Origin of the sequence: Inquilinus limosus, assembly GCF_002195995.1 — a bacterium.
In the GTDB taxonomy this organism is placed as follows: domain Bacteria; phylum Pseudomonadota; class Alphaproteobacteria; order DSM-16000; family Inquilinaceae; genus Inquilinus; species Inquilinus limosus_C.
In genome coordinates, this window is record NZ_NHON01000004.1 from 1 (window position 1) to 111,469 (window position 111,469).

104 protein-coding genes and 1 tRNA gene are annotated in these 111,469 nt (G+C 68.8%); 49 read left to right on the plus strand and 56 right to left on the minus strand.

Annotated features, from left to right (window positions below; genetic code table 11):
- Nucleotides 1-29: 29 nt before the first annotated feature.
- The 6 genes from BWR60_RS03385 to rplU all read right to left on the minus strand — a co-directional run bounded on the left by BWR60_RS03385 (nt 30) and on the right by rplU (nt 5,044).
- Nucleotides 30-1,175: an IS4 family transposase gene (locus tag BWR60_RS03385; RefSeq protein WP_088149602.1), complete on the minus strand. Its 1,146-nt coding sequence runs from the start codon at nt 1,173-1,175 to the stop codon at nt 30-32.
- A 281-nt stretch (nt 1,176-1,456) separates the two neighbouring features.
- Complete coding sequence (locus BWR60_RS03390; RefSeq protein WP_088149603.1) at nt 1,457-2,263, minus strand: phytanoyl-CoA dioxygenase; 807 nt, start codon at nt 2,261-2,263, stop codon at nt 1,457-1,459.
- A gap of 136 nt (nt 2,264-2,399) precedes the next feature.
- On the minus strand, nt 2,400-3,224 hold the full coding sequence (locus tag BWR60_RS03395) for a phosphotransferase family protein (RefSeq protein WP_088149604.1): 825 nt from the start codon (nt 3,222-3,224) through the stop codon (nt 2,400-2,402).
- Nucleotides 3,225-3,240: 16 nt separating this feature from the next.
- The gene (obgE, locus tag BWR60_RS03400) at nt 3,241-4,302 is read right to left on the minus strand and encodes a GTPase ObgE (protein ID WP_088149605.1); all 1,062 of its coding nucleotides are present in this window, start codon (nt 4,300-4,302) and stop codon (nt 3,241-3,243) included.
- A gap of 148 nt (nt 4,303-4,450) precedes the next feature.
- Complete coding sequence (rpmA, locus tag BWR60_RS03405; protein ID WP_034843576.1) at nt 4,451-4,714, minus strand: 50S ribosomal protein L27; 264 nt, start codon at nt 4,712-4,714, stop codon at nt 4,451-4,453.
- A gap of 15 nt (nt 4,715-4,729) precedes the next feature.
- The gene (rplU, locus tag BWR60_RS03410; RefSeq protein ID WP_034843578.1) at nt 4,730-5,044 is read right to left on the minus strand and encodes a 50S ribosomal protein L21; all 315 of its coding nucleotides are present in this window, start codon (nt 5,042-5,044) and stop codon (nt 4,730-4,732) included.
- 258 nt (nt 5,045-5,302) lie between these two features.
- Between rplU and BWR60_RS03415 the strand changes: the two genes are divergently transcribed.
- The 3 genes from BWR60_RS03415 to BWR60_RS03425 all read left to right on the plus strand — a co-directional run bounded on the left by BWR60_RS03415 (nt 5,303) and on the right by BWR60_RS03425 (nt 6,911).
- Nucleotides 5,303-5,392: transfer RNA gene (locus BWR60_RS03415), tRNA-Ser, on the plus strand.
- A 359-nt stretch (nt 5,393-5,751) separates the two neighbouring features.
- A complete protein-coding gene (locus tag BWR60_RS03420) occupies nt 5,752-6,432 on the plus strand; it encodes a DUF5343 domain-containing protein (protein WP_179221614.1) in 681 nt (226 codons plus the stop codon).
- Nucleotides 6,429-6,911, plus strand: a complete 483-nt coding sequence (locus BWR60_RS03425; RefSeq protein ID WP_088149607.1) for a TIGR02391 family protein — start codon at nt 6,429-6,431, stop codon at nt 6,909-6,911. Before BWR60_RS03420 ends, BWR60_RS03425 begins: the two co-directional genes overlap by 4 nt.
- Before the next feature lie 119 nt (nt 6,912-7,030).
- Here the strand turns inward: BWR60_RS03425 and BWR60_RS03430 are convergent, their stop codons facing one another.
- Nucleotides 7,031-7,927, minus strand: a complete 897-nt coding sequence (locus BWR60_RS03430) for an SDR family oxidoreductase (RefSeq protein ID WP_088149608.1) — start codon at nt 7,925-7,927, stop codon at nt 7,031-7,033.
- A gap of 99 nt (nt 7,928-8,026) precedes the next feature.
- Here BWR60_RS03430 and BWR60_RS03435 point away from each other — a divergent pair, with 99 nt between their 5' ends.
- Nucleotides 8,027-8,950 carry a helix-turn-helix transcriptional regulator gene (locus tag BWR60_RS03435; RefSeq protein ID WP_088149609.1) on the plus strand — a complete coding sequence of 308 codons (924 nt, stop codon included), beginning with the start codon at nt 8,027-8,029 and terminating at the stop codon, nt 8,948-8,950.
- Between the two features lie 20 nt (nt 8,951-8,970).
- Here the strand turns inward: BWR60_RS03435 and BWR60_RS03440 are convergent, their stop codons facing one another.
- Both BWR60_RS03440 and BWR60_RS03445 read right to left on the minus strand, forming a co-directional pair.
- The gene (locus tag BWR60_RS03440) at nt 8,971-9,363 is read right to left on the minus strand and encodes a type II toxin-antitoxin system VapC family toxin (RefSeq protein ID WP_088149610.1); all 393 of its coding nucleotides are present in this window, start codon (nt 9,361-9,363) and stop codon (nt 8,971-8,973) included.
- A gap of 7 nt (nt 9,364-9,370) precedes the next feature.
- Nucleotides 9,371-9,592 (minus strand): FitA-like ribbon-helix-helix domain-containing protein, encoded by a 222-nt coding sequence (locus tag BWR60_RS03445; RefSeq protein ID WP_218823329.1) that lies wholly within the window; start codon nt 9,590-9,592, stop codon nt 9,371-9,373.
- Nucleotides 9,593-9,650: 58 nt separating this feature from the next.
- Between BWR60_RS03445 and BWR60_RS03450 the strand changes: the two genes are divergently transcribed.
- Nucleotides 9,651-10,181, plus strand: a complete 531-nt coding sequence (locus tag BWR60_RS03450; protein ID WP_088149612.1) for an AAA family ATPase — start codon at nt 9,651-9,653, stop codon at nt 10,179-10,181.
- Here BWR60_RS03450 and BWR60_RS03455 read toward each other — a convergent pair whose 3' ends face one another.
- From BWR60_RS03455 to BWR60_RS03490, 8 genes are all read right to left on the minus strand, one after another.
- Nucleotides 10,182-10,511, minus strand: coding sequence for a TfoX/Sxy family protein (locus tag BWR60_RS03455; RefSeq protein WP_088149613.1), 330 nt, complete (start codon nt 10,509-10,511; stop codon nt 10,182-10,184).
- Between the two features lie 158 nt (nt 10,512-10,669).
- Nucleotides 10,670-11,470, minus strand: a complete 801-nt coding sequence (locus BWR60_RS03460; RefSeq protein ID WP_088149614.1) for a FadR/GntR family transcriptional regulator — start codon at nt 11,468-11,470, stop codon at nt 10,670-10,672.
- Between the two features lie 19 nt (nt 11,471-11,489).
- Nucleotides 11,490-13,049 carry a HEAT repeat domain-containing protein gene (locus BWR60_RS03465; protein WP_179221615.1) on the minus strand — a complete coding sequence of 520 codons (1,560 nt, stop codon included), beginning with the start codon at nt 13,047-13,049 and terminating at the stop codon, nt 11,490-11,492.
- 213 nt (nt 13,050-13,262) lie between these two features.
- The gene (locus BWR60_RS03470; protein ID WP_088149616.1) at nt 13,263-14,108 is read right to left on the minus strand and encodes a carbohydrate ABC transporter permease; all 846 of its coding nucleotides are present in this window, start codon (nt 14,106-14,108) and stop codon (nt 13,263-13,265) included.
- Nucleotides 14,098-15,036: a carbohydrate ABC transporter permease gene (locus BWR60_RS03475; protein ID WP_179221616.1), complete on the minus strand. Its 939-nt coding sequence runs from the start codon at nt 15,034-15,036 to the stop codon at nt 14,098-14,100. Before BWR60_RS03475 ends, BWR60_RS03470 begins: the two co-directional genes overlap by 11 nt.
- Nucleotides 15,033-16,253, minus strand: a complete 1,221-nt coding sequence (locus BWR60_RS03480; RefSeq protein WP_088149618.1) for an ABC transporter substrate-binding protein — start codon at nt 16,251-16,253, stop codon at nt 15,033-15,035. Before BWR60_RS03480 ends, BWR60_RS03475 begins: the two co-directional genes overlap by 4 nt.
- Before the next feature lie 153 nt (nt 16,254-16,406).
- Complete coding sequence (locus tag BWR60_RS03485) at nt 16,407-17,732, minus strand: alpha-L-fucosidase (protein WP_088149619.1); 1,326 nt, start codon at nt 17,730-17,732, stop codon at nt 16,407-16,409.
- Nucleotides 17,729-19,042 carry an L-fuconate dehydratase gene (locus tag BWR60_RS03490; RefSeq protein WP_230982937.1) on the minus strand — a complete coding sequence of 438 codons (1,314 nt, stop codon included), beginning with the start codon at nt 19,040-19,042 and terminating at the stop codon, nt 17,729-17,731. Before BWR60_RS03490 ends, BWR60_RS03485 begins: the two co-directional genes overlap by 4 nt.
- A gap of 222 nt (nt 19,043-19,264) precedes the next feature.
- Here BWR60_RS03490 and BWR60_RS03495 point away from each other — a divergent pair, with 222 nt between their 5' ends.
- From BWR60_RS03495 to garD, 5 genes are all read left to right on the plus strand, one after another.
- The gene (locus tag BWR60_RS03495; RefSeq protein ID WP_144445515.1) at nt 19,265-19,957 is read left to right on the plus strand and encodes a FadR/GntR family transcriptional regulator; all 693 of its coding nucleotides are present in this window, start codon (nt 19,265-19,267) and stop codon (nt 19,955-19,957) included.
- 122 nt (nt 19,958-20,079) lie between these two features.
- Nucleotides 20,080-21,405 (plus strand): MFS transporter, encoded by a 1,326-nt coding sequence (locus tag BWR60_RS03500; RefSeq protein ID WP_088149622.1) that lies wholly within the window; start codon nt 20,080-20,082, stop codon nt 21,403-21,405.
- Nucleotides 21,406-21,488: 83 nt separating this feature from the next.
- Nucleotides 21,489-22,451, plus strand: coding sequence for a LysR substrate-binding domain-containing protein (locus tag BWR60_RS03505; RefSeq protein ID WP_088149623.1), 963 nt, complete (start codon nt 21,489-21,491; stop codon nt 22,449-22,451).
- Between the two features lie 39 nt (nt 22,452-22,490).
- Nucleotides 22,491-23,429 carry a 5-dehydro-4-deoxyglucarate dehydratase gene (gene kdgD, locus BWR60_RS03510; protein ID WP_088149624.1) on the plus strand — a complete coding sequence of 313 codons (939 nt, stop codon included), beginning with the start codon at nt 22,491-22,493 and terminating at the stop codon, nt 23,427-23,429.
- A gap of 13 nt (nt 23,430-23,442) precedes the next feature.
- Complete coding sequence (gene garD / locus BWR60_RS03515; protein WP_088149625.1) at nt 23,443-24,975, plus strand: galactarate dehydratase; 1,533 nt, start codon at nt 23,443-23,445, stop codon at nt 24,973-24,975.
- Between the two features lie 12 nt (nt 24,976-24,987).
- Here the strand turns inward: garD and BWR60_RS03520 are convergent, their stop codons facing one another.
- From BWR60_RS03520 to BWR60_RS03545, 6 genes are all read right to left on the minus strand, one after another.
- Nucleotides 24,988-25,731 carry an ABC transporter ATP-binding protein gene (locus BWR60_RS03520; protein ID WP_218823330.1) on the minus strand — a complete coding sequence of 248 codons (744 nt, stop codon included), beginning with the start codon at nt 25,729-25,731 and terminating at the stop codon, nt 24,988-24,990.
- Complete coding sequence (locus BWR60_RS03525; protein WP_088149626.1) at nt 25,721-26,464, minus strand: ABC transporter ATP-binding protein; 744 nt, start codon at nt 26,462-26,464, stop codon at nt 25,721-25,723. The genes BWR60_RS03520 and BWR60_RS03525 overlap by 11 nt, the downstream gene beginning before the upstream one ends.
- On the minus strand, nt 26,461-27,432 hold the full coding sequence (locus tag BWR60_RS03530) for a branched-chain amino acid ABC transporter permease (RefSeq protein ID WP_088149627.1): 972 nt from the start codon (nt 27,430-27,432) through the stop codon (nt 26,461-26,463). Before BWR60_RS03530 ends, BWR60_RS03525 begins: the two co-directional genes overlap by 4 nt.
- Nucleotides 27,429-28,307, minus strand: a complete 879-nt coding sequence (locus BWR60_RS03535; RefSeq protein ID WP_088149628.1) for a branched-chain amino acid ABC transporter permease — start codon at nt 28,305-28,307, stop codon at nt 27,429-27,431. Before BWR60_RS03535 ends, BWR60_RS03530 begins: the two co-directional genes overlap by 4 nt.
- A gap of 54 nt (nt 28,308-28,361) precedes the next feature.
- Nucleotides 28,362-29,504 carry an ABC transporter substrate-binding protein gene (locus BWR60_RS03540; RefSeq protein ID WP_088149629.1) on the minus strand — a complete coding sequence of 381 codons (1,143 nt, stop codon included), beginning with the start codon at nt 29,502-29,504 and terminating at the stop codon, nt 28,362-28,364.
- A gap of 121 nt (nt 29,505-29,625) precedes the next feature.
- On the minus strand, nt 29,626-30,636 hold the full coding sequence (locus BWR60_RS03545; protein ID WP_179221617.1) for a LacI family DNA-binding transcriptional regulator: 1,011 nt from the start codon (nt 30,634-30,636) through the stop codon (nt 29,626-29,628).
- A gap of 204 nt (nt 30,637-30,840) precedes the next feature.
- Between BWR60_RS03545 and BWR60_RS03550 the strand changes: the two genes are divergently transcribed.
- From BWR60_RS03550 to BWR60_RS03565, 4 genes are all read left to right on the plus strand, one after another.
- Nucleotides 30,841-32,193 carry an ABC transporter substrate-binding protein gene (locus BWR60_RS03550; protein WP_088149631.1) on the plus strand — a complete coding sequence of 451 codons (1,353 nt, stop codon included), beginning with the start codon at nt 30,841-30,843 and terminating at the stop codon, nt 32,191-32,193.
- A gap of 259 nt (nt 32,194-32,452) precedes the next feature.
- Nucleotides 32,453-33,358, plus strand: a complete 906-nt coding sequence (locus BWR60_RS03555; RefSeq protein WP_230982939.1) for a carbohydrate ABC transporter permease — start codon at nt 32,453-32,455, stop codon at nt 33,356-33,358.
- Nucleotides 33,351-34,190, plus strand: a complete 840-nt coding sequence (locus BWR60_RS03560; protein ID WP_088149633.1) for a carbohydrate ABC transporter permease — start codon at nt 33,351-33,353, stop codon at nt 34,188-34,190. The genes BWR60_RS03555 and BWR60_RS03560 overlap by 8 nt, the downstream gene beginning before the upstream one ends.
- 23 nt (nt 34,191-34,213) lie before the next feature.
- On the plus strand, nt 34,214-35,389 hold the full coding sequence (locus tag BWR60_RS03565) for a glycoside hydrolase family 172 protein (protein ID WP_088149634.1): 1,176 nt from the start codon (nt 34,214-34,216) through the stop codon (nt 35,387-35,389).
- 141 nt (nt 35,390-35,530) lie between these two features.
- Here BWR60_RS03565 and BWR60_RS03570 read toward each other — a convergent pair whose 3' ends face one another.
- Genes BWR60_RS03570 through BWR60_RS03590 form a run of 5 tightly spaced genes read right to left on the minus strand, consistent with a single transcriptional unit; the run spans nt 35,531 to nt 41,292 of the window.
- On the minus strand, nt 35,531-36,373 hold the full coding sequence (locus BWR60_RS03570; RefSeq protein ID WP_088149635.1) for a carbohydrate ABC transporter permease: 843 nt from the start codon (nt 36,371-36,373) through the stop codon (nt 35,531-35,533).
- The gene (locus BWR60_RS03575; RefSeq protein ID WP_088149761.1) at nt 36,363-37,295 is read right to left on the minus strand and encodes a carbohydrate ABC transporter permease; all 933 of its coding nucleotides are present in this window, start codon (nt 37,293-37,295) and stop codon (nt 36,363-36,365) included. Before BWR60_RS03575 ends, BWR60_RS03570 begins: the two co-directional genes overlap by 11 nt.
- A gap of 20 nt (nt 37,296-37,315) precedes the next feature.
- Nucleotides 37,316-38,584: an ABC transporter substrate-binding protein gene (locus BWR60_RS03580; protein WP_088149636.1), complete on the minus strand. Its 1,269-nt coding sequence runs from the start codon at nt 38,582-38,584 to the stop codon at nt 37,316-37,318.
- Nucleotides 38,585-38,629: 45 nt separating this feature from the next.
- Entirely contained in the window at nt 38,630-40,243 is a 1,614-nt protein-coding gene (locus BWR60_RS03585; protein ID WP_088149637.1) for an FAD-dependent oxidoreductase, read from the minus strand.
- Complete coding sequence (locus tag BWR60_RS03590) at nt 40,240-41,292, minus strand: LacI family DNA-binding transcriptional regulator (RefSeq protein WP_088149638.1); 1,053 nt, start codon at nt 41,290-41,292, stop codon at nt 40,240-40,242. Before BWR60_RS03590 ends, BWR60_RS03585 begins: the two co-directional genes overlap by 4 nt.
- 172 nt (nt 41,293-41,464) lie before the next feature.
- On the opposite strand from BWR60_RS03590, the gene BWR60_RS03595 reads away from it, so the two are divergent.
- The 10 genes from BWR60_RS03595 to BWR60_RS03640 are packed head-to-tail and all read left to right on the plus strand — an operon-like array spanning nt 41,465 to nt 52,424.
- Nucleotides 41,465-42,256, plus strand: coding sequence for a GntR family transcriptional regulator (locus BWR60_RS03595; protein ID WP_088149639.1), 792 nt, complete (start codon nt 41,465-41,467; stop codon nt 42,254-42,256).
- Nucleotides 42,253-43,758 (plus strand): ABC transporter substrate-binding protein, encoded by a 1,506-nt coding sequence (locus tag BWR60_RS03600; RefSeq protein WP_088149640.1) that lies wholly within the window; start codon nt 42,253-42,255, stop codon nt 43,756-43,758. The genes BWR60_RS03595 and BWR60_RS03600 overlap by 4 nt, the downstream gene beginning before the upstream one ends.
- Before the next feature lie 2 nt (nt 43,759-43,760).
- Nucleotides 43,761-45,257 carry an ABC transporter substrate-binding protein gene (locus BWR60_RS03605; protein WP_088149641.1) on the plus strand — a complete coding sequence of 499 codons (1,497 nt, stop codon included), beginning with the start codon at nt 43,761-43,763 and terminating at the stop codon, nt 45,255-45,257.
- A gap of 19 nt (nt 45,258-45,276) precedes the next feature.
- Nucleotides 45,277-46,203, plus strand: coding sequence for an ABC transporter permease (locus tag BWR60_RS03610; protein WP_088149642.1), 927 nt, complete (start codon nt 45,277-45,279; stop codon nt 46,201-46,203).
- Nucleotides 46,200-47,063 carry an ABC transporter permease gene (locus BWR60_RS03615; RefSeq protein WP_088149643.1) on the plus strand — a complete coding sequence of 288 codons (864 nt, stop codon included), beginning with the start codon at nt 46,200-46,202 and terminating at the stop codon, nt 47,061-47,063. Before BWR60_RS03610 ends, BWR60_RS03615 begins: the two co-directional genes overlap by 4 nt.
- Nucleotides 47,064-47,071: 8 nt before the next feature.
- A complete protein-coding gene (locus tag BWR60_RS03620; protein ID WP_088149644.1) occupies nt 47,072-47,857 on the plus strand; it encodes an SDR family NAD(P)-dependent oxidoreductase in 786 nt (261 codons plus the stop codon).
- Nucleotides 47,858-47,868: 11 nt separating this feature from the next.
- Complete coding sequence (locus BWR60_RS03625) at nt 47,869-48,759, plus strand: polysaccharide deacetylase family protein (RefSeq protein ID WP_088149645.1); 891 nt, start codon at nt 47,869-47,871, stop codon at nt 48,757-48,759.
- Nucleotides 48,756-50,306 (plus strand): gamma-glutamyltransferase, encoded by a 1,551-nt coding sequence (locus tag BWR60_RS03630; RefSeq protein ID WP_088149646.1) that lies wholly within the window; start codon nt 48,756-48,758, stop codon nt 50,304-50,306. The genes BWR60_RS03625 and BWR60_RS03630 overlap by 4 nt, the downstream gene beginning before the upstream one ends.
- Nucleotides 50,299-51,456 carry an ABC transporter ATP-binding protein gene (locus BWR60_RS03635; protein WP_088149647.1) on the plus strand — a complete coding sequence of 386 codons (1,158 nt, stop codon included), beginning with the start codon at nt 50,299-50,301 and terminating at the stop codon, nt 51,454-51,456. The genes BWR60_RS03630 and BWR60_RS03635 overlap by 8 nt, the downstream gene beginning before the upstream one ends.
- Entirely contained in the window at nt 51,453-52,424 is a 972-nt protein-coding gene (locus tag BWR60_RS03640) for an ABC transporter ATP-binding protein (protein ID WP_088149648.1), read from the plus strand. The genes BWR60_RS03635 and BWR60_RS03640 overlap by 4 nt, the downstream gene beginning before the upstream one ends.
- Nucleotides 52,425-52,569: 145 nt before the next feature.
- On the opposite strand, the gene BWR60_RS03645 is transcribed toward BWR60_RS03640, so the two are convergent.
- Genes BWR60_RS03645 through BWR60_RS03665 form a run of 5 tightly spaced genes read right to left on the minus strand, consistent with a single transcriptional unit; the run spans nt 52,570 to nt 57,460 of the window.
- Nucleotides 52,570-54,030, minus strand: coding sequence for an aldo/keto reductase (locus tag BWR60_RS03645; protein ID WP_088149649.1), 1,461 nt, complete (start codon nt 54,028-54,030; stop codon nt 52,570-52,572).
- Nucleotides 54,014-55,009, minus strand: coding sequence for a branched-chain amino acid ABC transporter permease (locus BWR60_RS03650; protein ID WP_088149650.1), 996 nt, complete (start codon nt 55,007-55,009; stop codon nt 54,014-54,016). Before BWR60_RS03650 ends, BWR60_RS03645 begins: the two co-directional genes overlap by 17 nt.
- On the minus strand, nt 55,006-55,917 hold the full coding sequence (locus BWR60_RS03655) for a branched-chain amino acid ABC transporter permease (protein WP_088149651.1): 912 nt from the start codon (nt 55,915-55,917) through the stop codon (nt 55,006-55,008). The genes BWR60_RS03650 and BWR60_RS03655 overlap by 4 nt, the downstream gene beginning before the upstream one ends.
- Nucleotides 55,914-56,654, minus strand: a complete 741-nt coding sequence (locus BWR60_RS03660; RefSeq protein WP_088149652.1) for an ABC transporter ATP-binding protein — start codon at nt 56,652-56,654, stop codon at nt 55,914-55,916. The genes BWR60_RS03655 and BWR60_RS03660 overlap by 4 nt, the downstream gene beginning before the upstream one ends.
- Nucleotides 56,651-57,460 (minus strand): ABC transporter ATP-binding protein, encoded by an 810-nt coding sequence (locus tag BWR60_RS03665; protein ID WP_088149653.1) that lies wholly within the window; start codon nt 57,458-57,460, stop codon nt 56,651-56,653. The genes BWR60_RS03660 and BWR60_RS03665 overlap by 4 nt, the downstream gene beginning before the upstream one ends.
- A gap of 158 nt (nt 57,461-57,618) precedes the next feature.
- On the opposite strand from BWR60_RS03665, the gene BWR60_RS03670 reads away from it, so the two are divergent.
- Genes BWR60_RS03670 through BWR60_RS03685 form a run of 4 tightly spaced genes read left to right on the plus strand, consistent with a single transcriptional unit; the run spans nt 57,619 to nt 61,054 of the window.
- A complete protein-coding gene (locus BWR60_RS03670) occupies nt 57,619-58,335 on the plus strand; it encodes a GntR family transcriptional regulator (protein ID WP_088149654.1) in 717 nt (238 codons plus the stop codon).
- A complete protein-coding gene (locus BWR60_RS03675) occupies nt 58,328-58,684 on the plus strand; it encodes a TIGR04076 family protein (RefSeq protein WP_088149655.1) in 357 nt (118 codons plus the stop codon). Before BWR60_RS03670 ends, BWR60_RS03675 begins: the two co-directional genes overlap by 8 nt.
- A 4-nt stretch (nt 58,685-58,688) precedes the next feature.
- Nucleotides 58,689-59,738, plus strand: a complete 1,050-nt coding sequence (locus BWR60_RS03680; RefSeq protein WP_088149656.1) for an aldo/keto reductase — start codon at nt 58,689-58,691, stop codon at nt 59,736-59,738.
- 56 nt (nt 59,739-59,794) lie between these two features.
- Complete coding sequence (locus BWR60_RS03685) at nt 59,795-61,054, plus strand: ABC transporter substrate-binding protein (protein WP_088149657.1); 1,260 nt, start codon at nt 59,795-59,797, stop codon at nt 61,052-61,054.
- Between the two features lie 186 nt (nt 61,055-61,240).
- On the opposite strand, the gene BWR60_RS03690 is transcribed toward BWR60_RS03685, so the two are convergent.
- Entirely contained in the window at nt 61,241-62,560 is a 1,320-nt protein-coding gene (locus BWR60_RS03690; RefSeq protein ID WP_088149658.1) for a mandelate racemase/muconate lactonizing enzyme family protein, read from the minus strand.
- A 151-nt stretch (nt 62,561-62,711) separates the two neighbouring features.
- Here BWR60_RS03690 and BWR60_RS03695 point away from each other — a divergent pair, with 151 nt between their 5' ends.
- From BWR60_RS03695 to BWR60_RS03735, 9 genes are all read left to right on the plus strand, one after another.
- Nucleotides 62,712-63,740 (plus strand): LacI family DNA-binding transcriptional regulator, encoded by a 1,029-nt coding sequence (locus tag BWR60_RS03695; protein WP_088149659.1) that lies wholly within the window; start codon nt 62,712-62,714, stop codon nt 63,738-63,740.
- Nucleotides 63,741-64,006: 266 nt separating this feature from the next.
- A complete protein-coding gene (locus tag BWR60_RS03700; RefSeq protein WP_088149660.1) occupies nt 64,007-65,203 on the plus strand; it encodes a mandelate racemase/muconate lactonizing enzyme family protein in 1,197 nt (398 codons plus the stop codon).
- A 141-nt stretch (nt 65,204-65,344) separates the two neighbouring features.
- Nucleotides 65,345-66,850, plus strand: coding sequence for an ABC transporter substrate-binding protein (locus tag BWR60_RS03705; protein WP_088149661.1), 1,506 nt, complete (start codon nt 65,345-65,347; stop codon nt 66,848-66,850).
- An 81-nt stretch (nt 66,851-66,931) separates the two neighbouring features.
- Nucleotides 66,932-67,885 (plus strand): carbohydrate ABC transporter permease, encoded by a 954-nt coding sequence (locus BWR60_RS03710; protein ID WP_088149762.1) that lies wholly within the window; start codon nt 66,932-66,934, stop codon nt 67,883-67,885.
- A complete protein-coding gene (locus BWR60_RS03715; RefSeq protein ID WP_088149662.1) occupies nt 67,882-68,772 on the plus strand; it encodes a carbohydrate ABC transporter permease in 891 nt (296 codons plus the stop codon). Before BWR60_RS03710 ends, BWR60_RS03715 begins: the two co-directional genes overlap by 4 nt.
- Before the next feature lie 16 nt (nt 68,773-68,788).
- Nucleotides 68,789-69,880 (plus strand): ABC transporter ATP-binding protein, encoded by a 1,092-nt coding sequence (locus BWR60_RS03720; RefSeq protein ID WP_088149663.1) that lies wholly within the window; start codon nt 68,789-68,791, stop codon nt 69,878-69,880.
- Between the two features lie 45 nt (nt 69,881-69,925).
- A complete protein-coding gene (locus tag BWR60_RS03725) occupies nt 69,926-71,098 on the plus strand; it encodes a mandelate racemase/muconate lactonizing enzyme family protein (RefSeq protein ID WP_088149664.1) in 1,173 nt (390 codons plus the stop codon).
- Between the two features lie 155 nt (nt 71,099-71,253).
- Nucleotides 71,254-71,997 (plus strand): ribonuclease activity regulator RraA, encoded by a 744-nt coding sequence (locus BWR60_RS03730; protein ID WP_088149665.1) that lies wholly within the window; start codon nt 71,254-71,256, stop codon nt 71,995-71,997.
- Between the two features lie 78 nt (nt 71,998-72,075).
- The gene (locus tag BWR60_RS03735) at nt 72,076-72,468 is read left to right on the plus strand and encodes a hypothetical protein (protein WP_088149666.1); all 393 of its coding nucleotides are present in this window, start codon (nt 72,076-72,078) and stop codon (nt 72,466-72,468) included.
- Between the two features lie 64 nt (nt 72,469-72,532).
- Here BWR60_RS03735 and BWR60_RS03740 read toward each other — a convergent pair whose 3' ends face one another.
- From BWR60_RS03740 to BWR60_RS03770, 7 genes are all read right to left on the minus strand, one after another.
- On the minus strand, nt 72,533-73,423 hold the full coding sequence (locus tag BWR60_RS03740; RefSeq protein ID WP_088149667.1) for a glycine betaine ABC transporter substrate-binding protein: 891 nt from the start codon (nt 73,421-73,423) through the stop codon (nt 72,533-72,535).
- Between the two features lie 31 nt (nt 73,424-73,454).
- A complete protein-coding gene (locus BWR60_RS03745) occupies nt 73,455-74,234 on the minus strand; it encodes an ABC transporter permease (RefSeq protein WP_088149668.1) in 780 nt (259 codons plus the stop codon).
- The gene (locus BWR60_RS03750) at nt 74,231-75,352 is read right to left on the minus strand and encodes an ABC transporter ATP-binding protein (protein WP_088149669.1); all 1,122 of its coding nucleotides are present in this window, start codon (nt 75,350-75,352) and stop codon (nt 74,231-74,233) included. Before BWR60_RS03750 ends, BWR60_RS03745 begins: the two co-directional genes overlap by 4 nt.
- Complete coding sequence (locus BWR60_RS03755) at nt 75,349-76,011, minus strand: ABC transporter permease (protein WP_088149670.1); 663 nt, start codon at nt 76,009-76,011, stop codon at nt 75,349-75,351. The genes BWR60_RS03750 and BWR60_RS03755 overlap by 4 nt, the downstream gene beginning before the upstream one ends.
- A 29-nt stretch (nt 76,012-76,040) precedes the next feature.
- A complete protein-coding gene (locus BWR60_RS03760; protein ID WP_088149671.1) occupies nt 76,041-76,724 on the minus strand; it encodes an isochorismatase family protein in 684 nt (227 codons plus the stop codon).
- A complete protein-coding gene (locus tag BWR60_RS03765; protein ID WP_088149672.1) occupies nt 76,724-78,028 on the minus strand; it encodes a M24 family metallopeptidase in 1,305 nt (434 codons plus the stop codon). Before BWR60_RS03765 ends, BWR60_RS03760 begins: the two co-directional genes overlap by 1 nt.
- Before the next feature lie 196 nt (nt 78,029-78,224).
- Nucleotides 78,225-79,163: a GlxA family transcriptional regulator gene (locus BWR60_RS03770; RefSeq protein ID WP_088149673.1), complete on the minus strand. Its 939-nt coding sequence runs from the start codon at nt 79,161-79,163 to the stop codon at nt 78,225-78,227.
- 135 nt (nt 79,164-79,298) lie between these two features.
- On the opposite strand from BWR60_RS03770, the gene BWR60_RS03775 reads away from it, so the two are divergent.
- From BWR60_RS03775 to BWR60_RS03790, 4 genes are all read left to right on the plus strand, one after another.
- Entirely contained in the window at nt 79,299-80,153 is an 855-nt protein-coding gene (locus tag BWR60_RS03775) for an alpha/beta hydrolase (RefSeq protein ID WP_088149674.1), read from the plus strand.
- A gap of 962 nt (nt 80,154-81,115) precedes the next feature.
- Entirely contained in the window at nt 81,116-81,853 is a 738-nt protein-coding gene (locus BWR60_RS03780; protein WP_275542364.1) for an EAL domain-containing protein, read from the plus strand.
- Nucleotides 81,854-81,923: 70 nt separating this feature from the next.
- Nucleotides 81,924-83,120, plus strand: coding sequence for an FIST signal transduction protein (locus BWR60_RS03785; RefSeq protein WP_088149676.1), 1,197 nt, complete (start codon nt 81,924-81,926; stop codon nt 83,118-83,120).
- 155 nt (nt 83,121-83,275) lie between these two features.
- Nucleotides 83,276-84,502: a sensor histidine kinase gene (locus tag BWR60_RS03790; protein WP_179221619.1), complete on the plus strand. Its 1,227-nt coding sequence runs from the start codon at nt 83,276-83,278 to the stop codon at nt 84,500-84,502.
- 61 nt (nt 84,503-84,563) lie between these two features.
- On the opposite strand, the gene BWR60_RS03795 is transcribed toward BWR60_RS03790, so the two are convergent.
- The 3 genes from BWR60_RS03795 to BWR60_RS03805 form a co-directional block, all read right to left on the minus strand.
- Nucleotides 84,564-85,760, minus strand: a complete 1,197-nt coding sequence (locus tag BWR60_RS03795) for a fatty acid desaturase (protein ID WP_088149678.1) — start codon at nt 85,758-85,760, stop codon at nt 84,564-84,566.
- 263 nt (nt 85,761-86,023) lie between these two features.
- Entirely contained in the window at nt 86,024-87,442 is a 1,419-nt protein-coding gene (locus tag BWR60_RS03800; RefSeq protein WP_088149679.1) for a PleD family two-component system response regulator, read from the minus strand.
- A 723-nt stretch (nt 87,443-88,165) separates the two neighbouring features.
- Entirely contained in the window at nt 88,166-88,963 is a 798-nt protein-coding gene (locus BWR60_RS03805) for a response regulator transcription factor (protein WP_088149680.1), read from the minus strand.
- Between the two features lie 746 nt (nt 88,964-89,709).
- Here BWR60_RS03805 and glmS point away from each other — a divergent pair.
- Nucleotides 89,710-91,530 (plus strand): glutamine--fructose-6-phosphate transaminase (isomerizing), encoded by a 1,821-nt coding sequence (gene glmS / locus BWR60_RS03810; RefSeq protein ID WP_088149681.1) that lies wholly within the window; start codon nt 89,710-89,712, stop codon nt 91,528-91,530.
- 7 nt (nt 91,531-91,537) lie between these two features.
- Here the strand turns inward: glmS and BWR60_RS03815 are convergent, their stop codons facing one another.
- The 5 genes from BWR60_RS03815 to BWR60_RS03835 all read right to left on the minus strand — a co-directional run bounded on the left by BWR60_RS03815 (nt 91,538) and on the right by BWR60_RS03835 (nt 99,699).
- Complete coding sequence (locus BWR60_RS03815) at nt 91,538-92,278, minus strand: hypothetical protein (protein ID WP_088149682.1); 741 nt, start codon at nt 92,276-92,278, stop codon at nt 91,538-91,540.
- A 75-nt stretch (nt 92,279-92,353) separates the two neighbouring features.
- Nucleotides 92,354-93,085: a phosphotransferase enzyme family protein gene (locus BWR60_RS03820; protein WP_088149683.1), complete on the minus strand. Its 732-nt coding sequence runs from the start codon at nt 93,083-93,085 to the stop codon at nt 92,354-92,356.
- 273 nt (nt 93,086-93,358) lie between these two features.
- Nucleotides 93,359-94,102 (minus strand): hypothetical protein, encoded by a 744-nt coding sequence (locus tag BWR60_RS03825; RefSeq protein ID WP_144445516.1) that lies wholly within the window; start codon nt 94,100-94,102, stop codon nt 93,359-93,361.
- A 962-nt stretch (nt 94,103-95,064) separates the two neighbouring features.
- Nucleotides 95,065-97,455 carry a glucose/quinate/shikimate family membrane-bound PQQ-dependent dehydrogenase gene (locus tag BWR60_RS03830; protein WP_088149685.1) on the minus strand — a complete coding sequence of 797 codons (2,391 nt, stop codon included), beginning with the start codon at nt 97,453-97,455 and terminating at the stop codon, nt 95,065-95,067.
- A gap of 204 nt (nt 97,456-97,659) precedes the next feature.
- Complete coding sequence (locus tag BWR60_RS03835) at nt 97,660-99,699, minus strand: NADH:flavin oxidoreductase (RefSeq protein WP_088149686.1); 2,040 nt, start codon at nt 99,697-99,699, stop codon at nt 97,660-97,662.
- Between the two features lie 92 nt (nt 99,700-99,791).
- Between BWR60_RS03835 and BWR60_RS03840 the strand changes: the two genes are divergently transcribed.
- Nucleotides 99,792-100,712, plus strand: coding sequence for a LysR substrate-binding domain-containing protein (locus BWR60_RS03840; RefSeq protein WP_088149687.1), 921 nt, complete (start codon nt 99,792-99,794; stop codon nt 100,710-100,712).
- Nucleotides 100,713-100,730: 18 nt separating this feature from the next.
- Here the strand turns inward: BWR60_RS03840 and BWR60_RS03845 are convergent, their stop codons facing one another.
- The 4 genes from BWR60_RS03845 to BWR60_RS03860 all read right to left on the minus strand — a co-directional run bounded on the left by BWR60_RS03845 (nt 100,731) and on the right by BWR60_RS03860 (nt 103,416).
- Nucleotides 100,731-101,114 carry a type II toxin-antitoxin system VapC family toxin gene (locus BWR60_RS03845; protein WP_088149688.1) on the minus strand — a complete coding sequence of 128 codons (384 nt, stop codon included), beginning with the start codon at nt 101,112-101,114 and terminating at the stop codon, nt 100,731-100,733.
- Nucleotides 101,111-101,308, minus strand: a complete 198-nt coding sequence (locus tag BWR60_RS03850) for a type II toxin-antitoxin system VapB family antitoxin (RefSeq protein ID WP_088149689.1) — start codon at nt 101,306-101,308, stop codon at nt 101,111-101,113. The genes BWR60_RS03845 and BWR60_RS03850 overlap by 4 nt, the downstream gene beginning before the upstream one ends.
- Nucleotides 101,309-101,396: 88 nt before the next feature.
- Nucleotides 101,397-102,764, minus strand: coding sequence for a sensor histidine kinase (locus BWR60_RS03855; protein ID WP_088149690.1), 1,368 nt, complete (start codon nt 102,762-102,764; stop codon nt 101,397-101,399).
- Nucleotides 102,751-103,416 (minus strand): response regulator transcription factor, encoded by a 666-nt coding sequence (locus BWR60_RS03860; protein ID WP_088149691.1) that lies wholly within the window; start codon nt 103,414-103,416, stop codon nt 102,751-102,753. Before BWR60_RS03860 ends, BWR60_RS03855 begins: the two co-directional genes overlap by 14 nt.
- Nucleotides 103,417-103,517: 101 nt before the next feature.
- On the opposite strand from BWR60_RS03860, the gene BWR60_RS03865 reads away from it, so the two are divergent.
- From BWR60_RS03865 to BWR60_RS03890, 6 genes are all read left to right on the plus strand, one after another.
- Entirely contained in the window at nt 103,518-104,291 is a 774-nt protein-coding gene (locus BWR60_RS03865; RefSeq protein ID WP_088149692.1) for an ABC transporter ATP-binding protein, read from the plus strand.
- Nucleotides 104,292-104,302: 11 nt separating this feature from the next.
- Complete coding sequence (locus BWR60_RS03870) at nt 104,303-105,172, plus strand: ABC transporter permease (RefSeq protein WP_088149693.1); 870 nt, start codon at nt 104,303-104,305, stop codon at nt 105,170-105,172.
- A gap of 61 nt (nt 105,173-105,233) precedes the next feature.
- Nucleotides 105,234-106,241 carry an ABC transporter substrate-binding protein gene (locus BWR60_RS03875; protein WP_230982941.1) on the plus strand — a complete coding sequence of 336 codons (1,008 nt, stop codon included), beginning with the start codon at nt 105,234-105,236 and terminating at the stop codon, nt 106,239-106,241.
- Nucleotides 106,242-106,439: 198 nt separating this feature from the next.
- Nucleotides 106,440-107,951 (plus strand): DNA-3-methyladenine glycosylase 2 family protein, encoded by a 1,512-nt coding sequence (locus BWR60_RS03880; protein ID WP_088149695.1) that lies wholly within the window; start codon nt 106,440-106,442, stop codon nt 107,949-107,951.
- Complete coding sequence (locus BWR60_RS03885; RefSeq protein ID WP_088149696.1) at nt 107,944-108,477, plus strand: methylated-DNA--[protein]-cysteine S-methyltransferase; 534 nt, start codon at nt 107,944-107,946, stop codon at nt 108,475-108,477. Before BWR60_RS03880 ends, BWR60_RS03885 begins: the two co-directional genes overlap by 8 nt.
- A 26-nt stretch (nt 108,478-108,503) precedes the next feature.
- Complete coding sequence (locus BWR60_RS03890; RefSeq protein ID WP_088149697.1) at nt 108,504-109,319, plus strand: isocitrate lyase/PEP mutase family protein; 816 nt, start codon at nt 108,504-108,506, stop codon at nt 109,317-109,319.
- An 86-nt stretch (nt 109,320-109,405) separates the two neighbouring features.
- Here BWR60_RS03890 and BWR60_RS03895 read toward each other — a convergent pair whose 3' ends face one another.
- From BWR60_RS03895 to BWR60_RS37920, 3 genes are all read right to left on the minus strand, one after another.
- On the minus strand, nt 109,406-109,675 hold the full coding sequence (locus BWR60_RS03895; protein WP_088149698.1) for a ribbon-helix-helix domain-containing protein: 270 nt from the start codon (nt 109,673-109,675) through the stop codon (nt 109,406-109,408).
- A gap of 191 nt (nt 109,676-109,866) precedes the next feature.
- Nucleotides 109,867-110,565 (minus strand): calcium-binding protein, encoded by a 699-nt coding sequence (locus BWR60_RS03900; RefSeq protein ID WP_429913005.1) that lies wholly within the window; start codon nt 110,563-110,565, stop codon nt 109,867-109,869.
- Nucleotides 110,453-111,289: a calcium-binding protein gene (locus BWR60_RS37920; RefSeq protein ID WP_221345206.1), complete on the minus strand. Its 837-nt coding sequence runs from the start codon at nt 111,287-111,289 to the stop codon at nt 110,453-110,455. The genes BWR60_RS03900 and BWR60_RS37920 overlap by 113 nt, the downstream gene beginning before the upstream one ends.
- Between the last annotated feature and the right edge of the window lie 180 nt (nt 111,290-111,469).

A 111,469-nucleotide genomic window follows, 5' to 3' on the forward strand; every position in this document is an offset into this window, starting at 1 on the left:
CCCACGGGTGTCCGGTTGAGGTTTCATGGTCACAGAAGGACGATTTGCCTTGGGTCTGAGCGTGGTGTGGGCTTTGCTCCGCTCAGGCGATCGATGGATCGTCGGTGCATGAGGTTGAGACGGACGAGACGAGCGAAGGCGAGCGGGGTGCGGACGGCTTTTTGAGCGGCCTGGGCCAAGCGCAGGAGCAGGAAGGCGATCAGGGCGACGGCGATCTGGATGCGCACAGCGTTTTCGGAGACGCCGAGGAAGTGGCGGATCTTGAGTGTCTGCTTGACCCATCGGAAGAACAGCTCGATGGCCCAGCGACGCTTGTAGAGGTCGGCGATCTCCCGGGCGGAGGCATCGAGATCATTGCAGAACAGGCGCAGCACCTTGCCGGTGGGGATGCGGATGCAGACCTCGCGGACGGGATCGGCGAAGGGGTTCCTGCGGCTTTTGGCTTGGCGCTGGGGCAACAGGCCGATGCGGTCGGAGAGGATGTCCTGAGCGTCTTTGGGGATGTCCAGTTCGGCGGTGACGGTCAGGGGTGTGTTGGACTTGAAGCGGGTGACGATGCGGCAGCCGGCGGCGTCCATGTCCGCCCACCARGCGTAGTCGTAGTAGCCGAGGTCGAAGACATAGGTGGCCCCGGCCTCGATCGGCATGACCTGGGCGGCGGTGATGTCGTTGACGCGGGCCGCGGTCACGGCTGTGTAAATCGGCCGGTCGGCATCGGGGTCGTAGACGACATGCAGCTTGGCGCCGCAGGCCTGGGTCGAGAACCGGGCCCAGTCGGATCCCGAGCCGCTCAACGGCAACGTCGTTGCATCGAYCAGATAGGTGGCTTCGCCCACCGCCCGGCGCAAGCCGYGCCGGGCTTGGTTGACCATGGCCTCGAACAGATCGCTGAACACAGCACTCGGGCGCAGCGCATTGGCGTCAGCCAGGGTCGAGCGCGGCACCGGCCGGCCGCCGACATGATAGAGCCGGGCCGCCTGGCTCGACAGACCGGCCACAATCTCCCGCAGGCTCACCGCCCCGGACAGCTGCCCGTATAACAGCGCGATCAGTTGGCTCTTGGTCGGCAGCCGCCGGATCCGACGATCGGCTCCATGCGCCTCCACCAATCGTTCGAACTCACCCCACGGAACCCGCTTCAGCAGATCGTGGAACACGCTATTGTGATGCCGCACGGTGTTGCTCCGGGTCGTGTCCAGGTGACGCGCCAACGTCCTGAACCCGAGCTGAATCAACACCGTGCGCAACCCGCTTCAGCAGATCGTGGAACACRCTATTGTGATGCCGCACGGTGTTGCTCCGGGTCGTGTCCAGGTGACGCGCCAACGTCCTGAACCCGAGCTGAATCAACACCGTGCGCTATGTCCACCTTTTCTTAACCGGACACCCGTGGGGCAAGCCCGGCAATGACATCAATGGGATAGCTGCAATCCGGGAGCAGTCTCCATCGTCGCCCTCAGCCCCGGCCGAGCGCCTGGCGGATCGCGGTCTCGACCGGGGAATAGGCCCCGTCCGGCCGCTCCAGCCGATAGGGTTCGGCCAGGCCGAAGGAGGGCTGGGCCAGGAAGCGCGGCCTGGTCCCGCGGTGCCGCTGCGCCGCATGGATCATGAAGGGGTGGCACAGATAGACCGTGCCGGCCGGCCCGGTCGCCAGCGCCTCCGGCCGCCCGGCGCCGATCCGCCGGACATCCGGGCTGGCCAGCCCCGCCTCCCCCGCCGGCTCGAGGAACCGGGCCATGTCGAGATGCGAGCCGACCCGCAGCCGGGTCGGCGCATCCAGCGGGCCGATGTCGGAGAACAGGAACAGCGTCAGCAGCGCCCGGCCGCGCGAGCCGACATTGACCCGCCAGGACGAGAAGTCCCGCCGCTCATTCGGGTCGCTGCTGTCGTCGGGGAAGCTGACATCGACATGCCAGCCGTCGTCCTTCGGCGCAGCGCGCGCCGGGAAGCGGACCGGGAAGGTACCGAGATCCGCCCGCCTCTGCCACCGTCCCTTGCCGACCAGCCGGTCGATGGCGGCGTGGAGCACCGGCGTGTTCGCCGCCTGCCGGAACGGCTCCTGCCCGTACCAGCCGAGCCGGACGACCGGCTGCGTCCAGGTCGTCGGGTCATCCGGGTCGCAGGGCAGGTCGCGCCACAGGATGGCGCGCCCCGCCTCCGCCAGTTCACGAGAAAACGCCCCGTCGATGCGGACGAAGCCGTCGCGGATGAAGTGCCGCACCTGCGCCTCGCTCAGCGCGGCGCCGGGATTGTCGATGGTCATGGAAACTCCTCTCCGCCGCCTGACGGCGGCATCACCGTCCGGTCCTCCTTCGGGCTGCTGTCAGCGCCGGGAGGATCGGAAGAGGGAGAGAATCCGAATCATCATGGCCGGAGCATAACGCCGGCGGGCGATGAGATCAGCCGCCGAAATGCCGCTCGGCCCCGGCGACGCCATCGGCCAGCGCCGCCTCGTCGCCATGGTCGAGGCCGAACAGGATGTCGAGCAGCGGGAAGGTACCGCGGTAGAAGGCGATCCGGTCCGCCATCGCCGGCACGCCCGGGTAATGCGGCTGCAGCCGGGGCAGGAACCCGTCGCCCAGCCCCGCGGCCAGGCTGGCGAGATCATAGGCCGGATCGCCCAGGCCGCAGCCGGCGAAGTCGATCACGCCGGAGAGACGGCCGCCCTCCGCCAGGATGTTGCCGGTGCCGAAATCGCCGTGGACCACCGCCGTCGGCAGGTCATCCGCCTGCTCGGCGAAGCGCCGGAAGGCGGCATCGACGGTGGAGCGGATGCCCGGCGACAGCCGCGGCAGCACATCGGCCTGCAGCCGGTTGGCCAGTTCCCGCCAGGTGTCCTCGCGATGGCCGTCGGCGATCAGCACGGCCGGCAGGCCGTGCAGGCTGCGCAGGAAGGACGCCAACTCCCGGGCCAGCCGCTCCCGCTGCACCTCGTCGAATCCGTCGAGAGACTGGAACGGCTCGCCGGGGAGACGGTCATGGACGGCGACGGGGCCGATCTCGCTCGCGACGATGCGGATATCGGGAATCGCGATCGGCAGGGCCGGCCGCAGCCGCCCCAGCAGCCCGGCCTCGCGCCGCAGCGCCGCCTCGGCCCCGGCGTGGCGCGGGATCCGCACGATCCGGTCGCCGAAATCCAGCACCCGGCTGTTCTGCCCGGCCTCGATCACGGCCGGGGCGGCGGATCGCGACCCGATCAGCGCAGCGAGGCGAGCGAGATCCAAGGCGAGCCTCGGCCGCTCAGTCGGAGTCGGTCGGCGCCCAGGGCGTGATGTCGACCGGGGCTTCCTCCTCGACCGGAGCCGGGCGGCTCTCGGCGATGCGCGCCCAGAGCAGGCGCAGCACCTCCTGCACCCCGCCGCCGGTGGCGCCGGACAGGGCGACGACCTTGGCCTTGCGGCCGGCCGCGGCCTTCAGCGCCTTCAGCCGCGCCGCGATGGTGTCCTTGTCCAGCGCGTCGGTCTTGTTCAGCCCGACGATCTCGGGCTTGCCGGCCAGGCCGCCGCCATAGGCCTCGAGTTCGCCGCGGACCACGCGATAGGCCTCGGCCACATCATCCTGGGTGCCGTCGACCAGGTGCAGCAGCACGTTGCAGCGCTCGACATGGCCGAGGAAGCGGTCGCCCAGGCCGGCGCCCTCATGCGCGCCCTCGATCAGGCCGGGAATGTCGGCCAGCACGAACTCATGGTCGTCGCTGCGGACGACGCCGAGATTCGGGTGCAGCGTGGTGAAGGGATAGTCGGCGATCTTCGGCCGGGCGGCGCTGGTGGCGGCCAGGAAGGTCGACTTGCCGGCATTGGGCAGGCCCACCAACCCGGCGTCGGCGATCAGCTTCAGCCGCAGCCAGACCCAGCGCTCCTCCCCCGGCCAGCCGGGATCGAAGCGGCGCGGGGCGCGATTGGTCGAGGTCTTGAAATGGGCGTTGCCATGGCCGCCGTCGCCGCCCTTGAGCAGGCGGAGCCGCTGCCCGACCTCGGTCAGGTCGGCCAGCACCTCCTCCTTCTCCTCGTCCAGCACCTGGGTGCCGACCGGGACGCGCAGCACGGTGTCGGCCCCGGAGGCGCCGAACCGGTCGGAGCCCATGCCGTGATGGCCGCGCTCGGCCTTGAAATGCTGCTGGTAGCGATAGTCGATCAGGGTGTTGAGGCCGTCCACCGCCTCGACCCAGACATCGCCGCCGCGGCCGCCATCGCCGCCATTCGGGCCGCCGAACTCGATGAACTTCTCGCGCCGGAAGGCGACACAGCCATTGCCGCCGTCGCCGCTCTTCAGGAAGATCTTGGCCTCGTCGAGGAACTTCATGGCCTAGCCGCCCCGTGCCGCCGGCCCGTGGGCCCGCTCAATCCTTGTCGCATCAAATAGCAAACGGGGGAATGGTCGCCCATTCCCCCGCTCACCAGTCTCGGTGCCTGCAAGCCCCCGCCTTACATGTAAGGTTGGGGGCGAGGCGTTACTCGGCAGCTTCCGCCTGGGCGATCGTCACCGTGGTGCGGCCGCCGGCCGACTTGAACTGGACATTGCCGGGAACCAGCGCGAACAGCGTGTGGTCCTTGCCCATGCCGACATTGACGCCGGGATGGAACTTGGTGCCGCGCTGGCGCACGATGATGTTGCCCGGGACGACGGCTTCGCCGCCGAACTTCTTCACGCCGAGGCGCTGACCCGCCGAATCGCGACCGTTGCGCGACGAACCACCGGCCTTCTTATGTGCCATCTGTCGATCTCCTCTTTACGCGCCGGCGATGGCGGTGATCTTGAGCACCGTCAGGTCCTGACGATGGCCCTTCTTCCGCCGGTAGTTCTGGCGGCGCTTCTTCTTGAAGATGATGACCTTCGGACCGCGGGTCTGCTCGACCACCTCGGCGGTGACCGACGCGCCGGCGAGGACGGGGGTGCCGATCTTGACGGCGCCGTCGCCGCCGACCATCAGCACGTCCTCGATGGTGACCGAGGCACCCGGCTCGGCGTCGAGACGCTCGACCGTGACAAGCTGGTCCGGAGCAACCCGGTACTGTTTCCCGCCCGTGCGGATGACTGCGAACATGGTCAAGCTGCCGTCGACTGGGAGGGCGCCCCTTGCGGTTCGCCCTCAGGTGATCAAAAACGAGCACGGGTGCCAGCCGGAACCGGCACCCGTGTCCGTGAACGCGGCACTATAGTCAGGCGCGGCGGCGTGTCAACGGCGGAATGCGGAGCGGCGTTTTCCGCGCTACATTCGACGCTTGCAAGGCCGAACGCTCTCCACTATGGTCCGCGCCGGCCACGCGGAGGGGGTCCTGGAGACCGCCCGCCATGCCTCTGCGGAGAGGTGCTAGAGTGGTTGAATAGGACGGTCTCGAAAACCGTTGTGTCCGCAAGGGCACCGAGGGTTCGAATCCCTCCCTCTCCGCCATTCACCGCCGATTGCCGCACAAATTGCTGAGCTATCTCTATAGCGTCTTTCGGACGGTTGCCTACGCGTAGGGTTCTCGTACGCCCTACCAGCCAGCATAATCCCTCGTTACAATCGCCGATCACACACTACGGTGCGAATGGCGGCACATTTTTTGTTCTCGCCCAGCAGAAAGACCGCGCCATGGTTCTGCGCGCTTGATGGCGCTGTAGAGCAACCTACGCAGATGATCCGCGCTGCCCGTGGCGGTGTGGCCGAAGGCAGCGGGGATCTAGGCGGACAATGATAAGCCATTGACCAGAAGCATGTTTCGGTCAACCATCGACCGATAGAGATTTGGGTAATTTTGTGGGGGAAATATGGCGAGTCATCCATATATTTCTGGCGCCGGCAACATCACTCAGATGATCGGCTTCCTCCGGAAGAACTTCCCAGCGACGGTAACTTCCGACACCGTAAAGAAGCTCGGGCTAGCCTCGAAGAACGAGAGCTACGTTATTAACGTGCTGCAATTCCTGGGCTTGATCGATGAGCAGGGGAAGCGGACTGATGCCGGTCATGAGGTGATGACCAAGCATGATGAGAGTGAGTTTCAGTCGTCTTTTGAGGACCTTGTCAAGAAGGCCTACTCAGACCTCTTTGATCTGCGCGGCGATGATGCTTGGACAATGAACAAGGATCAGTTGATTGGCTACTTTCGCAGTGCCGACAAGACTAGCGATGTCATCGGGAGCCGTCAGGCGGGTGTGTTCGTCGCTCTGCGGGAACTCGCTGGGCACGTGACGGAGCAAAGCCAAGCAACTCCAAAGACGAAAGCGAATAGCGCTGCAAAACCGAAGGGGACCGGAAAGAAGGCGAAGCCGGTTGAGCAGAAGACACAGGATCAGGTCGTCGACCAACCTGTCTCATCCCCACCTCTGAGGCCACAGAAAGGTGATATTGCGCTCACGGTCCGCATAGAGATCAATCTACCCGCCGAGGGTACGCAGGAGATCTATGACGCCATCTTCAAAAGCATCAAGGCTAACCTCTATCCATGAGCGAGGCACTGAAGCTCTTTGAGAAGATTGCGCGAGGGGCGAAGAACGTCGGCCAACCTTCAGCCTCTGAGAACCGGAGCGTTCATCCGTTCGATGAGCGGAATATCCATCCGGAGATTACGAGTGTCTCTCTGAAGCTGTTCGACAATGGTCACTATTCACAGGCCACCTTCGAGGCATTCAAGTACTTAGATATCCAGGTGAAGAAGCTGTCCGGAATCAATGATAGCGGCTACAAGCTGATGATGGCGGCGTTCGCGGAAGCATCTCCTAAGATCAAGCTCACAAACTTAGCTACGTCGAGCGACATCGATGAGCAGATGGGATTCAAGTTTATATTCGCTGGCGTGATGTCAGCCATCCGCAACCCTCGCGGGCATGACATCACTTCAGATCCTATTGATCGCTGCTTGGACCATTTGTCGGTAGCGTCGGTACTTTTGAGGCGCATAGAAGAGCGGATAGAGCCACAGCCCTAAGCCTCGTGTCAGAGCGTCAGATTTTCACGAGTCATTTTGGAGAGTTATGCCGTAGATGTAGTTCCCCGTTTCGTTGGCTTCGCCCCGCCACCCCTTGCCCCATCACGGCACGCCGTCTGTCAGCTTCCAAAATACGCCGGCCGGTCGATGTCGGCGATCAGCCCTGGCTGCTCCGGCGCCCAGCCCAGCAGGGCTCGCGTGCGCTCGCTCGAGGTCGGGACGTCCATCCCGGCGAACATCGCGAACCAGCCGAAATGCGCCGCCGCCTCCTCCCGGGACAGGCCGGCAACCGGCACGCCCAGGCGGCGGCCGATCACCGCGGCGATCTCCCGGTACGGCACCCCCTCCTCCGCCATCGCGTGATAGCGGGCCCCGGCGGCGACGCCGCGCTCCAGCGCCAGGCGGTAGACCTTGGCAGCGTCGAGCCGGTGCGCGGCGGGCCAGCGGTTGAGGCCTTCGCCGATCATGGCCGACACGCCCTTCTCCCGCGCCAGCCGGATCAGGATCGGCACGAAGCCATGATCGCCGTCGCCATGGACCGAGGGCGGTAGCCGCACCGTCGCCGCCCGCACGCCCCGCGCCGCCTGCGCGGCGGCCGCCGCCTCGGACAGGCGGTGATAGGTGGCCGAGTTGGGAAGGGGCGGGTCCTCCTCGGTCCCGACCGGCCCCCGCGCCGCGATCACGGCGCCGGAGGTGACCAGCAGCGGGCGGTCGGAGCCGGCGAGCTCGTCGCCGATCGCCTCGATGGCCCGGCCGTCGATCTCGCAGCTTTCCTGGAACTTCGAGAAGTCGTGGATGAAGCCGGTGTGGATCACGGCATCGGCCCCGGCGGCGCCGCGGCGCAGGCTGTCGGGATCCCGCAGGTCGCCGCGGTGCGGCTGGGCGCCGGCGGCGAGAAGGGCGTCGGCGCCCGCATCGGAGCGGGTGAGGCCGAGCACCTGATGGCCGGCGCCGATCAGGTCCTGAACGACGGCGGAGCCGACGAAGCCCGTGGCGCCGGTGACGAAGACACGCATGAGGAAAGCCTCCGGTTAGCGATGGAGGCGACGGTCCCGCGATGTGCTATCCTGGTAAAGCAGTGACATTATACGGGTATAATAGCTAACAGGCTCGGCATGCCGGTCGCGAACGACAATCCGCTCGGGGTCTATCTGAAGGACCGCCGCGCCAGGCTGGATCCCGCCTCCTTCGGCCTGTCCGGGCCGCGCCGGCGCACGCCCGGCCTGCGCCGCGAGGAGGTGGCCCAGCGCGCCAATATCAGCGCCACCTGGTACACCTGGCTGGAGCAGGGCCGCGGCGGCGCGCCGTCGGCCGACGTGCTGGAGCGGATCGCCCGCGCCCTGATGCTGACGGATGTCGAGCGCGAGCACCTGTTCCTGCTGGGGCTCGGCCGGCCGCCCGCGATCCGCTACCAGGCAGCCGAGGGCGTCACGCCGCGGCTGCAGCGGGTGCTCGACGCGCTGACCCTCAGCCCGGCCCTGGTGAAGACCCCGACCTGGGACGTGGTCGCCTGGAACCTGGCCGCGGCGGCGGTGCTGACCGATTACGGGGCGCTGCCGCCGGAGCAGCGCAACATCCTGCGCCTGATCTTCCTGGATCCCCGCGTCCGCGCCGCCCAGTTCGACTGGGACGGCGTGGCCCGGTTCGTGGTGGCGGCATTCCGCGCCGATGCGGCGCGCGCCGGGGCCACGGACAGGATTGGCGCCCTGGTGGACGAGCTCTGCCGGCTCAGCCCCGACTTCGCGGCGATGTGGCGCGACAACGACGTCCGCGGCTATGGCGGGGGCGTCAAGCGCCTGCGCCACCCGGTCGCCGGGCCGATCGCCTTCGAGTTCTCGGCCTTCGCCGTCGACGGCCGGCCGGATCTCGGCATGGTGATCTACAATCCGGCGACGCCGGCGGATGCCGACCGGGTCCGGTCGCTGGTCGAGACGAAGGCGAGGGAAAGCGTCGGCAATTGCCTCGCCTCGCATCTGCGTGGGCGCGGCGACGTGGCGATGAGCACGGACGACATCACGTCCCCCGCCCACGAGGACTGAATGAGCATCTCCGCTTCGCCTCACGCCACCTCGACCCGAGCCTTGTGCCCGGATGCGGTGGCGAGGCGCTGGTCACGGGTCAGCAGCGGGGCGTCGAGCGCTTCGGCCAGGGCGATATAGGCGGCGTCATAGGCCGTGACGTTGGCTCGCAGGTCCCAGATGCGCGGCAGGAGGATATCGTGCGGATAGCGGTGGAGGGGGAAGTCCACCAGATCAGCCAGGGCGGCGCGGCCGCGCGCATCGTCGATCTCCCCCTTCGCCGCATAACGCCGGATGACCTGTACGACCTCGACATCCAGCAGATGGGGTGCGTGCAGCGTGATGCCGGAGCCGAACAGCCGGGCCTCCACCGCTGCGGCCGCCGGCGTGCGGAGGAGCACTTCGATCAGGGCCGACGCGTCGACGACGATCATCGGACGATCACCGTCGGTCGCGTTCGGCCCGAACCGCCTGTGCCGGTGCTTCGGTCAGCGCCACCGCCGGGCGCTGCTCCAGGCGCGCCCGCAAATCGTCGAGCGTCGGCCGCTCAGCCAGCCGGCGCATCTCCTGGAGCAGATAGTCGGAGAGCGACATGCCGGCCAGCGCCGCGCGCGACTTGAGCTGGCGGTGCAGCGTATCCGGCACGTTGCGGATCTGGATCATCGCTGTCATGTGGAAAACATGGGAACATGTGCCGCACATGTCAATGGAAGGGACCGCCATGGACCGTTATGTCGTCATCTCCGGCTGCTCGGGCGGCGGCAAGTCGACGCTGCTGGCGGAGCTCGGGCGGCGCGGCCATGCCGTGGTCGAGGAGCCCGGGCGGCGCATCGTCCAGCAGGAGCTGGAACGCGGCGGGCAGGCCCTGCCCTGGGTCGACGGGCCGACCTTCGCCCGCCGGGCCATCGCCATGGCGCTGGCCGACCGTGCCGCGGCCGGGATCTGGCTCGGCTGGGTGTTCTTCGACCGCGGCCTGATCGACGCCGCCTCCGCCCTGCAGCACATGACCGGCGAACCGGCGCTGGAGACGCTGGCCCGGCCCTATCCCTATCACCGGCGCGTGTTCCTGACCCCGCCCTGGCCGGAGATCTACGGCACCGACCCGGAGCGCCGCCACGGCCTCGACGCCGCGATGGAGGAGTATGAACGGCTGCTCAGGGACTATCCGGCCCTGGGCTATGAGGTCGTGATCCTGCCGAAGACCAGCGTGGCCAGGCGCGCCGATTTCGTGCTGCGCACCCTGGCCGCATAGCTATTTCGGCGGCAGCGTGCGAACGAAGGCGAGCGCGGCGTCCAGCAGCCGCCGGCGCAGCGCGTCGTCGCCATAGGCGGCGGCGCCGGCCCGCACCCAGCCGGGCATGGACCGGCCCTGCATGACCATGGTCGCGACGCCCGGCTGCTCCAGCGCCCAGCCATCGTTGCCCTTGCCGAGACGGACCAACATGCTGTCGACGCGGGCGCCGCACAACAGGTTGCCGTGCAGCAGCCAGGCCAGGCCGCCGAACATCCGCTTCTCGTCGAGGCCCGGCTCCTGGCCCAGCGCCTCGCGCACCAGCTCCTCCAGCCCCGGATCGCGCGCCATACCGCCCTCCCCCTTTAGAGACCGTTTGAGAATGCGCTGGCATGAGTCGGCTGGTGGTGGTTTCGAGAACCGGAGCGCAGCGGACATTCAAGTCCGTGAGCACCGGAAGCGCAGAAACCGCCGCCAGACGGCCAAGCCAGTAGCATTATCAGACGGTCTCAACTCGGACCGGCCACCTTCTCGGCGATGCCGCGGTTGCGGGTCAGCATCGCCATCACCGCGTCGCGCGCCTTCCGCGGGTCGCGGCCGCGGATGCCCTCGGCAATGCCCATATGATAGTCGGCCGAGGGGCTGTAGGCGTATTCCGCGGCGATGCCGTGGGCCGAGACCAGGAACTGCACCCGCAGCAGCACGTCGAGCGGCCGGGCGAAGCCGGACAGGAGCCGGTTGTGCGAGGCGTTCAGCACCGCCAGGTGGAAGGCCACGTCGGTGTCCAGCACCTGCGGCATGGTCTCCACCGCCAGCCGCGCGGCCAGGGCGACGATCGCCTCCGCCTCCTCGTCGGTGGCGCGCGTTGCCGCCAGCTCGGCCGCCCGCGGCTCGACGATCTCGCGCAGCTCGGAGATCTCGACCAGGAAGCGGCCGATGCCGTCCGGCTCGCGCAGCAGCCAGGCCAGCACGTCGGGGTCGAGGATCGACCATTCCTCGCGCGGCCGCACGCGCGAGCCGTAGCGCCGGGCGGTGCGGATCAGCCCCTTGCCGGCCAGGACCTTGATCGCCTCGCGCATGGCGTTGCGGCCGACCGCGTATTCGGCGGCCAGCTCGGTCTCGGTCGGCAGCGGCCGGCTGGCATCATAGTGGCCGGCGACGATGGCGCGGCCCAGCGCCTGCACCGTCTGGCGCACCGCGCCGCCCGCCAGCGAGCGGCCGGACGCGCCGGACAGGGTCTGCTCCAGCAGGGCGGCCAGTGCCTCGGGGTCCGAAGGTCCGCTGGTGGGGGAGTGCCGCCGATCCGCCAATGCCGCGCCGTGGAACAGGTCAGAAAATGCTCGCCGCCGTCGTCATCGGACACCAGCGGGAGAGCTTGAGATACGGTAGCAGCACCCGGTATGCGGCGTCATCCCCGATGCGGTGCAGCGCCTCGACCGCATAGCCGCGGACATAGCGGTTCTCGTCCCCGGTCAGCACCCGGCCCAGCGCCGGCACCGCCGCGGCCGCCGCCGGCCCCATCCGCGTCAGCCCCAGCACCGCGTCGAAGCGCACCTCGGCATCGGCATCGTCCAGGGCGCGGGCCAGGGCGGCGACGATCGCGTCGTCGGCGGGCTTCAGGCCCAGCGCCTCGACCGCGGCGATGCGCAGATGGGTGTCGGCGTCGACCGTCGCGGCGATCAGAGCGTCGCGCACCTCCGGCCCCGTCCCGGCGATCTCGCCGAGGGCGAAGGCGGCCAGCTTGCGCGACCGGCCGGCGCCACTTCGCAGCAGGCGCAGCAGCTCCGGCACCGCCGCCGCACCGATCTCGACCACCCCGTAGATCGAGGACAGGGCGACGCAATCCTTCGGCGTCAGCCGGCCGGCGTCACTCTTGAGCGAGCCGTCCTCCGGGTCGCGGCGGGTGTCAGCCTCGACCCGCTGCAGCAGCGCCGGCAGCGCCGCCTCCCCGATCGCGCCCAGGGCGTAGGCGGCGTCGAGCTGCAGCGCCTCGTCATCGCCGTCGAGATGGGGCAGCAGCGCCGGCGCCAGCGCCGCGGCGGCCGGCCCGAGATCGGCGATGGTCGACATCGCCGCCGCGGCCTCCGCCGGCGTGCCGGCCAGGGCCGCGCGCAAAGCGTCGAGGTCGGCCGCGCCGCCAGCCGCTGTGCCGCCGGTCAGCCAGCGCCACTGCGCCTTCCACGCCGCCTCCATGGCGAAGGACGGCGCCTGGTCCGGCGCCCGCCAGGCCGGGTCGCCGTGCGGCCAGTCCGGCGCGCCGACCGGCACCATGCGGATGAACTCGAACTTCATCATGAACCGCTTGTCCGCGGTCAGGTTCTTCATCTTCCGGTGCCAGATGTCGTAGTGGATCATCAGCACCGAGCCGGCGGGTCCGGACCCGTTGCGCTCCAGCGCGTCCGGGTCCTGGATCCCCGCGGCGAGCAGGTGGCTGCCCGGCACCACCCCGGTCGGCCCCAGCTCGGCCGGGGTGTCCTGCGGGTAGTACATGATCATCACCCAGCGCGGCCGGTGGTTCCGCACCCGGCGCATGTAGCCCCAGTAGCTGTCCTTGTGCCAATGCTGGATCGGCGAGCCCGGCGGGTTCTTGTGCAGCGCCCGGTGCGGATGCATCAGGTAGTCCGGCCCCAGCACGCTGGTCAGCGCGCCCTTCACCACCGGGTCCTCGAACACGGCGTTGATCTCCGGCACCAGCGGCAGGAGGTTGTTGCCGGGGTTCTCGAGCTTCTCGCCGCCGATCAGCTCGTCGAAACGCTGGAAGACCTGGTCGTGGAACGATTTCGGCAGCGCCGTCTGCAGCACCAGATAGCCGTTGGCCAGGAACTGCCGGATCTGCGCGTCGGTGAGCAGGCGCGGCGCCTCTTCCTGCGCCGGAACATGCATGTCCATGGTCGTTCCCTTCCCCATCCGATGTGCGTGCGTCAATAATGCGACTCTAAATGGGATTTAGCAATAGAGATTGATTTATAGATCCTATCTAAAAGGCATCTCATCGTCATGGCGAGCCCCGCAGGGGCGTGGCCATCCAGGGGCCGCTCGCACCGGCCCCTGGATGGCCACGTCGCTTCGCTCCTCGCCATGACGATCAGGGAGCATGGAGCATCACCTTCCCCCGAAGCCGGAATTCATGGCGATGCCGCTGAAGATGTAGCGCTGCAGCAGGATGGTCAGGCACAGGCCCGGAATCATCGAGATCGCGGCGCCGGCCATCAGGTAGTTCCACTGCGTGCCCTGCTGGGTCTGGAACATGGTCAGGCCCAGCGGGATGGTGGCGTGCTCGGTGCCGTTCACGATGATCAGCGGCCACAGGAAGCTGTTCCACTGCGCGGTGAAGGTGAACAGCGCCAAGAGGCCCAGCACCGGCAGCGACATCGGCAGGATGATGCTGACCAGGATGCGCAGGCGGGAGGCGCCGTCGCACAACGCCGCCTCCTCCAGCTCGCGCGGGATGGTCTTGAAGAACTGGCGCAGCATGAAGGTGCCGAAGGAGCTGAAGGCCACCGGCAGGATCAGCGCCTGGAAGGTGTTGACCCAGTCGAGCCTGCTGATCAGCAGGAACAGCGGGATCACCAGCACCACCTGCGGGATCATCAGCGTCGAGAGGTAGGTCAGGAACAGCGTGTCGCGGCCGACGAAGCGCAGCCGGGCGAAGGCATAGGCGGCGAGGCTGGAGACGGTCAGCACGATCACCGTCACGGCGCAGGAGACCATGGCGCTGTTCAGGAAGAAGCGGCCGAACGGCAGGTAGACCCAGGCGTCGAGGAAGTTGCCCCATTGCCATTCGCTGGGCAGCAGGCGCGGCGGCACGGCCAGCACCTCGCCATTCGGTCGGATGGCGTTGGTCAGCATCCAGAAGAACGGGAACAGGAAGGCCAGCGCCACCAGCGCCATGGCGCCTTGCGAGACCAGCGTGCCGGCGGTGACGGGGCGGGAGTCCCTATTCGTCATAGTGCACCCATTTCCGCTGCAGCCGGAACTGGAACGCCGTCAGCGCCATGATGATCACGAACATCACCCAGGCGATCGAGGAGGCGTAGCCCATCCGGTAGGTGGTGAAGCCGTTCTGGTAGATGAAGAAGCCGAGCGTGGCGGTGGCGGCGCCGGGCCCGCCGCGGGTCATGGAATAGACCTGGTCGAACACCTGCAGCGCCGTGATCGCGGTCATCACCGTGCCGAAGAACAGGGTCGGCGAGATCAGCGGCAGCTTGATCCGCCAGAAGCGCTGCCAGGCGCTGGCGCCGTCGATCTGGGCGGCGTCGAGATAGGTCTGCGGGATCGATTCCAGCGCCGCGCCGAACAGCAGCAGATTGTAGCCGAAGCCCGACCACAGCGAGACGATGACGATCGCCTGCATCGCCCAGGCCGGGTCGACCAGGAGGTTCGGGATCGGCAGGCCGAGCGACTGCACCAGCCAGTCCATCAGCCCGCCCGGGGTGAAGATCAGCACCCAGACCAGCGAGGCGCCGATCATCGGGGTGAAGGTCGGCAGGAAGAAGATCAGCCGGAACAGCCGCTTGCCCCAGCGCAGGCTGGAGATCCAGACCGCCATGCCGACCGCCAGAACGATGTTCAGCACCAGGTATTCGGCGGTGTAGAAGACCGTGTTGAGCAGCGCCCGCCCGAAGCTGGGATCGACCGTGAACAGCCGGATGTAGTTGGCGATGCCGACGAATTTCGGCTGGTTCAGCAGCTGCCAGTTGGTGAAGCTGAGCGCCAGCGACGCCAGCAGCGGGAACAAGAGGAAGGCAAGGAAGCCGAGCAGGCTGGGCAGCAGGAACCAGAAGGCCGCCCGCCCCTCCGCCCGGAAGGCGCGGCGGCGCCGGACCATGGGGGTGCCCGCCACCCGCGCCCCGAGATCCTGGGCCCGCACTGTCATTCGGCGGCCAGGCTCTGCACGGTGTCCAGCACCTCGGCCCCGGTCTGCGATCCGCCATAGGCCAGCGGCGCATACTGCTCCAGCAGCTCGTACACCGTGTTCCAGTTGGCGGTGGTGCGGTAGGGCTGGGCGGTCTTCAGCGCGAAGTCGATAGTCTCGCGGGCGTCGGCCACGCCCTGCGCCGCGACATCGTACCAGTAGCCCTGCTGCGCGATCCGGCCGGGGAAGGCGCGGCCCTGCGACGCCAGGTACTGCTCCGCCTCCGGCCCGGTCAGCACCTGGATCGCCTTCCACGCCAGGTCCTTGTGCGGGCCGGCCTTGTTGATGCCGAAGCCCGAGCCGGCGGTGAAGGTGATGCTGCCGGCCTTGCCGGCGGGCAGCGGCGCCAGCCCGACCGGGAAGTTGGAGGATTTGCGGATGTTGATCATCTCCCACGGGCCGGTGACGTACATGGCGACATTGCCGGCCAGGAACCGGCCGCGGGCGATGTCGCCGGAGGGCTGGCCGCTGGCGGCGATCACCGGCGCCACCTTCTCCTTGGTCACCAGGTCGACATAGGACTGGAAGGCGGCCTGCAGCTCGGCGTTGCCGAAGTCCAGCGCGCCGTCCTCGGTCAGGTACTTGGCGCCGTCGGACAGTGCGAATTCCAGCCAGTCGCCGGAGGTGACGGCGAAGCCGTAATTGCCGTCCTGGGTCAGCGCCTTGGCCGCGGCCAGGAAATCCGCCCGGGTCCAGCCGGCCTTGGGCGGCTCGACCTTGTATTTCGCGAACAAATCCCGGTTGTAGTACACGACCAGCGGCCCGAAATCATACGGCAGCGCGTAGAGATGGCCGTCATAGCTGAGGCCTTCGAGGATCGATTTATCGAACTGGCCGAGGTCGAAGCCGTCCTTCACATGCTCGTCCAGCGGCTCGAACAGGGTGGTGAAGCCGGACAGGCGCAGCGACTGGATGCTGACGATGTCCGGCAGCGTGTTCGACGCCGCCAAGGTCGGCAGCTTGGTCCAGTAGTCGCGCCAGGGCGAGGTCTGCAGCTCGACCTTGATGTCGGGGTACTGGGCGTTGACCAGCCCGGCGACATGCTGCCAGGCCGCGGTCTCGGCGTCGGTGCTGCTCCACATATGCCAGGTCAGGGTCACCGGCTCGGCCCGGGCCGGGGCGGCAGACAGCGACAGGGCGGCAGCGGCCACCGAGAGAATGGTCGTCAGCGTCTTCATGGCGATCGTCCTCCTGCTGCGGCCGCCTTCTTCCGGGCGGGCGCTTGTTGGATTGGCAACGAACTCCCCCTCATCCTCCCGCCGCCTTCGGCGTCGGGCCCCTCCCTCTCCCCGAGGAGAGGGGCGGCGCCGGCGGTCGGCCCGCCGCGCCGTCTACAGCTTGGCGTCCTCCTTCAGGAACAGCTCCACCACCGGCACGGTCACATCCGGGCGGCGCACCGGCAGCTCCAGCGTCAGCGCACCTTCAGTCAGCGGCACATGGGTGTTGCCGCCCAGCGCCGGGTTCACCGCCTCCAGCCGCTTTACCTCGCTGGCGTCGTGCAGCAGCTGGGCATAGGCGACCTTGCCGCCGAGCCCGTCGAGATGCAGGTGCCGGAACGGCCAGGCGAAGAGATGGACATAGAGCCGGTCGCCGTTCCGGGTCAGCCGGCAGTCGCGCGGCACCGGGATTCCCTCCCCCGCCGGGCCGCAGCCAGTGATGCTGCGGCCATGCAGCTCCAGCCACCGGCCGTAGACCTCGAGCGCGGCCTTGGCGCGGTCGTCGAAGGTGCCGCGCCCGGTCGGGCCGACATTCATCAGCAGGTTGCCGCCCATGGCGACGTTGTCGACCAGCAGCTGGATCAGCTGCTCCGGGCTTTTCCAGCTGGTCTCGTCGCGGTGATAGCCCCAGGAGCCCGAGAAGGTGTGGCAGGATTCCCAGGTCACCGCCCGGTCCAGCACCCGCGGCGCCTGGCGCGGCAGGAACTGCTCCGGCGTCGTGATGTCGGGCGGCACGCCGAGCACGTCCAGCAGGTCGAGCCGGTTGTTGACCAGCACGTCCGGCTGCAGCTCGCGCACCAGCGCCAGCAGCTTCTCGCTCTCCCAATCCTTGTGGCCCTTGCCCGGCAGGTCGCGGTAAGGCCGGTCCGGGTAGGAGAAGTCGAACCACAGCACGTCGATCCTGCCGTAGCCGGTCAGCAGCTCGCGCACCTGGTCGCGCATATAGGCGGCGTAGCGGCGCATGTCCCGGCCGCGGTTGAGCGCCGCCGCCTCCGGGTGGTTGCGCTGCGGGTGGTGCACGTCGATGGTGAAGTCCGGGTGGTGCCAGTCGATCAGCGAATAGTAGAAGCCGATCTTCAGCCCCTCGGCCCGGAACGCCTCGACGAAGGGCTTGATCAGGTCGCGGCCGCCGGGGGTGTTGGTCGCCTTGTAGTCGGTGACCTTGCTGTCCCACAGGCAGAAGCCCTCATGGTGCTTGGCGGTCAGCACCACGTATTTCATCCCAGCCTGCTTCGCCCGGGCGGCCCAGTCGCGCGGGTCGTAGAGGTCCGGGTCGAAATGCTCGAAATAGGCCTGGTAGGCGTCGTCGCCGATCTCCTCCCGGCTCTTCACCCATTCATGGCGGGCCGGCAGAGCGTAGAGGCCCCAATGGATGAACATGCCGAAGCGGTCCTGGACGAACCAGGCCTTCTTCTCCTCCGGCAGGAAACTGGCGCTCATGGCTGGGCCTCCTGGTCGTTACGCCAGGCGCTGCCGTCGGGGAAGCGATGGGCCTGGAGCGAGGCGGGCTTCATGGCGATCGAATAGCCGGGCGCCGTCGGCACGGCGTAGCAGCCGTCGACGATCCGCACCGGGTCGACGAAATGCTCGTGCAGATGGTCGACATATTCGATGAAGCGGCGGTCCTTGCTGCCGCTGACCGAGACGAAGTCCCACATCGACAGGTGCTGCACGTATTCGCACAGGCCGACGCCGCCGGCATGGGGGCAGACCGGCACGCCGAACTTGGCCGCCATCAGGATGATGGCCAGGTTCTCGTTCACGCCGCCGACCCGGGCCGCGTCGATCTGGCAGAAGCCGAGGGCGGTGGCCTGCAGATACTGCTTGAACATGACCCGGTTGTGGACGTGCTCCCCGGTCGCGACGCGGGTGCCGTAGCGCCGCAGCACCCGGTCGATCGCGGCATGGCCGAGGATGTCGTCGGGGCTGGTCGGCTCCTCCACCCAGAGCGGCTTGAACGGCAGCAGCGCGGTCGACCATTCGATCGCCTGGCCGACATCCCAGACCTGGTTGGCGTCGACCATGAAGGTCAGGTCGTCGCCGATCTCGGCGCGCACCAGGGCGGCGCGGGCCAGATCGGCCGCGCGGTCGGCACCAACCTTGATCTTGAACGCCTTGAAGCCCTGGGCCAGCGCCTCGCGCACCAGGCGGCGAATCTTATCGTCGCTGTAGCCGAGCCAGCCGGCGCTGGTGGTGTAGGCCGGATAGCCCTCGGCCAGCAGCTGCTCGATCCGCGCCGCCTTGCCGGCCTCCTGCTTGCGCAGCAGCTCCGTCGCCTCGGCCAGCGTCAGCGCATCGGTGATATAGCGGAAGTCGATGCAGCGCACCGTCTCCTCGGGCGTCATGTCGGCCAGCAGGCGCCACAGCGGCTTGCCCTCGGCCTTGGCCCAGAGATCCCAGATCGCGTTCAGCATCGCCGCGGTGGCCAGCTGCATCACCCCCTTCTCCGGCCCCAGCCAGCGCAGCTGGCTGTCGCCGGTGAGGTGGCGGTAGGTGGCGCCCATGTCGCGGGTGAACTCGGCCAGGTCGCGGCCCAGCACTGCAGGCTTCAGCGCCTCGATCGCGGCGCAGACGATGTCGTTGCCGCGGCCGATGGTGAAGGTCAGGCCGTGGCCCTCCAGCCCGTCATCGGTCGACAGGATCACAGTGGCCGCGGAGTAGTCGGGGTCGGGATTCATGGCGTCCGACCCGTCCAGCCTTTTCGCGGTCGGGAAGCGGATGTCGAGGACGCTGATCCGATTGATGTTCAAGGGTGTCTCCGTCCCAGGACGGCACGCCATGACGGCGGCCCGAGCGACGTTCCACGACCGCTCTTGCCGGCGGCTGGCCCGCCTTTGGCCGGCGGGTCTTGGCATTAGGGGCCGGGTGCGGCTAGGCTGTCAAGTGGTCAGGCCAGCTCAAATGGGATTTAGAAGAAGATTCTTTTGAGTGCCGGCCGGGCCGATGGCGGGACCTTCGAACGGCAGGGCAGGATGCCCCTACAAGCGGTCGTCAATCGCAAGCTCTACATCCAGATCGCCGAGCAGATCACCGCGGCGATCGAGTCGGGCGAGTTCAGGCCGGGGCAGCAGCTGCCCTCCGAGCGCGACCTGGCGCAGGCGCTGGGCGTCAGCCGCCCGACCGTGCGCGAGGCGCTGATCGCGCTGGAAGTGGCGGGGCTGGTCGAGGTCAAGGTCGGCGTCGGCGCCTTCGTCCGCGCCGCGGGCAAGCCGGGCGCCGCCCTGCCCGAGGCCGACCATTCGGCGCTGGAGATCATGCAGGCCCGGGCGCTAGTGGAGCCGGAGCTGGCGGCGCTGGCGGCCCGGCATATCACCGCGGATGGCCGGGCCGAGCTGGCCGGCATCGTCGACGCCATGCGCGGCCAGACGGCGCGGCGGGAGTGGTCGCAGGAGTCGGACCGGGCGCTGCACCTGCTGATCGCCGAGCATTGCGGCAACCAGGCGCTGCGGGAGATCGCGCTGACCCTGTGGCGCGGTCGCGAGGAGGGGCTGAGCGCCGCCTTCCACCAGCACCTGTCGCGCCGGCCGGCCCTCCTGGACCGGATCATGGCCGACCATGACGGCATCGCCACCGCCATCGCCACGGGCGACCCGGACCGCGCCCGGGCGGCGATGGCCGCGCATCTCGACTATGTGCAGAAGGAGGCGCTGGCGGTCTGGGACTGAGGCCGCTTCGATGCCATTCCTGGATCGATCGATGCCCATTCGGAAATAGAACTGGATCGAACCCGCTCCTACGGTTCCGCCCGAGATCAAGGCTCGCAGAGCCGAACCCCGGGAGGACTCCGATGGCCGTCACCGCTGCCGTCGACCGCGTCGCCAGAAGTCGAATCCGCTATCAGATCCTTCTGATGCTGTTCGCGGTGACGGTGCTGAACTACGCCGACCGCGCCATCATCTCCGTCGCCGGCGCCCCGCTCTCCAAGGAGTTCGGCATCGACCCGGTGGCGATGGGCTACATCTTCTCGGCCTTCAGCTGGTCCTATGTCGCGGCGCAGATCCCGGGCGGCTGGCTGCTCGACCGTTACGAGACCAAGCGGGTCTATGCCATCGGCATCCTGTTCTGGTCGGTCTTCACCTTCCTGCAGGGCTGGGCCGGCTTCTTCGGCGGCGGGGCCGCGGTGGTGCTGCTGTTCGTCTTCCGCCTGCTGGTCGGCGTGGCCGAGGCGCCGTCCTTCCCCGGCAACGCCCGCATCGTCGCCGCCTGGTTCCCGGGCGCCGAGCGCGGCACCGCCTCGGCGATCTTCAACTCGGCCCAGTATTTCGCACCGGTGATCTTCGCGCCGCTGACCAGCTGGATCGTGCAGGAACATGGCTGGCGCTGGGCCTTCTTCGTCATGGGCGTGCTCGGGCTGCTCGTCGTCACCCTGTGGAACCGGACCATCCACGGGCCGAAGGAGCACCCGTCGGTGAACCGGGCGGAGCTCGACCACATCGCCGAGGGCGGCGGCACGATGTCGATCAGCGGCGCCAGGACCGGTGCCGCCGCCGCGCGCTGGAGCGATGTCCGGCAGTTGCTGGGCAACCGCATGCTGCTCGGCGTCTATGTCGCGCAGCACTGCATCAACGTCATCACCTACTTCTTCCTGACCTGGTTCCCGATCTACCTGGTCAAGGACCGCGGCATGACGATCCTGCAGGCCGGCTTCGTCGCCTCGCTGCCCGCCCTCTGCGGCTTCATCGGCGGCGTGCTGGGCGGCGTCATCTCCGACCATCTGTACAAGCGCACCGGGTCGCTGACCCTGGCGCGGAAGCTGCCGATCGTCGCCGGCATGCTGCTGTCGATGGCCATCATCGGCTGCAACTATGTCGACGACCCGGTGCTGGTGGTCGGGCTGATGGCGCTGGCCTTCTTCGGCAAGGGCATCGGCGCGCTGGGCTGGGCCGTCGTCTCCGACACCTCGCCGAAGGAGATCGCGGGGCTCAGCGGCGGGCTGTTCAACATGTTCGGCAACACCGCCGGCATCACCACGCCGATCATCATCGGCTACATCCTGCACGCCACCGGCTCGTTCAACGGCGCGCTGGTCTTCGTCGGCCTCAACGCCGCCGTCGCCATGGCCGCCTATCTCTTCGTCGTCGGCGAGATCAAGAGGGTTGAGCTGAAGCGATGAGGCGGCCGGTCCGGCCCCTCCCCTTTCGCCAACCGCGGCAAACGGGGCAGTATCCGCCCCTGATTGCCGCGGGACGCCCACCGATGTTCGACCTGAACCAGCTGCGCTGCTTCGTCGCCGTCGCCGAGGAGCTGCATTTCGGCCGCGCCGCCGCCCGGCTGAACATGACCCAGCCGCCGCTGAGCCGGCAGGTACAGATCCTGGAGCGCATCCTCGACGTCGCCTTGTTCGAGCGCACCAGCCGATCGGTCCGGCTGACCCCGGCGGGGCAGAGCTTCCTGGCCGAGGCGCGGCGGATCCTGAAGCAGGCGGAGGGCGCGGCCCTGCTGGCCCGCCGCGTCGCCGCCGGCCAGGCCGGGGCGATCGGCATCGGCTTCACCGCCACCTCGGCCTACAGCTTCCTGCCCGACCTGGTCTCCGCCTGCCGCCGGCAACTGCCCGACGTCACCCTGGTGCTGCGCGAGATGGTGTCGGGCGACCAGGTCGAATCCCTCGCTTCCGGCCAGATCGACGCCGGGCTGCTGCGGCCGCCGGTGGTGCAGGCCGGCACCGCCAATTTCCGCGTCGCCGAGGAGCGGCTGATGGCGGCGGTGCCGGCGGACCATCCGCTGGCCGCCGCCCCCCGCCTGTCGCTGCGCGACTTCGCGGCGGCGCCCTTCATCATGTATGCGCCGCATGAGGCGCGGTACTTCCACGACCTGGTGATCGAGCTGTTCGCCCGCTCCGGCCTGCTGCCGGACTATGTCCAGCATCTCAGCCAGATCCACTCGATCCTGGCGCTGGTGCGCTCCGGCCTCGGCCTGTCGATCGTGCCGGAGGCGGCGCTGCAGCTGCAGATCCGCGGCGTGGTGCTGCGGCCGCTGGATCTGTCGACGCCGCGGTCGGCGGAGCTCTACATCGCCTGGCGGCAGGACAACGACAATCCGCTGCTGCCGCTGGTCCTCGACATCGCCCGCGACGTGGCGGAGCAGCACCGCCCGACCGATGCATCAGACGCATCGATCGATCCAGCAATCGAGTTGGAACGGCATCAATCCGATCGCTAGAACGGGACCGACCTTGATTTCGACGTGGGAGAACGAGTGATGGCCAGGATGACCCCGAACGAGATGGCGCAGCGGCTCGGCTCCGGCCTGCTGTCCTTCCCCGTCACCCCCTTCGATCGCGACAACGCCTTCGATGCGGAGCGTTACCGCTCCAACCTCGACTGGCTGTGCGGCTATGACGTGGCCGGGCTGTTCGCCGCCGGCGGCACCGGGGAGTTCTTCTCGCTGGCCCCGTCCGAGGTCGAGACCGTGGTCCGGACCGCGGTCGAGGAGACCCGCGGCCGGGTGCCGGTGCTCGCCGGCGCCGGCTACGGCACCGAGATCGCGAAGCAGATGGCGGCCGCGGCGGAGCGCGCCGGCGCCGACGGCATCCTGCTGCTGCCGCCCTATCTGGTGCATTCCGAGCAGGACGGGCTGGCGGCCCATGTCGAGGCGGTCTGTGCCGCCACCAAGCTGGGCGTCATCGTCTACAACCGCGACAATGCGATCATCACCGAGGACACGCTGGCCGGGTTGTGCGAGCGCTGCCCGAACCTGGTCGGCTACAAGGACGGCATCGGCGACATCGAGCTGATGACGCGGGTCCATCTGCGGATGGGCGACCGGCTGACCTATATCGGCGGGCTGCCGACGGCCGAGACCTACGCCCTGCCCTATCTGGAGATGGGCGTGACCACCTATTCCTCCGCCGTGTTCAACTTCGTGCCGGAGTTCGCGACCAGGTTCTACGCCGCGGTGCGGCGCCGGGACCGCGAGACGGTGCAGGCGGGGCTGCGCGACTTCATCCTGCCGCTGCTGGCGATCCGCAACCGCCGCAAGGGCTATGCGGTCTCGATCATCAAGGCCGGGATGAAGGTGATCGGCCGGGATTCCGGCCCCGTGCGGGCGCCGCTGCACGATCTGACCGAGGCCGAGACCGAGCAGCTGGCGGCCCTGGTGCAGGGCCTGGCGCGGAGCAGCTTCGCCGCCGCGGCGTAACGGGAGAGCGACGATGCCGGAGCCAGGAACGCCGGACACACCCCGCACCATCCGGCTGCACGAGGCCGACAACGTCGCCATCGTGGTCAACTCCTTCGGCCTGCCGGAGGGCACGCGCCTTCCGGACGGCCCGACGCTCAGGCAGTTCGTGCCGCAGGGCCACAAGCTGGCGCTGGCCGACATCGCCGAGGGCGCCGAGATCCGGCGCTATGGCGAGGTGATCGGCCGCGCCGCCCGGCCGCTCGCCGCCGGCGACTGGGTCGAGGAGGCGGCGGTGCTGGTCCCCGCCGCGCCGGATCTCGACCGGCTGGAGCTCGCCACCCGGCCGGCCACGCCGCTGCCACCGCTCGAGGGCTACAGCTTCGAGGGTTTCCGCAACCCGGACGGGTCGGTCGGCACCAAGAACGTGCTGGCGATCAGCACCAGCGTGCAATGCGTGGCCGGGACGCTGGACTTCGCGGTGAAGCGGATCAAGGAGCAGTTGCTGCCCCGCTTCCCCCATGTCGACGACGTGGTGGCGCTGAACCACAGCTACGGTTGTGGCGTGGCGATCAACGCGCCGGAGGCGGTGGTGCCGATCCGCACCCTTCAAAATCTGGCGCTGAACCCGAATTTCGGCGGCGAGGTGATGATCGTCGGCCTGGGCTGCGAGAAGCTGCAGCCCGAGCGGCTGATGCCGGACGGCATGCCCCCGGGCATCGTCCGGCTCCAGGAAGAAGCAGGCTTCGGCGCCATGGTCGATTCGATCCTGGCCATGGCCGAGGCACGGCTGGAGGCGCTGAACCGGCGCCGGCGCGAGACCTGCCCGGCCTCCGACCTCGTGGTCGGGGTGCAGTGCGGCGGCAGCGACGCCTTCTCCGGCGTCACCGCCAACCCGGCGGTGGGTTTCGCCGCCGACCTGCTGGTGCGCGCCGGCGCCACGGTGATGTTCTCCGAGGTCACCGAGGTGCGCGACGCCATCCACCTGCTGACGCCGCGGGCGGTGACCGAGGAGGTCGGCCGCGCCTTGATCCGCGAGATGGCCTGGTACGATTCCTATCTCGCTCGCGGCGAGGCCGACCGCAGCGCCAACCCGTCGCCCGGCAACAAGAAGGGCGGCTTGGCCAATGTCGTCGAGAAGGCGCTGGGCTCGGTCGTCAAGTCGGGGTCGAGCCCGATCGTCGACGTGCTGTCCCCCGGCGAGCGGGTCCGCAAGAAAGGGCTGGTCTTCGCCGCCACGCCCGCGAGCGACTTCGTCTGCGGCACGCTGCAGCTGGCCTCCGGCATGACGCTGCAGGTCTTCACCACCGGCCGCGGCACGCCCTACGGCCTGGCGGCGGCGCCGGTGATCAAGATGTCGACCCGCACCGACCTGGCCCAGCGCTGGTCCGATCTGATCGACCTGGACGCCGGCCGCATCGCCAGCGGCGAGGCGACGATCGAACAGGTCGGCTGGGACCTGTTCCGCCTGATCCTCGACGTCGCCAGCGGCCGCACCAAGCCCTGGTCCGACCGCTGGGGCCTGTTCAACGCGCTGACCCTGTTCAACCCGGCGCCGGTGACCTGACCGGCGGCGGGGTCAGGCCGGCTCCGCCGTCATGCCGCCGCCCAGGAACATCTCGCCGATCCGCGGGTCGGCCAGGATCGCCTCGGCCCGGTCCTGCAGCCGGGTGCGGCCGAGCTCCAGCACCAGCCCGTAATCCGAGATCTGCAGCGCGCTGCGGGCGTTCTGCTCGACCATCAGCACCGACACGCCGCGGTCGCGCAGGCCGGTCAGGATGGCGAAGGTCTCCTGCACCATCAGCGGCGACAGCCCGATCGACGGCTCGTCGATCAGGATCAGCTTCGGGTCCAGGAGCAGGGCGCGGGCGATCTCCAACAGCTTCTGCTCGCCGCCCGACAGGGTCGAGGCCTGGCGGTCGGCCTTGCGGCGCAGCATCGGGAAGCGGTCCATCGCCGCCGCGATCCGCGCCGGCAGGTCGGCGATGCCCTGCGCCGCCACGCCGCCGAGCTCGAGATTGTGGCGGACGCTGAGCTCCGGGAAGATGTTGCGGCCCTGGGGCACGTAGCACAGGCCCAGCCCCAGCAGCCGCCGCGGCGTCGCGTTGGTGATGTCGACGCCGTCGAAGACGACGCGGCCGGAGCGGGCGGGCAGCAGGCCGAACACGGTCTTGAACACGGTCGACTTGCCGGCCCCGTTCGGCCCGATCACGGTGGTGATCGCGCCGCGCGCCACCTTGAAGCTGGTGCCGTTCAGGATGGTCATGCGGCCGTAGCCGGCGACCACCTCCTGCAGCTCCAGGATCGGCGCGTCAGTGTCCAAGATAGGCCTCGATCACCTCGGGGTTGGCGCGGATTTCCGCCGGCGTGCCCTGGGCGATGATGCGGCCCTCGGCCAGGACCAGGATCCGGCTGCACAGCGACATCACGAATTCCATGTTGTGCTCGATCACCACGAAGGTCGCCCCCTCCTCCCGGTTCATCGCCGCCAGCCGGTCCTTCAGCCCGGCCAGCATGGTCGGGTTGACGCCGCCGGCCGGCTCGTCCAGCAGGGTCAGGCGCGGCCCGGCCATGAAGGCCATGGCGGCATCCAGCAGCTTCTGCTGGCCGTAGCTGAGGCCGCCGGCCTTGGCGTCGGCCAAGTGCTGCAGCCGGAAGAAGGCGATCATCCGGTCCGCCGCGGCGCCCAGCCCGGCGTCGCGCCGGCCGAACAGGCGGGACAGCATCGACCCCTGATGCTCCTGCCCCGCCAGGATCAGGTTCTCGCGCACCGAGAGCTGCGGGAAGATCTGCAGCAGCTGGAAGGTGCGGCTGACCCCCATGCGGTTGAGGTCGCAGGGGCGCGAGCCCGTGACCGCCCGGCCGTCGATCCGGACCTCGCCAGCGCTAGGCTTCAACTGGCCCAGGATGCAGTTGAACAGGGTCGACTTGCCGCTGCCGTTGGGCCCGATGATGCCGAGGATCTCGCCCGGATGCACCGCGAAGGACACGCCGTCGACCGCGGCGATGCCGCCGAAGCTGCGGCGCAGGCCGCTGACCTCCAGCACCGGGCTCATCGCGCCGCCTCCCCGGCCGGGGCCGGATTGCGCCGGATCGAATGCAGCAGCCGGTCGGCCAGGCCCAGCAGCCCGGTCGGGCAGGCCGCCATCAGCGCCATCACCAGCAGGGCATAGAGGATCAGGTAATAGCCTTCGGTGAAGCGCAGCCATTCCGGCAGCAGCACCGCCACCAGCGCGCCGAGGAACGGCCCGAAGAAGAAGCCGGCGCCGCCGACCACCACCATCAGCAGCAGGTTCAGCGACAGGCCGAGGCCGAAGGGCGTCGGGTCGACGAACTGCACCAGCGGCGCGTAGAGCGCACCGGCGAAGCCGCCGAGGGCCGAGCCGAGGGCGAAGGCGATCAGCGTATAGCGCCGGGTGTCGACGCCGAGCGACAGCGCCCGCACCGGGTTCTCGCGCAGCGCCACGAAGGCCCGGCCCCAGGGCGAGCGCAGGATCCACCACAGCCCGGCCGCCACCAGCAGCAGCATGCCGAGGCAGAAATGATAGAAGGCGGTGGCCTTCCCGGTCGTCCAGCCCAGCACCACCGGCCGCGGGATGCCGCTGATGCCGGTGATGCCGCCGGTCAGCCACTCCTCGTTGCGGAACACCAGATAGGCCAGGGTGGTGAAGGCCAAGGTGACGAAGGCCAGGTAGTGGTGCTGCACCCGCAGCGCCGGATAGCCGAGGATCCAGCCGATGACGAAGCTGATCGCGCCTGCGGCCAGGAAGGCGACGCCGAAGGGCCAGCCCTGGGTGGTCAGGATCGCCGCAGTGTAGGCGCCGATGCCGACGAAGGCGGCCTGCGCCATCGACACCTGGCCGGCATAGCCGAGGGTCAGGTTCAGCCCCATCGCGGCGATGGTCATCACCAGCCAGGTGCTGATCAGATAGATGCCGTAGGATTTGAGGCCGAAGGGCAAGGCGGCGAGGCCGGCGACGGCCAGGACCAGCGCGAGGCCGGCGAGGATACGGCGCCGGGTCATACCGTCCGCTCCTCGGCCCGGCCCAGCAGGCCCTGCGGCCGGAACAGGATCACCGCGATCAGCAGCAGCAGCGGCACGGCGGCGCGGTACTGGGCCGAGACATAGGCGGCCATCAGGTTGTCGATCACGCCCAGCAGCAGCCCGCCGGCGATGGCGCCGCGGATCTGGTTGAAGCCGCCGACGATGGCGGCGATGAAGGCGGCCAGGCCCAGCGTCTCGCCGTTCGAGAACTTGGCCAGGTAGATCGGGCTGACCAGCAGCGAGGCCAGCGTCACCAGGCCGGCGTTGATCAGGAACGTGTAGAGGATCATGCGCTCGACCGGGATGCCGAGGATCCGCGCCACGGTCGGGTTCTGCGCCGTGGCCTGCATGCAGCGGCCGGTTCGGGTGCGGTTGAGGAACAGCTGCAGCACCACCACCGCCACCACGGCGACCGCGATCACGGCGAGGTCCTGCAGCGACAGGGTGACGCCGCCGAGCGACACGTCGCCGGCCGGCACCAGCGCCGGGAAGGGCTGGGCCTCGGCGCTGTAGAACTCCTTCACCGATTCCTTCAGGAAGACGCCGAAGGCGATGGTGGCGATCACCAGCGGCAGCACGCCGTGGCGCAGCATCGGGTCGACCAGCAGGCGCTTGAACAGCACGCCGAGGATGATCAGCGCCAGCACCGCGCCGATGCCCACCGCCGGCCAGAACGGCAGCTCGCCGAAGCGCATCGCCGCCAGGATGAGGAAGGCCGGCAGCATCACGAACTCGCCCTGGGCGAAGTTGATGGTCTGCGAGGTCTGCCACAGCAGGGTGAAGCCGATGGCGACGAGGGCGTAGATCGCGCCCGTCGCCAGGCCGGAGGCGAGAAGCTGCAGGACATTCGCCATGGAGGATCCTCAAGGGCCCCGGCCCGCCGCGCCGGGCGGGCCGGATGCGTGCGGTCAGTGGCCGAGCTTCGGCAGGGTCTTGACGATCACCTGCCGGCCGTTCTCGACCTCGGCCAGGAAGCTGACGCGGTCGACATCGCCATTCGCATCCCAGGTGGTGTCGATCAGGATCCCCGGCTCGTCCTGGGTGGTGATGGTCAGCCCGTGCAGCGTCTCGGCCAGCGCCACGCTGTCGACCTTGCCGATCTTCTGGGTGGCGTAGCGCACGGCGTAGACCGCCAGGTAGGCCTTGATGGCGTTGTGGTCCGGCAGGTAGCCGTAGCGCGCCTGGAAGCGGTCGCGGAAGGCGCGGATGGTATCGAAGGGCGCGTCGGCCGACAGCCCGACATGGCCGCGGACGCCGTTGGCCGCATCGCCCGCCAGGTCGATCACCTTCTGGTTCAGGAGCGTGGTCTCGCCGATCAGCGGGATGGCGATCGCCTGCTTGTGCGCCTCGCGCAGGAAGCGCGCGCTCTCCTCCTCATTGGTGTAGACGATGGCGGCGTCGGCGCCGGACGATTTCAGCTTGACCACATCGGCGGCGAAATCGGCCTGGCCGGATTCGGTCGACAGGTCGGCCACCACCTCGATGCCATGCGCCTTCATCTGCTCCAGGATGGCGTCGTGGCCGCCCTTGCCGAAATCGTTGTTCACCCAGACCACGGCGACCTTCTTCGCCTTCAGGTCGTCGGCCAGGTAGTTCGCCAGCTTCGGCATCGCCGCCGCCTGGCTGATCGAGGTGCGGAAGATGTAGGGGTTGCCGGACTGGGTCAGCTCAGTCGCCTCGGCACCGGTGAATTGCGGCACCTCCGCCTGCTGCGCCAGCATCATGTTGACCTTGACCGAGCCGGAGAAGATCGGCCCGAAGATCACATAGGGCTCCTCGTCCAGCGCCTTCTGCACCTGGGCGCGGGAGACGCCGGGATTGGTCTGGGTGTCGTAATGCGAGACCTCCAGCGGCCGGCCCAGGATGCCGCCCTTCTGGTTGATCTCCTCCACCGCCATCTCGATCGCGTTCTTCCAGTTGGTGCCGACCGTGGCGCCCGCGCCGGACAGCTCGATCACATCGGCGATGCGGATCGGGTCCTCGGCCCGTGCCGGCCCGGCCAGGGCCAATGCCAGGGCAATGCCCATGCCGAAGGCGTTTCGCAATCCCATCCCGTCTTCCCTCCCCTGCCAGCCTGTTGTTCTGGGTCGATCCCGGCCGACTAGCACAAGGACTGTCGGGCGACGAGGGGCATGACGTCAATGATCGGACAAAAAGCGGCGAACGGCCCGGTCAGCCGATCACGCGGCAGGACTCGCGCACCGCCAGCTGTGGCGCGAACACCGCTCGCACCGGCCCGGCGGGCGGGGCACCGTCCAGGCGCGCCAGCAGGCATTCCACCGCCCGCTCGCCCATCTCCCGCACCGGCTGCACCACCGCGGTCAGCCCCGGCGAGAAGGCCGTGCTCCACTCGAAATCGCCGATGCCGGCGACCGAGACATCCTTCGGGCAGCGGAAGCCCTGCTCGGCGACCGCCCGCATCACCCCGATCGTGGTCAGGTTACTGGTCGAGAAGATCGCCGTCGGGCGCGGCCGGCGGTGCAGCAGCGCCGCCGTGGCATCCTTCGCCGTCTCGATCTGGAAGTCGCCGCAGACGGCGAGATCCTCGTCGAAGACGATGCCGGCCTCGTCCAGCGCCTCGCGATAGCCGTCGAAGCGGTCGGTCGCGGTCGAGATCCCCGGCCGGCCGGTGATGACGCCGATGCGGCGATGGCCGCTGCGGATCATGTACTCCACCGCCATCCGCGCCGCCGCCCGGTCGTCGAGCATCACCGAATCGAACTCGGCCAGCCCGCGCAGCGTGCGGTCGACCAGCACCGCCGGCACGGTGACCAGGCGGCGGATCGCCTCGGCATTGCCGGGCTCCACCCCGCTCAGCACCAGCACCAGCCCGTCGGCGCGCTGGGTGCGCATCAGCTGCAGGTGCCGCAGCTCCTTCTCCGGATCGTCGGCGGAGGCGCACAGCACCAGGGCATAGCCGGCGGCGTCGCAGGCCCGTTCGATCGCCGCGGCCAGCGCGGCGAAGAGCGGGTTGGTCAGGTCCGGGATGATCAGGCCGATGGTGCGGGTGCGGCCGGTCTTCAGGCTGCGCGCCACCCCGTCCGGGGCGTAGCCCAGCTCCTCGATCGCCGCCAGCACCCGCTGGCGCAGCGCGGCGCTGACCGGCGCCGTCCGGTTGACCACCGCGGAGACCGAGCCGATCGACACCCCGGCCCGGTTCGCCACGTCCCGCAATGTCGCCATGGTCCCCGAAGCCGTTGCCAAGTCGCGAATCGGATGATAGCTTTTCTGAAACGTTTCAAACAAGCAGATAGCGGCCGAATTCCGGGACATCGGACGGCCGCGCCTGGCTGCGGTTTCGCCGGGATTGCCGAATCGGCTGAAAGGTTTCGATTCGGCAGGCGCGGCTGGCGCCGCATCACGACGCGACACAAGGGGAGGACCGTCATGACCCGCCGCAACGACACCGGACACCCGATCGGCCGCCGCGCCGTCCTGGCCGCCGGCACCGCGCTGGCCGGCGCCGGCCTGCTGCCGATGCCCACTCTCTCGCGCCGCGCCCGGGCGGCGGAGGGGCCGCTTAAGTTCTGGCAGTTCTACGCCCCCGGCGGCGCCGTCCCCGGCCAGGTGCAGTGGTTCCAGGACATGGTCAAGGGCTGGAACGACAGCCAGGAGACCAAGGTCGAGCTGGAATACATCCCGACCTCGCAATACATCAACGGCACCAAGCTGCAGACCGCCTTCGCCGCCGGCGAGGGGCCGGACATCTTCCTGATCAGCCCCGGCGATTTCCTGCGCTACCACAATGGCGGCGCGCTCTTGGACCTCGCCCCCTATGTCGCGGCCGAGGCCCGCGCCGACTATTACGACACCGCCATCGCCACCCGGCTGGTCAAGGACGGCCTGTTCGGCCTGCCGATGGAGGTCGAGCCGATGGCGATCTACTACAGCGTCAAGGCGTTCAAGGAGGCCGGCCTGGGCGAGGCCGACATCCCGAAGACCTGGGACCAGCTTCTCGAAGTCGCCAAGAAGCTGACCAACGACCGGCGCTTCGGCATCCTGTTCGAGACCAATCCCGGCTACTATCAGAACTTCACCTGGTACCCGTTCCTGTGGCAGGGCGGCGGCGAGATCGTCGGGAAGGACGGCAAGAGCGGCTTCAACTCCGACGCCACGAAGGCCGCGCTGAAGTTCTGGCAGGACGCGGTGCAGCAGGGCGTAGCCCCGCGCAAGCCGCTGGGCTACGGCGCCAACGACATCGCCGCCAATCTCGGCTCCGGCTTCTGCGCCATGCAGAATGTCGGCATCTGGGGCATCAGCGCCCTGCGCAACGCCGACCCGAACCTCGAATACGGCGTGTTCAAGCTGCCGGTGCCGCAGGGCGGGCAGGACCGCACCGTGGCCGGCGGCTGGGCCTTCGTCGCCAATGCCAATGGCCGCAACACCGAGGCGGCGGGCAAGTTCTGCGCCTGGGCGCTGGGGTCGATGGACCCGGGCTCGGTGCAGCGCGTCGCCGACTGGTGCACCAAGGCCAAGAGCGACATGCCGCCAAGGAAGTCGGCCTTCGCCGAGGCCACGGCCGCCCAGGCCTATGGCAGCGGCGCGATGAAGACCTTCGCCGAGCAGGTGTTCCCCACCGCCCGCGGCGAGCCGCGGGTGCCGCCCCAGGTCTACAAGGCGATCTCCGACGCCATCCAGGCCTGCCAGCTGAACGGCGAGGACCCGGGCAAGCGGGCCGAGATGGCGGCGCAGCAGATCGACAGCTTCCTGTCCGGCTATGACGGCGCGCCGATCCTATGAGGGCGGCGATGCATGGCGCTTCGGGTCACGTCCTTAGTCCCCCCTCCCCTCGCGGGAGGGGGCTAGGGGGAGGGGGTTCCCTCGGCCTGCGCCGGCGCTGGCGCGCAGACGGCAGTGATCGCGGAAGCGATTTTAACCATTCGCGCGCGGACGCGCGCAGCCCCCTCCCCCTACCCCCCTCCCACAAGGGGAGGGGGGACTCAGACGGGGTGCCGACGGCATGAGCACCGCTTCACCGACGGCAGTTCCCTTGGCCACCGTGAGCAAGCCCCGCCGCCTGTCCGCCCGGCACCGGGAATGGATCGCCGGATATCTCTTCGTCCTGCCCGACGCGCTGGGCCTGCTGGTCTTCGTCGGCGGGCCGATGCTGCTGTCGCTCAGCCTCGGCTTCTTCGGCGTCACCGGCTTCGGCGGCTACCGCTTCGTCGGCCTGGCCAATTACCGCCGCATGCTGGCCGACCCGCTGTTCCTGGAGAGCCTGAAGGTCACCCTGCTCTATGTCGTGCTGCTGGTGCCCAGCCTCTACGTCACCGGCCTCGGCCTGGCCCTGCTGGTGCACCGGCGCAGCCGCTTCTCCGGCCTGTTCCGGACGCTGTTCTTCCTGCCGCACATGGTCAGCCTGGTGGTGGTCGGGCTGATCTGGCAGGTGCTGCTGATCGACAAGATCGGCGTGGTCAGCCGGGTCTCGGCCGCGATCGGCCTCGGCGGACTGTCCTGGCTCGGCGACCCGAGCCTGGCGCTGTACGCCATCGTCGGCGTCAGCGTCTGGTTCCTGATGGGCTACTACATGCTGATCTTCCTGTCCGGGCTGCAGGACATCCCGCGCGAATATCTCGACGCGGCGCGGATCGACGGCGCCGGGCCGGTCGCGTCCTTCCGCCACATCATCCTGCCCCTCCTCCGCCCCACCAGCTTCTTCGTGCTGCTGGTGTCGACCGTCACGGCGGTGGCCGGGGCCCAGACCTTCGACCTGGTCTATGTCATGACCAAGGGCGGGCCGGCCAATTCGACCTCGCTGGCGATCTATTACATCTACGAGCAGGCCTTCCAGTTCGGCGAATACGGCTATGCCGCCGCCATGGCCTCGGTGCTGGTGATCATCCTGCTGGCCTTCACCGTCCTGCTGTTCCGGGTCACGCGCGGCGGGCGCTTCGACTATGACTGACGCCGCCCTCTCCCCCACCCGAGCCTTTCGCCCGGCGGGCACGGTCTGGTTCCTGGCTTCGGCCCTCGCCGCCCTCACGGCCGTCGCGCCGCTGCTGTGGATGCTGTCGATCGCCTTCAAGGGGCCGGACGAGATCTTCGACCCCGGGCTGATCCCGGCGCGGCCGACGCTGGACAACTTCCTCTACGTCTTCACCGAGGTCGATTTCCTGCGCTTCCTCCTGAACACGCTGCTGGTGGCCGGGTCGGTGACGGTGATCGCCCTCCTGTTCCACTCCATGGCCGGCTATGCCCTGGCGCGGCTGCGCTTCCCGGGGCGCGAGGCGATCTTCCTCGGCATGTTCGCGACCTTCCTGATCTCGCTGCCGGTGATCATCGTCCCGCTGTTCATCCTGGTGCGGCAGCTGGGGCTGGTGAACTCCTATGGCGGGCTGATCATCCCGGCGATCTTCAACGCCTTCGGCATATTCCTGCTGCGCCAGTTCTACCTGAACGTGCCGCGCGAGCTGGAGGAGGCGGCGTTCATCGACGGCGCCGGCTACTGGCGGGTGTATTGGAGCATCGTGCTGCCCCTGTCGCGGCCGATCCTGGCCGCCCTGGCGATCTTCTTCTTCCTGGCCAACTGGAACGCCTTCCTGTGGCCGCTGACCATCACCACGGACGAGAGGCTGTGGGTGGTGCAGGTCGCGGTCGCCAGCTTCCAGGCCCAGTACTCTGCCTCCTGGAACTATATCATGGCCGCCTCCACCGTGGTGGCGCTGCCGACCCTGCTGCTGTTCGTCCTGTTCCAGCGGCAGATCATCGAATCGATCAAGACCGGCGGCCTCAAGTAGCCGCGCGCACGAGAGGACACACCATGCAGAGCAATGCCGGATTGTCGCCGCTGCGCGGCCTGGCCAAGCTGCGCCAGGCCCGCACCCGGCGCTTCTCCAGCTGGGACCGCACCGGCGGCAATGACGACCGGCTGCACATCGCCCCGGGCGAGACGGTGACGATCGCCGAGGCGTCAGGCGCCGGCGTGGTCACCCATATCTGGGTCACGGTCAACTGCGCCAGCCGCCACGCGCTGCGCAAGATCGTGCTGCGCGCCTGGTGGGACGGCGAGGCCGAGCCCAGCGTCGAATGCCCGCTGGGCGACTTCTTCGGCATGGGCCATGGCCAGACCCGCAACTTCGCCAGCCTGCCGCTGCAGATGAGCCCGCAGGACGGCAAGGCGCTGAACTGTTATTTCCCGATGCCCTTCGCGGCCGGCATGCGCTTCGCCGTGACCAACGAGGCCGAGCACGAGCTGCTGTTCTACTACTACATCGACCTGGAGCTGCACGATGCGCTGGAGGACGGCCTCGGCCGCTTCCACGCCCAGTGGCGCCGGGCCGCGCCGCAGCCCTTCGACGAGGCCGGGCTGACCAATGAGGAGGTGCTGTTCGGCGGCGTCACCACCGACTCCGCGAAGAACCACACCATCCTCGACGCCGCCGGGCACGGCCATTATGTCGGCTGCCTGCTGAGCGTCTATTCGCTGCGCCGGTCACGGAACTGGGACTGGTATGGCGAGGGCGACGACATGATCTTCGTCGACGGCGAGCCCGGGATCTCGGTGCCCGATGCCGGCCGCAAGCGGCAGATCGCGGCCGAGGCGCCGCAGCCGGTGATCGCCGACCGGCCCGAGAGCGCGCCCGGCGCCAATGACGCCTGGCCGCCGACCCTGCACGGCACCGGCACCGAGGATTACTTCAACACCGCCTGGTGCCCGAACCAGGAGTATTCCGCGCCCTATCACGGCATCATCGCCGGCGGCGGCCCGAACTGGCAGGAGCCGGTGACGCTCTACCGCTTCCACATCGAGGACCCGGTGGTGTTCAAGCGGTCGATCCGCATCACCATCGAGCGCGGCCACGCCAACCGCCGCGACGACGAGGTGTCCAGCACCGCCTTCTGGTACCAGGCCGAGCCGCACAAGCCCTTCCCGCCCCTGCCCGCCGCCAAGGACCGGTTGCCGAGCTTCCGCGCGCCGTTCGAGGAGCGCGGCTGAGGTCTCGCCACGCCACTGCCAACCACGTCATGGCGAGGAGGCGAAGCCGACGTGGCCATCCAGGGGCCGGTGCGAGCGGCCCTGGATGGCCACGCCCCTGCGGGGCTCGCCATGACGGTGAGGGTGTATCGAGGGCCGACCTCAGCCCTTCAGCCCAGTATGCGCCAACCCCTCGATGAACTGGCGCTGGGCGATGACGAAAACGATCAGCACCGGCAGCGCGGTCAGCGTCACCGCCGCCAGCTGGACGTTCCACATCGGGCCGCCATAGGCGTCCACATACTGGGTCAGCGCCTGCGGCAGGGTGAACTTGTCGGTCGAGGACAGGTAGACGATCGGCTCGAGATACAGGTTCCAGCTGTGCAGGAAAGTGAAGATGGCGACGGCGCCCAGCGCCGGGCGGGCCAGTGGCAGGGCGATGCGCCAGAACAGCCCGAACCGGCCGAGCCCGTCGATCCGCCCCGCCTCCTCCAGCTCCGGCGGCAGGGTGATGAAGAACTGGCGCATGATGAAGGTCGCCAGCACGCAGGGCGCGCCGAGGATCGGCACCAGGATCAGCGGCCAGTGGGTGTTGACCAAGCCGAGCCCCAGGAAGAAGCGGAACAGCGGCACGATCGTCACCTCGCTGGGCACCAGCAGCGCCAGCAGCACCACCATGAACACCAGGTTCTGGCCCGGGAAGCGGATCCGGGCGAAGGCGTAGCCGGCCAGCGAGGCCACCGCCATCGTGCCGATCGTCACCACTGCGGCGATGTACAGGCTGTTCCAATACTGCAGGGCGAAGGGCTGCAGCGCGAACACCTGGGCATAGGCGTCGAGGTCGAGGCTGCGCGGCAGCAAAGCCGGCGGAAACGCGAAGATCTCCTGCACCGGCTTGAAGGAGGAGGTGACCATCCACCAGGTCGGGAAGACGAAGGGGATGGCCAGCACGCACATCAGCCCGTAGATCGCCAGCCGCGCGCGGGGGGTGAGCTCAGCTTTCATGGAACACCCAGCGCCGGCGCAGCTGCCACTGCGCGAAGGTCAGCACCGCGACGATGGCGAACAGCAGCACGGCGAGCGCCGAGCCATAGCCGAAGGCGTGGAACTGGAAGGCCTGCTGGTAGAGGTAATAGACCAGCACGGTGGTCGAGATCCCCGGCCCGCCCTGGGTCAGCACCGCGATCTGGGCGAAGACCTGCAGCGACCCGACGATGGTGATGATCGAGGTCAGGAGGATGGTCGGGCTGATCAGCGGCAGGGTGATGCGGCGGAACTGGGCGAAGCGGCCGGCGCCCTCGATCCGCGCCGCCTCGTACAAGTCGCGCGGCACGGTCTGCAGCGCCGCCAGGAACAGCACCATGTTCAGCCCGACATTCTTGAACACCTGGACCACGATCACCGACAGCATCGCCGTGGCCTCGCCGCGCAGCCAGTTGGGCCCGGTGACGCCGAAGACCGCCAGGATGCCGTTGATGCCGCCATCCTTCTGCAACAGGAAGCCCCAGACGATGGTCCAGGCCACCAGCGACACCACGACAGGCGAGAAGAACAGCGCCCGGAACACCGTCATGCCGTGCAGCCGCTGGTTCAGCAGCACCGCCAGCAGCAGCGCCAGGCTGAGATTCAGCACCACCAGCCCGGCCGAGAACAGGGCGGTGGCGCCGAGCACGCCCGGCAGATCCGGGTCCTCCAGCAGCGCCCGGTAGTTGCCGTCGCCGACATAGTCGAAGCTGCCGGCCAGGACATTCCATTCGTGCAGGCTGTACCAGCCGACCAGCGCCAGCGGCATCAGCACGAACAGCGCGACACCCAGCAGCTGCGGCGCGACGAAGAGATAGCCGGCCAGGGCGTCGCGGCGGCGCAGCGTCCAGAACGGCGCCCGCGGGGCGGCGGCCTCCACGGTGTCGGCGGGGCCGGCCGTCATGGTGGAGGTCCGCGCCATCGTCAGCGCGCCAGCAGCGGCCGGATCCGGCCGCACACCGCCTTCAGCGCCGCGTCGATATCGGCGTCGGGCTGCCACAGCGCATCCAGCCCGGCCCGCACCACCTGGGCGATCTGGGCATTGCCGGTGTGGCTGGGCTTCACCGCCCCGATCTCGATGCCGCGCACCACCACCGCCTGGATCTGCGCCGGCTTCAGCATCGGGTTGGCCTTGGCCAGCAGGTCGACGACGAGCTGGCTCTTGCGCGGCGGCGGGAAGAACTGCGCCAGCCTGGCCGAATTCTCCGGATTTGTCAGGAAGGCCAGGAAGGACGCCGCGGCCTGCGCGTTGGCCCCGGCCTTGAACACGCCGATGCCGGCCTGGCCGATCACGGCATATTCGCCGGCCGGCCCCTTGGGCAGCGGCACCAGGTCCCAGGCGAAGGCGCCGTCCTTCAGCAGGGCCGCGCGGCTGATCTGGGTGATGGTCATGGCGGCGTCGCCGGCGAAGAAATCGGCCGGCGCGCCCGGGCCGGGCATGGCCTGGTCGGTGAACACCGCCTTGTGCAGGAAGCGCATCGCTTCCGCCATCGCCGGCTGGTCGAAGCCGCAGGCCTTGCCGTCGGCGCTCCAGGGTGCCGCGCCCCAGCCGTTCCACACGGTGGCCAGGTTGTCCCACAGCTTGTAGTCGAAATCGCGCACCACCAGCCCGGCCTTGCCGGTCTTGGCATGGACCGCGGCGGCATCGGCGACGGCGTTGTCCCAGCTCCACTCCCCGGCCGCGATCCGCTCCGCCGGCGGCTTCACCCCCGCCTGCTTCATCAGGTCGAGATTGACGAAGACGCCGAAGGGCGAGGTCGAGAGCGGATAGGCGTAGAGCGCGTCGTCGCGGCGCCACAGCGCGGTGGCGCTGGGCAGGAGGTCGTCATAGCCGTAGCCCGGCGTCGCCCGCAGCACATCCTGCAGCGGCAGCAGCACGCCGGAGGAGACGAAATCCGGCGCCGAATTCTCGAAGATCCAGGCCAGGTCCGGGGCGTTGCCGCCGGCGATCTGGGTGGTCAGCGCCGTGGTGTAGCCGTCGAAGGGCAGCGTCTCGAAGGTGATCGACGCCACCTCCGGATGGGCCTTGCGGTAGGCGGCGGCGATGCCGTCCAGCAGTTGCAGATGGGCCTTGTTGCCTGTCCAGACCGTCATACGGAGGGCGACGCCCTCCGCACGGGCTGGGCCGCCGAGGGCCGCGGCGGCCAGCAGGCCGGCCGCGGCGGCGGCAAAGATGCGGCGTCCGAGCATCATGGCATCCTCCCCTGTTGTTTGTTCGAACGGTTCTCCGGCCGCCGGTCAGTAGCCGACGACCTCCGGCCAGTGCAGCTCGACCCCCTGCCCCTCCAGCCGCGCCTGGAAGGCGGCCAGCCGGTCCGGCCGGGCCCGCACCGCGCGCGGCGGCAGGTCGTGCTGCAGGCACCAGGCGGCGAGATGGCCCGCCACCTCGCCGATGTTCCATTCCACCGGGTGCAGCCGGTAGCAGCCATTGGTGATGTGGGTGGTGCCGATCGCCTTGCCGGCCGGCAGCAGGTTCTCGATCCGCCGCGGCAGCAGGGCGCCGAGCGGGATCTCGAACGGGCAGGACCCGACATCGATGTAGTTGTCGCCGCCGGTCGAGGGGTGCAGGTCGATCCGGTACATGCCGACGCCGACCGAGTCGCGGTAGCGCATGGCCCCGCGCGCGCCGCGCACCGCCAGCGACAGATCCTGCTCCACCACCGTGTACTCGGCCCGGATGCGGCGGGATTCGCGGATGTAGGGCGCCTGGGCCAGGCCGTCGAGCGTGCCGGTGACATCGCTGCGCAGCCTGAGGCCCGGGAAGCCCGTGCCGCCGTCCGGCCGCGGCGCCTCGGTCTGCAGCCAGTACAGGACGCAGCGCGACAGCTCGGCCGCGCCGGCCAAATGGCGCTGCGCCTCCGCCTCCGGCACCTCGAACACCGGCCCCTCGAAATAGTCGATCATCGGCCAGTTCACGAGGGTGATGTCGCTACCATAGGCGCCGCCGGTGAAGTTGCGGCGGGCGGCGATGCGCCGGAAGGTCCAGAGGTTGCCGTCGCCCGGGTTCAGCCGCTGGTCGGCATTCACCGCCAGCGGGTCGTCATCCGGGTTCGGGGTGAAGCTGCGCCCGACGATCTCCAGCGTGCGCGGATGCGGCGACTTCCAGCCCAGCAGCGGGCCGCCCCAGAACTCCGGCCGGTAGTCGCGCCAGAAGGCGTAGTTCGCCGGCCGGTCTCCGACATGGTTGCCGTCGACATGGTCGAGGGCGAAGCAGATCGACACCGCCTGCATGTTCAGCGGCTGGGCGGCCCAGGGCGCGCTCGGCTCCCCGGTCTCGCTGCGGGATTCGAAGCCGGTGACGTATTCGGTGCCGGTCAGCGGCAGCAGCGCCCCGGTCTCGGTCGCGTCCAGCACGTAGCGGCCGGAGGCGACGATGTCCGGCCCGCCATCGCGATGGGCCAGCCGGATGGCGCGCACCCGGTCGCCGTCGATATCCGCGGCCACCGGCCGGTAGGGCTGCAACACCTTGAGGCGGCCGGAGCCGCGCCAGGGCGCCAGCATCGCCTCGATCACCGCCAGGCCGACCCGCGGCTCGTGGCACAGCCGGCTGACCCAGCCGGCGCCGGGGTTCAGGTCGCGCCAGGCCCGGGCGCCCTCGGTCAGCGGATAGTGCCGGCGGTAGTGCTCGCGGATGCCGTCGCGCAGCGCCCGGTAGCTGGCGGTGGCGCCGAAGCGCTCGATCCAGGAATGCTCGTCGGGCGGCACCGCCTGGCTGGTCAGCTGGCCGCCCAGCCAGTCATACTCCTCGGTCAGGATCACCGAGCGGCCGGACCTGAGCGACGCCAACGCTGCCGCGACGCCGCCCAGGCCGCCCCCCACCACCAGCACATCCGCATCGAATTCGAGGGTCAATTCCGCCGCCCCTTCCGCTTGTCCGGTACCGGGCCGAGGGTCTGCCCCCCGGCCAGCTCGCAGGGCAGCAGCCGCTGCCGCCCGTCCTCCTGCCCGCCCATCACCAGGGTCAGGATCTCGACCGCCTGCCGCCCCATCTCCTCGCGCGGAATGCGGAAGCAGGTGAAGGCGATCTCGCTGGCGACCGGCCGCGTCGGGTTGCCCAGCGCGATCAGCGACAGGTCGTCCGGCACCGCCACGCCGCGGTCGCGCGCCGCCCGCTCCAGCACCACCGCATCGGCCTGGTCCTCGACCAGCGCCACGGTGGCGCCGGCGCGCAGCAGCCGGTCGACCAGTTCCCCCGGATCGTCGCCCAGGCCGGGCTCGTGGATCGTCTCCGCCCCCGCCTCCTCGACCCCGGCGCGGAAGCCGGCCCAGCGGTCGTCGGAGGATTCGGCGCCGGCGGCCGGGCCGATGAAGGCGAGGCGGCGGTGGCCGAGCGCCGCGGCCTGCCGCACCAGCGCCGTGGTGGCCGTGGCGTAGTCGGCGCCGACATAGGGCACCGGGCCGCCGGCATCCTCGCGGCGGCCGATGGCGACGAAGGGGTAGCGGCCGGCCACCAGCCGCGCCAGCTCGTCCCGGTCCAGCGTCCGGCCCAGCAGGATGCAGCCATCGGCCAGGCGCAGCCGGTTGTTCTCGTGGAAGATCCGGCGGCGCCCGTCCTGCACCGGCGCGCTGGTGAACAGCAGCAGGTCGTAGCCGAACCGCTCCGCCGCCCCTTCGATGCCGAGCAGGAAGGGCGTGTAGAAATCGGCCTGCAGCGTCGGGAACACCGGCTCATAGGTGAACACCCCGAGCAGGTGGTTGCGCCGCCCGACCAGCCTCTGCGCCGCCGGGTCGGCGACATAGCCGGTGGCGCGGATCACCTCCAGCACCCGTTCGCGCGTCTCCAGCGGGATCCGGGCCGAGCCGTCGTCGCGCCGGTTGAGCACGAGCGACACCGTCGCCTGGCTGACCCCCGCCAGCCTGGCGATGTCCCGCTGCGTCAGTCGAACGCCCTCCCCCGACATCGTCCATCCCTGATAATACGTATTATCGCGACGATAACGGCATCTGGGACGGCTGGTCAACCCTGCCTGGCCCCATCGCCGGCCCCGGGGAGCGGCAAATATTCCTCAATTATCCAAAGTGAAATGTCAGATTCAGCTTGTGAGATGTCACGTACAATGACACGCTCACGATATGTACGATCATTCCTCGCCCTTCGCCCTGGCGCGCACGCCGGGCGCCGAGCCGAAGTCGGCCTTCGCGCTGAAGCGGCTGCGCCGCGCCGTGATCGAATGCGAGCTGCGGCCGGGAACGGATTGCTCGGAACCTGATCTGGCCCGATGCTTCGGCCTGGGCCGGGCGGCCGTGCGCACCGCCCTCACCACCCTGGCCGCCGAAGGGCTGGTCGCGGTCGAGCCGCGCCGCGGCTGGCGGGTGGCACCGGTCACCGGCGCGCTGATCGGCGACGTGATCCGCGCCCGCCAGGCGCTGGAGCCCGGCCTGGCCGAGCTGCGGCTGACGGCCGACGCCGCCGCCGGGCTGACGGCGCTGACCCGCATGGGCATGGCGCTGCAGGGGCGGGAGGACCGCCAGGCCCTGGTGACGCTGCGCGCCGCCGACCGCCAGATCCTGGACCGGCTGGCGGCCCTGGCCGGCGGGCTGGTCGGGCGCTGGCTGGACGAGGCGTGGAACCAGGCGGACCGGATCGCGGCCTTCTTCGACCTCGCCGGGCGGCATCACCGGCCGCCGGGGCGCGAGGCGCTGGTCGCCGCCTTGGCCGCCGGCGACGCCGCGGCGGCCCGGCACGAGATCACGGCCGCACTGACGGCCTTCCAGGACTTCGCCACCGCCGCCCTGCTGTCCCTGCCCTCCTCGCTCGAGGTGGCCGGGGCGAAGCAGGACCGGCGGCGGCGACAAACCGGACCGGATGCGACGACGCCACAGGCGCGTCCGCACCGGCCGCACCAACAGGGGGACATCACATGACGCAGAACAGATGGCTCGGCGCGGCCCTGGGTGTCGCGCTCGGGGCGATGATGCTGGCGGCGGCCCCGGCCATGGCCAAGGACCGGCTCACCGTCGACCTGGTGAACGAGCCGTCGTCGCTGGACCCGCAGCTGCAATGGAATCCGGACAGCTACTACGTCTACCGCAACATCTTCGACAACCTGGTCACCCGCGACGACAAGGGCGAGATCGTCCCGCAGGTGGCGACGTCCTGGAAATACCTCTCGGACACCGAGATCGAGTTCCAGATCCGCGACGACATCACCTTCCATGACGGCAGCAAGCTGACGGCCGAGGATGTCGCCTTCAGCATCCGCCGCATCACCGACCCGAAATTCGCCAGCCCGCAGTTGGGCCAGTTCAACAAGATCACCGGCGCCGAGGCGACCGGCCCGACCACCGTCCGGGTGAAGACCGACGGCCCCTACCCGGCCCTGCTGGCGCAGCTGGTGAAGCTGTCGATCGTGCCGAAGCATGTGGTCGAGGCGGTGGGCAACGATGCCTTCAACCTGAAGCCGGTCGGCAGCGGGCCCTACAAGTTCGACAGCTGGCAGCGCGGCGTCGCCGTCACCCTGACCCGCAATGACGCCTATTGGGGCACCAAGGGACCGTTCCAGACCGCGGTGTTCCGCGCCGTGCCCGACGCCGCCACCCGCGTCGCCGACCTGCAGGCCGGCACCGCCGACCTGGTGGTGACGCTGGACAGCGACCTCGCCGCGCAGATCCAGGGCTCCGACAAGGTCAAGCCGCTGGTGGTGCTGACCGAGCGCGTGGCCTATCTACGGCTGAACCCGATGAACCCGCCTTTCAACAACCTCAAGCTGCGCCAGGCCGTGGCCTATGCCATCGACAAGCAGGGCCTGACCGAGGGCATCCTGGGCGGCTACGACAAGCCGGTGGCGGAGTTGCTGACCCCTGCCCATGTCGGCTGGACCGAGGGCATCGAGGGCTTTCCCTACGATCCGGAGAAGGCCAAGGCCCTGGTGGCCGAGGCCGGCGACGCGGCGAAGGTGGAGGCCGAGCTGTCCACCGCCCCGGTCTACGACCAGCGCATCGTCCAGGCGGTGCAGCAGCAGCTGACCGAGGTCGGGATCAAGGTGAAGATCACCATGACCGACATGGCCAGCTACCTGAAGCGGTCGCAGGGCAAGCCGGAGGAAGGCGCCAGCATCACCTTCGGCCGCTGGTCCTGCGCCTGCCAGGATGCCGACGGCGTGCTGTTCCCCCTGCTGCACAGCAGCAGCGGCTGGTCGAACTTCCGCAACGCCGAGGTCGACCGCCTGCTGGTCGAGGCACGCTCGACCCTGGACCAGGCAACCCGGCTGGACCGCTACGCCCAGGTGAACAGGATCGTCGCCACCGAGGTGCCGGCCCTGCCGCTGTACCAGGCGGCGATCATCTACGGCGCGGCCAAGGGGCTGAACTGGCAGCCGACGCCGAATGAGAGCCTGTTCCTGAACCGCATGTCCTGGACAGACTGACCATGGCACATCCGCTCAAGCCCGCCCTGCTGGGCGCGGCGCTGGCCTTCGCCCTGGCCCTCCCGGCCACGGCGGAGGCGAAGGACCGGTTCGTGGTCGACCTGGTCAACGAGCCGTCGACGCTGGACCCGCAACTGCAGTGGAACCCGGACAGCTACTACGTCTACCGCAACATCTTCGACAACCTGGTCACCCGCGACGACAAGGGCGGGATCGTCCCGCAGATCGCGACGGAATGGAAGACGCTGTCCGACACCCGGGTCGAGTTCGAGATCCGCGACGGCGTCACCTTCCATGACGGCAGCACGCTGACGCCGGAGGATGTCGCCTTCAGCGTCAACCGGATCATCGACCCGAAGCTGGCCAGCCCGCAGCAGGGCCAGTTCGACAAGATCGTGAAGGCCGAGGCGACCGGGCAGCACAGCGTCGTGCTGACTCTCGCCGGCCCCTACCCCGCTTTGCTGGCGCAGCTGGTGAAGCTGTCGATCGTGCCGAAGCACGTGGTCGAGGCGGTGGGCAACGATGCCTTCAACCTGAAGCCGGTCGGCAGCGGGCCCTACAAATTCGACGGCTGGCAGCGCGGCGTCGCCGTCACCCTGACCCGCAACGATGCCTATTGGGGAACGAAGGGCCCGTTCGCGACCGCGGTGTTCCGCGCCGTGCCCGACGCTGCCACCCGGCTGGCCGATGTCGAGGCCGGCAGCGCCGATCTGGCGGTGTCGCTCGATTCCGACCTGGCCGGCCAGCTCGAGGCCTCGGGCAAGGGCAAGCGGCTCTACACCCTGACCGAGCGGCTGGCCTATCTGCGGCTGAACCCGACGAAGCCGCCCTTCGACGACAAGCGGCTGCGCCAGGCCGTGGCCTATGCCGTCGACAAGGAGGGCATCACCCAGGGCATCCTCGGCGGGCTGGACAAGCCGATCGGCCAGATGGTGACGCCGGCGCATTTCGGCTGGTTCGAGGACATCCCCGGCCTGCCCTTCGACCCGGACAAGGCCAAGGCCCTGGTGGCCGAGGTCGGCGGGTCGCCGAAGGTCGAGATTGCCACCGGCGCGTTCTTCGACCAGCGCGTGGTCCAGGCGATCCAGCAGGAGCTGGCCGATGTCGGCTTCGACGCCAGCATCAACCTGGTCGATACCCCGACCTTCCTGAAGCTGATCCAGCAGGGCGCCCAGGGCGGCCCAACCCTGGCCGTCAGCCGGTCCTCCTGCGCCTGCCAGGATGCCGACGGGGCGCTGTACCAGCTGTTCCATTCCGGCAATCCCTGGACGATCGTCGAGAACAAGGAGGTCGATGGCTGGCTGGACGACGCCCGGTCGACGCTGGACAGCGACAGGCGGCTGACCGATTACCGCAAGGTCAGCACCTTCATCGCCACCGAGCTGCCGGTGGTGCCGCTGTTCCAGACCGTGGCGATCTACGGCGCCGCCAAGCCGCTGCAATGGACCCCGACGCCGAATGAGAGCCTGTTCCTGAACCGCATGTCCTGGTCGGAATGAGGGAGGATCAGCGCCCGGCATGACCGCCTTCCTGCTCCGCCGCCTGGGCCAGGCGCTGCTGACGATCTTCGGCGTCGCCACGCTGATCTTCTTCCTGCAGCGCCTGACCGGCGACCCGACCTACCTGCTGGTGCCGGACACCGCGACCCAGGCGGATATCGACGCGCTGCGCCACGCGCTGGGCTTCGACCGGCCGCTGTGGGTGCAGTACCTGTCCTTCCTGGGCGAGATCACGCGCTTCGATCTCGGCCGGTCGGTGGTGCAGAACGTGCCGGTGGCCGACATCATCGCCTCGCGCCTGCCCTACACCCTGGCGCTGGCCGCCGGGGCGCTGCTGGTCGCCTGCGGCATCGGCATCCCGGCCGGGGTGGCGCTGGCCCTGTGGCGCGACCGCTGGGTCGCGCGGATCCTGGCCGGGCTGGTGCTGGCGGCGCAGAGCATGCCGACCTTCTGGAGCGGCATCCTGATGATCCTGGTCTTCGCCGTCACGCTGGGCTGGCTGCCGCCCTCCTCCACCGGCGGGATCGACCATCTGGTGATGCCGTCGGTGGCGCTGGGGCTGCTGAGCATGGCGACCTTCGCCCGGGTGACGCGGACCGCCCTGCTGGAGGAGCTGTCGAAGGATTATGTCCGCACCGCCCGCGCCCGCGGCGCCGGCACCGGCCGCCTGCTGCTGCGCCACCTGGCCCGCAACGCCTCGATCCCGGTGATCACGGTCGCGGGCCTCGAGGTCTCGAACCTGCTGGCCGGCGCGGTGATCGTCGAGACCGTGTTCGCCTGGCCCGGGCTGGGGCAGCTGACGGTGCAGTCGATCCTGGCCCGCGACTTCCCGATCGTGCAGGGCGTCGTGCTGCTCGGTTCCTTCGTCACCGTCGCGCTGAACCTGCTGACCGACCTGCTGTACACCGCGGTCGACCCGCGCATCCGGCTAGGGAGCGCGCGATGACCGCCGCCGTCGACACATCTCCGGCCCCGGCCGCCAGGCGCAACCCGCTGCGGCGCGCCCTGCCCTTCATCATCCTACTGGCGCTGTTCGCCCTGGCCGCCATCCTGGCGCCGCTGGTGGCGCCCTACGACCCGAACGCGCAGAACCTGCTGGGCCGGCTGAAACCGCCCGGCACCGTTGCCCGCAACGTCCACTACCTGCTGGGCAGCGACGAGCTCGGCCGCGACCTGCTGAGCCGGCTGGTCTGGGGCGCACGGGTCTCGCTGCTGGTCGCGGTGCTGTCGGTGCTGATCTCCGGCGTCATCGGCACCGTGCTCGGCATGCTCGCCGGCTATCTGCGCGGGCCGGTCGAGATGGTGGTGATGCGGGTGGTCGACGTGTTCCTGTCGGTCCCCGCCATCCTGCTGGCGATCATCACCGTCGCCGTGGTCGGCCCCGGCCTCTTGAACGTCATCCTGGTGCTGGCCCTGACGCGCTGGCCGCGCTACGCCCGCGTCGCCTACGGCCAGACGCTGGCGATCGCCGGCCGGCCCTATGTCCGGCTGTCCGCCTTCATGGGCGCCGGTCCGTTCCGCGTCCTGTTCCGCCACATCCTGCCGAACATCCTGGGCGCCGTGACCGTGGTCGCGACGCTGGAGTTCGGGCTGATGGTGCTGTTCGAGGCCGGGCTGTCCTTCCTCGGCCTCGGCGTGCAGCCGCCGACCGCGAGCTGGGGCGCGATGCTGTCGACCGGCCGCAACTACGTCGCCACCGCCTGGTGGATCGCGACCTTCCCCGGCCTCTGCCTGTTTCTGCTGGTGCTCGCCGCCAACCTGATCGGCGACGCGCTCCGCGACCGTCTCGACCCCCACAGCCGATGAGGAACCCCATGAACATCCCCAGCGATCTGACCGGCAAGCGCGTGGTGGTGACCGGCGCCTGCGGCGTGGTGGGCAGCTGGATCGCCGCCGCCTTCGCCGAGGCCGGCGCCAGCCTGTGCCTGACCGACACGTCGGAGGCGGATCTCGACCGCCTGGCGATGAACCTGAAGGGCGACCGCTTCACCGTCGCCGCCGACCTGCGCAAGGCCGAGGAGATCGAGGCGCTGGCCGCCGAGGTCGCGGTCCGCTGGGGCACGGCGGACATCCTGGTCAACAATGCCGGCGTCTATCCCAGCGGCTTCCTGCTCGACATCGATGTCGAGGAATGGGACCGGATCTTCGAGGTCAATGTCCGCGCGCCCTTCCTGTTGAGCCGCGCCCTGGCGAAGCAGATGATCGCGGCCAAGGTGCCCGGCAGCATCATCAACATCTCCTCCGGCGCGTCGCGCAAGATGCGGCGGACCGTAGTGCCCTACTGCGTCTCCAAGACCGCGCTGGACCGGCTGACCAAAGGCTTCGCGCTGGAGCTGGCGGAGTTCGGCATCCGGGTCAACGCGGTCGAGCCCGGCTTCATCGCCGGCAGCAAGGTCAGCCTGCTGACCCAGGAGCATGTCGAGGCCACCAGCGGGTCGATCCCTCTGGGCCGCCCCTCCTCCGCCGCGGATGTCGGCAACGCCGTGCTGTTCCTGGCCAGCGACGCCGCTGCCTACATGACCGGGTCGACCATGACCGTCGACGGAGGCAACTCGATCGGGTCGATGGCCGTGTACCAGGCCAAGAAGTCGCCGCTGTAAGGAGGCCCCCGATGGTCCAGCCCTGGCCGCGCTACCAATGGCCGCAAGGCCGCGACAGCGCCTTCTGCTTCACCGTCGATGTCGACGCGGATTCGCCCTATCTGTGGCAGCAGCGGGCGCCGGAGGCGACGCGGTCGCTGGGCCAGCTGGAGCAGCGGCGCTTCGGCCCGCGCCTCGGGATCTGGCGGCTGCTGGACCTGCTGGACCGCTTCGGCATCAAGGGCAGCTTCTTTGTCCCCGGCGCGGTGGCCGAGGCCAATCCCGAGCTGCTGCCCGCCTTCCTGGAGCGCGGCCACGAGATCGGGCTGCACGGCTTCTTCCACGAGATCGTGGCGCAGAGCAGCGACGCCGAGTTCACCGGCGCGCTGGAGGCGGCGATCGAGGTGTTCCGCCGTCAGACCGGCGCGGTGCCGAAGGGCTTCCGCTCCCCGGCCTGGGAAATGACGCCGCACATGCTGGCCGAGATCCGCCGGCACGGCTTCTGGGACAGCTCGCTGGCGGGCGCGGACCACCCCTATGAGATCGACGGCGTGGTCGAGGTGCCGGTGCAATGGGCGATCGACGACGCCGTGTTCTTCAAGTTTTCCGGCGGCGGCACCGACCAGTGGCCGCCCGAGGCGCCGGGCCCGATCCTGGAGGGCTGGCTGGACGAGTGGGAAGGCCTGCGCCGCCTGAACGGCCTGTTCATGCTGACGGTCCATGACTGGATCTCCGGCCGCGCCCAGCGGCTGCGCCTGCTGGAGCGGCTGCTGGAGCAGGTCACGGCCGCGCCCGGCGTCTGGATCGCAACGGTCGGCGAGGTCGCGGCGTATCAAGCCGGCTCTGCCAATGCCGGGCGGTTCGTCGCCGCGTCGGACATCCCCGGCCCGGTCGAGCCGCGCCGCTTCGGGCGCAAGGCATGACCGTGGACGGCCGCAAGACCGAGATCCGCAGCCGCCACGGCCTGGTCGCGGCCCAGCATCGCTACGCGGCGGAAGCCGGCGCGGCGGTGCTGGCCCGCGGCGGCAACGCCATGGATGCGGCGGTGGTGGCGGCGCTGGTGCTGAGCGTGGTCGAGCCCTGGCTGTCCGGCATCGGCGGCGGCGGCTTCCTGCTGCATGCCGATGGCAGCACGGGCGCGGTCTCGACGCTGGATTTCAACGTCCGCGCCCCGGCGGCGCTGGACCCGGCCGACTATCCGCTGGCGGGGGCGGACACCGGCAACTGGTTCCAGTGGCCGTCGGTGGTCGAGGACCGCAACCTGATCGGCGGCCCCTCGATCTGCATCCCCGGCGCGATCGCCGGTCTGGCGGAGGCGCTGGAGCGCTTCGGCAGCATCGGCTGGGCCGAGGCGCTGGCGCCGGCCATCGACCATGCCGAGCGCGGGCTGGAGATCGACTGGTACGCCGCCTTCTGCCTCTCGATCGAGGCGCATGCGCTGGCCCGCTTCGCGCCGACGGCCGCGCTGCTGCTGGACGGCGGCGAGGCGCCGAAGGCGGCCGAGGGCAAGCACCGCCCGATGCTGGCCAAGGCGCGGATGCTGCGGCGCCTGGCGCAGGCAGGCGCCCGCGACTTCTACGAGGGCGAGACCGCGCGCGACTTGGCCGCCGACCTGGCCGAGGCCGGGTCCCGCATCACCGCCGCCGACCTCGCCGCCTACCGGCCGCGCTGGGCCGAGCCGCTGCGCGGCGCCTATCGCGGCCGCGACGTCTGGGCCATGCCGGGGCTGAGCGGCGGCCCCAGCCTGCTGGCGGCGCTGGAGCTGCTGGCGCCGCGCACCGCCTGGGGCGACCGGCCGGATGCGCGGGCGGCGCTGGCCTATGCCCGCGCGGCGCGCGAGGCCTATCGCCGGCGCCTGACCGGCATGGGCCATGCCGGCCTGTCCCGCGACCCCGGCTGCACCAGCCATGTCAGCGTCGTCGACGCGCAGGGCAACATGGTCTCGCTGACCAACACGCTCCTGTCCCGCTTCGGGTCGAAGGTGGTGCTGCCGCAGGCGGGCATCCTGATGAACAACGGCATGATGTGGTTCGATCCGCGGCCGGGCCAGCCGAACTCGATGGCCGGGGGCGCCCAGCCGCTGGCCAATATGTGCCCTCTGATCCTGGGCCGCGACGGCCGGCCGGAGCTGGCGATCGGCGCCGCCGGCGGCCGGTCGATCTTCCCGGCGCTGCTGCAGCTGATCTCCTATGTTGTCGATTACGGCATGACGCTGGAGGAGGCGTTCCACACCCCGCGCGTCGATGCCAGCACGCCGACCATCAAGGTGAACGCGGCCGCGGCCCCGGACGTCGCCGCCACGGTGGCGCGCGACTTCCCGGTGCAGATCGTCGAGGACACGCTGTATCCGGTGAACTTCGCCATCGCCTCCGCCGCCGCGCGCGACCCGGCGATCGGCGAGACGGTGGGCATGGCGCACCCGACCAGCCCCTGGTCCGGCGTCGCGGTCGGAGGGCCGGCCGATGCCTGAGGCGCTGCCCCTTCTCGCCATCGACGGCTTGAGGGTCGCCATCGGCGGCCGGTCCGTGGTCGACGGCGTGTCGCTGTCGATCGGCCGCGGCGAGGTGCTGGCCCTGGTCGGCGAAAGCGGCTGCGGCAAGAGCCTGACCGCCCTGTCGGTGCTGCGCCTGCTGCCCGCCGCCGCCCGCATCGCCGGCGGCACCGTGGCCATGGACGACACCGACCTGCTGGCGCTGGACGAGGCAACGCTGCGCGACCTGCGCGGCAACCGGGTGTCGGTGATCTTCCAGGAGCCGGTGGCGTCGCTGAACCCGCTGGTGCGGGTCGGCGACCAGGTGGCGGAAAGCCTGCGGCTGCATCGCGGCGCTTCGGCCGCCGAGGCCCGTCGCGAGGCGGTCGCCATGCTGGCGCGGGTCGGCATCGCCGATCCGGAGCGGCGGGCCGCGCAGTTCCCGTTCGAGCTGTCGGGCGGCATGTGCCAGCGGGTGATGATCGCGTCGGCCCTGATCTGCCGGCCGGAGATCCTGATCGCCGACGAGCCGACCACGGCGCTGGACGTCACCATCCAGGCGCAGATCCTGGACCTGCTGAAGACCCTGCGGGCCGAGGCCGGCAGCGCCATCCTGCTGATCACCCACGATATGGGCGTGGTGGCCGACATGGCCGACCGGGTGGCGGTGATGTATGGCGGCACGGTGGTCGAGAGCGGGCCGGTCGACGCCCTCTTCGACGCCCCCGCCCACCCCTACACCAAGCTGCTGCTGGCCACCGTGCCGCGCCTCGACGGGCCGCGGCGGGAGGAGCTGAAGACCATCGCCGGCGCGGTGCCGGACGCGGCGAGCTGGCCGCAGGGCTGCCGCTTCCGCACCCGCTGCCCGCTGGCCGACGAGCGCTGCGCCGAGACCCCGCCGCTGGAGCCGGCGCGGCACGCCGGCATGAATGGAAAGGCCGGTGCCTCCCCCTCACCCGAAATCGCTGACGCGATTTCGACCTCTCCCCGGGGGAGAGGTGAAGAAGCCCTCTCCCCCGGGGAGAGGGAGGGGCCCGGCGCGCAGCGACGGGAGGGTGAGGGGGAGCAGGCCTCTCCATCGCGAACCAATCCGGCAACAGACCATTTGGCCGCATGCTGGCACAGCAATCGCGTAGGGGAGCTGGCATGACCGGAGCCCCGCTCCTCTCGGTCCGCGACCTCGCGGTGCATTTCCCGATCCGGGGCGGCGCGGCCAAGGGCGCCGTGGTCAAGGCGGTGGACGGCATCTCGCTGGAGCTCGAGGCCGGCCGCACCCTGGCGCTGGTGGGCGAAAGCGGCTGCGGCAAGTCGACCACCGGCTACGCCATCCTGGGGCTGGAGCGGGCGACGCGCGGCAGCGTGGCCTTCGAGGGCCGCGACGTCACCCACGCCGCCCCAGCCGAGCGCCGCGCCTTGGCCGGCGCCATGCAGATCGTGTTCCAGGACCCCAGCGCGGCGCTGGACCCGAAGATGCGGATCGGCGCCAGCATCGCCGAGCCGCTGGCGATCCGCGGCACGTCGGGCGCGGAACGCCGCCGCCGGGTCGCCGAGCTGCTGGACCTGGTCGGCCTGCCCGCCGGCTACGCCCAGCGCACCCCCAACGAGCTGTCGGGCGGGCAGCGCCAGCGGGTGGTGATCGCCCGCGCCTTGGCGCTGTCGCCAAAGCTGCTGGTGTGCGACGAACCAGTCTCGGCGCTGGACGTCTCGATCCGCTCGCAGATCCTGAACCTGCTGGTGCGGCTGCAGGACCAGCTCGGCCTGGCCTATCTGTTCATCAGCCACGATTTGTCGGTGGTCCGCCACATCGCCGACCGGGTGGCGGTGATGTATCTCGGCACCATCGTCGAGCAGGGTGACACCGATGCCGTCTTCGCGGCGCCGCGCCACCCTTACACCGAGGCCCTGCTGTCGGCGATCCCGCTGCCCGACCCGCGGGCGCAGCGTCAGCGCCGCAAGATCATCCTGTCCGGCGACCTGCCGAGCCCGCTGGCGGCGCCCGCCGGCTGCCCCTTCGTCAGCCGCTGCCCGATCCGGGTCGAGGATTGCGCCGCCATCCGCCCGGCGCTGCGCCCGGCCGAAGGCGGCACCGAGGCCGCCTGCCTGGTGCGGGCGGGGTGACGACGGGCGATCGAAGGCCCGGCCCGGGGCATGGTGGGGGTTAGCCCCGGGCCGGGCTGGGCACTCGGGGAAGTGTGAGCGCCGCTGATGTGACGATTCCGGACGGCGATCTCTTCCATCATTTCGGCCGAGCGAAGCGATCCGGTCAGTCGACGACTGCCTCGGCCTCGATCTCGACCTCGTAATCGCCGACCAGGGCGCCGGCCTGCACCAGGGTGTTGGCCGGCTTGACCGCGCCGAACACCCGGCCATGGGCGCGCGACACCGGCTCCCACATCGCCGCGTCGCGCAGATAGATGCGGGTGCGCACCACATCCTCAATCGACCCGCCGAGCGCGGAGATCGAGGCGGCGATCTTGTCGAGGATGTAGGTGGCCTGGGCCCCTGGGTCGCCCGGCGCGACGCAGCGGCTGCCGCCATGGGTGGCGGTGGTGCCGGAGATTCGGATCGTGTCCTTCACCCGCACGGCGCGGCTGTATCCCGCGATCGGCTCCCACACGCTGCCGGAGGAGACGCGCAGACGGTCCGGCCGGCCGGGCACCGGCTCCGCCGCGAAGATCGACGGCAGCGCGTCGAGATGGTGGCTGAGATCGCCCGAGGCGGTGAGATAGGGCGGCCGCCGGTACTCGTCGCCGCAATCGCCCGGGATCGGCGTGGCCGCGGCGAAGGCGTCCTCGAGATGCGCCCGGTCCTCTGCATCGAGGGCGAAGACGAAGGCGGCGAGGTTGTCGGCGCGATGCTCGCTCTCGCCCAGCCGGGCGCCGATGATCGCGGCCGCCACCGCCTCATGCTCCAGCACCCAGCGCGTGGCGACGTTGGAGAGGGAGACGTGGTGCTTGCGGGCGATATCAGCCGCCGCCCGCAGGATGCCCTGGAACACCGCCCAGCCGCCCGCCGCGTCGATGAAGCGCTTGTACTTCGACCGGCTCCAATCCGGTATCGAAGCGGGCTCCGGCTTGCCGAGCCACTTGTCGGAAAGGAAGCCGCCGCACAGCGTGCCATAGGCCAGCAGCTTAACGCCCTTGGCCCGGCACAGATCGGACAGCGCGCCGGCGGCGCGGCGGTCGACCAGGGAGAAGGAGACCTGGTTGGTCAGCACCGGCACGCCGTCGGCCAAGGCCACCGCCAGATGCGCGGCGTCGAAATTGGTGACGCCGATGGCCCCGATCAGCCCCTCGTCCCGCAGTCGCGCCATCTCGTGCAGCGCGTCGAGCCAGGCCGGATGCTCGAAGCTCCACCAGTGGAACTGCAGCAGGTCGACCCGGTCGACGCCGAGCCGGCCCAGCCGCTCCTGCACGCCGCGGCGGACCACGTCGGCGGTCATCGGCCCCGGCTCCGGGCACCATTTGGTGAAGGCCAGTGGCCGCGGCGCCGCCCGGTGTCGGGCCAGCAGGCGGCCGGCGATCAGCTCGGCACTGCCGTAATGGTCGGCCATGTCGAAGGTGTCGAAGCCGGCCTGGGCATAGGCGTCGAGGGCATCGGCGCCGCGCTCGGGGTCGAGCGTGACGCCGCCCTTCTCCAGGTCGGCCACCTGCCACAGCCCGCAGACCAGCCGGCTGATCCAGAGGCCGGGGCCGAGATCGACGCGCTCAGGGGTTGCCGGCACGGGATTTCTCCTTGTTGGTCCGGCGCGAGAACCGGCCGAGAGGGCGCGACATCCCGCGGTCCTCGCCCAGGATGCCGCGCGGGCGCAGCAGCAGGACGGCACAGAGCGCGACGCCGATCATGACGATCTGCAGGGCGGCGGCGCGCGCCTGCTGGTCGGGCGGGAACAGGGCCGAGATGGCGCCGCCCGACGCCGCCCACAGGCCCCAGACGAAGACCGCGCCCAGGATGGCGCCGAGATTGCTGCCCGAGCCGCCGACGATCAGCATCGCCCAGACCTGGAAGGTCAGCCGCGGCAGGTAGTTGTCGGGCGCGATGAAGCCGATGAAATGCGCCTGCACCGCGCCGGCCAAGCCCATGATGCCGCCGCCGATGGCGAAGGCCTGCAGCCGGAACGACACCGCGTTCTTGCCCAGCGCCCGCGCCGCCGTCTCGTCCTCGCGGATCGCCCGCAGCACCCGGCCCCAGGGGCTGCGCACCAGCCGCTGCAGCGCCCAGTACAGCACCAGCACGACCGCCGCGACCACGGCGAAATTGGCCAGGCCGAACAGCAGCGGGTCGTCGGCCAGGCCGGCGAAGGGCCGCGGGATGAAGCCGATGCCGAAGGGCCCGCCGGTGACCTTGACCATGTTGAGGGCGCAGAGCTGCACGGCCACGGCGACGCCGAAGGTGGCGATGGCCAGGTAGTCGGCCCGCAGCCGGATGGTCAGCGCACCGATCAGGAACGACACCAGCGCCGTGGCCAGCGCCCCGCCCAGCCAGCCGACGACGATCGGCAGGCCGAAGCCGCCGAACCGGTCCGCCGCCTCCGGCGTGGTCAGCAGCGCCGAGACATAGGCGCCGATGGCGACGAAGCCGGCGACGCCGACATTGAACAGCCCGGTCTGGCCCCATTGCACGTTCAGGCCGAGACACATGATCGCGTAGGTCAGCGCCATGGTCAGGAAGAAGCAGCCATAGGCGACCAGCTCGACGCTCATCCCGCCCTCCCGAACAGGCCCTGGGGGCGCAGCAGCAGCACCAGCACCAGCACGACGAAGGACACGGCGGCGCGCCATTCGCCGCCGACCAGCGGCACGGCCACCGCCTCGGCCAGGCCGACGACGAGGCCGGCCAGCATCGCCCCCGGCACGCTGCCGATGCCGCCGAGGATCGCGGCGGCGAACAGCGGCAGCAGCAGGTCCAGCCCCATCTGCGGCCGGATCTGCACCAGCAGGCCGGCGAAGATCCCGGCCACCGCGGCCAGCCCCGCCCCCAGCAGCCAGACGATGCGGATGACGCGGCGGACATCGATGCCGACGACGCCGGCTAGCTGCGGGTTCTCGCTGACCGCGCGCATCGCCCGGCCGGTCGCGGTCCGGGTCAGCAGCAGATGCACCGCAAGGACCAGGACCAGGGCGACGCCGAGGGTCAGCAGCTGGTCGGGCGTGGCCCGCAGGCCGCCGCCCAGCTTCACGGCGATCTGCAGCGCCTTGGTGTAGTAGGCCGGCTTGGAGGTGAAGATGAACTCCAGCAGGCTGCGCAGCGTCAGCGCCGCGCCGAAGCTGGCCATCACCAGGATGATGATGCTGCTGCGCTTGTCGCGCAGGCGGCCGAACAGCAGCGCGTCGACCAGCAGAGCCAGCCCGCCGGTAAAGGCCACCGCGATCAGCACCGCGAGCGGCAACGCCCAGCCGAAGGAGAACGGGCCGATCGGGGTCAGCAGGCCGCCGGAGACGTTGCCCAGCGCCCCGGCCGCGGCCAGGGCGGCATAGGCGCCCCAGGACAGGAATTCGCCATGGGCGAAATTGGCGAAGCGCAGGATCGAATAGGTCAGGGTCACGCCGATGGCGCCGAGGCCGATCATCGCCCCGGTGATCAGCCCGTCCATGATCACCTGCGGGGTCATGGCGCGGCCTCGGCACGGCGGGCGCCGAGATAGAGCTCGGCGACGATCGGGTCGTCCGCCAACCCCGCCGCCGGCCCCTCGTGGCGCACTTGCCCTTCGACCAGGATCACGGCGCGGTCGGCGATGGCCAGGGCCGCCTTCACATTCTGCTCCACCAGCACGATGGTGACGCCGGCCCGGTTGATCGCCTTCAGCCGGGCGAACACCTCGGCCACGATCTTCGGCGACAGGCCGGCCGAGGGCTCGTCCAGGATCAGCACCGACGGCTCGACGATCAGGGCGCGGGCCACCGCCAGCATCTGGCGCTGCCCGCCCGACAGCTGCCCGGCCCGCAGCGACGGCCGCGCCGCCAGGTCGGGGAAGGTGTCGTAGAGCGCGGCGATGCGCCCGGCCCGCCGGTCCTTCGGCAGGATGTCGGCCGCGGCGCGCAGGTTGTCGTGGATCGACAGCGTGGCGAAGATGTTCTCGGTCTGCGGCACGAAGGCCAGGCCGTGGCGGATCTTCTCATGCGCCGGCACGGCGGTGATGTCGGCGGCGCCCAGCGCCATGGTGCCGGAATGGACCGGCACCAGACCGGCGATGGCCTTGACGAAGGTCGACTTGCCGGCGCCGTTCGGCCCCAGCAGCACCACCAGTTCCCCCTGCCCCGCCCGGAAGTCGACGCCGCGCACGATCGGCAGGTCGGGCTCGTAGCCGGCGACGAGGCCGCGGGTCGAGAGGGCCGCCTGCCCGGTCATGCCGCCGCCCCGCCGAGATAGGCGTCGACCACCGCCGGGTGGCGCGCCACCTCGGCCGGCGCGCCTTCGGTCAGGAACCGGCCCGAGGCCATGACCACGACCCGGCCGCACAGCCGCGCCACCATCTCCATATTGTGCTCGATCAGCAGGATCGAGCGGCCCTGGCGGTTCAGCTCGAGAATCCGGTCGATGATCAGCTCCAGCAGCGTCGGATTGACGCCGGCCGCCGGCTCGTCCAGCAGGATCGCCTGCGGGTCGGCCATCAGCACCCGCGCCAGCTCCAGGAGCTTGCGCTGGCCGCCGGACAGCACGCGCGCCGGCTCATGCTCCAGATGCGACAGGGTGACGAAATCCAGCAGCGCCCGCGCCTTCGTCGTCGCCGCCCGCTCCTCCGCCGCCACCCGGCCGGGGCGCAGGAAGTTCGGCCACAGCTTTTCGCCCGACTGGCGCTGGCCGCCGGCCAGCACATTCTCCAACACCGTCATCTCGGCGAAGGGGCGCGGGATCTGGAAGGTGCGGGCCACGCCATGGGCGATGCGCCGCTCCGGCCCGCTTCGCGACAGCTCGCGCCCGGCGACGCGGATCGATCCGGCGCCAGGCGCCAGGCTGCCGGCCAGCAGGTTGAACACGGTGGTCTTGCCGGCGCCGTTGGGGCCGATCAGCCCCAGCATCTCGCCGGGACGGAGCGCGATCGACATGCCGTCCACCGCGCGTAGCCCGCCGAATTGCTTGACCAGGTCGCGCCCCTCGATCACCGGCGCGGCCGCGGCGGCGGGATCCTTCGGGGCATGTGCGGCTGGCTGCATCCGCCTCGGACCAATTTTGATCGGTGATGTTTGATCAAAGTTTACAGCCGGCAGGATGGCAAGTAGAAAATTGGAGCAGCCAGCAACGGCCAACAGCCTGGGGGGCGCATGCCCGGACGGGAGAAACGATCCGCAGGGACCAGCATGGACTCGGCCGGATGAGCCGCCGCGGCGCCCTGTCGCCGGTCGGGCGCGAGACCCTGCATGACCGGGTCTATGCCGAGCTGCGCCGGTCGCTGATCCACGGCATGTTCGATGCCGGCGAGGTGCTGCGCATCGTCGAGCTGGCGGAGACGCTGCGCACCAGCACCATGCCGGTGCGCGAGGCGCTGGGCCGGCTGGTGTCCGAGCAGGCGCTGGAGGCGCTGCCCAGCCGCTCCGTCCGGGTGCCGCTGATCACCCGCGAAAGGCTGGACGACCTGGCCCGCGCCCGCTGCCTGATCGAGGGCCAGGTGACGGCGCTGGCCCTGCCCAACCTCTCGCCGGAGGATTTCGTCCGCCTGCGCGCGCTGACCGTGGCCTGCGAGGAGGCGTTCCGCAGCGACGAGCCGGACAAGGCGCACCGGACGTCGGAGCTGAACCACGACTTCCACTTCGCCGTATACCGCGCCGCCGGATCGGCCGTGCTGATCCCGATCGTCGAGAGCCTGTGGCTGCAATCCGGCCCCTATGTCCGCGCGGCAGCGCAGATCCATGACGAGCAGCGCGACATCCCGGCCACGCACTATCACTGGGAGCTGATCGAGGCGCTGGAGCGCGGTGACGCCGACGGCGCGACCAATGCCCTGACCAGCGACATCACCCGCTCCTTCCGCCTGATCCGCGGGCGCCTCGACGCCGAGGATGCCGAGCAGAGGACCGAAGCCCATGGCTGACACGCACGACGACAGCTTCGAGCTCTATGATCTCCGGGTCGAGGTGGTGGCGCCCGAGGGCGGGCCGATCTATTGCGGCGCCAGGGTCGGCGACCATTTCGAGCTGCGCGGCGAGATGCTGCATCTGCCGCCGGGCCAGGGCTTCTCGATCTACTCGCTGGCGGCGCTGCTGCCGCTGCTGCCGGCCAAGCAGCGCCCGACCCATGCCCATGACTGGATGACGACGGATGCCGAGGTCGCCTGCCCAGACCCGAACTGCTCGTCGCGCTTCCGCATCACCCGGACCGGCAAGCGCCGGTTCAGCCACGCGGCCACCACGGCCGTGCCCCTTCCCCACGACCGAGGCTGAGACCATGCAGAGGATACGGCTGGCCCCGGACTACGAGATCTCCCGCGTCATCCGCGGCGGCTGGCAGATGTCGAGCGGCCACAGCGACGCGCGCAGCGGCGACCCGGTGGCCGACATGACCGCCTTCGCCGATGCCGGCATCACCACCTTCGACTGCGCCGACATCTACACCGGCGTCGAGGAGATGATCGGCCGCTTCCGCCGGCACTATCGCGACCTGCGCGGGTCGGAGGCGCTGGGCCGGATCAAGGTGCACACCAAATACGTGCCCGACCTCGACATCCTGCCGCGGATCCAGAAGGCCGATGTCGAGCGCGTGATCGACCAGTCGCTGCGGCGGCTGGGGCTGGAGCGGCTGGACCTGGTGCAGTTCCACTGGTGGGACTATGCCGCTCCGCGCTGGCGCGAGGCCGCGCTGTGGCTGGAGGAACTGCGCCGCGCCGGCAAGATCCACAAGGTCAGCGGCACCAATTTCGACACCGACCACATGCTGGAGATCGTGCAGGCCGGCGTGCCCTTGACCACGATGCAGGTGCAGTACTCGCTGCTCGACCGCCGGCCGGAACGGCGGATGGCGAAGGCCGCGGCCGAGCGTGGCGTCGCCTTCCTGTGCTACGGCACCGTTGCCGGCGGCTTCCTGGGCGACCGCTGGCTGGGCGTGGCGGAGCCGGCAGAGCCGTTGGAGAACCGGTCGCTGGTCAAGTACAAGCTGATCATCGACGACCTCGGCGGCTGGGACCTGTTCCAGGCCCTGCTGCGGGCGCTGCGCCAGGTCGCCGACCGGCATGGCAGCGACATCGCCACCGTGGCCAGCGCCGCGATGCTCGACCGGCCGGGCGTGGCGGCGGTGATCGTCGGCGCCCGCAACCGCGACCACCTGGCCGCCAACCTCGCCATCTCGGACATCGCCCTGACCAAGGCCGACCACGCCCAGATCGCCGGGGCGCTGGCCGGGGCGCGGGATCTCGAGGGCGATGTCTACACGCTGGAGCGCGACCGCCACGGCCGCCATGGCACGATCATGAAATACAACCTGAACAAGGGCACCGCCTGATCGTCATCAAGCAACGGTCGGCACACCGCCGGCCCAACCAAACAGGGAGCACAGCAATGAAACGGATCCTTCTGACCACCGCCCTGGTGGCGGCCGTCGCCGCGCCGGCCCTGCCCGCCGCCGCCTGCGACATCACCGTCGGCCTGGTGATGGAGCTGACCGGCCCGGCCGGCGCCTATGGCCAGGCCGGCGCCAAGGCGGTCGAGATGGCGTTCCGCGACGTCAACGAGGCGGGCGGCGCCGCCGGCTGCACCCTCGTCACCGACACCCGCGACAGCCAGAGCCAGGGCACCGTCGCGGTCGACCAGGCGACGCAGCTGGTCAACATCAAGAAGGTGCCGGTGGTGATCGGCGGCATCATCTCCTCGGTCACCATCCCGATCCTGACCTCGGTGACCGCGCCGGCCGGGGTGGTGCAGGTGTCGCCCGCCGCCTCCTCCCCGACGCTGACCCAGCTCGGCAAGCAGGGCAAGACCAACGGCGTGTTCTTCCGCACCATCACCTCCGACGCGCTGCAGGGCACGGCGGCGGCGAAATACGCGATCGACCAGGGGCTGAAGAAGATCGCCATCATCCATGTGAACAATGATTTCGGCGTCAACATCGTCCGCGAATTCTCGGCCGCCTATGCCAAGCTGGGCGGCACCATCACCTCGACCACGCCCTATAACGAGCAGCAGTCGAGCTATTCGGCCGAGGCCAGCGCGGCGATGGCGGGCGAGCCGGAAGCGCTGTACCTCGTCAGCACCCCGGTCGACGGCGCCACCATCGCCCGCGCCTGGATCTCCGGCGGCGGCGCGCAGAAGCTGCTGCTGAATGACGGCATGAACTCCGCCGACTTCATCGACAGCGTCGGCGCGCAGTATCTGAACGATGCCTACGGCACCTCCTCCGGCACCACCAAGACCGACTCGACCGACTATTTCTACAGCGCCTACGAGGCGTTCTCCGGCGGCATCAAGCCGGATGCGCCGGCGGCCGACCGCTCCTACGACGCCGGCGCCATCGTCGCCCTGGCGATCGCCAAGGCCGGCAAGGCCGATGCCGCCGCGATCAAGGCCGCCATCCCGCAGGTGGTGGCGGAGGGCGGCATGCCGATCCATGCCGGCAAGGCGGAGTTCGCCAAGGCGCTGCAATTGATCAAGGACGGCAAGCCGATCAAGTACGAAGGCGTGATCGGCCCGGTGAGCTTCGACCAGTATGGCGACATCACCGGACCGTTCCGGCTGTGGCGGATCCAGGACGGCAAGGTCACCACGGTCGGCGAGATGAGCGCCGCCGAGGTCGACCAGACCCGGGCCGCGCTGGCGAAGTAGGGACTTCCGACAGGCGCGAGAGAGTCCTCGTCCCCATTTCTGTCATTGCCGGGCTTGACCCGGCAATCCAGGGGCCACCAAGAGCTGTTCTTGAAAGCCCCTGGATCCTCGGGTCAAGCCCGAGGATGACAATGAAATAGAGCGAGGGCTTAAGCTAAGCCCGCCCTGATTGCCCTGGCCCTGCCCTCACCCGCGCGAGCGGCGCTCAAAGCCGATGCGGATGCGGTTCCACTCCTCGGTCGGCTGGAACAGGGTGCCGGGATGGCGCAGCTGCGCCTCGACGGCCTCCTCGTTCAGCTCGACGCCCAGGCCCGGCGCATCCGGCACGGTGACGTAGCCGCCCTCGAGATAGTCGGGGTCGATGCCGGTCACCAGCTCGCCCCAGTTCGGGTTGTCCAGCCCGTGATGCTCGACCGCGACGAGGCCGGAGATCGCGGCGCCGCAATGCACATTGGCCATCAGGCCTATGGGCGTGCAGCAGGCGTGCAGCGCCGTCGCCAGGCCGAAGCGCTCGCCGTAATCGGCGATGCGCTTGGTCTCCAGCATGCCGCCCGAGGTCAGCAGGTCCGGGTGCAGGATGTCGAAGGCGCGGGTCTCGATCGGCTCGCGGAACCCGTCCCAGAGATACAGCTCCTCGCCCGCCGCGACCGGGGTCAGCAGCGCGTCGGCCACCTTCTTGTGGCCGGCGAAATCATGCCAGGGCAGCGGGTCCTCGACCCAGGCTAGGTCGAACGGCTCCAGCGCATGGCCGAGACGGATCGCCTCGTCCGCGGTGACGAAGCCCTCGCCGAAATGGTCGATGCACAGCGAGATCTCGGGGCCCACCGCCTCGCGCACCGCGCGGACCACGTCGACCGCGGCGGCGATGCCCTTCTGGCTGAGCTTGATGCCCCGCCCGGCGCCCGGCGCGCGCCAGGCCTTGGCCAGGTCGTATTCATGCTTCGTCGCCTGGCCGACCAGGGCGCCGTCGACCGCGTTGAAGAAGCGCGGCGGCAGGTCGAACTTGATGAAGGTCAGGCCCAGCGCCTTGCGCCGCAGCACCGCCTCGACATACCCCTCCGGCGTCGGCTGGGCCGGGGCCGGCGTGTCGCCATAGATCCGCACCCGGTCGCGGTGCTTGCCGCCGAAGAACTGGTGGCAGGGCACGCCATAGGCCTTGCCGACCAGGTCCCACAGCGCGATCTCGATGCCGGAGACGCCGCCCCCTTCCCGCCCCCAATTGCCGTAGCGGCGCAGGGCCGAGAAGATCATGTCGACATTGCAGGGATTCTGCCCCAGCAGCATGGACTTGAACTGCAGGGCGTATTCGGCATGGCCGCCGTCGCGCACCTCGCCGAGGCCGGAGATGCCCTGGTTGGTGTCGATGCGGATGATCGGGTGATAGCCGCTGCCGACCACCACGGCGACCCGCAGATCGGTGATCTTGAGCTCGCTCGGCCGCGAATGGGTCGAGACCGCATCTTCGACCCGGCCGAGCGCCGCGCCGTCCAACTGTCCTGAGGCCATGGCGTCCTCCCGCTCCAGTTTGCTGTTCGTTAGGTAATTTGCTATCATCACCAAACAAGTTGCGCAAGCCGATGCGGTGGCATGGGACGATGTTGACGGCGGAACCAGCGCTGCGGCAGAAGATGCGGCCCAAACAGGAGCGCAACCCCGCATGAGTTCAGGCCGCGTCACCATCCAGGACATTGCCGACCGGCTCGGCATCTCGAAGTTCTCGGTGTCCCGCGCCCTGTCCGGGAAATCCGGCGTCGGCGAGGCCACGCGCAGCCGGGTGCTGCGCGCCGCCCACGCGCTGGGATATCGCCGCAACCACGAGTTGCCGGCCACGCACCGCCAGATCCTGTTCATCCGGCAGGAGATCGACCCGGTCGCCAGCGAGCTGTGGCTGAACATGCTGCATGGCGCCGAGCGCGAGGGCGAGCGGCTGGGCTTCGCGATCGTGCCGCGCCAGGCCCGGCATCTGGCCGAGGGCGGGCCGCTGGACGAGTCGGTGGCCGGGCTGATCCTGGCGGTGCCGCGGCCGCAGGAGATCTCGGCCCTCGCCGCCCGCACCGGGCTGCCGGTGGCCTGCGCCACCTATGTCGGCGCGATGGAGCGGATCGACCAGGTCACCGGCGCCGACTGGGAGGCCGGGGCCGGCGTCGCCCGGTTGCTGCTCGGCCTCGGCCACAGGGTCGTCGCCTTCGTCCATGGCAGCACCCTGCCCGCCGGCCGGGCCGAGCGCTTCCGCGGCTTCCGCGACGGCATGTTGGAGGCGCCGGACACCACGGTCGAGGACATCGTCTTCGACGAGGCTGAGGGCTTCCGCGACGCCTTCCTGGCGTACCTCCGGCGCGGCGGCGCGCCGACGGCGCTGTTCTGCGCCCATGACGGCATCGCCGTGAACGTGATCTCGGACCTGCTGCGTCTCGGAATCCGGGTGCCGGAGGATATCTCGGTGGTCGGCTTCAACGACTTCGCCGCCGCCTCGCAGGTGTCGCCGCGGCTGACCACGGTGCGGACGCCGCAGGTCGAGATCGGCGCCGCCATGGTGCGCTGCATCGCGGACCGCCTGGGCGACGCCGAGGCCGCCGCGCGGCCGCCGGTGCGCCTGGCGCTGGTGGCCGAGATCGTCACCCGCGCCTCGACCGGCCCGGCCGCACCGACGGCCTGGCTGGCGCCGGTGCTGAAGCGGGCGAAGTAATCCTTCCCGCCCCTCACCGTCATTGCGAGGAGGCGAAGCCGACGAAGCAATCCAGGGGCCGTGCGCACCGGCCCCTGGATTGCTTCGCTGCGCTCGCAATGACGGTTTTGAATATTCTCGGGAGAGCCGCACCTAACAAGTTGCAATGACTCTTGCCTGTGTTAGGCTCCCCCATCGACTGCCTAGATCGGACATAAAAAGGGCAGCGGAGGAAACAACCGGGTGGGCGGCGACGCCCGTCCCCGACCAAGCGGGGCGCCCAGACCATGAAGATCACCGATCTGAAATGCGCCGTGATCGGCAAGAACCCGATCGTGCGCATCGTCACCGACCAGGGCCTCAGCGGCTATGGCGAGGTCGAATCCTACAAGCCGTATCTGAAGCCGCACATCCTGCATTTCCGCGACGCCTTGATCGGCGCCGACCCGACGCTGGTCGAGCAGACCATGATGCGGATCCGCCAGCGCGGCGCGTTCAAGCCCTGGGGCGCGGCAGTCAGCGCCATCGAGATGGCGCTGTGGGACGTCGCCGGCAAGGCGGCCGGCCTGCCTGTGCACAAGCTGCTGGGGGGCAAGGTGCGCGACCATGTGCGGGTCTATAACGGCTCGCTGCGGGTGCCGATGGCCGGCTACGACCCCGAGCACTACGCCGCGGACGCCCAGCGCCAGATGGCCCTGCCCGAGGGCTTCACCATGATCAAGCAGGCGGTCGGCTTCCACAGCCCGATGAAGCGCGAGGTGCCGGATTTCTTCTACGGCACGCCGGGGCAGAGCGTCTTCCACGGCTCGCTCGATTCCGGGCTGATGACCGAGCGCGGGATGAAGCACATCGTCGCCTGCGTCGCGGCGATGAAGGAGGTGCTGGGTGACAAGGTGGCGCTGGCGCTGGATTGCGGGCCGGGCTGGACCGTGCCGGACGCGATCCGCTTCGCCCGCGCGGTCGAGGAGTACAACCTGCTCTGGCTCGAGGACCTGATCACCGGCGACTACGTGCCCTATGTCAACGCCGACGTGTATCGCGAGGTGACGCGCGCCACCTCGACCCCGATCCACACCGGCGAGCAGATCTATCTGCGCCAGAATTTCAAGGCGCTGATCGAGGGCCATGCGGTCAACGTGGTCGGCCCCGACCCCTGCGACGTCGGCGGCATCGCCGAGCTGAAATGGATCGCCGAGTACGCCAATCTGCACGGCATCCTGATGGCGCCGCACGGCACCGGCAACGGCCTTTTGGGCCTGGCCGCGCTGGTCCAGGTCTCGGCCACGCTGCCGAACAACTTCATCGCCTTCGAGTATCCGAGCGGCAACCCGGCCTGGTGGTACGACATCGTCGACGGCCTGCCCAACCCGATCGTGCGCAACGGGCTGATCGAGGTCTGGGACCGGCCCGGCATGGGCGTCGACATCAACCCCGAACGGGCCCGGCAGTACCTGACGGACGAGGACAGGGCATTCTTCGACTGAGCGACGGCCGAGGAATATTCTCGGCTAACAACATAACAAAAGCCGCAACTTGTTGCGCATCATCCTTGACGCGTTTTGTCCCCGCCGCCTAGGCTGACCGGAACTCGCAGACGACAGGCGAGGCCATTGGGAGGACCGCTCATGACCAAGCCTCATGCAGGTGACCTCTTTCCCCATGCCGTCGACCGACGCCGCTTCCTCGGCTATGCCGCCGGGGCCGGCGCGCTGGCCGCGGGGCTGGGCCCGCTCCGCGCCCTGGCGCAGGACACGGGCATCGACACCGCCAACTGGACGCCGGACTACATCAGCAGCATCGCCGGCACGATGGAGGTCGACACCGCGGCCGAATGCGCCAAGGTGGTGCCGCTCGACTACAAGGGCCGGCTGACCTACTGGTATGTCGGGCCGAACGAGGCGTCGCCGCAGGTCGACCACGACATCGACGCCCAGTTCTGGGACACCTTCGCCAAGACCTATCCCAACATCACGGTCGAGAAGCAGAATCTCGACTACAACCAGATGCTGAACAAGCTGCGCGCCGCGGCGCTGGGCAATGCCGCGCCGATGGCGGCGAAACTACCGATCCTGTGGGGCGTGGAGTTCGCGGCCAAGGGCCAGCTGAGCGAGCTGTCGCCCGAGCTGGTCGGCCACCGCACCGCCGATTTCTGGCCCGGGGCGATGAAGTCGGTGACCTGGAAGGACAAGACCTACGGGGTGCCGACCAACAACGAGACCATGGCGCTGATCTGGAACGCCGGGATCTTCAAGGAGGCCGGCCTCGACCCCGAGAGCCCGCCGGCGACCTGGGACGACCTGGTCGCCTATTCCAAGCAGATCAAGGACAAGACCGGCAAGAACGGCTACGGCCTGGTGGCCCGCAGCAATGCCGGCAACACGCCGTTCCGCTTCATGCCGCAGCTCTGGGCCTATGGCGGCGGCGCGCTGGACGAGGCCGAGGCCAGCCCGACCTACAAGACCGTCTATATCAACAATGACGGGTCCAAGGCCGCGCTGCAGGCGTCCTACGACATGTATGTCCGGGACAAGTCGGTGCCGACCTCGGCCCTGACCAACACCCAGACCGAGAACCAGGACCCGTTCATCGCCGGCCAGCTGGCGATGATGATCAGCCACCCGATCGAATACGCCACCATGCTGGACCGCGCCAAGAAGGCGACCGGCGCCGACAAGCAGATCGCCGACGCGGTGGTGGCCAACATGCGCTACGGGCTGATCCCGAAGGGGCCGGCGCGGCGCGCCGTGGTGTTCGGCGGCTCCAACGACCACATCTTCCACCCCGACGTGGTCGATGGCGGGCTGGACATGGACGCCGCCCGCGCCCTGATCGCCTTCGCCACCGGGCCGGAATGGTCGACCAAGGTGTCCTGGGTCGGGTCGAACCCCGGCAACACCCGCGGCTTCCGCACCAAGTGGATGAAGCAGCGGCTGGACGAGATCAAGTTTCTGAACGTCACCACCTCGATGCTGCCGAGCGGGATCCCGTTCCCGGTGATCCCGGAATCGGCGGAGATCATGAACATTATCGTCCCGGACATGATGCAGAACGCGCTGACCGGGAAGATGACCGTGGCCGACGCGGCCGACGACGCCGCCAAGAAGATCGACGAGCTGCTGTCGGGGCTCTAGCGCCCCGCGTCCCGCACCCGGCCGGAGCCCGCGGGCACCGGCCGGCCCCTTTCCCCCACCGAGGAGAAATCGGGCGTGACCATGGCTGCCGCGCAGGAGGATGCGCCCAGGACGCGGGCGGCGCCTCGCCCCCGTCCCGGTCTGATGCGGCGCATCATCCGCCACCGGGCCGACTACCTCTACATCCTGCCGGCCTTCGCGGTGATGCTGCTGGTGATCGGCTACCCGATCTACGACACGGTCTACCTGTCCTTCTTCAACACCCCGCCCAGCCTGGCGATGGCCGACAAGACCTATGTCGGCCTCGATAACTACAGCCGCATCCTGACCAGCGACAGCTTCCGCGAGGTCACGGTCAACACCCTGATCTGGACGGTGTTCTCGACCTTTTTTGCCTTCGTGCTCGGGCTGGGCGCGGCGCTGTCGCTGAACACCTACTTCGCTGGCCGCGGCCTGCTGCGCGGGCTGTTCCTGATCCCCTACGTGATCAGCGCGGTCGCCGCCTCCTATGTCTGGCGCTGGCTGTATCACAGCGATTTCGGCGTGTTCGGCGCGCTGTCGGTGGCCTTCGGCATCACCGACACGCCGATCAACTTCCTGGACAACGTCCACACCTCGCTGCCGTCGCTGATCGTGGTCAATGTCTGGAAGGAGTTTCCCTTCGCCATGATCATGCTGCTGGCCGGGCTTCAGACCGTGCCGGACGAGCTGCACCGCGCCGCCAGGGTCGATGGCGCCGGCACCTGGCAGCGCTTCTGGCACATCACCATGCCGCATCTGAAGGGGGTGACGCTGGTGACCGTGCTGCTGCTGCTGGTCACCAACCTGAACGGCTTCACCATCCCCTGGATCATGACCGGCGGCGGTCCGGCCGGATCATCCGACATCTGGATCACCCAGATCTACCAGCTGGCCTTCGGCCGCATCCGCTTCGGCCTCGCCTCGGCCTATTCGGTGATCCTGTTCGTGGTGATGATGGGCCTCGGCTACTTCTACGTCCGGGCGCTGACCCAGGGCGAGAGGAGGCCGGAATGAGCGCCGTGACCCTGGAGCGGCCCGCAGCCCCGAAGCGTCGCCGGGGCAAGGCCGGCGGCTGGGGCGCGGCCCGCATCGTCTATCTGGTCCTGCTCGGCATCTTCACCGTGCTGCCGATGGCCTGGATGCTGCTGACCTCGGTGAAGACCCAGTTCGCGGCGCTGCAATACCCGCCGGAATGGATCCCGTCGAATCCGACGCTGGAGCAGTATGCGCGGCTGCTGTCCCCCGCCAACGAGGTCGGGCAGGAATTCCTGCACTACCTGCTGAACAGCATCATGGTGTCGACCGCGACCACGATCCTCGGCGTCGCCATCGCGGTGCCGGCGGCCTATGCCTTCTCCCGCTTCCGCTTCCCTGGCCGCAAGCTCTTGTTCTACGCCGTGCTGGTGCGGAACATGTTCCCGGCCGTGGTCTTCCTGATGCCGCTGTTCATCATGATGAAGTGGATGGGGCTGGTGAACACGGCGGGGTCGCTGATCCTGACCTACCTGACCTTCGGCCTGCCGCTGTCGATCTGGCTGCTGAAGGGCTTCTACGACAACATCCCGCCGCAGCTGGAGCAGGCGGCGCGGATCGACGGCGCCACGCGGTTCCAGGCCTTCCTGTTCGTGGTGATGCCGCTGTCCACGCCCGGCATCATCGCCACCGCGATCTATTCCTTCGTCCTGGCGTGGAACGAATACGTCTATGCCCTGACCTTCATCAACGACAAGAGCAAGCTGACGCTGCCGGTCGGGCTGGAGCGCTTCTTCACCGAATACGCGACCAACTGGCCGGGGCTGATGGCGGCGTCGTTCATCATGAGCGTGCCGGTCGTCGTGCTGTTCCTGGTCCTGCAGAAATACTTCGTCCGCGCGCTAACCGAGGGCGCGGTCAAGTCCTGAACGAGAAGGGGAGCTTATGGCCCAGGTGGTCCTGCGGGACGTGGTCAAGCGCTATGGCGACCTGACCGTCGTCGACCATGTCTCGCTGACGGTCGAGGACGGCGAGTTCGTGGCCCTGGTCGGCCCGTCCGGTTGCGGCAAGACGACGACGTTGAACCTGGTGGCCGGGCTGATCGAGCTGAGCGACGGCGACATCCAGATCGGCGACCGGCTGGTCAACGAGCTGGACCCGAAGGACCGGGACATCGCCATGGTGTTCCAGAACTACGCGCTGTACCCGAACAAGACGATCTTCAAGAACCTGGCCTTCCCGCTGAAGATGCGAAAGCTGCCGGCCGCGGAGATCGAGACCAAGGTCCGGGCCGCGGCCAAGCTGCTGGACATCGAGCACCTGCTGGAGCGGCGGCCGCGCGAGCTGTCGGGCGGGCAGCAGCAGCGCGTGGCGCTGGGCCGGGCCCTGGTGCGCGACCCGCGCGTGTTCCTGATGGACGAGCCGCTGTCGAACCTGGACGCCAAGCTGCGCACCCAGATGCGGTCGGAGCTGAAGCGCTTCCACCAGGATTTGAAGGCGACCGTGATCTACGTCACCCACGACCAGATGGAAGCCGTCACCATGGCCGACAAGATGGCGGTGATGAGCGGCGGCGTGCTGCAGCAATACGACACGCCGGAGCGGGTGTTCGAGAACCCGGTCAACACCTTCGTCGCCGGCTTCGTCGGCAGCCCGGCGATGAACCTGGTCCGCGCCCGCGTGGCCGGCGACGGCGCCGCGATCGAGAGCCCGGATGGCTGGCGCTGCGCCCTGTCCGACGCCAATGCCCGCAAGGCCCGGGCCGCGACCGACGGCGAGATCGTGCTGGGCGCCCGCCACAGCACCATCCGGCTGCACCGCGAGGAAGCGCCGGGCGCGGTCGCGGGCCGCGTCTACACGGTCGAGCCGACCGGCGACATCACCTACGCCCATGTCCATCTCGGCTCCGCGACGCTGGTGGTCAGCGTCACGCCGGATGTGAAGCTGGGGATCGACCAGCCGGTCTGGCTCGAATTCGACCAGCAGAAGCTGCACCTGTTCGACGGCAAGACCGGGCACGCGCTGCCGGCTGCCTGACCCATCACCGGCCACGTCCAGCGGGCCGGCTCTCGGAGGGAAGACGTGAAGATCACCAATCTGCGCACCGCCGTCATCGCGGGGAATTTCCCCTGGGTGCTGGTGAAGGTGGAGACCGATGCCGGCATCACCGGCCTGGGCGAGGCCTATTGGGGCGCCGGCGTCGCCGAGCTGGTGCACAAGGCCAAGCCGGTCATCATCGGCGAGGACCCGGTCAATATCGGCAAGATCGTCGAGATCCTGATCCGCTGCCTGTCCGGCGAGGGGTCGCAGGCCGGCGCCACCGTCACCGCGATCAGCGGCATCGAGATCGCGCTGTGGGACCTGCTGGGCCGGGCGCTGCAGACCCCGATCTCGACCTTCTTCGGCGGCCGCTTCCGCGACAAGATCCGGATCTATGCCGACTGCCATGCCGGCGACACGCCGGAGCCCGCCTCCTACGCCGCCAAGGCGCGCGAGGTGGTGGCGGACGGGTTCAGCGCCATCAAGTTCGACCTCGACACCCGCAACCCCTTCACCATCGACATCTCCGACGACCCGAACCCGCGGCGGCAGTGGTTCGAGCCGTTCAACCGCACCATCGGATCGCGCGAGATGGCCTGGATGGTCGATGTCGTCCGCGCCGTGCGCGAGGCGGTCGGCCCCGAGATCATGGTGGCGATGGACGCGCATTGGAAGTTCGGGGTGAACGACGCGATCAAGCTGGCCCAGGCGCTGGAGCCCTTCGATCTGCTGTGGCTGGAGGACCCGGTGCCGCCGGAGAACATCGAGGCGCAGCGCCACGTCACCCATTCGACCCGGACGCCGATCTGCACCGGCGAGAACCTGTACCGCAAGCACGGCTACCGCGAGCTGATCGAGAAGCAGGCGGCGCGGATCATCGCCCCGGACATCCCGAAGATGGGCGGCCTGGCCGAGGCCAAGAAGGTCGCCGACCATGCCGACCTCTATTACATCCCGATCGCGCCGCACAACGTGGCCAGCCCGATCGGCACGGTGGCCGGCGCCCATGTCTGCGCCGCCATGAACAACTTCCTGGTGATGGAATTCCACGCCCATGACGTGGAGTGGTGGAGCGCCATGGTCGATGGCGGCCCGCCGATCGTCGACGGCTTCATCCACCTGGACGATCGCCCGGGCCACGGGCTGACCCTGAACGAGGACGTGGCGCGGGCGCATCTGCAGAAGGGATCCAGCTATTTCGGCGACGAGCCTTAGCCGTCGCCCTCACCATCCCCTTCCCTGTCATGCCCGGGCTTGACCCGGGCATCCAGAGACTGTCGAGACCTTCTGGATTGCCGGTCAAGCCCGGCAATGACACCGGAGGGGACGGGACGCAAAACGTCGATCTTCGAAGAGAAAGCGAACCCCAAATGATCGAGACAAGCGACATCAAGCGGCCGCCGGCGGAATGGTGCGCGGCGCTGCAGGCGATCGGCGCCGCCACGGCCAGCAGCACCCTGGCCCATATGGGCATCCGCAACACCCATATCTGCGGCCCTGTGGCCTGGACCAAGGGCAAGGCGATCTGCGGCCCGGCGCTGACCCTGCAATTCATGCCGAAGCGCGAGGACCTGTACGGCGAGGATGAGTACGCCGAGCCGGAGAAGCAGTTGCACCGGCACGTGCTGTATCACGCCCAGAAGGGCGACATCGTCGTCGTTGACGCCCGCGGCGACATGAAGAGCGGCGTCTTCGGCGACATGATGCTGACCTATTTCAAGGGCCGCGGCGGGCTGGGCGTGGTGATCGACGGCTGCATCCGCGACTATCCCAACACCGGGCGGTTGGACCTCGGCTTCTGGCTGCGCGGCGTGACCCCGAACTTCCACACCCAGACCGACCTGATGCCCTTCGGCGTCAACATCCCGATCGCCTGCGGCGGCGTGCTGGTGATGCCGGGCGACATCATCGTCGCCGATGATGACGGCGCCGTGGTGGTGCCGGTGGCGCTGGCGCCGGAGGTGATCGAGAAGGCGACGCACCACCATGAGTGGGAGGAGTTCTCGCGCGAGCGCCTGTCCCAGGGCGGCGACCTGCGCCGCTACTACCCGCTGAGCGACGCGGCGCGGCCGGAATATGAGGAGTGGCTGCGCAGCAAGGGCCGGGCGCCGTAACGCCCGCCGCGGTATGATCGCGCGGCCACGGCCTGAGACGGTGATCCGGCCCCCGGACACCGAGGATGGGAGCGACGCATGCGAAGAGCAGGAGCCGCGCTGGCGTTCATCGGGGCGATCGCCCTGTCGGCAGGGAGCGCCCAGGCGAACCAGGCCCGATTGGCGGATGTCTGCTACGGGGCGGTCCTCGACGCCGCGACGGCGTACGCGCTCGGCGGCGTCCTGCGCCAGGCCGAGGATGAGAGGACGGGGCATTCCGGCATCGCCCGTCGCCTCAAGGCGATCCAGGACGAGCTGACGCAGCAGATGGGCGCCGCCCTCGATGCCGGGTGCCCGTCCGATCCGTTCGAGCAGCTCATCGCCTGCTTCCAGTCGAAGAGCGATGGCAGCGGCCAGAATGTACCCAAGGCCAGCGCCTGCGTCGAACAGGTGACGGGGAGACGGGACGATCCCGGCATCGGGGCGAGATAGCCGACGAACTCCATGAGCGGCGAAAGCATCGTGCGGCGCCCTCCGGCCGCACGGTGCCGCAGTGTCAGAGGAAGCCGCCCTCCTTCAGATAGGCCGTGGCGACCGCCTCGATCGACTTCTTCTGCACGTCGACCTCGCCGTTGAGGCGCTGCATCGTCGCGTCGTCCAGGCGGGTGGCCAGGCTCTCGAGCAGCGGCTTGAGGTCGGGATGGGCGTCCAGCACCTCCTTCCGCACCACCGGCACCAGCGCATAGTTGGGGAAGAAGCCCTTGTCGTCCTTCAGCAGGGTCAGGCCCATCGCGGCGATCCGCCCGTCGGTCGCCGCCACCACCGAGACGTCGACATCCCCGTTGGCGAGGGCCGGGAACACCAGGCCGATCTCCATCGGCCGGACATTGGCCCTGCCGGCCTTGAAGTCATAGGCCTTCTGCAGGCCCAGGAGCCCGTCCTCGCGCTTCGGGAACTCCGCCGTGGTCGCCATCACCGGGTCCTTGCCGTCCTTGTAGGCGGCGGCCAGGTCGGACAGCGTCGCCATGCCGTCGGTCTTCGGGTTGTCCTTGCGGATGGCCAGGGCATAGGTGTTATTCGCCTTGGACGGCGCCAGCCACACCAGCCCCTTGGCGCCGTCCAGCTCCTTCACCTTGGCGTAGGTCTCGTCCGGCGTCAGCTTGTCGGTGACCTTGTTGAAGGTGACCAGCGAGGTGCCGGTGTATTCCCAGTACAGGTCGACCTCGCCGCTTTCCAGGGCGGCGCGGACGATGTTGGTGCCCATCCCGTCCTTCTTCTCGACCGTGTAGCCCTTGTGCTCCAGCAGCTGCTTCGTCATCTCGGCCAGCAGGAACTGCTCGGTGAAGTCCTTGCCGCCGACGGTCAGCTCGGCCGCCGCGGCCGTGCCGCCGGAGGCCAGGAGCGCGATCGCCGACAGGATCGCCCGCTTCAGTCTGGTCCCGATCATCGTCCTTCTCCCTGTCTGGTTGTTGTCTCCGTCACCGCAGCGGGTTGACCCCGCGCGACACGAGATGGATCTGCAGCCGGCCGATCCCGAAATCGACCAGGACGGCCAGCAGCGCCGTCGGGATGGCGCCGGCCAGCATCATCGGCAGGTCGTTCAGCGCGATGCCCGTGAAGATCAGCTCGCCCAGGCCCCCGGCGCCGATCAGGAAGGCCAGCGGCGCGGTGCCGACGCAGATCGACAGGGCGGTCCGGATGCCGCCGAAGATGACGAACAGGGCGTTCGGCAGCTCCACCCGCCAGAACACCTGGCCCGGGGTCATGCCCATGCCCCGCGCCGCCTCGATCAGCGGCGTCGGCACGTTGCGCAGCCCGGCATAGGTGTTGCGGACGATCGGCAGCAGCGTCGCCGCCCACAGGCCGAAGACCGACGGCACCGTGCCGATGCCGAGCACCTTCATGCACAGCGCCAGCACCGCCAGCGTCGGGATCGTGGTGCCGAGGTTGAAGGCCTGCAGGATCAGCTCGGCCGACCGGCGGAAGGTAGGCCGCGACAGCACGGCGCCGGCCGGCACGCCGGTCAGGATGGCGAGGCCGCCGGCCCAGGCCACCAGCTCGATGTGCTGGATACCGAGGAAGACGATGTCCTCCTCATAGGACAGGATGTCCGCCGGCATATCGCTCGACAGCCACCACGCCACCGCCGCCGCGGCCAGCAGCAGCCACAGCAGCGCCGCGATGCCGGGCACCGGCAGCGGCCGTCCCCCGGCCAGCGGTGCCGCACGCCCGCTCCAGGCCTTGCCGACATCACTCATGCTGCCGCTCCCCGCGAGGACAGGCCGCGGATGATGGCGGCATAGGTCAGCGCGCCCTGGATCCGGCCCTCGGCGTCGACGCAGGGCAAGAGCGGCATGTCATGCGCGAACATCAGCGCCACGGCGCTGCGCAGGTCGGCGGTCAAGGGGACCGTGGCGCGGATCGGCTCGGCGCAGTCGCCGCAGGTGCCGCCGCGGACCGCCCCGGCCCGGCTGCCCGAGACCATGGCGCCGGGCCGGCCGTCCGCGTCCAGCACCAGCACGGCCGGGCAGCCGCTGGCCTGCATCAGCTCGCGCGCCCGGCCGACCGGGTCGTCGGGCCGGACCGTGCCGGGCCGGCCCAGCGGCACATCGGCGATGCGCACCAGCCGCAGCCGCTTCAGGGTGCGATCGGTGCCCAGGAAGGCCTCGATGAACGGGGTGGCCGGGCTGGCCAGCAGCTGGTCGGGCGTTGCGAACTGCTCCAGCCGTCCGGCGCGGAAGATGGCGACCCGGTCGGCCATCTTCACCGCCTCGTCCAGGTCGTGCGAGACGAAGATCACCGTCTTCCGCAGCGTCGCCTGCATGCGCAGGAACTCGTCCTGGATCGCCTCGCGGTTGATCGGGTCGATGGCGCCGAAGGGCTCGTCCATCAGCAGCACCGGCGGGTCCGCGGCCAAGGCGCGGATCACGCCGACGCGCTGCTGCTGCCCGCCCGACAGCTCCTTCGGATAGCGGTCCATGAACACTGCCGGCTCCATCGCCACCAGCTCAAGGAGCTCGGCGGCGCGGGCGCGGGATTTCTTGCGGTCCCAGCCCAGAAGGTCGGGCACGACGCAGATGTTCTCGGCCACCGTCTTGTTCGGGAACAGCCCGATCTGCTGGATGACGTAGCCGATCGACCGGCGCAGTTGGATCGGGTCGACCGCCCTTGTGTCGCGGCCGTCGACGAACACGGTGCCGCCGGTCGGCTCGATCAGGCGGTTGATCATCCGCATGGTCGTGGTCTTGCCGCAGCCCGACGGGCCGAGCAGGACGCAGATCTCGCCGGCCGGCAGGTCGAAGCTGACCTCGTCGACCGCGACCACCGGGCCGGCGGGGGTGTCGAACACCTTGGTCAGGCGGTCCAGCCGGATCATGCGACGGCTCCCCGGGCCAGCCCCTTCGAGGTCAGGCGCCGCTGCGCCAGCGCCAGCAGCAGGTCGACCGCGATCGCCAGCAGCGACACCGCGACCGCGCCGGTGATCAGCTGCCGCGGGTCCGACTGGCTGATGCCGCGGGCGATGAAGGTGCCCAGGCCGCCGGCGCCGATGTAGGCGGCGATCGCCGTCACCCCGATATTCATCACCGCGGCGGTGCGGATGCCGGCCATGATCACCGGGATCGCCAGCGGGATCTCGACCTGGCGCAGCCGCTGCGCCGCGCTCATGCCCATGCCGATGCCGGCCTCGCGCAGCGCCGGGTCGACATCGACGATGGCGGTGTAGGTGTTGCGGATGATCGGCAGCTGCGAATAGAGGATGATCGCGATCACCGCCGGGACCGTGCCGATGCCGTGGCCCAGCGGCGACAGCAGCGGGATCATCAGCCCGAACAGCGCCACCGACGGCACGGTGATCATCATCGAGGCGAGGTAGAGGACCACATCCGCGGCCCGCTTCGACTGGGTGATGGCGATGCCGACCGGGACCGCGGTGACGATCGCGATCGAGACCGCGACCGCGACGATCAGCAGGTGCTCCAGCGTCCGCGCCGCGATCACGTCCAGGTTGTCGTAGGCAAAGGTGAGCGTCTCCATCAGGCCGCGTTCCCGTGATTGCCCCGCCGTCAGAGGTCGAGATAGAACCCCGCCGCGTTGTCGTAGGTGAAGCGCAGCGGCACCGATCCCTGCACCCGCCAGGCCTCGACCGCCTCGCCCTCCATCAGCCGGCAGGCGCCCTCGGTGTCGATCACGGCGCCGCCATAGAGGCGGTTGGCGAGGTTGAGGATGGCGGTCTGGTGCATTGCCGCGCTGCCGCTGCCGCAGGCATCCTTCACCAGCGCGACGCGGATGCCGAGGTCGACCGCGTCCTTCACCGTCTGGGCGATGCAGGCCTCGGTCCACACCCCGGCGACGAACAGCCATTCGGCCCCCAGCGCCGCCAGCCGGCCGGCCAGGCTGCCTCCGGCGAAGGCGCTGGCGTCCGACTTCACCAGCACGGGCTCGCCGGCGGCCGGGCCGACCTCGGCGCAGATCTCCGACATCGGGTCGTTGGCATCGCTGAAGGCCGAGGTGCCGTCCGCCATCACCGGGTGGAACGGTCTCGCCCGCTGCGCCGCCAGGTCGACGACATAGGCGGAGTGCAGCACCGGGATGCGGGCCGCCCGCGCCGCCCGCTGCAGCCGCTGGACATTGCCGATCACCGCGTCGAAGCCTTCGACCAGGTAGCGGCGGTCGCGGCGATGCTCCTCCTGCAGGTCGACGAACAGCGCCGCCGCCCGGTGCGGATCGATGGCAAGATGCGTCCTCATCACACCTCTCCGCCCAGCAGCTCGTCCTCATAGGGGAAGCGCGACAGCACCTCGGTGCCGGTCTCGGTGATCAGGATCTCGTCCTCCAGCTTGACGCCCTCGCGCCCGCCCTTCTCGCCGATATAGCTCTCGACGCTGACCACCATGCCGGGCAGCAGATGGCCCTCCCGGCCATAGGTCGCATAGTCCATGGCATGGGCGATGAACGGCGTCTCGCCATGCATGCCGACGCCGTGCATGACCGAGGTGTAGCGTTGCTCGACGAAGCGGTCGGGAATCTTCCAGGCCTTCTCCGCCACCTCGCGGAAGGCCATGCCCGGCTTGACGATGCCGATGTTGTGCCGGATCTGGTCGTGCGCCATCCGGTACAGCATCTTCTGGTAGTCGCTGGGCTTGCCCGGCCCGCAGCGGAAGGTGCGCGAGAAGTCGGAATAGTAGCCGTAGCAGCCGATCGTGTCGGTATCGAGCGCCACCAGCTCGCCCGGCCGGACCTTGCGGCCGCCGGCCTCGCTGAACCACGGGTTGGTGCGCTGGCCGGAGGTCAGGAGCCGGGTCTCGATGAACTCGCCGCCCTGGCGGATCACCTCGTGATACATGATGGCGAACAGCTCGTTCTCCGAGATGCCGGGCCGGATCGCCTCGCGCACCGCCGCCACCGCGGCCTCGGCCCCGGCCATCGACGCCTGCAGGCACTTGATCTCCTCCGGCGTCTTCACCGCGCGCACGGCCAGGATCTCGCCCTGGCAGTCGGTGACGGTGCAGCCGCGCTTCTCCAGCGCCAGGGCATGCAGGTGGTTGCAGCGGTCCAGCCCGATCTTCATCGACCCGCCGCCATGGGCCCGCAGCAGCTCGGCGATCTCGTCGGCGAAGGCGCCGGCGCTCTCGCCGTCGCGGTTCGACACCGACGACCAGACCAGCTTGGACGGCCGCGCCTCGTCCACCGTGTCGAGCACGGTCGAGACGTGGTAGCTCTGCGGATATTCGAACAGCACGACCGGTCCTGCGGCGGGCACGAAGAAGTAGCGGGTCGAGTTGCGCAGGAAATAGCCGAACATGTTGCGCGACCCGGTGGCGTAGCGCTGGTTGTACGGGTCGAACAGCACCACCGCGCCATAGCCGGAATCGGCCATCCAGCGGCGCAGCCGGGCGAGGCGCCCCCGGCGCAGCGCGTGGACGTCGACATAGGACGGCTCGGTGTCCGACAGCCACATGCCGACGGCGGCGTCCGCGGTCGCCGGGTGGCGCATCCGCTCGGCGAAATCGACATCCTCGACGCTGTCGGGGTTGAACACCACGATGCTCATGCGCGTCTCCCTGTTCGGCCCAGGATGCGACGCCCGGCAGGCGCGGTTCGTGCAGAAATCCGCGAAAACCATGCGGATTTCCGCCCAAAGAATCGTCATGGCGAGGAGCGAAGCGACGTGGCCATCCAGGGGCCGGTGCGAGCGGCCCTGGATGGCCACGCCCCTGCGGGGCTCGCCATGACGGTATTGGGAATGCCTAAGGCCGGCGCGCGTCGCGGGGCGACATGCCCTCCTGCTCCCGGAACGCCCGGGCGAAGCTCGACATGTCGGAGAAGCCGCAGGCCAGGGCGACGTCGCGCACCGGCAGGGTGGAATGGGCCAGCAGGTCCGCCGCCCGCCGCAGCCGCAGCCGGCGGTAATAGGCGCCCGGGGAGGTGCCGGCGGCGGCGCGGAAGGCGCGCTCCAGCCGGTCGGCGGAGACGCCGAGGCGGCCGGCCAGATCGGTCATGCGCAGCCGGTCCTCCACCGCCTCCTCCATGATCGCGATCGCCGACAGCACCAGCTCGTCCCGGATGCCGGTGCGCAGCCGCAGCGGCATCAGCGTGCGGTCGACGCTGGAGCGCAGCGGGCTGTGCACAAACCATTCGGCGACGCCGGCCGCCAGCTCGGCCCCGCAATCGGCGCCGATGATGTCCAGCATCATGTCGAGGCTGCCGACCCCGCCGGCCGAGGTGAAGCGCCTGCGGTCGATGACGTAGAGGTCGCGGCGCAGCTCGATCTCGGGGAAGGCCTCGGCGAAGGCCGGCTGGCTGGTCCAGTGCAGGGTGCAGGCATGCCCGTCCAGGAGGCCGGCCCGGGCCAGGAAGAAGGCGGCGTCGGCGACCGCGCCGATCCATGCCCCGGCCCGCAGGCTGCGGCGGATCCAGGCGACGGCCTGCTCGGCCACGACATGGTCGGCGTCGCCGCCCGAGCACACCACGATGCGGTCGACCAGGGGGGCTTCGCGCGGCCCCAGGACCGGCTCGATCGCGAAGCCGTTCGACGCCTGGACCTTGCCGCCGGACAGGCCGACGGCGATCCAGCGGTAGCATTCCCGCCGGGCCAGGATGTTGGCGGCCCGCAGCGGCTCGATCACCGAGCTGAACGCCATGGTCGGGAAGCCGGGAAAGACCAGGACCGCGAAGGTGACCGGCATCCCTGGCTGTGCGCGCCCGCGCGGCGCCGGAGCGTGAATCACGTTGCGTCCCTGGTGCCGGTCGTTGCATCCCTGTCGGATAGTGTTCCGCCCGGCGGTGCCGCGGTCAACGTCCCCCAGTCCGGATGGCGTCGCATGAGCGTGTCATGGGCCACATCGAGTCCCGCGGAGCTGCGGGCGCATCACGCCCGGGATGCCGGGCAGCGGGCCGGCCCGCTGCCTGAAGATGTGGACGAGGCCGCGCTCGCCGAGGCCGGCGCCTTCCGCGGCGGCCTGCTGTTCACGCCGCCGGATCCCGTGCCGGACGCCGCCATCGTCTATTTCCACGGCGGCGGCTTCGTGGCCGGCAGCCCGGCCACCCATCGCTGCGTCACCGCCTGGCTGGCGAAGCTGACCGGGATGCGGGTGCTGTCGGGGCGCTACCGCCTGGCGCCGGAGCACCCCTTCCCGGCCCAGCGCGACGACGCGGCCGCGGCCTGCGCTGCCGCTGCGGCGATGTCCGGGACAGGGGCGAGGCTGATCCTCGCCGGCGACAGCGCCGGGGCCTGCGTCGCGCTCTGGGGCCTGCACGCCCTCGCCCCGGATCTGCGCGCACGTGTCGCCGGGCTGGCCCTGCTGTACGGCGGATATGGCGGCAGGACGGGCGAGAGCGTCGCCCGCTACGGCACGCCGGAGAACGGGCTCGATGCCGGGACCCTGTCCGCCATGTACCAGCGTCTCGGACCGGCGGCGGACGATGCAATCTGGCCCACGGCCTTCGCGGGCGAGATCGCCGAACCGGCCTATGTCCTGGCGGCGGAGCTGGACGCGGTGTTCGACGATTCGACCCGTCTGTCCGAAGGCCTCCGCCCCGCCGCGCCGGACAGCCGGTTCGTCGTCGCGGCCGGCCAGGACCACGGCTTCCTCAAGGGCGCGGGCCGGGATCCCTCCGCGGCGCGGGAGCTTGAGGCCCTGTCCGCCTGGCTGCGGGCGCGGGTCAGCGTCCCCTAGACCATCCGTGTGCCGAGGGGCGGGGACTGCCTTCGACCGGCCATCGAAAGGCCGGCGGTCGACGCCGACCCATGGCGAGGACGCATCCTGGCTGCGAAAGCGGGTTCCCATGGAGTGTCGCAGCCGCGACGGCCATGGCCATTCGCGACCTGATCCCGCGATGGCGTCGCATGTTGGATGAAATGAGTACTACAGCTGCGGGATCACGCTCTGAATCCACCGGACTATCCACCGACTCAGCTTCAAATCGGGGGCACGCAACCTCTACGCTCATGTCCCCTGGCGCACGTCATCGGACCAATCGTCCCGACCAATGCGCGATCACGGCTCTGCTCGCGCATTGAAGCCGACGATGAGGCGATAGAGATCGTAGCCGACCGAGCATAACTTATACGCTGCCATCCTGCTCAACACGATGCCGAGACGATCTCTTCGCCCGCAAGAAATATTTGTTCACTCACTCTTGCAATGTCTTCATTGCACCCTCAATCAGCAGCTGCATGTACGTGTCCATATGCCGAGATCTGTCGTCCAAGCGGCCCTGTTCTGAAAAATCGGCAGCAGTTACCGCCTCTACGCGGTCAGACAAATTTCGCAACTCCGTCGGGTACGAGCTATGCCATAAATGTGGCGATCTCGGCCCACCTGAGACGCCCCATGTCAACGACCGTGACCCGATTCGCGGCTGGCCAGGCCGGAGAGCCCCTATGGTCACATTGAGTACATATCAGCGCATTCGCGTCGGACACACCGAGCCGGGAATGGTCAAAATGATCCTTCTCAGCCCAGGGCATTTTATTTAATATTCCGCAATCATAGTGGATGCTTTGAACCCGCATACCGAAAGACGGATCCGAGCCAATGGCACCAGAGGATCGTCTGAAATTGCCTCGCACAGGAGATAGATTATTATTCGTTTTCGGCGTGGATGGAGGCAAGGACTGCCAGGAAAACTTGACCTCCTGGCCGCGCGTCGGGACGGCCAATTTTCTCTTGCGTTTCAACCCATTGTCGAAGCCCTCAACGGAAATTTGTGTGCATTCGAGGCTCTGATGCGCTGGCACCATCCGATCCGAGGCCTTATATCCCCGAGCATCTTCATTCCGGTCGCTGAATCATCGGGGCTCATCGCCCTCCTTGGCGAATGGGCGCTTCGCAATGCCTGCCAACAGGCGATATCTTGGCCTTGGGCTGCGCGGGTCTCGGTGAACATATCGGCGGCACATGTCCGGTCTCCCGCCTTTGCCTCGAATGTCCTGGCGGCGCTCTCAACCAGCGGGCTGGCCCCGACGTGCTTGGAACTTGAGATTACAGAGTCGGTGCGGCTCGACGCGTCGGACGAGATTGTTGGAGTACTCAACGAGTTGAGAAGCTTCGGGATCCGGGTGGTTCTAGACGATTTCGGAGCCGGCTGGTCGTCCCTCGACATGCTCCGGCGCTTCCGGTTTGACGGCCTGAAGATCGATCGGTGCCTCGTATCGGACCTGCCAACCAATCCGCGCGCGGTCGCGATCATCCGCGCCATCATACGGCTCGCTAGCGAGCTGGATATCTGTGTCACTGCGGAAGGGGTAGAAGATGTTACCCAACTTCAGATTCTTCGGGATTTGGGATGCGAACGACTGCAGGGATTTCTGGTTGGCAAGCCCGAGCCGAGGGCGGTGGTGCCGAGCCGGCATCTCTGGCTCATCCCGGCTTAGCAAGCGGTAGATGTGAGAGGCCGGATCGCCGAGCAGCGCTCTGGTTTGAACGCCCGCAACAGGAGGTCGTATGGTCGCCATTGGCCATGGAAGAAGTGCTTCGGCCTCAGCTGCGATTGAGCAATGCTGTGTAGCGTTGGCCGGCACTCAGCCTCGCCTCCTCCTGGCGTTCTGCGGCGGAAAGCACAGCGGCTCCGAGATAGTCACGGCTCTTCGTGCCGCCTTCGGCCCTACGGTCCCCATTGTTGGTGGATCAGCAGCCGGCGTCATCTGGCGTGACGGCCTCGGCTATAGCGGATTGGAGGTGGGGCTGGTTGCCTTCGGGCCGGACGATATCCTGCCGGAAGTCGTGGTCAACCGCGATCTGCTGGAAGGTGAGCGCGCCGCCGGTCGGGCGCTCGGGCAGAAACTAGCAGAAATCGCGGCACCGGAGTCCGTGGTGCTGATGTTCTATGACAGCGTCGCCAACCAATCACCGCTTCGGCTGCATCCGGCCAGCGATCTCGTGGACGGGCTTCAACTTGGGCTCGCCGATCACAGGATCCGGTTGATCGGCGGCGGGATGCTGACCGACATGAATCTGTCGGATGCCTGGATCCTCGACGGAGCGTCGGTCGTCAAGCATGCAGCCGTGGCTCTTGTCTTTCCTCCCGAGCTCGAGGATGAGACGGTCATTCTGCACGGTTGCCGGCCGGTCAGCACGTTCATGGAAATCACGCGCATCGAAGGCGCCGAAGTGTTTGAACTCGACGGGCGCCCCGCGCTCGACGTGATCGAACGGATGCTGGGAGTCACTCTGGGAAGCACCTCGTCGCATGACTTGTCGCTGATTGCCACGCTCGGAGAGAAGCAGGGGGATCCCTACGCCGCATATGACGAGAACAGCTACGTCAATCGTTTGATCCTGCGCGCGAACCGGGCCACCGGCTCGATCACCTTGTTCGAGAAGGATTTTCGCGAGGGCACGCGCGTCCAGATCATGTCCCGCGACAATGCGCTGATGCTGGACAGTGTCCGAAACGGGATCCGTGCCATTAACCAGGCGCAGCGGGGGCGGCGATCGCTTCTTGCGGTCTACATCGACTGCGCGGGTCGCGCCAGCGTCCGCAGCGGAGCCTCGATCGAGGAGGCTCACCTGGTCGCCGACGGCCTGGATCACGCGATCCCGTTCCTCGGCTTCTATTCCGGCGTCGAGATCGCGCCTTTCGACGGCTACAGCCGCCCGCTGGATTGGACCGGCCTTCTGACCGTACTCTCGACCCAATGAACGGTGGCTCAAGACGGCTCTCCGTCACATCGCCCGGCCAGCTCGAGCGGGAGCTCGCTTATTATCAGCGCGAGTGCAACGACCTCGGGGCGCGTCTGCTGCGACTGCAGGAGGAGCAGAGCCAAGCCTTTCGAGAGGCACGGCGCAGCCGAACTTTGGCCAAGCTCATCCGCGAGGCGCACCGCCTCGCAGACACCTTGATCGGTCCGGAGGACCTTGGCGACCGCATCCTGGAAGTGGTCGTCGACAACGCCATGTGCGATCGGGCAGCGCTCCTGGTCGAGGAGACCCTGGGGACCCGCAATTTCCGAGTCACTCATGCGATCGGACTGCGCGAGGCCGCAGTATCGCCGATCACCCTGCCGAGCGTTCCCGATTTCTTCTTCACCACGGCGCAATCCCGGATAGAGCCTCCGGCCTACGAGCTTACGGGCATTTTGCAGCTGCCCTATGTGCTATGGGCCTATGACCGTGCGACGGGCCACGCGCTGATGATCGGCAACCGCTCCGAGGCGAATGTGAACCGGGCCTTCGAACCCGGCGACCAGGAGCTCATCGAAGGGGGGCTCTCGGTCTATATCGACGTGCTGGCCCGCAAGCAGGCGGAGCAGGAACTGCGGCGTGCGATGCATGCGGCGGAGCAAGCTGACGAGGCGAAGGCGGCATTTCTCGCCACCCTCAGCCACGAGCTTCGGACGCCGCTGAATGCCATCATCGGCCTCGCCGACATCCTGTCGTCGAAGCGGTCGTCAACCATGACCGCGGAACGATTTCATGCCTACGGTGCCGAGATTGCCGGCTCGGGCCGGCACCTTCTGCGTTTGATCAACGACATCCTGGACTACTCGGCCATCGGCCGCGGACATCTCGCCGTCCAGCCTGAATGGGTCCGCCTGGAGCATGCGGTGGGCGTCGCCGTCCGCGCGGCACAGGGGATGGCGGAGGAGCGCGGCGTTACCCTGTCGGCATCGCCAATTGATCCCGCCTTCGGACTTCTCGTCGACTCGATCAGGCTGCGCCAGATCCTCGACAACCTGATCAGCAATGCGATCAAGTTCACGCCTCGCGAAGGGCGAGTGACAATCCATGTCGAGATCGCGGCAGACACCTCGATCCATATCGTGGTGAGCGATACGGGGATCGGAATGCGGCCCGAGGACGTCGCGATCGCGATGGCGCCGTTCCGGCAGCTGGAGAATCCGCTCACGAGAACGTCGGCCGGCACCGGATTGGGCCTGCCCATCACCAGGGGCCTCGTCGAGGCTCATGGCGGCTCGCTCACGATCACGAGCGAGCCGGGCCGCGGGACGGTCGTTCGGATCATCTTCCCCGGCGACCGCGGGAGCTCCGGCTGGATGGACACACCGAAGGCAGGGCGCTGAGCTGGCACCGTGACCGGCTGCCAGGTCGCCCTCCATTCGTCGAGGCGGAGACCACTACATCCTAGTGCGGCCACGCCGGGACGGCGTGCTTCGGCGTTGCCGACAAGGTCGCGAGATTCTCGTCGATCGCGCGGAATAGCCCCCACGTCTCGCCGTAGTTCATGGGGAAGCCCGGGCATCCGGCATCGACGTCCTTCTGACGCTCATGGATGTAGTCGGTCCATAGCTTGGTGGCCGGACGACGATGGTGGAAATCGTGACACGGCGCGTCCCCCACCAGCACGATGACGCGAACCATCAATTGGATGGTCAGCATGTTGAGCCACCAGCTGACCCAGGCGCAGAAGCCCGACGGAGACCAGGCCGCCACCGGAGGAGGGGCTGCGCCCGGAAAGACGCCGGCCGTCGCCATGCAGACGAATTCCTTGTTCCGCGCAGCAATGAGCGCCGGCTCGGGAAAACGGTGTTCACAGAGGATCCGGCCGATCGTCGCCCATTGCAGCAGAAGGGTCAGGGGCAGGAACCAGACTATCAGAACGACGAGGGCATGACCGGTCACCGCCGACGCCACCAGCGGGACTGCGAGCCCAGCGGCCGCTACTGCATTGTGCACCCGATCGTGCGAGCGCGTGGCGGCGCGGATGCGGCGAAGCAGAAACCGGACGTGGAAACCGGGAGAGAAGACGACATTGGCCAACACCCGCCGCCAGAGTTCGCGCTTTGGCAATTCCGGCTCGAGACGGCACATGCCGAGCACGAAGTCGGCATACTCGTCCTCCTCGGTAAGGAGCTTGCGGGCGCTGTGATGCCGCATATGCTCGCTGCGATAATGATCGAAATGTTTGAACAGGAAGATGGCGGAGATCAGCCGGCCGACCGCCCGGTTGTGCCCCCAACTGCGGAACACCGTGCCGTGGGCGCAGTGATGGAACACCACGACCTGGAATACACTGAGACCGGAGGTCGTCAGCGTCACCGACAGGAAGAGCATGACGGCGCCCGCAACCACCGGGACCCAGATCGACATCACGCCGACCAGCAGGCCAGACGCGACCAGAAGACAGGCTTGGCGGACGAAATGGATTGGAGAGCGGTCGACTGCAGCCTCCGCCGGGGCCGGCTTCGCGGTCAGCCAGGAGAGAAACGGCTGGATGATGGCAGGCAGCCGCACAGCCATTTCCGCCCGCGGATCGCGACGGGTCGTGAGCTCAGATTGGTGCGCATCAGTTTCTCCAATTTGGGCGATCAAGGTGGACATGAATTTCTCCTTCCGCACCGGCGCGGCGGCAATTCGACACAAATCCGAAACGGCGGGCAGCCGTCTCAAAGGACAGGAATTACCTAAAAAGAGTGCCTTACACGCGTAAGACGCGAAAGCAGGGCTGTCGCTTGCCAGTAAAATGGGTATGCGACGCGCGGCTCGCAGCGACTTCTTTCAGCAGCTCGGCCTTCAGCCGTGAAAGCGCGCGATGATCGCTCGGTCGTGCGGAGGCAATGTCGAGTCCGGCTGTGCTGCCGATCTCAATGGCGCAGGCGGGCCTGATGATCGATGGCGCTGGGGCGGCCCGGTTCCCCCCCTTCGGAAAGCGCGAGCTCAACCCTGTTGCGGCCCAAGGCTTTGGCGGCGTACAGCGCCCGGTCGGCAGACCGCATCAACTCGTCGGTGCCGATGTCGGAGGCTCGGGCCACGGCCACGCCAATGCTGACGGTCAGCGGAAAGGTAATGTCAACGGTAGGGTTGAATTGATGTTCTGCCAGCTTGGCCCGAACCCGCTCCGCCGTGGCTGCAACGTCGTCAACGTCGACGCCAATCATCACGACGGCAAACTCCTCGCCACCCAAGCGGGCCACGAGGTCGACGGCTCGAACCTCTTGGCGAAGCCTCTCCCCCAAAAATCTGAGTGCCGCATCACCGGCCTGATGACCGAACCGGTCGTTGACGATCTTGAAGCTGTCGACGTCAATCATCAGCAGGGCGATGTCGGTCTCCTGCTTTTCGGCCAGCACGCTCTCCAGATGCAGCATGAAGTGGCGGCGATTGTAGAGGCCGGTCAGCGGGTCGATCAACGCCATCTTTAGGGCCCCATCGAGCGCACTTCGCAACCGATCCTGGTATAGTTTCCGCCGAAGCTGATTGCGGGCTCGGACCCTGAACTCGTTCGGGTTGAATGGCCTGGAGACCCAGTCGTTCACGCCCAGATCAAAACCGCGCAGGACGAGATCCCGATGATCCGGCTCGGCAATGAGAAGAAGTGGTATATCCCGGCTGAGGACATTGGCCCTGAGTCTCGAGGCTAGGCGCAGCGGCTCGAACCCCCTCATCGAGAGATTGAGTATGATGAGATCGACCTGCCCGTTCGCGGCAACGGAGACTGCATCTTCCTCATTGGAAGCCCGAATCGTGTGGACGTCGTCTACCGCTAGCGCATTCTCGACGCTAGCCGCGCTGAGGTCCCAGTCATCAACGACCAGAGCATAGGTCCCTTTGATATCGACCTTGCCAGGCGGCTCGGGAGCCAGTCCGAGCGTCCGGGTGGTTTCGTGGCGGGCCCTCCACTGATCGAAGAGCTGCTTGAGACGAACAAGGCCCTTGGTTCTCGCGAGAAAGGCTTCGGTGTCGATCGGCCGAGTCAGGAAATCGTCGGCTCCGCACTCAAGCCCGCGCAGCTTCTCGGCCGAACCGTTCAGGGCAGTGACCATGACAACCGGGATATGCATGGTGTTTTCGTCCGACTTCAGTCGTCGGCAAGTCTCATAGCCGTCCAGTTCCGGCATCATCACATCAAGTATGATCACGTCCGGCTGCCAACCACGCGCCGCGTTTAGCGCCGCACTCCCACTCGACACTGTTAGCGTCTCGTAATATTGATCCTCTGCGATCACACTCAAGATGTGAGCGTTGGCCTCGATATCGTCGACGATTAGCACGCGGGCTGTCATCTTCTTTGTCTCAAGCCGAAATCGTCAGCAGAAAGCCGAAAAAATGGCAGTCAATTTATGGGCGACGCCGATGCGTGCGCCAACTGCGAATTCCACCGTCAAGGAATAATATCACGCTGCAGCCAATCTTACATCAGGCATGGCGTATCGAGCCGACATCAATGGGTGGCGCTCAGCATGGTGGCTTAAGCCGGCCGAAGCAGCGCGGCGCGCATATTATTTTATGGAAATTGACGCGACTGCACAATTTTTGTTCAGCGCAGTCGCCTGAGAATTTGTGTGGAATATTGCCATTTGCTCTGGACTGCTGGTTTGGCCAGATGTTTAGTCCCGGCATTTGATCGATCGGATCGAGGGTGAACCGTTCGGGTCCAGATGCAATCGCCGGTTGAGCCGCCGGCGCAATGGCGGCAGGAGGCAACAGTCCGTGTAGAACATTCTCGTCCTGGCCCCCTTCCCTGACAGGACGGACCCCGCGGACAGAACGGCTGGCCGCGCCGAGATCCGATCTCTAGCGTCGGGAGCAAGGCATACATCTAAAGGCGTACTTGGATACGAATCATAAGATGCTATGCTTTGGGCGCTTCGACCGAGGAAATGAATGTGTTCGGGCCGTCACCCGACACACGGTATCGCGACTAAAGTATTCTTGCCCGTGCTGACGGATCGGGAAGGAACGCTTGAAGCTGGAAAGGCCGCCGCAGCGTGGCGGCCTTTTCCATCTCAGGCCGCGCAAGCACCGATCGGTCGCACCCTACGGGATGGCACGTGGCCGCTTCTGGCCGCATGCAGCTTAAAGGCGATCTCGGTTCGGTTCCGGGCCTGCAGCTTCTTCATGATCGACCGAATATGCACCTTCACGGTGCTCTCGCACAGGTCCAGTTCATAGGCGATGATCTTGTTCGGCTTCCCGAGAGCGACGGCGTCGGCCACGGCGGCCTGCCGCTCCGAAAGGCCGAACATGCTGTATGCCGGCTGCCGGCGTTCGGGCGGCGTGGGGCTGGGTTTCTGGAAAGCACTGGCCGGGACGAAGACGCCCCCGACCAGCGCCAGGCACAGCGCCCCGATGGCAACGCTGAGGCTAACGCTGGTCGGGATGTAGCCACGGGCCCCCTGCTCGAGGATCTCGGCGACATGGTGGGGATCCTCGTTCTCACCGATCACGATCACGAGGATGTCAGGATGGGTGCCGACCAAGCCATGGAGCCCCTCTTTGAACGACGGGTCGCCATCACCGACCGCACCGTCTTCCAGAAGGATGAGCGACGTGTCGCTCCGATCCGGACTCTGCTCCCACTCGTGGATGTCGGCGAACGCGCGGCCCTGGAACCGGCCGTCGGTCGATGCCAGCGCTCGCGTCAGGATCTCTCGGCCAAGGGCCCGTCTGTCGATGATCGCGACCACAATGAGGTCCGGATCAGGACGCTCCGCGGCCCGGGCCTTGGCAATAACGTCGGTTTCCGGTTCTGCCGTCCCGGCGGCGCTGGGAAGCGCATCCGCTCTGTTTCCATTGAAAAGCATAATTTCCGCCTATTGTCCTATTTTGGTAGTATTTCCCTTCCGCTTTATTCACCAGAGATCGAAGGTGCGTTTTTGGTTGCTTCTCACGTTCGTTCGCAGATCCGGTTGATGCTGACAGGACTGTCAGCCCAGCATCGCGAAGCTTGAATATTTGTATCATATTTTATGCAAAATCAACCAAAGATAGGCTAAGCCTTTCGAGCCCGGCTCATCCAAAAGAGGTAGCCGAGGGGCTAATCGCACCATCTCACTCTCACCCGGCGGCACCGTACCGATACGAGACGGAGATCGAGCGGCTTCATCCGCAGGATCGATCCCATCCACCCACTTACCGCAAAAGGTCATCTTTAGAAGACCAAAGATAATGCCATACGATTGATTATGAACTTTGAATTTCCTGAGATCCACAATCAAATTGTCAACTATAAAGGGAAATTTTATTGACTGATGCCGAAAAATCTCCAGGAACCTTCGCAATGAGGATCTTTTTATTTATTTGGGCCGTCCTCGGCCCCTCCATCGGTCTTCTGGCGGGCAGCCTTCTCACCGCTGGAGTGCTGCGTGGCAGCCGCCCCCCGAGGGAATCCCCGACCATGAGCCCCGGGGTGGGGCGGAAAGGATATCGCCACGGCTGACTGATCAAGCCTGGATCTCTGTCGTGCACCGATCCTGCTCGGCCAAGACCTGTCGGGACGCTGTGATGGGACGAAAGGCGGAACAACGAAGCGGAAGCGGGAGAAGGGCTGATGTGCGGCATCGTCGGCATCGTCGGGACCCGGCCGGTCGCGTCCCGCCTGGTCGAGGCGCTGAAACGCCTGGAATATCGCGGCTATGATTCCGCCGGCATCGCCACCCTGGTCGGCGGCCGGATCGAGCGCCGCCGGGCCGAGGGCAAGCTGGTCAATCTGGAGCGCCGTCTGGGCGAGAGCCCGGTCGACGGCACCATCGGCATCGGCCACACCCGCTGGGCGACGCATGGCCGGCCGAGCGAGACCAACGCCCATCCGCACGCGACCGACCGGGTCGCCATCGTCCACAACGGCATCATCGAGAATTTCCGCGAGCTGCGCCGCGAGCTCGGCATCGGCCACACCCGCTGGGCGACGCATGGCCGGCCGAGCGAGACCAACGCCCATCCGCACGCGACCGACCGGGTCGCCATCGTCCACAACGGCATCATCGAGAATTTCCGCGAGCTGCGCCGCGAGCTCGAGGGCCTGGGCCACGTCTTCGCCACCGAGACCGATTCCGAGATCGTCGCCCATCTGGTCAGCCACTATCTCGACCAGCAGCTGTCGCCGCGTGAGGCCAGCGCCGCGGCGCTGAAGCGGCTGGAGGGCGCCTTCGCCCTGGCCTTCCTGTTCACCGGTGAGGAGGACCTGCTGGTCGTCGCCCGCCGCGGCTCGCCGCTGGCCATCGGCTTCGGCGACGGCGAGATGTATGTCGGCTCCGATGCCCTGGCGATCGGGTCCTGGACTGACCGGATCTGCTATCTCGACGAGGGCGATTGGGCGGTGATCGCCCGCTCGGGCGTCGAGATCTACGACGCCGAGGACCGGTCGGTGGAGCGGCCGGTGAAGCCGATCGCCCAGACCGGTGCGCTGATCGGCAAGGGCGATTTCCGCCACTACATGCTGAAGGAGATCTACGAGCAGCCGGCGGTGGTGGGCGACACGCTGCGCACCATGCTGGACCCGGCCACCCGGGCGATCGTGCCGCCGCCGTTGCCCTTCGACTTCGCCGATGTGCCGCGCGCCACCATCGTCGCCTGCGGCACCGCCTTCTATTCCGGCATGGTGGCGAAATACTGGTTCGAGACCGTGGCGCGGCTGCCGGTCGAGATCGACATCGCSTCGGAGTTCCGCTACCGCGAGGCGCCGCTGCCGAAGGGCGGSCTGGCGATCTTCGTGTCGCAGTCSGGCGAGACSGCGGACACGCTGGCGGCGCTGCGCTATGCCCGGTCGCAGGGCCAGCGCATCCTGTCGATCGTCAACGTGCCSGACAGCTCGATCGCGCGCGAGAGCGACGCGGTGATCCAGACCCTGGCGGGGCCGGAGATCGGCGTCGCCTCGACCAAGGCCTTCACCACCCAGCTGACCGTGCTGGCCTGCCTGGCSGTGGCGGCGGCCCGGGCRCGCGGCGCCATCGAYGCGAAGCGGGAGGCCGAGCTRTCGACGGCGCTGACCGAGGTGCCGGGCCGGCTGGCCGACGTGCTGAACCACGACGCCACGATCCGCGACCTCTCTCACCAGGTGGCGCTGGCGCGCGACGTGCTCTACCTCGGCCGCGGCCTGTCCTATCCGCTGGCGCTGGAAGGCGCCCTGAAGCTGAAGGAGATCAGCTACATCCACGCGGAAGGYTACGCCGCCGGCGAGATGAAGCACGGGCCGATCGCGCTGATCGACGACAAGGTGCCGGTGATCGTGCTGGCGCCGCGCGACGCGGTGTTCGACAAGACCGTGTCGAACGTCCAGGAGGTCATGGCCCGCGGCGGCAAGGTGATCTTCTTCTCCGACACCGATGTCGACCAGCCCCGCAACCTGGCCAAGAGCGTGACGGTGGAGTAGGGCGGCGCTAGAGTCCTTCGGAGTTGCCCGGCCAAACCAAGCCGGTCATCCCGATCGTACCGCCGAGGAACACCGCGCCATCCTGCATTGTCACCACGGGGAAGCAGCCGTCGCTCATTGACCGGGCCTCGCCGAAACCGTCCAGACACAGCTGATCGTCTCGAACGGACCATGTGCCGGATCGAACATCCCGCTCGGTCGCCGCGAAATCCGCGACATTCGCGAGAGCAACGCCGTCCGGCGAGAGATACAGCCTGAGGAAGCGGGTCGTATCTCTCTCGCCGACGACGATGGTCTGGCCGGCCAGGCCGGCGATCGCATCCTGGCCCATCTTAAGACCGTGCGGATTCCCGGGCTGGATCTGCCCGGAAACGGAATCACCGTCATCGAAGGTGAGGGTCACGGAGTCCTTGCCTTCAATGGTGATCCTGGGGCATCCCCAGCTGGACGGCACCCCTTTCTCTATGTCGGGAAAGCAGATCGCCCCCTTCTGGAGCAACCACCGGTCGAGGCCCATGACCTCGGGCGGCCTGCCGCCCCAGAGCAAGCCGACGAGGCTCGTCCCGTCCGGCCGCAGGTAGATGGTCAAGATTCCAAACTGATATCGGAGATCGATGGTGCTGTCGCTCAGTCGGGCGGCCAGCGACGGATCGTCCGTGATCTGATCCGGCGTCGCAACGGCGTGTGTCGGGGCAGCCAGGGAGAGGAGTCCGGCCGCAACGACCACGGATCCATATTTCTTGATCATCCTCAGGTCTTCCCTATGCAAGATCGATGGTCGCTGCAGACCGATGGATGGAGTGGCCGCATGGCGAAGGTCTGGTCAGACCGCCCGGACCTCGGCGAGCCGCCTGACCGAGTATTCGTCGTCCCAGCAGATTGCGGCTTCCCATGCCGCCGACGCCTGCGCGGCGATGTCATGCGCGCCGTCATCGAGGCCGGCGGCGTTGTGCGGCAGCGCCAGGTCGAGGTCGGGGACGTCGGCATGCGACTCGTCCCAGTCGATCAGCGCGACCCGGTCCGCGGTCACGCGGATGTTGCGGGGGTTGGGGTCGCCATGGACGACGCAGGTCGGGCGGCCGGCGAGCCGCGCCCATGCCGCCCGGCACCGGGCCACGGCCTCGGGCGGCATCGCGGCGAGGTCGATCCTCGTCCCGGTCTCGGCGTGCAGCAGGTCGGTCGACGACCGCCAGCCGGGGCGCTGCGGCCAGCCCTGCGTCAACTGGTGCAGCCGACGGAGCGTGCCGGCCACGCGACGCCAGTCGGCCTCCGTCTCCGGCGGCCTGCCCTCGACATAGGTCATCACCACCAGGCCGTCCGCGAACAGCCGGCCATCCGCCGTCGGGATCGGCACCGGCACGGCCAGGCCCGCGCGGTCGAGATGCTGGAGCAGCCCGGTCTCCCAGGCGAGGTCGGCGTCGCTCCTGCTGCCGAGGCGGCCGACCGCGAGGCGCCCATGGACACGCAAGCTCCACACGTCGTTGGCGACGCCGCCGGACAGCGGTTCGATGCGGGCGACGTCGCCGCCCCACTGCCGCAGTGCCTCCCATCCCATCCGCGACTTCCTACCCGCTCGGTGCCTGGCTTTCGCTCGAATGCGAGCCCGGACCAAAGCGGATCGGCCCGGGCGCCGTCAAGCCCGGGTGATGATGGGCCGCCCGGGGGCCATGCCCATCGCGCGGACGCGCGCAAGGGAGAGGCTTCGAAATACTCAGCACCGTCATTGCGAGCGTAGCGAAGCAATCCAGGGCCAGTGCGAACCGGCCCCTGGATGGCCACGTCGCTTCGCTCCTCGCCATGACGGTTGATATTTCGGACCGCTGATCCCCTAGCCGCTGTCCGGTCCGGGCGGCCGCAGCGGGCGCCGGCCGGCGGCGGCCGCATCCGGCGGGTGGATCCAGCCCTGCGCGGGCCATCGTCCGGCGGTCCCGGCCCTGGTTCGGGCGGGCGGTTCCAGAGTCCCGGCGACGGCGGCGGCGATCGCGGCCCGGTCGGGCGGGATGCCGAGGGCGCGGCACAGGCTGCGGATCAGGTCTTCGATCGGCAGGGCCCTGTCGGCCGTGTCGATCCGGCCGGCATGGTCGCCGGCCAGCCGGTCCCAGAGCTCGGCCGTCCGCTGCTCACGAGTCTCGGTATCGGAGGTCGCGGCCGCGATGGACTCTGTGACGCCCAGGGCGACACGGCGGCGGCGGTCGGCCGCCCGGGCCGCCTGCTCGTCCTGGTTCCGCTCGCCGGCGCGCAGGGTCTCCTGCCGCTGCTGGCGCAGCCTGGCCCGCAGCGCGATGGCGCGGCGGATGCCGAGGAACAGGCGGCTGAAATGGGCTTCGGCCTTGCCGGCGCGGTCGAGATCATCGGCCTGCAGGGCGGCGATGGCCTCGGCCTGGAATGCCCGCGCCATCGTCATGCCGAGCTCGATCAGGCCGGACAGGATCGCGTCGTCAGCCTCGTCCGGGTCGGGCGAAGCGGCGAGCGCAGTCTCTGTCCTGGGATCGGCATCGACCATCTGATGATTAGAACATAACAAGAACAAATAATCAAGCGGAGAGTGCTCATCGTCGCTGCCAATGGTCATCCGGCTTTCCGGCACCGTCTTCCGCAAGGGTGAGAAGCGGCGCTCAGCCGACCTGCTGCGGATGGGCCTGGAGGTCGGATAAGGGTAACGAGCGGTCATCGCGCCGGGCGCCCGAGAGCAGACATGGCCGGACACGACCGAGGCTGTGTGAAAACGCTGCGCCGTCGTTCTTGCCGGCAATTCCGTTGCGGTGCGGGCCGCCATCCAGAATCTTTCATGCTGCGGTGGCAGCCGCTTCCGGTGGGAGATTGCGCTGCAGTCGCCGTCGGTTGCGTTTTCACATCGACCAAGTGGCTTCGTTTGAGGGGGACGCAATTGCGCAAGTGTGGCTCGACCCATATGGCGTGCGCTTTCTGTTTGAAAGCATGGATCAACTTTACGCAGAGCACGGCATCGAGCATGTAGAACCAGACGGAAAAATCTGGAGATACAATTGCGAGGCGACAAAGGGACCTTCGCTCGTTCTGCATCGCCTTCTCTACAAGAGAATCAACGCTGACGAGCGCTCGGATTTGAGGCTTACCTTTCGATTTGAAGATGGATCTGCACTCACGATTCTGAGCGAACTTGGCCCCTACGAGTGTGGCCACATCATAAGCAAGAAGGGTGGCTACTGGGTCTTTTGATCTCGCACATGATGCTTCCCGGTCCGATCGCCGAGTTCCGCTTTCCGCCCTTCTCGGCGGACCTGACCGGACGGATCGCGCGCAAAGCCGCCGCAGGACGTCTTCCCGACGCAAGGGATCAGCAATCCGGCCGTTGCCTTTGCAATGTCCGCTCTCGAGCACGTCGGATCGCCGAAGATGTCCGCTCCGGCGCGGCCACCAACGCCGGCGACCGATCGTCTCTCGTCGCAGCCGACCCATGGAAGGGGCGGGCCGCCCCGCGCGACCGGCCCCGGATCGCTGCCCCGGTCCGAGGCCGGGGTCGCAATCGTGGCGCCGGGCGCGGGCTGCCCGCGCCTACCGCGCCAGCGTGTAGGCGATGACGTAGTCGCCGATCTTTGTCCCGAACGAGCCGTGGCCGCCGGCGGCGGTGACGACGTATTGCTGTCCGTCGACCGCGTAGGTCATCGGCGTCGACTGCCCGCCCGCCGGCAGGCGGTCCTCCCACAGCTGCTCGCCATTGGTCACGTCATAGGCGCGGATGTAGTAGTCCATCGTCGAGGTCAGGAAGGCGACGCCGCCGGCGGTGGTCATCGGCCCGCCCAGGCTGGGCACGCCCATCTTGAGCGGGATCGGCACCGGCGCCTCGTCGCGGATCGTGCCGTTGCGGTGCATCCAGGCGATCTTCATCGTCTTCAGGTCGATCGCGGCCATGTAGCCCCAGGGCGGCCGGTAGCAGGGCAGGCCGAGCGGCGACAGGAAGCCGTGCAACACGACGCCATAGGGCGTGCCGTACATCGGCTGGACACCGATCTCGGATCCCGACGGGTGCGCGTCGTTCGGCGCCGCCGGGTTGTCGGGGCCGCGCGGGATCAGCTTCGAGACGAAGGGGATGGCGATCGGGTTGGCGATGGCGATCTGCCGGACCGGGTCGACGGCGATCCCGCCCCATTCGAACATGCCGAGATTGCCCGGGAACACCAGGGTCCCCTGCAGCGAAGGCGGCGTGAACGTGCCTTCGTAGCGCAGCTGGTGGAACAGGATGCGGCAGGCCAGCTGGTCGAAGATCGTGGCGCCCCACATGTCGGCGCCGGTCAGCAGCGCTTCCGGCCGGAAGGTGAGCTCGGAGAAGGGCTGGGTCGGCGACAGCCGGTCGCCCGGGGCCGGGCCCTGCGGCACCGGCCGCTCCGGCGCCGGCACGATCAGCTCGCCGGTCCTGCGGTCGAGCACGAAGAGGTTGCCGGTCTTGGCCGGCTGCAGCACGGCCGGGCGCACGCCGCCCGGCCCGGGCAGGTCGACCAGGCTGGGCTGCGACGGCAGGTCCATGTCCCACAGGTCGTGATGCACCGTCTGGTAGTGCCAGACCCGCTTGCCGGTGTTGATGTCGAGCGCCACCAGCGCGCTCGAATACCGCTCCGATTCCGGGCTGCGGTTGCCGCCCCAGATGTCGGGCGACTGCACGCCCATCGGCACGTAGACCAGTCCCAGCTTTGGGTCGTAGGACGCGGTGATCCACGAATTGGGCGAGTTGTTGGTGTAGGTGTGCGTGGCGGAGGGCAGGGCGTTCTCGTCCGCCGCCCCGGCATCCCAGGCCCAGACCAGCTTCCCGGTATAGATGTCGAAGCCGCGGATGACGCCCGACGGCTCCTGGGTCGAGTAGTTGTCGATGACCGAGCCGGCGATGACGATGATCCTGTCGCTGACCACCGGCGGCGAGGTCGGCTCGTAGAAGCCGGCCGTCGTCACGCCCATGCCCTGCTGCAGGTTCAGCGTGCCGTGGTCGCCGAAGCCCTGGCACGGCGCGCCGGTCTCGGCGTTCAGCGCGATCATGCGGCCGTCATTGACCGGCAGGAAGATGGTGCGCGGGCAGTCGGCCGGCGCCGGCGCCCCGGTGGTGTCGACCGCCCCGGCCTCGGCCTCGTGGTAGGAGACGCCGCGGCAGGTCAGGTGCTGGAAGGTCGGGTCGTTCTTGATCTTGGGGTCGTAGGACCAGCGCAGCGCGCCGGTCTTCGCGTCCAGGGCGAACAGCCGCTGGTGCTGGGAGCAGAGATAGAGCGTGTCCCGCACCTTGATCGGCGTGACCTCGAAGGTGGTCTCCCCCGGGTCGTTCGGGCCGGGCAGGTCGCCGGTGCGGAAGGTCCAGGCGACCTTGAGGTCTTTGACATTGGCCGGCGTGATCTCGGCCAGCGGCGAATAGCGCTGGCCGGACTGGCCGCGGCCATAGGCGCGCCAGTCCTCGTCCGGCTGGTCGGCGGCGGGCTGCGGCGCCGCCGCGCCGGGGGCGGCCGCGGCGATGGTGCCGTCGATCGCGTGGTAGCTGGACAGCAGGCCGGCCGCCAGCACCGCCACGGATGCCGCCACCCCGGCCCAGAGCGGCAGGGTCATGGCCTTGCCGGACGTCCCGGCGGACCGGCGAAGGGCGCGCGTGACCCAGGGCGTCAGCAGCCACAGCGCCATCAGGAAGATCACGTCGCCCCGGGCGGCCAGCGGCCACCAGTCGAAGCGGATCTCGCCGACCGCCCAGGCCAGCGTGCCGATCAGGACGGCGGCGAAGACCCACAGCGCGGCGGGCCGGCCGGCGACCAGCAGCGCGCCGGTGGCCAGGATGCCGAGGCCGGCGATGAGGTAGTAGGGCGAGCCGCCGAGGGCGACGAGCCAGGCGCCCCCCGCCGCCAGCGCCAGGCCGATCAGGCCGTAGACCAGCCCCGACACCAGCAGCACCGGTCGGGATCTCGAAGCAAGCGGCATCTGCCGGACCCTCCGCTCAGATCGGTCGGTCCCGGCCCATCGGCGATGGACCGGATGCACCCCCAGGACGGCCCCCGTTCTTTATTCCTGTGATTGTCCACCGATCCCGGCGCGGGGTCGAGCGGCAAACGCCCGCCGGCTCCCGGTCAGCCCTGCCGGTTCCGGCCGGCGGCCATCAGGCCGAGATGGCGAGGATCGGCGCCATCAGACGTCCTTCAGCAGCCGCAGCGCATCATAGATTGCGGCGTGGATGTTGCGGGAGGAGACGGCGTCGCCGATCCGCCACAGCACGAAGCGCCCCTCCGGGTTGCGGCGCACCGCCTGGGCCCGGCCGGCGATCATCGCCTCGTAATCGACGGCGCCGAGATTGGCGGACAGCGGCTTCAGCGCGAAATACAGCTCGTCCAGCGGCAGGGTGCCGTGCTCGACCACCACCTGGTCGGCCCGCTTCTCGACCCGGCGCCGGCCGTATTCGTCGAGGAAGCTGGCGACGAGGCGATTGCCGTCGCGCCGCACGCTCTCCAGCCGCAGGTTGATGGTGACCTGCACGCCGTGGTCGGAGAAGGCGCGGAAATAGGCCGGGAAGCTGGTACCGCCGACATCCGGGGCCAGGGTCCGCTCCGGCGTCACCAGCTCCAGCCTGCTGCCGGCGCCGGCGATGAACTCGGCCGCGGTCAGGCCGGGATGGGCGCCGTTGTCGTCATACAGCAGCACGGAGTCCGCCGGCTTGGCGGCGCCGGACAGGATGTCCCAGCTGGTGGTCACCAGCTCCTCGCCGGCATCGAGGAAGCCGGTGTTCGGCAGGCCGCCGGTCGCCACCACCACGACATCGGGCGCCTCGGCCAGCACGTCGCCAGCCTCGGCATAGCTGTTGAAGCGCATGGCCACGCCGTGGCGCTCGCACTCCGCCATGCGCCAGTCGACGATGCCCAGGATCTCGCGCCGGCGCTGCAGGCCGGCGGTGATGCGGATCTGGCCGCCCGGCTGGTCCGCCGCCTCGAACAGGGTGACGTCATGGCCGCGCTCGCCGGCCACCCGCGCGGCCTCCAGCCCGGCCGGGCCGGCGCCGACCACCACCACCTTGCGCCGCGGCCCGGTGGTGCGGGCGACGACATGCGGCATCGTCGCCTCGCGCCCGGTGGCGGCGTTGTGGATGCAGGCCGCCTGGCCGCCATAGATGCTGTCGATGCAATAGCCCATGCCGACGCAGGGGCGGATCTCGGCCTCGCGCCCCTCGCTCACCTTGCGGGCGATGTGCGGGTCGGCCATGTGCGGCCGGGTCATCCCGACCATGTCCAGCTTGCCGCTCTCGATCGCGTGGCGGGCGGTGGCGACGTCCTGGATCCGGGCGGCGTGGAAGGTCGCCACCTTCGTCGCCGCCCGCACCTCGCCGGCGAAGTCGAGATGGGGGGCGGAGCGGGCGCCCATGCCGGGGATGACATGCGACAGCGCCTCGTCGGTGTCGATGTGGCCCTTGATGACGTTGACGAAGTCGATCAGGCCGGAGGCGGTGAGCCGCCGCGCGATCTCCAGCCCCTCGGCCCTGGACAGGCCGCGCTGCCAATCCTCGTCGCAGACCATGCGGGTGCCGACGATGAAGTCCGGCCCGACCCGGTCGCGGATGGCGCGCAGCACCTGGAAGGCGAAGCGCAGCCGGTTGTCGAGATCGCCGCCGTATTCGTCGTCGCGCTTGTTGGTGGCCGGCGACCAGAACTGGTCGATCAGGTGGCCGTAGCATTCGAGCTCCAGCCCGTCGAGACCGCCGGCCCGCACCCGCTCGGCGCCGTCGGCATAGGCGGCGACGATGCGCTCGATGTCCCAATCCTCCATCGCCTTGGGGAAGGCGCGGTGCGCCGGCTCGCGCACCGGGGAAGGGGCGACGACCGGCAGCCAGTCCTCCTTCGACCAGCTGGTGCGGCGGCCGAGATGGGTGACCTGGATCATCACGGCGGCGCCGTGGGAGTGCACGTCGTCCGCCAGCTCCCTCAGCCAGCGCACCACCTCGTCCTTGTACAGCAGGATGTTGCCGAAGGCCTGCGGGCTGTCCGGCGCGACGACGGAGGAGCCGCCGATCATGGTCAGGGCGATGCCGCCCTTCGCCTTCTCGGAGTGGTAGAGGCGATACCGCTCCTTCGGCAGTCCGTCCTCGGTATAGGCCGGCTCATGCGCGGTCGACAGGAAGCGGTTGCGCAGGGTCAGGTGGCGCAGCGTGTAGGGCTGCAGCAGGGGATCGGCGTTCGGCATGTCCGCTGTCGGATCGTTGTGACGGTTTCACTCTTCCGGCCCGCCGGCCGATGGTAAACCGAATTTCCTTCACGGCGGCATGAGCCCAGTCGATGCAAACCCTCCGCGGCAGCCTGCCCTCGCTCAACGCCCTGGCGGTGTTCGAGGCGTCGGCGCGGCGGCTCAGCTTCTCACGGGCGGCGGAGGACCTGGCGATCACCCAGTCGGCGGTCAGCCACGGCATCCGCCAGCTCGAGGCCTCGCTCGGGCTCGACCTGTTCATCCGCCACCACCGCAGGCTGGAGCTGTCGCCTGAGGGCGAGCGGCTCTACGCCGCCGTCGCCACCAGCCTGTCCGCCATCGCCCAGGCCGTGGACGACATCACCGGCCGGTCGGCGGCGCAGCGCGAGATCGTGATCGGGGTCTCGACCTCGATGGCCGCGCACTGGCTGCTGCCGCGCTTCGCATCGTTCCGTGCCGCCTTTCCGGCCATCCCGCTGCGGATCCAGACGGTGGAGCGCGACGCCGACCCCGGCGAGGACGGCATCGACGTGGTGATCCGGCTGGGCGACGGCAAATGGCCGGACCACGACACCATCCCGCTGTGGGAGGAGCATGTGCACGCCGTGGCCAGCCCGGCCTATCTGGCGGCCTATGGCCCGCTGAACGACGCCGCCGATCTGAGCCGCTGCCAGCTGATCCATTACGAGGACGCGCTGCGCCGCCGCGCGACCTGGGGCGAGTGGTTCGCCGCGCTGGGCCTGCCGGCGCCGGGGCCGGCGCGGTCGCTGCGCGTCACTGACCATACGGTAGCGCTGCAGGCGGCGATGGACGGGCAGGGGGTGACGCTGGGCTGGCGGCCGATCATCGACGACCTGATCCGTGCCGGCCGGCTGGCCGACGCCTTCTCCCGGCATCTCGACACCGGGCGCCGCTTCTACATCGTCACCATCCGCGGGGCGACCTTGCGCCGGCCGCTGTCGCTGTTCTGCGACTGGTTGGCCGGGCAGGCGGCGGCGGTGAAGGGCTGGTGACGCGGGTATGGCCCTTCGCTACTTCGGGCCAGCTTTTCCCTCGTCCCACCCGAGGCTCAACCGCTCGGCAATGCCCGCCAAGCGCTTGTCGCGCGTCCACAGGGCCGACCCGGCGGTCAGCCGTGTCGCTGCCAGCAGATGGACATCGACATAGCCGATCCCCAACCCCGCCAGGGCGTTCCGCTCGATGAACAGCAGCACCTCGGCGTCCGTGGCGATGCTGGCCTGCGGCAGGTTCTGCAGCGCCGGGATGATGGTCTTGCGCTGCCGCAGGTGGCCCAGAGCCAATTCGCCGATGACGAAGGGGTGCGACAGCACCCGGCCGGAGTCGAGCAAGGCCGCGACCCCCTCGTCGCCGGCCCGCAGGTGATCGACCCATACCGACGTATCGAGGAGGATCATGCAGGGCCGGTTCGCCGGCGCGGCGCGGCTTCGAGGCCAGGCTCGCTTCCGCCAAGGCGCGCGAGGCGACGCGCGCTCTCCCGTTCGATCAGGGCCTTCAGCGCCTCGCGGACCAGCGCGGATTTTTCCTTGAGGCCGGTGAAGGCCTGGGCCTTCGCCACAAGCTCGTCATCAAGGGCAATCGTCGTTCGCATCGTGTCATCCTGGATCGGAGAGGCACGACAATAGCATCATTTGATGCGCGATTCAGCACCACCATGGGGAGCGGGCTGCGACCTCGCCTCACGCTCCGAAATGCAGCACCACCGAGAAGCCGTCGTCCGGGTCCTGGCGGAACTCGACGCGGCCGCAATGGGCCTTCATCACCTCGGCGGCGATGGCCAGGCCCAGGCCGGTGCCGGAGTCCGAGCCGGAATGGAACGGCTCCAGCGCCCGCGCCCGGTCGGCTTCCGCGATGCCCGGCCCGTCGTCATTGACCTCGATCCAGGCACCGTCCGGGTCATGTCCGACGCGGACCGACAGCCGGGTCTCGGCGCCATGCGCCAGGGCGTTGTGGATGATGTTGGACAGCGCCTCGCGCAGGCTGACCGCGTCGCCCTCGACCATCACCGGCTCCTCCGGCGCCTCGAAGGCGATACGGACGTCGCGGTCGAAGGACAGCGGCACCGATGCCGCCAGCACGGTCCGTGCCAGCTCCACCAGGTCGATTGGGGCGAGGGCGCCGATCTCGCCGCGATGGATCACCATGGCGTGGTTCAGCAGCTGGTTGGTCAGCCGCCCCAGCTCCGCCGTGCGCTGCCGCACCCGCTCCATCTGCTGCTCGCGCCGCGCGGCCGATCCCTCATGGCCCAGCAGCTCGACCTGGGCGTCCAGCGCGGCCAGCGGGGTGCGGATCTGGTGCGCGGTGTCGGCGATGAAGCGCTGCATCAGGCCGATGCGGCCGGCCAGCCGCCCCATGAACAGGTTGATCGACGACACCAGCGTGCGGATCTCGGTCGGCGTGGCGACGTCGAGCGGCTTCAGATCGTCCGGCGCCCGGTCGGCCAGCGCGCGCTCGATCCGGATCAGCGGCGCCAGCGCCCAGCGCACCGCCACCGCGCCGGCCACCATCGTCAGCACGCCCATGGCCAGGACGATCAGCACCGCCTGGCGGGTCAGGGACCGGGCCAGGGCATCGCGCGCCCGGGTGGTCTGGGCCAGCACCACCGTGGCCCAGCCGCCATCGGTCTCGTCCATCTTGCGGCCCAGCACGGCGACGCGCACGGGCTCGCCCTGGAAGAGGCCATCCTCGACCACCACGCCGTGCCGGGCCTGCAGCGCCGCGGCGGGGTCGAGGGCGAGGTCCGGATACCCGGCCACCACCACGCCGCGCGGGTCGACCACCTTGTAGTAGACGAGGTCGTAGGCGGAGAGGGAGGCGAAGGCCGCCACCGGCGGGTCCAGCGCCACCACCCCGCCCTGCATGAACACGTTCTCCGCCACCTGCACCGCGCCGCCGACCAGCAGGCGGTCATAGGCCTCGCCCGCCGCCAGCCGGGCGTAATGCGCCGCGGCGGCGATCACCCCGGCGGTGCCGAGGCACACCACCACCGCGATGAAGGCGAGGATGCGGACATAGAGCGAGCCGCGGATCCGGTCAGCCGACGACAAGCTGGTACCCGAGGCCGCGCAGGGTGCGGATCTCGACCGAGGATCCCGCCAGCTTGCGGCGGATCCGGGTCACGTATTGCTCCACCGCGTTCGGGCTCGGCTCCTGGTCGAAGCTGTAGATCTGGTCCAAGAGGTCGTCTTTGGAAAAGATGCGGCCAGGCCGCGTCGCCAGGATCTCCAGCACCGTCAGCTCGCGCCGGGTCAGGTCCAGCGGCCGGCCCTGCACGGCGGCGAGGCGCGCCGCCCGGTCGATGGTGACGTCGCCGCAGGTCAGCACGTTGCTGCTGTCGCCGGTGCGGCGGCGCAGCAGGGCCCGGGCCCGCGCCTCCAGCTCGCGGTAGTCGAAGGGCTTGACCAGATAGTCATCGGCACCGAGGTCGAGCGCCCCGACCCGGTCCTCGACGCCCGACCGCGCGGTCAGCACCAGCACCGGGGTCGACCGGCGGCGCGACCGCAGTTCCTTCAGCAAGGCGATGCCGTCGCGGCCCGGCAGCATGATGTCGAGCACCAGCAGGTCGTAATCCTGCACCCCGAGCATGTCCGCCGCGGCGTCGCCGTCGCGCTCCCAATCGACCGCATGGCCCATGCGTGCGAGCCGGGCGACGATCGCCTCGCCGATATCGGCCGTGTCCTCGACCACCAGGATGCGCACGGGCTCTCCCTGTTCCGGTTCCGAGTCAGGCTGGCGTCAGCTTGATGCGGAACACTCCCTGCAACGGCCCGCCGAAGCGGAGCCGCCGCCAGGGAGGATATATGGCCATCGTGCACTCACCGCCAGCAGACGCGTTGCTCTCCGTCCGCCAGGTCACGCTGCAGTACAAGACCGACCAGGCGGTGGTCACCGCCACCCATCGGGTCGATTTCGACGTCCACCCCGCCGACCGCTTCATCCTGCTCGGGCCGTCCGGCTGCGGGAAGTCGACGCTGCTGAAGGCGATCGGCGGCTACATCGCGCCGACCGAGGGCGAGATCCGGCTGAAGGGCCGCGCCATCTCCGAGCCGGGGCCGGACCGGATGATGGTGTTCCAGGAGTTCGACCAGCTGCTGCCGTGGAAGACGGTGCGCGAGAACGTCGCCTTCGCCCTGATCGCCAGCCGCCGCCTGGGCCCGGCCGAGGCGCGCGACCGCGCCGGCCACTACATCGAGAAGGTCGGCCTGGCGAAGTTCGCCGACAGCTACCCGCACATGCTGTCGGGCGGCATGAAGCAGCGCGTCGCCATCGCCCGCGGCATGGCGATGGAGCCGGATGTGCTGCTGATGGACGAGCCCTTCGCGGCGCTCGACGCCCTGACCCGCCGGCGGATGCAGGACGAGCTGTTGCAGCTGTGGGAGGACACCCGCTTCACCGTGCTGTTCGTCACCCATTCGATCGAGGAGGCGATCCGCATCGGCAACCGCATCCTGCTGCTGTCGCCGCATCCGGGCCAGGTGAAGGCCGAGCTGAACAGCATCGGCCGCGAGGATTGGGGCACCGCCGCCCAGGGCGCGCTGGAGGCGCGCATCAACGACATGCTGTTCGTCCATTGAGGGCCGCCGCCATGACCGACACCACGCTGGAGCTTCGTCCTGAGATCCTGCGCGACACGCCGAAAACCGACATCCCGCCGGTCGAGAAGGCGATCTCCCCGGTCGAGCGGATCTACCGGCTGGGCTTCGTGCGCAAGGCGCTGATCCTGCTGGTCCTGGCCCTGATCTGGGAAGGCTATGGCCGCTGGCTCGGCAACCCGCTGCTGTTCCCGTCCTTCAGCGAGACGCTGGACGCCTTCCTGGGCAACATCGCCAGCGGCGTGCTGCCGGCCCGGGCACTGGCGTCGCTGCAGACGCTGGTGATCGGCTACGCCATCGGCATCGCTTTGGCCGCGCTGCTGACCACGGTCGCCATCGGCTCGCACATCGGCGCGGATCTGCTGGAGACCCTGACCTCGATGTTCAACCCGCTGCCGGCGATCGCGCTCTTGCCGCTGGCGCTGATCTGGTTCGGGCTGGGGCAGGGCAGCGTGATCTTCGTGCTGGTCCATTCGGTCTTGTGGGCGATCGCGCTGAACACCCATTCCGGCTTCCGCGCCGTGTCCAACACGCTGCGCATGGTCGGGCTGAATTACGGGCTGCGGCGGCTGTCGCTGGTGCGGCACATCCTGATCCCGGCGGCGTTCCCGTCGATCCTGACCGGGCTGAAGGTCGGCTGGGCCTTCGCCTGGCGCACGCTGATCGCGGCCGAGCTGGTGTTCGGCGTCTCTTCCGGCTCCGGCGGCCTCGGCTGGTTCATCTACGAGAACCGCAACCAGCTCGAGACGGCGAACGTCTTCGCCGGCCTGTTCACCGTCATCCTCATCGGCCTGTTCGTCGAGAACGTGGTCTTCGCCACGGTCGAGAAGAAGACGATCCGCCGCTGGGGGATGCAGCACTGACGATTTGTGCAACAACGGGCCGGATCGGCCGGCCCGAAACTGGGAGGATACCATGCGCGTGATGAACAGACTGGCCGCGGCGGCCGTCGCGGCGGCGATCGGGCTCGGCCTCGCCGGTGCCGCGCGGGCGGAGGTCAGCGAGATCCGGGTCTCCAAGGGCTACGGCATCCTGTACCTGCCGCTGATCGTGATGCAGGACCAGAAGCTGTTCGAGAAGCAGGCCAAGGCCGCCGGCCTCGGCGACGTCGCGGTGAAATGGGTGATGCTCGACGGCGGCAACGTCATCAACGACGCGATGATGGCCGGCACACTCGATTTCGCCGGCACCGGCGCGCCGGGCTTCATCACCCTCTGGGCCAAGGCCAAGGGCATCCCGAATGTCGAGGTCACCGGCATCAGCGGGCTCAGCGCCACCTCGCTCTGGCTCAACAGCAACAAGCCGGAGCTGAAGTCGCTGGCCGATTTCGGGCCGGCGGACAAGATCGCCCTGCCGGGCATCAAGACCTCGCTGTCGGCCGTGGTGCTGCAGATGATGGCGGCCAAGCAGTTCGGCCGCGAGAACTTCGCCCAGCTGGACCCGATGACGGTCAGCCTGCCGCATCCGGACGCGCTGGCGGCGCTGACCTCGGGCCAGACCGAGGTGAAGGCGCATTTCACCTCGCCGCCCTTCTCCTATCTCGAGGTCAAGAACCCCAACATCCACCGCGTCGCCAGCTCGGTCGACGTCATCGGCAACATCACGCTGGACGTGGTCTTCGCCCCGAAGCGCTTCGTCGACGCCAACCCGAAGACGGCGGAGGCGTTCCTGGCCGCGCTCGACGAGGCCAACGCCTTCATCGCCGCGCACAAGCCGGAGGCGGCGGAGATCTTCTCCCGCAGCTCGGCGGTGAAGATCTCGCCGGAGGAGGTGCTGGAGATCCTGAACGATCCCGACACGCAGTTCTCCACCACCCCGACCAAGGTGATGGACTTTGCCGACTTCATGCATCTGGCCGGCACCATCAAGGTGAAGCCGGAGAGCTGGACCGAGCTGTTCATCCCGCAGCTGGCGAGCCGGGCGGGGAGCTGAGGGCGAGGGGGATTTCTCCGCTTGAGGTCCCTTCATCGTCATTGCGAGCGCAGCGAAGCAATCCAGGGCGGTTTGGCGTGGCCCCTGGATTGCTTCGTCGGCTTCGCCTCCTCGCAATGATGGCGAGGGGAGCGTGTCTCCTTTGACCATGTCCGAAAACCGCGAGCGCGATCGCGCGGGACGTGCCAAGGTCGGGGCATGGAACCGCTCGACCCCGAAGCCTGCTACCGCGCCCTGGTGACCCGCGACCCGCGGTTCGACGGGCGAATCTTCGTCGGCGTCACCTCCACCGGCATCTATTGCCGCCCGGTCTGCCCGGCCCGCACGGCGAAGGCGGAGAACTGCCGGTTCTTCGCCTCCGCCGCCGCGGCGCAGGAGGCCGGGTTCCGGCCCTGCCTGCGCTGCCGGCCGGAGACGGCGCCCGACCTCGCCTCCTGGCGCGGCACCTCCAACACCGTGTCACGCGCCCTGGCGCTGATCGCCGATGGCGGCCTGGACGGCGAGGCGGGGGTGGAGGCGCTGGCCGACCGGCTGGGCGTCGGCGGCCGCCAACTGCGCCGACTGTTCAAGCAGCATCTCGGCGCCACGCCGGTCGCCGTGGCCCAGACCCGGCGCGTGCTGTTCGCCAAGCAGATGATCCAGGAGACGCGGATGCCGATGGCCGAGGTGGCGATGGCCGCCGGCTTCGGCAGCGTCCGCCGCTTCAACGAGACCTTCCAGGGCCTGTTCCGCCGCCCGCCCAGCGCGCTGCGCCGTCGGGCCTGGGCCGGGCTGCCGGTCGATTCGGTGGCCGCGACCGGGGTGACGCTGCGGCTGCGCTATCGCCCGCCCTATGACTGGCCGGCGATGCTGGCCTATCTGCGCGCCCGCGCCATCGACGGGGTGGAGCAGGTCGAGGGCGAGGTCTACCGCCGCAGCGTCGCCGAGGGCGACGATCTCGGCACCGTCGAGATCCGGCACGAGCCGGCGCGCAGCAACCTGGCGGTGCTGGTGCGCTTCCCCTCGGTGCGGGCGCTGCCGGGCATCCTGGCCCGGGTCCGCCGCGTCTTCGATGTCGGCGCCGATATCGAGGCGATCGACGCCCATCTGTCGCAGGACCCGTTCCTGGCGCCGCTGGTGGCGCGGCGGCCGGGCTTGCGCGCCCCCGGCGGCTGGGACGGGTTCGAGCTGGCGGTGCGCGCCGTGCTGGGCCAGCAGGTCACCGTGGTCGCGGCGCGCCAGCTGGCCGGCCGGCTGGTGGCGATCTGCGGCGCCGAGGTGCCGGAGGCGGGCCGGCTGACCCCGGCGCTGTCGCGCACCTTCCCGTCGCCGCGGCGCGTGGCCGCCGCCGATCTCGGCGCGCTGGGCATGCCGGGATCGCGCCGGGCGACCTTGACCGCGCTGGCTGAGGCCGCGATCGCCGACCCGCACCTGTTCCGCCCCTTCGGCACAGTGGAGGAGGCGATCGTCCGGCTGCGGCAGATCCGCGGCATCGGCGACTGGACGGCGCAGTACATCGCGCTGCGCGCCTTGCGCGAGCCCGACGCCTTCCCGGCCAGCGACATCGGCCTGCTGCGCGGCGCCGCCGACGGCGCCGGGGTGCGGCCGACCCCGGCCGACCTGCTGCTGCGCGCCGAACCCTGGCGGCCCTGGCGCGCCTATGCCGCCCAGCATCTCTGGGCCGCCGATGCCGGGCCGGTGGCCAAGGCGGCGGGAGCCACCTATGGCTGAGGCGCTGGTCTTCGACCGCCTGCCGAGCCCGCTGGGCGAGCTGCTGATCGTTGCCGACGAATCCGGAAGGCTGCGCGCCATCGACTGGTGCGACGAGGAGCGGCTGCGCGCCCGCCTGGCCCGCAGCCTGGGCGGGGCCGAGTTCGCCCTGGCGCCACAGCGCGACCCGGCCGGGCTGACCGAGGCTTTGAGGGCGTATTTCGCCGGCGACCTCGCGGTGATCGACACGCTGCCGGTGGAGGCCGCCGGCACGCCGTTCCAGCGATCCGTGTGGGCGGCGCTGCGCGGCATCGCCTGCGGCACCACCGTGTCCTATGGCGAGATCGCGCGGCGGATCGGCCAGCCCGGCGCGATGCGCGCCGTCGGCCTCGCCAACAACTCCAACCCGATTCCGATCGTGGTGCCCTGCCACCGCGTGATCGGCGCCGACGGCGCGCTGGTCGGCTTCGGCGGCGGCCTCGATCGCAAGCGCTGGCTGCTGGACCATGAAGGCGCCGGCAGCAAGCAGCTGTCTCTGGCCATCTGAAACAAAACCCCGGGAGTGAACCGCTCATGACCGCCACCCGTCAGGCCGATGCCCTGCAGCAGTTCCGCCGCCTGCACCAGGACGGCATCCTGCTGCTCGCCAATGCCTGGGACGCCGGCAGCGCCCGGCTGATCGAGAGCCTCGGCGCCAAGGCCATCGCCACCACCAGCGCCGGCGTCGCCTGGGCGCATGGCTATCCGGACGGCGACGCGCTGCCGTTCGACCTGCTGGTCGCCACCACCGCCGACATCACCCGGATCCTGACGGTACCGCTGACCGTCGACAGCGAGGGCGGCTACAGCGACGACCCGGCGGCGGTCGGCGAATCGATCGCCCGGCTGATCGGCGCCGGCGCCGCCGGCATCAACCTCGAGGACGGGGTGGGCAGCCCGGACCTGCTCTGCGCCAAGATCGCGGCGATCAAGGGCGCCGCCGCGCGCAGCGGCCAGGATGTGTTCATCAACGCCCGCACCGACGTCTATCTCCGCGGCCTGGCGCCGGAGGGCGGCAAGGTGGCGGAGGTGCTGGCCCGGGCCGGGCGCTACCGCGACGCCGGCGCCGACGGCATCTTCGTGCCGGGCGTGACGAAGCCGGACGAGATCAGGGCGATCGCCGCCGACGCGCCGCTGCCGCTGAACGTGATGGCCCGGCCCGGGCTGCCGGGCGCGGCGGAGCTCGCCGGCCTCGGCGTCCGCCGCCTCAGCGCCGGCTCCGGCATCAGCCAGACGGTCTATGCCCAGATCGCCGGGCTGGCGCGGTCCTTCCTGGTGGATGGCGTCTCCGACCCGCTGGTCTCGGGCGCCATGCCCTATCCGGAGATCAACGCACTGATGGCGAGGTAGAGAAGGCCGCTCGAGCCCCGGCGCGGCCGCCCAGCCGCGCCGCCAGGCTGGCCAGGCGGGGCGGCCGCGTATGGATCTTGGTGGCGCTAGTTGAGCGCTCGGGGGAGTTGGACCGGCGGTAGCGGCGGAGCCTGCTGGTGGGCCTGCGCGAAGATATAGCTGTAGATGAATACCCGCACGGCGGCGGACAGATTGCTGCGACCTCGATGTGCGGCGTCTATCCGATGCACAAGGCCGTTGAGGTTGATTCTCTCCCGCTCAAGGATTTCGTCCAGTGTCGACCAGAAAGCTGCCTCCAGCCTGATACTGGTGCGCCTTCCACGCACCATGACATTGCGCGTCAGAGCATCGATCATCTTGTACTCAGGTTTCAGTGCACGAATTCGACATGCGATGTTGGTCCCCCGGCGTGCGACGCTCAGGGCAGGGCCAGATGGTTGGTCGCCTGTCTCCAGGAATCACCGCGGGGCGTCGGGGACCGGTCGCGGCCAAAGGAATGGGGCTGCCCGAGCGAACAGACAGCCCCTTTTCCGGCGGCGCGGTTCGATTAGAGCGTGAAATCGCTCGCCGTCAGAGCGACCGCTGTGAACAAGCGAATCTGTGCGTCGGCCGTACCGTCGCCATTGGCGTCGATATACACGGCAGTCTGGGTTGTTCCCTCGATGAAGCGGACCTCACCGGCGTGATGGGTGAAATCCTCCGTGCCGATGAAAGTGCCGCTGCCATGGGTGATGCCTGACAGGTCGATCTTGTCTCCCTGGCTCTGGGAGAAGTCGCTGATGCGGTCCGGCGCCTTGGCGGTGGAGTCCGCGATGGAGGAGAAGACGAAGGTGTCCGCACCAAGCCCACCGTTCAGGGTGTCGATGCCGCCTCCGCCGTTCAGCACGTCATCGCCGTGCCATCCTTGGAGATAGTTGGAACCGCTGTCGCCGGTCAGAGTGTCCGCGAAGGCGCTGCCGACGAGGTTCTCGATGCCGCTATACGTGTCGCCGGCGGCATCGCCCGTATTCGCTGACGGATTGGCCAGGCTCGCGGTCACGCCGACGGATGCGTTGTCGTAGAGAGCGGTGTCGAATCCCGCGCCACCGGTCAGAACGTCGGCCCCGGCACCACCGATCAACTGATCGTTCCCATCACCGCCGTCGAGCGTGTCCGTGCCGGCCAGGCCGGACAGACGGTTGGCACCACCATCGCCTGTCAGGGAATCGCTGAAGGCGCTGCCACGCAGCCATTCGATGCCCGTCAGCGTGTCGCCGGCCGCGTCGCCGCCAGTGCCGGTGCCCGGACAGACGGTTGGCACCACCATCGCCTGTCAGGGAATCGCTGAAGGCGCTGCCACGCAGCCATTCGATGCCCGTCAGCGTGTCGCCGGCCGCGTCGCCGCCAGTGCCGGTGCCAGTGACGAGGCTGACCGTGACCCCCGCACTGGAGGCGGTGTAATCGGCCATGTCCTGGGTGCCGGCACCGCCATCCAGCACATCGGCGCCCCCGTTCCCCGCCAGGTTATCATTGCCTGCGCCGCCGGTCAGGGTGTTCTCGTCGGTGTTCCCGCCCAGATAGTCGTTGAAGCCGGACCCTGAGAGGTTGGTCATGCCGATCAGGCTGTCGCCTTCGGCTTCGCCGCCGCGGCCGGTGGTGACGCCCGTCAGCCCGAGGTGGATGCCAAGGATGTCGATGTCGAGATTGCCCGTGGCGGCGAGGTTGACAAAGACAGCGGACGTCGCTGTCGAATAATCCGCCGTATCGACGCCCGAGAGCTGGATATCACCGATACCGCCGACAACGTTGAGGATGCCGCCGATCAGGACGTCGGCGCCGGCCCCTCCATTGATCGTGTCATTACCGGAATATCCGGCAATGACGTCATCGCCGCCCAGCCCGTTAATCGTGTCGTTGCCGAGGGCCTGGACGGGACCGAGGATCAGTGATGGGACAATATCTGCACCTTCAGTGCCGGTAAAGGTCGCCATACCTATGTCTCCAATTGAATGCCAATGGAACAATCAAGTCTGGCCACGCGTAATTTTTTATCTCAACCAAGAATCGCAGATATTTAAAATGCCATCGGCTTTTTCTTGTCATTGGGAAATTTAGTTATGGAGATGTCTGTCTGAACGAAATATATGATTAAGATCCTTTTGAATCAAAGG

Excerpts from the sequence above, each read along its gene's own strand:
- BWR60_RS03390 (WP_088149603.1), bottom strand. The coding sequence starts at position 2,263 with ATGACCATCGACAATCCCGGCGCCGCGCTGAGCGAGGCGCAGGTGCGG.
- obgE (WP_088149605.1), bottom strand. The coding sequence starts at position 4,302 with ATGAAGTTCCTCGACGAGGCCAAGATCTTCCTGAAGAGCGGCGACGGC.
- rpmA (WP_034843576.1), bottom strand. The coding sequence starts at position 4,714 with ATGGCACATAAGAAGGCCGGTGGTTCGTCGCGCAACGGTCGCGATTCG.
- rplU (WP_034843578.1), bottom strand. The coding sequence starts at position 5,044 with ATGTTCGCAGTCATCCGCACGGGCGGGAAACAGTACCGGGTTGCTCCG.
- BWR60_RS03420 (WP_179221614.1), top strand. The coding sequence starts at position 5,752 with ATGGCGAGTCATCCATATATTTCTGGCGCCGGCAACATCACTCAGATG.
- BWR60_RS03425 (WP_088149607.1), top strand. The coding sequence starts at position 6,429 with ATGAGCGAGGCACTGAAGCTCTTTGAGAAGATTGCGCGAGGGGCGAAG.
- BWR60_RS03430 (WP_088149608.1), bottom strand. The coding sequence starts at position 7,927 with ATGCGTGTCTTCGTCACCGGCGCCACGGGCTTCGTCGGCTCCGCCGTC.
- BWR60_RS03435 (WP_088149609.1), top strand. The coding sequence starts at position 8,027 with ATGCCGGTCGCGAACGACAATCCGCTCGGGGTCTATCTGAAGGACCGC.
- BWR60_RS03440 (WP_088149610.1), bottom strand. The coding sequence starts at position 9,363 with ATGATCGTCGTCGACGCGTCGGCCCTGATCGAAGTGCTCCTCCGCACG.
- BWR60_RS03445 (WP_218823329.1), bottom strand. The coding sequence starts at position 9,592 with ATGATCCAGATCCGCAACGTGCCGGATACGCTGCACCGCCAGCTCAAG.
- BWR60_RS03450 (WP_088149612.1), top strand. The coding sequence starts at position 9,651 with ATGGACCGTTATGTCGTCATCTCCGGCTGCTCGGGCGGCGGCAAGTCG.
- BWR60_RS03455 (WP_088149613.1), bottom strand. The coding sequence starts at position 10,511 with ATGGCGCGCGATCCGGGGCTGGAGGAGCTGGTGCGCGAGGCGCTGGGC.
- BWR60_RS03465 (WP_179221615.1), bottom strand. The coding sequence starts at position 13,049 with ATGGACATGCATGTTCCGGCGCAGGAAGAGGCGCCGCGCCTGCTCACC.
- BWR60_RS03470 (WP_088149616.1), bottom strand. The coding sequence starts at position 14,108 with ATGACGAATAGGGACTCCCGCCCCGTCACCGCCGGCACGCTGGTCTCG.
- BWR60_RS03475 (WP_179221616.1), bottom strand. The coding sequence starts at position 15,036 with ATGACAGTGCGGGCCCAGGATCTCGGGGCGCGGGTGGCGGGCACCCCC.
- BWR60_RS03480 (WP_088149618.1), bottom strand. The coding sequence starts at position 16,253 with ATGAAGACGCTGACGACCATTCTCTCGGTGGCCGCTGCCGCCCTGTCG.
- BWR60_RS03485 (WP_088149619.1), bottom strand. The coding sequence starts at position 17,732 with ATGAGCGCCAGTTTCCTGCCGGAGGAGAAGAAGGCCTGGTTCGTCCAG.
- BWR60_RS03495 (WP_144445515.1), top strand. The coding sequence starts at position 19,265 with ATGCCCCTACAAGCGGTCGTCAATCGCAAGCTCTACATCCAGATCGCC.
- BWR60_RS03500 (WP_088149622.1), top strand. The coding sequence starts at position 20,080 with ATGGCCGTCACCGCTGCCGTCGACCGCGTCGCCAGAAGTCGAATCCGC.
- BWR60_RS03505 (WP_088149623.1), top strand. The coding sequence starts at position 21,489 with ATGTTCGACCTGAACCAGCTGCGCTGCTTCGTCGCCGTCGCCGAGGAG.
- kdgD (WP_088149624.1), top strand. The coding sequence starts at position 22,491 with ATGGCCAGGATGACCCCGAACGAGATGGCGCAGCGGCTCGGCTCCGGC.
- garD (WP_088149625.1), top strand. The coding sequence starts at position 23,443 with ATGCCGGAGCCAGGAACGCCGGACACACCCCGCACCATCCGGCTGCAC.
- BWR60_RS03525 (WP_088149626.1), bottom strand. The coding sequence starts at position 26,464 with ATGAGCCCGGTGCTGGAGGTCAGCGGCCTGCGCCGCAGCTTCGGCGGC.
- BWR60_RS03530 (WP_088149627.1), bottom strand. The coding sequence starts at position 27,432 with ATGACCCGGCGCCGTATCCTCGCCGGCCTCGCGCTGGTCCTGGCCGTC.
- BWR60_RS03535 (WP_088149628.1), bottom strand. The coding sequence starts at position 28,307 with ATGGCGAATGTCCTGCAGCTTCTCGCCTCCGGCCTGGCGACGGGCGCG.
- BWR60_RS03540 (WP_088149629.1), bottom strand. The coding sequence starts at position 29,504 with ATGGGATTGCGAAACGCCTTCGGCATGGGCATTGCCCTGGCATTGGCC.
- BWR60_RS03545 (WP_179221617.1), bottom strand. The coding sequence starts at position 30,636 with ATGGCGACATTGCGGGACGTGGCGAACCGGGCCGGGGTGTCGATCGGC.
- BWR60_RS03550 (WP_088149631.1), top strand. The coding sequence starts at position 30,841 with ATGACCCGCCGCAACGACACCGGACACCCGATCGGCCGCCGCGCCGTC.
- BWR60_RS03560 (WP_088149633.1), top strand. The coding sequence starts at position 33,351 with ATGACTGACGCCGCCCTCTCCCCCACCCGAGCCTTTCGCCCGGCGGGC.
- BWR60_RS03565 (WP_088149634.1), top strand. The coding sequence starts at position 34,214 with ATGCAGAGCAATGCCGGATTGTCGCCGCTGCGCGGCCTGGCCAAGCTG.
- BWR60_RS03570 (WP_088149635.1), bottom strand. The coding sequence starts at position 36,373 with ATGAAAGCTGAGCTCACCCCCCGCGCGCGGCTGGCGATCTACGGGCTG.
- BWR60_RS03575 (WP_088149761.1), bottom strand. The coding sequence starts at position 37,295 with ATGACGGCCGGCCCCGCCGACACCGTGGAGGCCGCCGCCCCGCGGGCG.
- BWR60_RS03580 (WP_088149636.1), bottom strand. The coding sequence starts at position 38,584 with ATGATGCTCGGACGCCGCATCTTTGCCGCCGCCGCGGCCGGCCTGCTG.
- BWR60_RS03590 (WP_088149638.1), bottom strand. The coding sequence starts at position 41,292 with ATGTCGGGGGAGGGCGTTCGACTGACGCAGCGGGACATCGCCAGGCTG.
- BWR60_RS03595 (WP_088149639.1), top strand. The coding sequence starts at position 41,465 with ATGTACGATCATTCCTCGCCCTTCGCCCTGGCGCGCACGCCGGGCGCC.
- BWR60_RS03600 (WP_088149640.1), top strand. The coding sequence starts at position 42,253 with ATGACGCAGAACAGATGGCTCGGCGCGGCCCTGGGTGTCGCGCTCGGG.
- BWR60_RS03605 (WP_088149641.1), top strand. The coding sequence starts at position 43,761 with ATGGCACATCCGCTCAAGCCCGCCCTGCTGGGCGCGGCGCTGGCCTTC.
- BWR60_RS03610 (WP_088149642.1), top strand. The coding sequence starts at position 45,277 with ATGACCGCCTTCCTGCTCCGCCGCCTGGGCCAGGCGCTGCTGACGATC.
- BWR60_RS03615 (WP_088149643.1), top strand. The coding sequence starts at position 46,200 with ATGACCGCCGCCGTCGACACATCTCCGGCCCCGGCCGCCAGGCGCAAC.
- BWR60_RS03620 (WP_088149644.1), top strand. The coding sequence starts at position 47,072 with ATGAACATCCCCAGCGATCTGACCGGCAAGCGCGTGGTGGTGACCGGC.
- BWR60_RS03625 (WP_088149645.1), top strand. The coding sequence starts at position 47,869 with ATGGTCCAGCCCTGGCCGCGCTACCAATGGCCGCAAGGCCGCGACAGC.
- BWR60_RS03630 (WP_088149646.1), top strand. The coding sequence starts at position 48,756 with ATGACCGTGGACGGCCGCAAGACCGAGATCCGCAGCCGCCACGGCCTG.
- BWR60_RS03635 (WP_088149647.1), top strand. The coding sequence starts at position 50,299 with ATGCCTGAGGCGCTGCCCCTTCTCGCCATCGACGGCTTGAGGGTCGCC.
- BWR60_RS03640 (WP_088149648.1), top strand. The coding sequence starts at position 51,453 with ATGACCGGAGCCCCGCTCCTCTCGGTCCGCGACCTCGCGGTGCATTTC.
- BWR60_RS03650 (WP_088149650.1), bottom strand. The coding sequence starts at position 55,009 with ATGAGCGTCGAGCTGGTCGCCTATGGCTGCTTCTTCCTGACCATGGCG.
- BWR60_RS03655 (WP_088149651.1), bottom strand. The coding sequence starts at position 55,917 with ATGACCCCGCAGGTGATCATGGACGGGCTGATCACCGGGGCGATGATC.
- BWR60_RS03660 (WP_088149652.1), bottom strand. The coding sequence starts at position 56,654 with ATGACCGGGCAGGCGGCCCTCTCGACCCGCGGCCTCGTCGCCGGCTAC.
- BWR60_RS03665 (WP_088149653.1), bottom strand. The coding sequence starts at position 57,460 with ATGCAGCCAGCCGCACATGCCCCGAAGGATCCCGCCGCCGCGGCCGCG.
- BWR60_RS03670 (WP_088149654.1), top strand. The coding sequence starts at position 57,619 with ATGAGCCGCCGCGGCGCCCTGTCGCCGGTCGGGCGCGAGACCCTGCAT.
- BWR60_RS03675 (WP_088149655.1), top strand. The coding sequence starts at position 58,328 with ATGGCTGACACGCACGACGACAGCTTCGAGCTCTATGATCTCCGGGTC.
- BWR60_RS03680 (WP_088149656.1), top strand. The coding sequence starts at position 58,689 with ATGCAGAGGATACGGCTGGCCCCGGACTACGAGATCTCCCGCGTCATC.
- BWR60_RS03685 (WP_088149657.1), top strand. The coding sequence starts at position 59,795 with ATGAAACGGATCCTTCTGACCACCGCCCTGGTGGCGGCCGTCGCCGCG.
- BWR60_RS03690 (WP_088149658.1), bottom strand. The coding sequence starts at position 62,560 with ATGGCCTCAGGACAGTTGGACGGCGCGGCGCTCGGCCGGGTCGAAGAT.
- BWR60_RS03695 (WP_088149659.1), top strand. The coding sequence starts at position 62,712 with ATGAGTTCAGGCCGCGTCACCATCCAGGACATTGCCGACCGGCTCGGC.
- BWR60_RS03700 (WP_088149660.1), top strand. The coding sequence starts at position 64,007 with ATGAAGATCACCGATCTGAAATGCGCCGTGATCGGCAAGAACCCGATC.
- BWR60_RS03705 (WP_088149661.1), top strand. The coding sequence starts at position 65,345 with ATGACCAAGCCTCATGCAGGTGACCTCTTTCCCCATGCCGTCGACCGA.
- BWR60_RS03710 (WP_088149762.1), top strand. The coding sequence starts at position 66,932 with ATGGCTGCCGCGCAGGAGGATGCGCCCAGGACGCGGGCGGCGCCTCGC.
- BWR60_RS03715 (WP_088149662.1), top strand. The coding sequence starts at position 67,882 with ATGAGCGCCGTGACCCTGGAGCGGCCCGCAGCCCCGAAGCGTCGCCGG.
- BWR60_RS03720 (WP_088149663.1), top strand. The coding sequence starts at position 68,789 with ATGGCCCAGGTGGTCCTGCGGGACGTGGTCAAGCGCTATGGCGACCTG.
- BWR60_RS03730 (WP_088149665.1), top strand. The coding sequence starts at position 71,254 with ATGATCGAGACAAGCGACATCAAGCGGCCGCCGGCGGAATGGTGCGCG.
- BWR60_RS03735 (WP_088149666.1), top strand. The coding sequence starts at position 72,076 with ATGCGAAGAGCAGGAGCCGCGCTGGCGTTCATCGGGGCGATCGCCCTG.
- BWR60_RS03740 (WP_088149667.1), bottom strand. The coding sequence starts at position 73,423 with ATGATCGGGACCAGACTGAAGCGGGCGATCCTGTCGGCGATCGCGCTC.
- BWR60_RS03745 (WP_088149668.1), bottom strand. The coding sequence starts at position 74,234 with ATGAGTGATGTCGGCAAGGCCTGGAGCGGGCGTGCGGCACCGCTGGCC.
- BWR60_RS03750 (WP_088149669.1), bottom strand. The coding sequence starts at position 75,352 with ATGATCCGGCTGGACCGCCTGACCAAGGTGTTCGACACCCCCGCCGGC.
- BWR60_RS03755 (WP_088149670.1), bottom strand. The coding sequence starts at position 76,011 with ATGGAGACGCTCACCTTTGCCTACGACAACCTGGACGTGATCGCGGCG.
- BWR60_RS03760 (WP_088149671.1), bottom strand. The coding sequence starts at position 76,724 with ATGAGGACGCATCTTGCCATCGATCCGCACCGGGCGGCGGCGCTGTTC.
- BWR60_RS03765 (WP_088149672.1), bottom strand. The coding sequence starts at position 78,028 with ATGAGCATCGTGGTGTTCAACCCCGACAGCGTCGAGGATGTCGATTTC.
- BWR60_RS03770 (WP_088149673.1), bottom strand. The coding sequence starts at position 79,163 with ATGCCGGTCACCTTCGCGGTCCTGGTCTTTCCCGGCTTCCCGACCATG.
- BWR60_RS03775 (WP_088149674.1), top strand. The coding sequence starts at position 79,299 with ATGAGCGTGTCATGGGCCACATCGAGTCCCGCGGAGCTGCGGGCGCAT.
- BWR60_RS03785 (WP_088149676.1), top strand. The coding sequence starts at position 81,924 with ATGGTCGCCATTGGCCATGGAAGAAGTGCTTCGGCCTCAGCTGCGATT.
- BWR60_RS03795 (WP_088149678.1), bottom strand. The coding sequence starts at position 85,760 with ATGTCCACCTTGATCGCCCAAATTGGAGAAACTGATGCGCACCAATCT.
- BWR60_RS03800 (WP_088149679.1), bottom strand. The coding sequence starts at position 87,442 with ATGACAGCCCGCGTGCTAATCGTCGACGATATCGAGGCCAACGCTCAC.
- BWR60_RS03805 (WP_088149680.1), bottom strand. The coding sequence starts at position 88,963 with ATGCTTTTCAATGGAAACAGAGCGGATGCGCTTCCCAGCGCCGCCGGG.
- BWR60_RS03815 (WP_088149682.1), bottom strand. The coding sequence starts at position 92,278 with ATGATCAAGAAATATGGATCCGTGGTCGTTGCGGCCGGACTCCTCTCC.
- BWR60_RS03820 (WP_088149683.1), bottom strand. The coding sequence starts at position 93,085 with ATGGGATGGGAGGCACTGCGGCAGTGGGGCGGCGACGTCGCCCGCATC.
- BWR60_RS03825 (WP_144445516.1), bottom strand. The coding sequence starts at position 94,102 with ATGACCATTGGCAGCGACGATGAGCACTCTCCGCTTGATTATTTGTTC.
- BWR60_RS03830 (WP_088149685.1), bottom strand. The coding sequence starts at position 97,455 with ATGCCGCTTGCTTCGAGATCCCGACCGGTGCTGCTGGTGTCGGGGCTG.
- BWR60_RS03835 (WP_088149686.1), bottom strand. The coding sequence starts at position 99,699 with ATGCCGAACGCCGATCCCCTGCTGCAGCCCTACACGCTGCGCCACCTG.
- BWR60_RS03840 (WP_088149687.1), top strand. The coding sequence starts at position 99,792 with ATGCAAACCCTCCGCGGCAGCCTGCCCTCGCTCAACGCCCTGGCGGTG.
- BWR60_RS03845 (WP_088149688.1), bottom strand. The coding sequence starts at position 101,114 with ATGATCCTCCTCGATACGTCGGTATGGGTCGATCACCTGCGGGCCGGC.
- BWR60_RS03850 (WP_088149689.1), bottom strand. The coding sequence starts at position 101,308 with ATGCGAACGACGATTGCCCTTGATGACGAGCTTGTGGCGAAGGCCCAG.
- BWR60_RS03865 (WP_088149692.1), top strand. The coding sequence starts at position 103,518 with ATGGCCATCGTGCACTCACCGCCAGCAGACGCGTTGCTCTCCGTCCGC.
- BWR60_RS03870 (WP_088149693.1), top strand. The coding sequence starts at position 104,303 with ATGACCGACACCACGCTGGAGCTTCGTCCTGAGATCCTGCGCGACACG.
- BWR60_RS03875 (WP_230982941.1), top strand. The coding sequence starts at position 105,234 with ATGAACAGACTGGCCGCGGCGGCCGTCGCGGCGGCGATCGGGCTCGGC.
- BWR60_RS03880 (WP_088149695.1), top strand. The coding sequence starts at position 106,440 with ATGGAACCGCTCGACCCCGAAGCCTGCTACCGCGCCCTGGTGACCCGC.
- BWR60_RS03885 (WP_088149696.1), top strand. The coding sequence starts at position 107,944 with ATGGCTGAGGCGCTGGTCTTCGACCGCCTGCCGAGCCCGCTGGGCGAG.
- BWR60_RS03890 (WP_088149697.1), top strand. The coding sequence starts at position 108,504 with ATGACCGCCACCCGTCAGGCCGATGCCCTGCAGCAGTTCCGCCGCCTG.
- BWR60_RS03895 (WP_088149698.1), bottom strand. The coding sequence starts at position 109,675 with ATGATCGATGCTCTGACGCGCAATGTCATGGTGCGTGGAAGGCGCACC.
- BWR60_RS37920 (WP_221345206.1), bottom strand. The coding sequence starts at position 111,289 with ATGGCGACCTTTACCGGCACTGAAGGTGCAGATATTGTCCCATCACTG.